The sequence below is a fragment of the Sphingomonas sp. SP2 genome (assembly GCF_058313385.1).
Window position 1 is genome coordinate 1616396 of record NZ_JBZFLD010000001.1, and the last position, 111652, is coordinate 1728047.

The 111652-nt window shown below is 67.9% G+C and carries 106 protein-coding genes and 1 tRNA gene (2 of these 107 cut by a window edge); 69 read left to right on the plus strand and 38 right to left on the minus strand.

What is annotated here, in order from left to right; all coding sequences use genetic code 11:
- A protein-coding gene (locus AC4GYU_RS08250; RefSeq protein WP_491086404.1) for a proton-conducting transporter transmembrane domain-containing protein crosses the window boundary here: on the minus strand, nucleotides 1-1020 show its 5' portion. 552 nt of this gene lie to the left of the window's left edge; the window shows 1020 of its 1572 coding nt (coding positions 1-1020); the start codon lies at nucleotides 1018-1020; its stop codon lies beyond the left edge, outside the window.
- 94 nt (nucleotides 1021-1114) lie between these two features.
- Here AC4GYU_RS08250 and AC4GYU_RS08255 point away from each other — a divergent pair, with 94 nt between their 5' ends.
- The 3 genes from AC4GYU_RS08255 to AC4GYU_RS08265 all read left to right on the plus strand — a co-directional run bounded on the left by AC4GYU_RS08255 (nucleotide 1115) and on the right by AC4GYU_RS08265 (nucleotide 4196).
- Complete coding sequence (locus tag AC4GYU_RS08255; protein WP_491086405.1) at nucleotides 1115-1996, plus strand: LysR family transcriptional regulator; 882 nt, start codon at nucleotides 1115-1117, stop codon at nucleotides 1994-1996.
- A 169-nt stretch (nucleotides 1997-2165) separates the two neighbouring features.
- Nucleotides 2166-3236, plus strand: coding sequence for a recombinase RecA (gene recA / locus AC4GYU_RS08260; RefSeq protein ID WP_491086406.1), 1071 nt, complete (start codon nucleotides 2166-2168; stop codon nucleotides 3234-3236).
- A 195-nt stretch (nucleotides 3237-3431) separates the two neighbouring features.
- Nucleotides 3432-4196, plus strand: a complete 765-nt coding sequence (locus AC4GYU_RS08265; RefSeq protein ID WP_491086407.1) for an SIMPL domain-containing protein — start codon at nucleotides 3432-3434, stop codon at nucleotides 4194-4196.
- 206 nt (nucleotides 4197-4402) lie between these two features.
- Here the strand turns inward: AC4GYU_RS08265 and AC4GYU_RS08270 are convergent, their stop codons facing one another.
- The 7 genes from AC4GYU_RS08270 to AC4GYU_RS08300 form a co-directional block, all read right to left on the minus strand.
- Complete coding sequence (locus AC4GYU_RS08270) at nucleotides 4403-5896, minus strand: TadA family conjugal transfer-associated ATPase (RefSeq protein ID WP_491086408.1); 1494 nt, start codon at nucleotides 5894-5896, stop codon at nucleotides 4403-4405.
- A 131-nt stretch (nucleotides 5897-6027) separates the two neighbouring features.
- A complete protein-coding gene (locus tag AC4GYU_RS08275; protein ID WP_491086409.1) occupies nucleotides 6028-6288 on the minus strand; it encodes an ATP synthase F1 subunit epsilon in 261 nt (86 codons plus the stop codon).
- Nucleotides 6289-7767: a F0F1 ATP synthase subunit beta gene (gene atpD, locus AC4GYU_RS08280; RefSeq protein WP_491086410.1), complete on the minus strand. Its 1479-nt coding sequence runs from the start codon at nucleotides 7765-7767 to the stop codon at nucleotides 6289-6291.
- A 28-nt stretch (nucleotides 7768-7795) separates the two neighbouring features.
- A complete protein-coding gene (locus AC4GYU_RS08285) occupies nucleotides 7796-8683 on the minus strand; it encodes a F0F1 ATP synthase subunit gamma (RefSeq protein WP_491086411.1) in 888 nt (295 codons plus the stop codon).
- 84 nt (nucleotides 8684-8767) lie between these two features.
- On the minus strand, nucleotides 8768-10297 hold the full coding sequence (gene atpA, locus AC4GYU_RS08290) for a F0F1 ATP synthase subunit alpha (protein WP_491086412.1): 1530 nt from the start codon (nucleotides 10295-10297) through the stop codon (nucleotides 8768-8770).
- A 3-nt stretch (nucleotides 10298-10300) separates the two neighbouring features.
- A complete protein-coding gene (locus tag AC4GYU_RS08295; protein ID WP_491086413.1) occupies nucleotides 10301-10855 on the minus strand; it encodes a F0F1 ATP synthase subunit delta in 555 nt (184 codons plus the stop codon).
- A gap of 115 nt (nucleotides 10856-10970) precedes the next feature.
- On the minus strand, nucleotides 10971-11432 hold the full coding sequence (locus AC4GYU_RS08300; protein ID WP_491086414.1) for a GNAT family N-acetyltransferase: 462 nt from the start codon (nucleotides 11430-11432) through the stop codon (nucleotides 10971-10973).
- Nucleotides 11433-11529: 97 nt separating this feature from the next.
- Here AC4GYU_RS08300 and AC4GYU_RS08305 point away from each other — a divergent pair, with 97 nt between their 5' ends.
- The 3 genes from AC4GYU_RS08305 to AC4GYU_RS08315 are packed head-to-tail and all read left to right on the plus strand — an operon-like array spanning nucleotide 11530 to nucleotide 14251.
- Nucleotides 11530-11991: a DUF1203 domain-containing protein gene (locus AC4GYU_RS08305; protein WP_491086415.1), complete on the plus strand. Its 462-nt coding sequence runs from the start codon at nucleotides 11530-11532 to the stop codon at nucleotides 11989-11991.
- Entirely contained in the window at nucleotides 11991-13031 is a 1041-nt protein-coding gene (locus AC4GYU_RS08310) for a bifunctional transcriptional activator/DNA repair enzyme AdaA (protein ID WP_491086416.1), read from the plus strand. The genes AC4GYU_RS08305 and AC4GYU_RS08310 overlap by 1 nt, the downstream gene beginning before the upstream one ends.
- A complete protein-coding gene (locus AC4GYU_RS08315; RefSeq protein WP_491086417.1) occupies nucleotides 13028-14251 on the plus strand; it encodes a sulfotransferase family protein in 1224 nt (407 codons plus the stop codon). The genes AC4GYU_RS08310 and AC4GYU_RS08315 overlap by 4 nt, the downstream gene beginning before the upstream one ends.
- On the opposite strand, the gene AC4GYU_RS08320 is transcribed toward AC4GYU_RS08315, so the two are convergent.
- A complete protein-coding gene (locus tag AC4GYU_RS08320; RefSeq protein ID WP_491086418.1) occupies nucleotides 14252-15802 on the minus strand; it encodes a cryptochrome/photolyase family protein in 1551 nt (516 codons plus the stop codon).
- 129 nt (nucleotides 15803-15931) lie between these two features.
- Here AC4GYU_RS08320 and AC4GYU_RS08325 point away from each other — a divergent pair, with 129 nt between their 5' ends.
- Together AC4GYU_RS08325 and AC4GYU_RS08330 are read left to right on the plus strand one after the other, a co-directional pair.
- Nucleotides 15932-16414, plus strand: coding sequence for a CAP domain-containing protein (locus tag AC4GYU_RS08325; protein WP_491086419.1), 483 nt, complete (start codon nucleotides 15932-15934; stop codon nucleotides 16412-16414).
- Nucleotides 16415-16496: 82 nt separating this feature from the next.
- Entirely contained in the window at nucleotides 16497-17411 is a 915-nt protein-coding gene (locus AC4GYU_RS08330; protein WP_491086420.1) for a CPBP family intramembrane glutamic endopeptidase, read from the plus strand.
- On the opposite strand, the gene AC4GYU_RS08335 is transcribed toward AC4GYU_RS08330, so the two are convergent.
- The gene (locus AC4GYU_RS08335; RefSeq protein WP_491086905.1) at nucleotides 17408-19570 is read right to left on the minus strand and encodes a primosomal protein N'; all 2163 of its coding nucleotides are present in this window, start codon (nucleotides 19568-19570) and stop codon (nucleotides 17408-17410) included. The genes AC4GYU_RS08330 and AC4GYU_RS08335 overlap by 4 nt on opposite strands.
- A gap of 68 nt (nucleotides 19571-19638) precedes the next feature.
- On the opposite strand from AC4GYU_RS08335, the gene paaA reads away from it, so the two are divergent.
- The 12 genes from paaA (at nucleotide 19639) to AC4GYU_RS08395 (ending at nucleotide 33492) form a co-directional block, all read left to right on the plus strand.
- On the plus strand, nucleotides 19639-20634 hold the full coding sequence (gene paaA, locus AC4GYU_RS08340) for a 1,2-phenylacetyl-CoA epoxidase subunit PaaA (RefSeq protein WP_491086421.1): 996 nt from the start codon (nucleotides 19639-19641) through the stop codon (nucleotides 20632-20634).
- Nucleotides 20635-20677: 43 nt separating this feature from the next.
- Nucleotides 20678-20959, plus strand: a complete 282-nt coding sequence (gene paaB / locus AC4GYU_RS08345; RefSeq protein WP_491086422.1) for a 1,2-phenylacetyl-CoA epoxidase subunit PaaB — start codon at nucleotides 20678-20680, stop codon at nucleotides 20957-20959.
- Nucleotides 20959-21780, plus strand: a complete 822-nt coding sequence (gene paaC, locus AC4GYU_RS08350; protein ID WP_491086423.1) for a 1,2-phenylacetyl-CoA epoxidase subunit PaaC — start codon at nucleotides 20959-20961, stop codon at nucleotides 21778-21780. The genes paaB and paaC overlap by 1 nt, the downstream gene beginning before the upstream one ends.
- Nucleotides 21777-22853, plus strand: coding sequence for a 2Fe-2S iron-sulfur cluster-binding protein (locus tag AC4GYU_RS08355; RefSeq protein ID WP_491086424.1), 1077 nt, complete (start codon nucleotides 21777-21779; stop codon nucleotides 22851-22853). The genes paaC and AC4GYU_RS08355 overlap by 4 nt, the downstream gene beginning before the upstream one ends.
- A gap of 53 nt (nucleotides 22854-22906) precedes the next feature.
- Nucleotides 22907-24100, plus strand: coding sequence for an amino acid aminotransferase (locus AC4GYU_RS08360; RefSeq protein WP_491086425.1), 1194 nt, complete (start codon nucleotides 22907-22909; stop codon nucleotides 24098-24100).
- Nucleotides 24093-26177 (plus strand): transketolase C-terminal domain-containing protein, encoded by a 2085-nt coding sequence (locus tag AC4GYU_RS08365; protein WP_491086426.1) that lies wholly within the window; start codon nucleotides 24093-24095, stop codon nucleotides 26175-26177. Before AC4GYU_RS08360 ends, AC4GYU_RS08365 begins: the two co-directional genes overlap by 8 nt.
- A 3-nt stretch (nucleotides 26178-26180) precedes the next feature.
- Nucleotides 26181-27407, plus strand: coding sequence for a dihydrolipoamide acetyltransferase family protein (locus AC4GYU_RS08370; RefSeq protein ID WP_491086427.1), 1227 nt, complete (start codon nucleotides 26181-26183; stop codon nucleotides 27405-27407).
- Nucleotides 27408-27459: 52 nt separating this feature from the next.
- Entirely contained in the window at nucleotides 27460-28215 is a 756-nt protein-coding gene (locus AC4GYU_RS08375) for an SRPBCC family protein (RefSeq protein ID WP_491086428.1), read from the plus strand.
- A gap of 11 nt (nucleotides 28216-28226) precedes the next feature.
- A complete protein-coding gene (locus AC4GYU_RS08380) occupies nucleotides 28227-29450 on the plus strand; it encodes a zinc-dependent alcohol dehydrogenase (protein ID WP_491086429.1) in 1224 nt (407 codons plus the stop codon).
- 14 nt (nucleotides 29451-29464) lie between these two features.
- On the plus strand, nucleotides 29465-30238 hold the full coding sequence (locus AC4GYU_RS08385; protein ID WP_491086430.1) for an SDR family NAD(P)-dependent oxidoreductase: 774 nt from the start codon (nucleotides 29465-29467) through the stop codon (nucleotides 30236-30238).
- A gap of 68 nt (nucleotides 30239-30306) precedes the next feature.
- Nucleotides 30307-31359, plus strand: a complete 1053-nt coding sequence (locus tag AC4GYU_RS08390) for an AI-2E family transporter (RefSeq protein ID WP_491086431.1) — start codon at nucleotides 30307-30309, stop codon at nucleotides 31357-31359.
- 75 nt (nucleotides 31360-31434) lie between these two features.
- On the plus strand, nucleotides 31435-33492 hold the full coding sequence (locus tag AC4GYU_RS08395) for a S46 family peptidase (RefSeq protein WP_491086432.1): 2058 nt from the start codon (nucleotides 31435-31437) through the stop codon (nucleotides 33490-33492).
- Between the two features lie 34 nt (nucleotides 33493-33526).
- Here the strand turns inward: AC4GYU_RS08395 and AC4GYU_RS08400 are convergent.
- Both AC4GYU_RS08400 and AC4GYU_RS08405 read right to left on the minus strand, forming a co-directional pair.
- Nucleotides 33527-33603, minus strand: a tRNA-Arg gene (locus AC4GYU_RS08400).
- A gap of 12 nt (nucleotides 33604-33615) precedes the next feature.
- The gene (locus AC4GYU_RS08405; RefSeq protein ID WP_491086433.1) at nucleotides 33616-34590 is read right to left on the minus strand and encodes an alpha/beta fold hydrolase; all 975 of its coding nucleotides are present in this window, start codon (nucleotides 34588-34590) and stop codon (nucleotides 33616-33618) included.
- Between the two features lie 78 nt (nucleotides 34591-34668).
- Between AC4GYU_RS08405 and phaR the strand changes: the two genes are divergently transcribed.
- The 5 genes from phaR to glmS all read left to right on the plus strand — a co-directional run bounded on the left by phaR (nucleotide 34669) and on the right by glmS (nucleotide 39935).
- Nucleotides 34669-35205 (plus strand): polyhydroxyalkanoate synthesis repressor PhaR, encoded by a 537-nt coding sequence (gene phaR, locus AC4GYU_RS08410; RefSeq protein WP_491086434.1) that lies wholly within the window; start codon nucleotides 34669-34671, stop codon nucleotides 35203-35205.
- A 4-nt stretch (nucleotides 35206-35209) separates the two neighbouring features.
- Nucleotides 35210-35626: a hypothetical protein gene (locus tag AC4GYU_RS08415; protein ID WP_491086435.1), complete on the plus strand. Its 417-nt coding sequence runs from the start codon at nucleotides 35210-35212 to the stop codon at nucleotides 35624-35626.
- A 308-nt stretch (nucleotides 35627-35934) separates the two neighbouring features.
- The gene (locus AC4GYU_RS08420) at nucleotides 35935-36663 is read left to right on the plus strand and encodes a hypothetical protein (RefSeq protein WP_491086436.1); all 729 of its coding nucleotides are present in this window, start codon (nucleotides 35935-35937) and stop codon (nucleotides 36661-36663) included.
- Nucleotides 36664-36758: 95 nt separating this feature from the next.
- Nucleotides 36759-38108, plus strand: coding sequence for a bifunctional UDP-N-acetylglucosamine diphosphorylase/glucosamine-1-phosphate N-acetyltransferase GlmU (gene glmU / locus AC4GYU_RS08425; RefSeq protein WP_491086437.1), 1350 nt, complete (start codon nucleotides 36759-36761; stop codon nucleotides 38106-38108).
- A gap of 3 nt (nucleotides 38109-38111) precedes the next feature.
- On the plus strand, nucleotides 38112-39935 hold the full coding sequence (gene glmS / locus AC4GYU_RS08430) for a glutamine--fructose-6-phosphate transaminase (isomerizing) (RefSeq protein ID WP_491086438.1): 1824 nt from the start codon (nucleotides 38112-38114) through the stop codon (nucleotides 39933-39935).
- 38 nt (nucleotides 39936-39973) lie between these two features.
- Here the strand turns inward: glmS and AC4GYU_RS08435 are convergent, their stop codons facing one another.
- Entirely contained in the window at nucleotides 39974-40921 is a 948-nt protein-coding gene (locus AC4GYU_RS08435; protein ID WP_491086439.1) for a LysR family transcriptional regulator, read from the minus strand.
- A gap of 81 nt (nucleotides 40922-41002) precedes the next feature.
- On the opposite strand from AC4GYU_RS08435, the gene AC4GYU_RS08440 reads away from it, so the two are divergent.
- The 8 genes from AC4GYU_RS08440 to AC4GYU_RS08475 are packed head-to-tail and all read left to right on the plus strand — an operon-like array spanning nucleotide 41003 to nucleotide 48387.
- The gene (locus tag AC4GYU_RS08440) at nucleotides 41003-42115 is read left to right on the plus strand and encodes an EpsG family protein (protein ID WP_491086440.1); all 1113 of its coding nucleotides are present in this window, start codon (nucleotides 41003-41005) and stop codon (nucleotides 42113-42115) included.
- Nucleotides 42116-42164: 49 nt separating this feature from the next.
- Complete coding sequence (gene rfbA, locus AC4GYU_RS08445) at nucleotides 42165-43043, plus strand: glucose-1-phosphate thymidylyltransferase RfbA (RefSeq protein WP_491086441.1); 879 nt, start codon at nucleotides 42165-42167, stop codon at nucleotides 43041-43043.
- The gene (gene rfbC / locus AC4GYU_RS08450; RefSeq protein ID WP_491086442.1) at nucleotides 43036-43587 is read left to right on the plus strand and encodes a dTDP-4-dehydrorhamnose 3,5-epimerase; all 552 of its coding nucleotides are present in this window, start codon (nucleotides 43036-43038) and stop codon (nucleotides 43585-43587) included. The genes rfbA and rfbC overlap by 8 nt, the downstream gene beginning before the upstream one ends.
- Entirely contained in the window at nucleotides 43584-44639 is a 1056-nt protein-coding gene (gene rfbB, locus AC4GYU_RS08455) for a dTDP-glucose 4,6-dehydratase (protein WP_491086443.1), read from the plus strand. Before rfbC ends, rfbB begins: the two co-directional genes overlap by 4 nt.
- Entirely contained in the window at nucleotides 44636-45514 is an 879-nt protein-coding gene (rfbD, locus tag AC4GYU_RS08460) for a dTDP-4-dehydrorhamnose reductase (RefSeq protein WP_491086444.1), read from the plus strand. Before rfbB ends, rfbD begins: the two co-directional genes overlap by 4 nt.
- On the plus strand, nucleotides 45511-46350 hold the full coding sequence (locus tag AC4GYU_RS08465; RefSeq protein ID WP_491086445.1) for a class I SAM-dependent methyltransferase: 840 nt from the start codon (nucleotides 45511-45513) through the stop codon (nucleotides 46348-46350). The genes rfbD and AC4GYU_RS08465 overlap by 4 nt, the downstream gene beginning before the upstream one ends.
- A gap of 4 nt (nucleotides 46351-46354) precedes the next feature.
- Entirely contained in the window at nucleotides 46355-47470 is a 1116-nt protein-coding gene (locus AC4GYU_RS08470) for a glycosyltransferase family 4 protein (RefSeq protein WP_491086446.1), read from the plus strand.
- A 2-nt stretch (nucleotides 47471-47472) separates the two neighbouring features.
- Nucleotides 47473-48387: an SDR family oxidoreductase gene (locus AC4GYU_RS08475; RefSeq protein ID WP_491086447.1), complete on the plus strand. Its 915-nt coding sequence runs from the start codon at nucleotides 47473-47475 to the stop codon at nucleotides 48385-48387.
- Here AC4GYU_RS08475 and AC4GYU_RS08480 read toward each other — a convergent pair.
- On the minus strand, nucleotides 48366-49583 hold the full coding sequence (locus AC4GYU_RS08480) for a glycosyltransferase (RefSeq protein ID WP_491086448.1): 1218 nt from the start codon (nucleotides 49581-49583) through the stop codon (nucleotides 48366-48368). The genes AC4GYU_RS08475 and AC4GYU_RS08480 overlap by 22 nt on opposite strands.
- Before the next feature lie 316 nt (nucleotides 49584-49899).
- Between AC4GYU_RS08480 and AC4GYU_RS08485 the strand changes: the two genes are divergently transcribed.
- Both AC4GYU_RS08485 and AC4GYU_RS08490 read left to right on the plus strand, forming a co-directional pair.
- A complete protein-coding gene (locus tag AC4GYU_RS08485) occupies nucleotides 49900-51255 on the plus strand; it encodes an oligosaccharide flippase family protein (RefSeq protein WP_491086449.1) in 1356 nt (451 codons plus the stop codon).
- 69 nt (nucleotides 51256-51324) lie between these two features.
- Nucleotides 51325-52326 (plus strand): glycosyltransferase, encoded by a 1002-nt coding sequence (locus AC4GYU_RS08490; RefSeq protein WP_491086450.1) that lies wholly within the window; start codon nucleotides 51325-51327, stop codon nucleotides 52324-52326.
- Nucleotides 52327-52335: 9 nt separating this feature from the next.
- On the opposite strand, the gene AC4GYU_RS08495 is transcribed toward AC4GYU_RS08490, so the two are convergent.
- The gene (locus tag AC4GYU_RS08495; RefSeq protein WP_491086451.1) at nucleotides 52336-53667 is read right to left on the minus strand and encodes an oligosaccharide flippase family protein; all 1332 of its coding nucleotides are present in this window, start codon (nucleotides 53665-53667) and stop codon (nucleotides 52336-52338) included.
- Nucleotides 53668-53704: 37 nt separating this feature from the next.
- Here AC4GYU_RS08495 and AC4GYU_RS08500 point away from each other — a divergent pair, with 37 nt between their 5' ends.
- On the plus strand, nucleotides 53705-54163 hold the full coding sequence (locus tag AC4GYU_RS08500) for an acyltransferase (RefSeq protein ID WP_491086452.1): 459 nt from the start codon (nucleotides 53705-53707) through the stop codon (nucleotides 54161-54163).
- On the opposite strand, the gene AC4GYU_RS08505 is transcribed toward AC4GYU_RS08500, so the two are convergent.
- Genes AC4GYU_RS08505 through AC4GYU_RS08515 form a run of 3 tightly spaced genes read right to left on the minus strand, consistent with a single transcriptional unit; the run spans nucleotide 54160 to nucleotide 57272 of the window.
- Nucleotides 54160-54942: an FkbM family methyltransferase gene (locus AC4GYU_RS08505; RefSeq protein ID WP_491086453.1), complete on the minus strand. Its 783-nt coding sequence runs from the start codon at nucleotides 54940-54942 to the stop codon at nucleotides 54160-54162. The two genes, AC4GYU_RS08500 and AC4GYU_RS08505, sit on opposite strands and share 4 nt — an antisense overlap.
- Complete coding sequence (locus AC4GYU_RS08510; RefSeq protein ID WP_491086454.1) at nucleotides 54932-55945, minus strand: NAD-dependent epimerase/dehydratase family protein; 1014 nt, start codon at nucleotides 55943-55945, stop codon at nucleotides 54932-54934. Before AC4GYU_RS08510 ends, AC4GYU_RS08505 begins: the two co-directional genes overlap by 11 nt.
- Nucleotides 55946-55955: 10 nt before the next feature.
- On the minus strand, nucleotides 55956-57272 hold the full coding sequence (locus AC4GYU_RS08515; RefSeq protein WP_491086455.1) for a UDP-glucose dehydrogenase family protein: 1317 nt from the start codon (nucleotides 57270-57272) through the stop codon (nucleotides 55956-55958).
- A 107-nt stretch (nucleotides 57273-57379) separates the two neighbouring features.
- On the opposite strand from AC4GYU_RS08515, the gene asnB reads away from it, so the two are divergent.
- A complete protein-coding gene (gene asnB / locus AC4GYU_RS08520) occupies nucleotides 57380-59350 on the plus strand; it encodes an asparagine synthase (glutamine-hydrolyzing) (protein ID WP_491086456.1) in 1971 nt (656 codons plus the stop codon).
- Here asnB and AC4GYU_RS08525 read toward each other — a convergent pair.
- Genes AC4GYU_RS08525 through surE form a run of 3 tightly spaced genes read right to left on the minus strand, consistent with a single transcriptional unit; the run spans nucleotide 59347 to nucleotide 62110 of the window.
- Nucleotides 59347-61011 (minus strand): ABC transporter ATP-binding protein, encoded by a 1665-nt coding sequence (locus tag AC4GYU_RS08525; protein ID WP_491086457.1) that lies wholly within the window; start codon nucleotides 61009-61011, stop codon nucleotides 59347-59349. The genes asnB and AC4GYU_RS08525 overlap by 4 nt on opposite strands.
- Complete coding sequence (locus tag AC4GYU_RS08530; RefSeq protein WP_491086458.1) at nucleotides 61008-61343, minus strand: hypothetical protein; 336 nt, start codon at nucleotides 61341-61343, stop codon at nucleotides 61008-61010. The genes AC4GYU_RS08525 and AC4GYU_RS08530 overlap by 4 nt, the downstream gene beginning before the upstream one ends.
- On the minus strand, nucleotides 61340-62110 hold the full coding sequence (gene surE / locus AC4GYU_RS08535) for a 5'/3'-nucleotidase SurE (protein ID WP_491086459.1): 771 nt from the start codon (nucleotides 62108-62110) through the stop codon (nucleotides 61340-61342). Before surE ends, AC4GYU_RS08530 begins: the two co-directional genes overlap by 4 nt.
- Before the next feature lie 282 nt (nucleotides 62111-62392).
- Between surE and dksA the strand changes: the two genes are divergently transcribed.
- Nucleotides 62393-62854, plus strand: coding sequence for an RNA polymerase-binding protein DksA (gene dksA / locus AC4GYU_RS08540; RefSeq protein ID WP_491086460.1), 462 nt, complete (start codon nucleotides 62393-62395; stop codon nucleotides 62852-62854).
- A 38-nt stretch (nucleotides 62855-62892) separates the two neighbouring features.
- Here the strand turns inward: dksA and AC4GYU_RS08545 are convergent, their stop codons facing one another.
- Nucleotides 62893-63057 (minus strand): YdcH family protein, encoded by a 165-nt coding sequence (locus tag AC4GYU_RS08545; protein ID WP_491086461.1) that lies wholly within the window; start codon nucleotides 63055-63057, stop codon nucleotides 62893-62895.
- A 167-nt stretch (nucleotides 63058-63224) separates the two neighbouring features.
- On the opposite strand from AC4GYU_RS08545, the gene AC4GYU_RS08550 reads away from it, so the two are divergent.
- The 4 genes from AC4GYU_RS08550 to AC4GYU_RS08565 all read left to right on the plus strand — a co-directional run bounded on the left by AC4GYU_RS08550 (nucleotide 63225) and on the right by AC4GYU_RS08565 (nucleotide 65606).
- Nucleotides 63225-63422 (plus strand): DUF465 domain-containing protein, encoded by a 198-nt coding sequence (locus AC4GYU_RS08550; protein WP_491086462.1) that lies wholly within the window; start codon nucleotides 63225-63227, stop codon nucleotides 63420-63422.
- A gap of 97 nt (nucleotides 63423-63519) precedes the next feature.
- Nucleotides 63520-64011, plus strand: a complete 492-nt coding sequence (locus AC4GYU_RS08555) for a DUF1465 family protein (protein WP_491086463.1) — start codon at nucleotides 63520-63522, stop codon at nucleotides 64009-64011.
- An 18-nt stretch (nucleotides 64012-64029) separates the two neighbouring features.
- Nucleotides 64030-65175 (plus strand): iron-containing alcohol dehydrogenase, encoded by a 1146-nt coding sequence (locus AC4GYU_RS08560; protein ID WP_491086464.1) that lies wholly within the window; start codon nucleotides 64030-64032, stop codon nucleotides 65173-65175.
- Nucleotides 65172-65606 carry an acyl-CoA thioesterase gene (locus AC4GYU_RS08565; RefSeq protein WP_491086465.1) on the plus strand — a complete coding sequence of 145 codons (435 nt, stop codon included), beginning with the start codon at nucleotides 65172-65174 and terminating at the stop codon, nucleotides 65604-65606. Before AC4GYU_RS08560 ends, AC4GYU_RS08565 begins: the two co-directional genes overlap by 4 nt.
- On the opposite strand, the gene AC4GYU_RS08570 is transcribed toward AC4GYU_RS08565, so the two are convergent.
- Complete coding sequence (locus tag AC4GYU_RS08570) at nucleotides 65603-66556, minus strand: NAD(P)H-dependent flavin oxidoreductase (protein ID WP_491086466.1); 954 nt, start codon at nucleotides 66554-66556, stop codon at nucleotides 65603-65605. The two genes, AC4GYU_RS08565 and AC4GYU_RS08570, sit on opposite strands and share 4 nt — an antisense overlap.
- Before the next feature lie 147 nt (nucleotides 66557-66703).
- Here AC4GYU_RS08570 and AC4GYU_RS08575 point away from each other — a divergent pair, with 147 nt between their 5' ends.
- A complete protein-coding gene (locus AC4GYU_RS08575) occupies nucleotides 66704-71314 on the plus strand; it encodes a PAS domain S-box protein (RefSeq protein ID WP_491086467.1) in 4611 nt (1536 codons plus the stop codon).
- On the opposite strand, the gene AC4GYU_RS08580 is transcribed toward AC4GYU_RS08575, so the two are convergent.
- Entirely contained in the window at nucleotides 71296-72057 is a 762-nt protein-coding gene (locus AC4GYU_RS08580) for a MauE/DoxX family redox-associated membrane protein (RefSeq protein ID WP_491086468.1), read from the minus strand. The two genes, AC4GYU_RS08575 and AC4GYU_RS08580, sit on opposite strands and share 19 nt — an antisense overlap.
- Nucleotides 72058-72094: 37 nt before the next feature.
- Here AC4GYU_RS08580 and argH point away from each other — a divergent pair, with 37 nt between their 5' ends.
- The gene (gene argH, locus AC4GYU_RS08585) at nucleotides 72095-73474 is read left to right on the plus strand and encodes an argininosuccinate lyase (protein WP_491086906.1); all 1380 of its coding nucleotides are present in this window, start codon (nucleotides 72095-72097) and stop codon (nucleotides 73472-73474) included.
- A gap of 126 nt (nucleotides 73475-73600) precedes the next feature.
- On the opposite strand, the gene AC4GYU_RS08590 is transcribed toward argH, so the two are convergent.
- From AC4GYU_RS08590 to argC, 5 genes are read right to left on the minus strand one after another with little or no spacing between them, the layout of a single operon-like run.
- Nucleotides 73601-74821 carry an argininosuccinate synthase gene (locus AC4GYU_RS08590; RefSeq protein ID WP_491086469.1) on the minus strand — a complete coding sequence of 407 codons (1221 nt, stop codon included), beginning with the start codon at nucleotides 74819-74821 and terminating at the stop codon, nucleotides 73601-73603.
- Between the two features lie 7 nt (nucleotides 74822-74828).
- Nucleotides 74829-75689 carry an ornithine carbamoyltransferase gene (locus AC4GYU_RS08595; protein ID WP_491086470.1) on the minus strand — a complete coding sequence of 287 codons (861 nt, stop codon included), beginning with the start codon at nucleotides 75687-75689 and terminating at the stop codon, nucleotides 74829-74831.
- On the minus strand, nucleotides 75686-76624 hold the full coding sequence (argB, locus tag AC4GYU_RS08600) for an acetylglutamate kinase (RefSeq protein ID WP_491086471.1): 939 nt from the start codon (nucleotides 76622-76624) through the stop codon (nucleotides 75686-75688). Before argB ends, AC4GYU_RS08595 begins: the two co-directional genes overlap by 4 nt.
- The gene (argJ, locus tag AC4GYU_RS08605) at nucleotides 76621-77784 is read right to left on the minus strand and encodes a bifunctional glutamate N-acetyltransferase/amino-acid acetyltransferase ArgJ (RefSeq protein WP_491086472.1); all 1164 of its coding nucleotides are present in this window, start codon (nucleotides 77782-77784) and stop codon (nucleotides 76621-76623) included. The genes argB and argJ overlap by 4 nt, the downstream gene beginning before the upstream one ends.
- Complete coding sequence (argC, locus tag AC4GYU_RS08610) at nucleotides 77781-78797, minus strand: N-acetyl-gamma-glutamyl-phosphate reductase (RefSeq protein WP_491086473.1); 1017 nt, start codon at nucleotides 78795-78797, stop codon at nucleotides 77781-77783. Before argC ends, argJ begins: the two co-directional genes overlap by 4 nt.
- A 57-nt stretch (nucleotides 78798-78854) precedes the next feature.
- On the opposite strand from argC, the gene AC4GYU_RS08615 reads away from it, so the two are divergent.
- The gene (locus AC4GYU_RS08615; RefSeq protein WP_491086474.1) at nucleotides 78855-79319 is read left to right on the plus strand and encodes an arginine repressor; all 465 of its coding nucleotides are present in this window, start codon (nucleotides 78855-78857) and stop codon (nucleotides 79317-79319) included.
- On the opposite strand, the gene AC4GYU_RS08620 is transcribed toward AC4GYU_RS08615, so the two are convergent.
- Nucleotides 79316-79759 (minus strand): cytidine deaminase, encoded by a 444-nt coding sequence (locus tag AC4GYU_RS08620; protein WP_491086475.1) that lies wholly within the window; start codon nucleotides 79757-79759, stop codon nucleotides 79316-79318. The two genes, AC4GYU_RS08615 and AC4GYU_RS08620, sit on opposite strands and share 4 nt — an antisense overlap.
- A 120-nt stretch (nucleotides 79760-79879) precedes the next feature.
- Here AC4GYU_RS08620 and AC4GYU_RS08625 point away from each other — a divergent pair, with 120 nt between their 5' ends.
- Together AC4GYU_RS08625 and AC4GYU_RS08630 are read left to right on the plus strand one after the other, a co-directional pair.
- Nucleotides 79880-80614 (plus strand): queuosine precursor transporter, encoded by a 735-nt coding sequence (locus AC4GYU_RS08625; protein WP_491086476.1) that lies wholly within the window; start codon nucleotides 79880-79882, stop codon nucleotides 80612-80614.
- The gene (locus tag AC4GYU_RS08630) at nucleotides 80574-82259 is read left to right on the plus strand and encodes a bifunctional metallophosphatase/5'-nucleotidase (protein WP_491086477.1); all 1686 of its coding nucleotides are present in this window, start codon (nucleotides 80574-80576) and stop codon (nucleotides 82257-82259) included. Before AC4GYU_RS08625 ends, AC4GYU_RS08630 begins: the two co-directional genes overlap by 41 nt.
- On the opposite strand, the gene AC4GYU_RS08635 is transcribed toward AC4GYU_RS08630, so the two are convergent.
- Nucleotides 82246-83064, minus strand: coding sequence for a class I SAM-dependent methyltransferase (locus AC4GYU_RS08635; RefSeq protein ID WP_491086478.1), 819 nt, complete (start codon nucleotides 83062-83064; stop codon nucleotides 82246-82248). The two genes, AC4GYU_RS08630 and AC4GYU_RS08635, sit on opposite strands and share 14 nt — an antisense overlap.
- A gap of 126 nt (nucleotides 83065-83190) precedes the next feature.
- Here AC4GYU_RS08635 and AC4GYU_RS08640 point away from each other — a divergent pair, with 126 nt between their 5' ends.
- The gene (locus AC4GYU_RS08640; RefSeq protein WP_491086479.1) at nucleotides 83191-84951 is read left to right on the plus strand and encodes a putative bifunctional diguanylate cyclase/phosphodiesterase; all 1761 of its coding nucleotides are present in this window, start codon (nucleotides 83191-83193) and stop codon (nucleotides 84949-84951) included.
- Here the strand turns inward: AC4GYU_RS08640 and AC4GYU_RS08645 are convergent, their stop codons facing one another.
- Nucleotides 84952-85875 carry an L-threonylcarbamoyladenylate synthase gene (locus AC4GYU_RS08645; protein ID WP_491086480.1) on the minus strand — a complete coding sequence of 308 codons (924 nt, stop codon included), beginning with the start codon at nucleotides 85873-85875 and terminating at the stop codon, nucleotides 84952-84954.
- Between the two features lie 50 nt (nucleotides 85876-85925).
- On the opposite strand from AC4GYU_RS08645, the gene AC4GYU_RS08650 reads away from it, so the two are divergent.
- Nucleotides 85926-87602, plus strand: a complete 1677-nt coding sequence (locus AC4GYU_RS08650) for an acyl-CoA dehydrogenase family protein (RefSeq protein WP_491086481.1) — start codon at nucleotides 85926-85928, stop codon at nucleotides 87600-87602.
- Nucleotides 87603-87625: 23 nt separating this feature from the next.
- On the opposite strand, the gene AC4GYU_RS08655 is transcribed toward AC4GYU_RS08650, so the two are convergent.
- Entirely contained in the window at nucleotides 87626-87979 is a 354-nt protein-coding gene (locus AC4GYU_RS08655) for a GntR family transcriptional regulator (RefSeq protein ID WP_491086482.1), read from the minus strand.
- A gap of 38 nt (nucleotides 87980-88017) precedes the next feature.
- Nucleotides 88018-88605 (minus strand): nitroreductase family protein, encoded by a 588-nt coding sequence (locus AC4GYU_RS08660; RefSeq protein WP_491086907.1) that lies wholly within the window; start codon nucleotides 88603-88605, stop codon nucleotides 88018-88020.
- A 124-nt stretch (nucleotides 88606-88729) separates the two neighbouring features.
- Between AC4GYU_RS08660 and AC4GYU_RS08665 the strand changes: the two genes are divergently transcribed.
- The 11 genes from AC4GYU_RS08665 (at nucleotide 88730) to AC4GYU_RS08715 (ending at nucleotide 102100) form a co-directional block, all read left to right on the plus strand.
- Entirely contained in the window at nucleotides 88730-90370 is a 1641-nt protein-coding gene (locus tag AC4GYU_RS08665) for a peptide MFS transporter (RefSeq protein WP_491086483.1), read from the plus strand.
- A gap of 4 nt (nucleotides 90371-90374) precedes the next feature.
- Nucleotides 90375-91766: an amidohydrolase gene (locus AC4GYU_RS08670; protein WP_491086484.1), complete on the plus strand. Its 1392-nt coding sequence runs from the start codon at nucleotides 90375-90377 to the stop codon at nucleotides 91764-91766.
- The gene (locus AC4GYU_RS08675; protein ID WP_491086485.1) at nucleotides 91763-93142 is read left to right on the plus strand and encodes an amidohydrolase family protein; all 1380 of its coding nucleotides are present in this window, start codon (nucleotides 91763-91765) and stop codon (nucleotides 93140-93142) included. The genes AC4GYU_RS08670 and AC4GYU_RS08675 overlap by 4 nt, the downstream gene beginning before the upstream one ends.
- Complete coding sequence (locus AC4GYU_RS08680) at nucleotides 93139-93804, plus strand: NnrU family protein (protein ID WP_491086486.1); 666 nt, start codon at nucleotides 93139-93141, stop codon at nucleotides 93802-93804. The genes AC4GYU_RS08675 and AC4GYU_RS08680 overlap by 4 nt, the downstream gene beginning before the upstream one ends.
- A gap of 17 nt (nucleotides 93805-93821) precedes the next feature.
- Complete coding sequence (glmM, locus tag AC4GYU_RS08685) at nucleotides 93822-95162, plus strand: phosphoglucosamine mutase (protein ID WP_491086487.1); 1341 nt, start codon at nucleotides 93822-93824, stop codon at nucleotides 95160-95162.
- A complete protein-coding gene (locus AC4GYU_RS08690; RefSeq protein WP_491086488.1) occupies nucleotides 95162-95365 on the plus strand; it encodes a DUF1272 domain-containing protein in 204 nt (67 codons plus the stop codon). Before glmM ends, AC4GYU_RS08690 begins: the two co-directional genes overlap by 1 nt.
- Before the next feature lie 28 nt (nucleotides 95366-95393).
- Nucleotides 95394-96575, plus strand: coding sequence for a bifunctional hydroxymethylpyrimidine kinase/phosphomethylpyrimidine kinase (gene thiD, locus AC4GYU_RS08695; protein WP_491086489.1), 1182 nt, complete (start codon nucleotides 95394-95396; stop codon nucleotides 96573-96575).
- A 420-nt stretch (nucleotides 96576-96995) separates the two neighbouring features.
- Complete coding sequence (locus AC4GYU_RS08700) at nucleotides 96996-98618, plus strand: asparagine synthase-related protein (RefSeq protein WP_491086490.1); 1623 nt, start codon at nucleotides 96996-96998, stop codon at nucleotides 98616-98618.
- A 100-nt stretch (nucleotides 98619-98718) separates the two neighbouring features.
- Nucleotides 98719-98994: a hypothetical protein gene (locus tag AC4GYU_RS08705; protein WP_491086491.1), complete on the plus strand. Its 276-nt coding sequence runs from the start codon at nucleotides 98719-98721 to the stop codon at nucleotides 98992-98994.
- 77 nt (nucleotides 98995-99071) lie between these two features.
- Nucleotides 99072-101306: a DNA topoisomerase IV subunit A gene (gene parC / locus AC4GYU_RS08710; RefSeq protein WP_491086492.1), complete on the plus strand. Its 2235-nt coding sequence runs from the start codon at nucleotides 99072-99074 to the stop codon at nucleotides 101304-101306.
- Nucleotides 101303-102100, plus strand: a complete 798-nt coding sequence (locus tag AC4GYU_RS08715) for an acyl-CoA thioesterase (protein ID WP_491086493.1) — start codon at nucleotides 101303-101305, stop codon at nucleotides 102098-102100. Before parC ends, AC4GYU_RS08715 begins: the two co-directional genes overlap by 4 nt.
- Here the strand turns inward: AC4GYU_RS08715 and AC4GYU_RS08720 are convergent, their stop codons facing one another.
- Nucleotides 102101-102994, minus strand: coding sequence for a LysR substrate-binding domain-containing protein (locus AC4GYU_RS08720; RefSeq protein ID WP_491086494.1), 894 nt, complete (start codon nucleotides 102992-102994; stop codon nucleotides 102101-102103).
- A gap of 322 nt (nucleotides 102995-103316) precedes the next feature.
- Here AC4GYU_RS08720 and AC4GYU_RS08725 point away from each other — a divergent pair, with 322 nt between their 5' ends.
- The 5 genes from AC4GYU_RS08725 to AC4GYU_RS08745 all read left to right on the plus strand — a co-directional run bounded on the left by AC4GYU_RS08725 (nucleotide 103317) and on the right by AC4GYU_RS08745 (nucleotide 106441).
- Nucleotides 103317-103499, plus strand: coding sequence for a hypothetical protein (locus AC4GYU_RS08725; RefSeq protein WP_491086495.1), 183 nt, complete (start codon nucleotides 103317-103319; stop codon nucleotides 103497-103499).
- 56 nt (nucleotides 103500-103555) lie between these two features.
- Nucleotides 103556-104512 carry a hypothetical protein gene (locus AC4GYU_RS08730; RefSeq protein ID WP_491086496.1) on the plus strand — a complete coding sequence of 319 codons (957 nt, stop codon included), beginning with the start codon at nucleotides 103556-103558 and terminating at the stop codon, nucleotides 104510-104512.
- Between the two features lie 73 nt (nucleotides 104513-104585).
- Nucleotides 104586-105368 (plus strand): phosphoribosylaminoimidazolesuccinocarboxamide synthase, encoded by a 783-nt coding sequence (gene purC / locus AC4GYU_RS08735; protein WP_491086497.1) that lies wholly within the window; start codon nucleotides 104586-104588, stop codon nucleotides 105366-105368.
- A gap of 227 nt (nucleotides 105369-105595) precedes the next feature.
- The gene (locus tag AC4GYU_RS08740; RefSeq protein ID WP_491086498.1) at nucleotides 105596-106159 is read left to right on the plus strand and encodes a porin family protein; all 564 of its coding nucleotides are present in this window, start codon (nucleotides 105596-105598) and stop codon (nucleotides 106157-106159) included.
- Nucleotides 106160-106270: 111 nt separating this feature from the next.
- On the plus strand, nucleotides 106271-106441 hold the full coding sequence (locus tag AC4GYU_RS08745) for a hypothetical protein (RefSeq protein ID WP_491086499.1): 171 nt from the start codon (nucleotides 106271-106273) through the stop codon (nucleotides 106439-106441).
- Here the strand turns inward: AC4GYU_RS08745 and ilvC are convergent.
- Together ilvC and miaA are read right to left on the minus strand one after the other, a co-directional pair.
- Nucleotides 106438-107406, minus strand: coding sequence for a ketol-acid reductoisomerase (ilvC, locus tag AC4GYU_RS08750; protein WP_491086500.1), 969 nt, complete (start codon nucleotides 107404-107406; stop codon nucleotides 106438-106440). The two genes, AC4GYU_RS08745 and ilvC, sit on opposite strands and share 4 nt — an antisense overlap.
- The gene (gene miaA / locus AC4GYU_RS08755; RefSeq protein ID WP_491086501.1) at nucleotides 107406-108320 is read right to left on the minus strand and encodes a tRNA (adenosine(37)-N6)-dimethylallyltransferase MiaA; all 915 of its coding nucleotides are present in this window, start codon (nucleotides 108318-108320) and stop codon (nucleotides 107406-107408) included. Before miaA ends, ilvC begins: the two co-directional genes overlap by 1 nt.
- Here miaA and serB point away from each other — a divergent pair.
- Nucleotides 108313-109230 (plus strand): phosphoserine phosphatase SerB, encoded by a 918-nt coding sequence (gene serB / locus AC4GYU_RS08760; protein ID WP_491086502.1) that lies wholly within the window; start codon nucleotides 108313-108315, stop codon nucleotides 109228-109230. The two genes, miaA and serB, sit on opposite strands and share 8 nt — an antisense overlap.
- Here serB and AC4GYU_RS08765 read toward each other — a convergent pair.
- Entirely contained in the window at nucleotides 109193-110089 is an 897-nt protein-coding gene (locus AC4GYU_RS08765) for an SPOR domain-containing protein (RefSeq protein ID WP_491086503.1), read from the minus strand. The two genes, serB and AC4GYU_RS08765, sit on opposite strands and share 38 nt — an antisense overlap.
- 121 nt (nucleotides 110090-110210) lie before the next feature.
- Here AC4GYU_RS08765 and AC4GYU_RS08770 point away from each other — a divergent pair, with 121 nt between their 5' ends.
- The 3 genes in view from AC4GYU_RS08770 to AC4GYU_RS08780 are tightly spaced (at most 15 nt apart) and all read left to right on the plus strand, a layout consistent with a single transcriptional unit that may run on beyond the window.
- Nucleotides 110211-110930 carry an AAA family ATPase gene (locus AC4GYU_RS08770; RefSeq protein WP_491086504.1) on the plus strand — a complete coding sequence of 240 codons (720 nt, stop codon included), beginning with the start codon at nucleotides 110211-110213 and terminating at the stop codon, nucleotides 110928-110930.
- 15 nt (nucleotides 110931-110945) lie between these two features.
- Nucleotides 110946-111614: a hypothetical protein gene (locus AC4GYU_RS08775; protein WP_491086505.1), complete on the plus strand. Its 669-nt coding sequence runs from the start codon at nucleotides 110946-110948 to the stop codon at nucleotides 111612-111614.
- Nucleotides 111615-111619: 5 nt separating this feature from the next.
- On the plus strand, nucleotides 111620-111652 hold the start of the coding sequence (locus AC4GYU_RS08780; protein WP_491086506.1) for an SPOR domain-containing protein. Its footprint extends 1281 nt past the window's final position; 33 of the gene's 1314 nt are visible here — the first part of the coding sequence; it begins with the start codon at nucleotides 111620-111622; the stop codon falls past the right edge of the window.

Consider the following 111652-nt stretch of genomic DNA (forward strand, 5'->3'; position numbering starts at 1 on the left):
GGCGAGAAAGGCGTGCGCCTTGTAGAGCGAGTGGGCGACGATGTGCAGCAGCGCGAGCGGGAAGAGCGCCAGCCCGCACTGAAGGATCATGAAGCCCATCTGCGCGACCGTCGACCAGGCGAGCGAGGTCTTCGCCGCCGGCTGGGTCAGCATCACCAGCGCCCCGAACAAAGCGGTGAACCCGCCGACCATCACCAGCAGGGCAAGCACGCCCGGCGCCCCCAGCATGACGTCGGCGAAGCGGATCAGCAGGAAACCCCCGGCATTGATGACCCCGGCATGGAGCAGGGCCGAGACCGGCGTCGGCGCCTCCATCACTTCGGTCAGCCAGCCGTGGGTCGGGAATTGTGCCGACTTGAGGAGCGCCGCCATCGCCAGCAGTCCCGCCGCGCCGACGCCCGCACCGCCGAGCCCGTCCGCCCGCGCCGCCGCGTTGATCGCGCCGATGTCGCCGCTTCCCGTCGCCGCCCATAGCAGCGCTGCCGCGCCGACCAGCGCGACCCCGCCCAGGAGCGAGAAGAGCCTTTTCTTGCGCGCCGCCCGCTGCGCCTCGACCCGGCCGGGATAGAAGAGCAGCAGCCGGTGAATGCAGTAGCTGGTCGCGATCCAGGCGCCGGCAAGCTGGACGAGGTTCCCCGCCGTCACCAGCAGCATCACAGCGGCGATCGCGCTGCACAGCCAGCCCGTGAACCAGCCCTGCCGCACCTCGCCGTCGAGATAGGTCCGGCTGTACCGCACCACGACCCAGCCGATGAACGAGACCAGCAGCAGCATGGTCACGCTCACCGGATCGATCCGCACAGCGAGGCCGAGCCCCGCGCCTCCGACCAGCGCGCTCGTCGCGGGTCCGCCGCTCACCAGCAGCGCCAGCGTTCCGAGCGCGACCGCCAGCGCGCCCAGCGCCGCCGCCTCGGCAATCGCCGGAACCGCACCGGGGCGGATCCCGGGCCGGGCAAAGCCGAGGAAGGCGGCGAGTAGCAGCAGGGCCGGCGCGGCGAAGGGGAGGAGGGAAGAGGTCAAGGCAGGCTCCATCGCGGGACGAACCTTGCCTACCCCGCCAACGTCATCAGCAAAAATGCATTGTTCTAACCGTCTCGTTCTCTAAAACAGAACGATGGCTGCGCTCAACTTCAACCATCTGCGCTACTTCTGGGCGGTCGCGCATGACGGCAACCTCACCCGCACCGCCGAGCGGCTGAACGTCACCCAATCCGCCTTGTCGGTCCAGATCCGCAAGCTCGAGGAGCGCCTCGGCCAGCCCCTGTTCGAACGCCGCGGCCGCCAGCTGCACCTGACCGAGGCCGGGCGGATCGCGCTCGATCATGCCGACGCCATCTTCGCCGCTGGCGACGAACTGGTCGGTACCCTCCGCCAGACCGGCGCCACCCGCCAGGCCCTGCGCGTCGGGGCGCTCGCGACCCTCTCGCGCAACTTCCAGATGGAATTCCTCCGCCCCTTGTTCGGCCGCAACGACATCGAGATCGTGCTTCGTTCGGGCAGCGCGGCCGAGCTCTTCCGCGCGCTCGAGACGCTCAACCTCGACGTGGTCCTCGTCAATCGCCCCCCCGCAAGCGACGCGCTCACCCGCTTCGTCACCCACCGTCTGGCCGAGCAGCCGGTCAGCCTGTTCGGGACCCCGGCCCGCCTTGCCGGGCGGGCGCGCGACGTCGCCGGCCTGCTGGCGGATTGCCCGGTCGTCCTTCCCACCCTCGACAGCGAGATCCGCACCGGCTTCGACGCGCTGATGGACCGGCTCGGCCTTCGCCCGCAGATCGCCGCCGAGGTCGAGGACATGGCGATGCTCCGCCTGCTGGCCCGCGAGGACGTCGGCATTGCCGTCCTTCCGCCGATCGTCGTCCGCGACGAAATCGCCGCCGGCACGCTCTGCGAGGTCGGGCGGATGCCCGGCATCGCCGCCAGCTTCCACGCCGTCACGATGGATCGTCGTTTCCCCAACAAGTGGCTGCGGGAATTGCTGCACGGCGAGCCCGCTTAATCATTGCACTTGAAGGGCAGGGCGCTAGATTGTCGGCGCTCGGCTCATTGTTGCTGCGCCTCTCCTTGAGACAGCTTCTGTTCCCCTCTTGTTCTGGGAGAACGGAATATGTACATAGCGTCCGGAACGGAGGCATCCGCCGCCGCCGGCACGAGAAGGAGCAAGGGGCATGGCAACGCAGCTGAAAGTCGTCGGTATGGGCGGGGATGGTATGACTACGGACAGGCAGAAGGCTCTCGACGCCGCATTGGCGCAGATCGATCGCGCCTTCGGCAAGGGCTCGGCGATGAAGCTGGGCGAAAAGCCCAAGATGGAGGTCGAGGTCATCTCGACCGGCAGCCTCGGGCTCGACATCGCGCTTGGAGTGGGCGGCTTACCCCGCGGCCGCGTGATCGAGATTTACGGCCCGGAAAGCTCGGGCAAGACCACGCTCGCGCTCCACACCATTGCCGAAGCCCAGAAGAATGGTGGCACCGCGGCCTTCGTCGATGCCGAACATGCGCTCGACCCGGCCTATGCCAAGAAGCTCGGCGTCAACATCGACGAGCTGATCGTCTCGCAGCCCGACACGGGTGAGCAGGCACTCGAGATCGTCGATACGCTCGTCCGCTCCAACGCGATCGACGTGCTGGTGGTGGACTCGGTCGCCGCGCTCGTGCCCCGCGCCGAGATCGAGGGCGAGATGGGCGACAGCCACGTCGGCCTCCAGGCCCGCCTGATGAGCCAGTCCTTGCGCAAGCTGACCGGCTCGATCAGCCGCTCGCGCTGCATGGTGATCTTCATCAACCAGCTGCGCATGAAGATCGGCGTCATGTACGGCAATCCCGAGACGACCACCGGCGGCAACGCGCTCAAATTCTACGCGAGCGTCCGCCTCGACATCCGCCGCACCGGGCAGATCAAGGATCGCGACGATATCGTCGGCAACAGCACCCGCGTGAAGGTCGTCAAGAACAAGGTCGCGCCGCCGTTCAAGCAGGTCGAATTCGACATCATGTATGGCGAAGGCGTCAGCAAGATCGGCGAAATCCTCGACCTCGGCGTCAAGGCCGGGGTGGTCGAGAAGTCGGGCGCCTGGTTCAGCTACGACAGCATCCGGATCGGCCAGGGCCGGGAGAATTCCAAGACCTACCTCAAGGAAAATCCCGAGATCACCGCAAAGATCGAAGCCGCCATCCGCCGCGGCAAGGACGAGATTGGCGACGCCCTGATGGTCGGCCCCGGCGAAGACGACGCCTGAGCGTCCAAAGCGTTAGCTCACGTGGCTCCCCCTCGAGGGTGAGTTGCCGTGAAATGATTGAGGGGCCCTGGTTCACCACGAACCGGAGCCCTTTTCACGCCCGCGTCACCTTTCTTGTTCCGCCATTTCGTTAAGCAAGGAGAACGGTTCGGCGCCCTAGACGTTGACCCATCCGGACCCGTGAAAGGATCGCCGATGCGTCTCTTCGTTGCCCTGACCCTCCTCAGCCTTCCCGCGGTGGCTTCCGCGCAGGTGCTGCCCCAGTCGACCATCGCCGAGATGGCCACGACCCCGCTCGTCAAGCTCCAGATCGCCGAGAGCCTGCGCACCCCGCCCGACGAAGCCAGCATCACTGTGGGCACGCAGGCGCGCGCCATGACCGCGACCGCGGCCGCCGCGGCGAACAAGGAAAAGACTGAAAAGCTCCTCGCGACCATGCGCCGCGCTGGCCTTCGCGAGCGCGACATCCAGACGCAGGGCATCCAGCTCAGTCCCGAATATAATTACGTCAACGACCCCGCCACGGGTCGCGGGCGGCAGGTCTTCAACGGCTATCTCGCGTCGAACAGCATCCAGCTGAAGACCCGCGACATTCCGCGGCTCACGGCCCTGCTCGACACGCTGACGACGGCCGGCGCGGACAGTGTCTATGGCCCCAATTTCTCGATCAGCGATCCGCTTCCGCTGCGTGCCGAAGCCCGCAAGCGTGCGCTCGACCGCGGCCAGGCCGAGGCGCTTGAATATGCCCGTGCGCAGGGCTTCTCGCGCGTGACCCTCCTGTCCGTAGAGGAGGGGACGAGCTACCGCGGCACCGAAGTCGTCGTCACCGCCAGCCGCGTCAACTACGCCGCCGCTCCGCCGCCCCCGCCGCCGCCCGCCCCCGAACGCGACAGCATCGTCGCCCCTGGCCAGCTCGAAACCGGCGTCAGCCTCAACCTCGTCTACCGGATGGAGCGCTGACCGACCGACAGGGAAGGGCGCGACTTGCCATGTAGGAACCGATATGGTTCACTCTACCGGCAAGATGTCGTGCCTTTCCCGTCTCTCCCGGGCAAAAGGTCACGGCATGTCGCCTTCGCGGTCTTCGCGAAGCCATTGTTTCAGGGGGATAAACGGCCAGGACGAAGGGGCGGCTGGCACCACCGACTATGTCGCCTTCGTGATCCTTAGAGGCACGCCTCGAGATAGGGCTGGTCGAAGCCGAATTGCTTGGCCTTGTCGAGCGTGTAGGGGCGCAGGCCCATCGAGCGATATTCGCCGATGATCTTCCCGTCGGCGGTCTCGTCCAGATATTCGAACTTGAACAGTTCCTGCGTGACGATGACCTCGCCCTCCATCCCGATCACCTCGGTGATGTTGGTCGTCCGGCGCGAGCCGTCGCGGAGGCGCTTCACCTGCACGATGATGTCGACCGAATCCGCGATCTGGCGGCTGATCGCCTCCTTCGGGATCTTGATGTCGCCCATCATCACCATGTTCTCCATACGCGCGAGGCATTCGCGCGGGGAGTTGGAGTGGAGGGTCGCCATCGAGCCGTCGTGACCCGTGTTCATGGCGGCCAGAAGGTCGAAACACTCCTGGCCACGGATTTCGCCGAGGATGATCCGGTCGGGACGCATACGCAGCGCGTTGATGACGAGATCGCGGATGGTGATCGCGCCTTGGCCTTCGAGGTTGGGCGGACGCGTTTCGAGCGGCAGCCAGTGCGGCTGCTGCAGGCGAAGTTCGGCCGCGTCCTCGATGGTGATGACGCGCTCGCCCGGGTCGATCATCTTCGACAAAGCATTGAGCATCGTCGTCTTGCCCGAGCCGGTACCGCCCGAGATGATGATGTTCATCCGCGCCGCGCCCGCGATCTTGAGCACGGTCGCCATCTTCTCGCTCATCGAGCCGAAGCCACGCATCATGTCGAGCGTGATCGGCTTCTCCGAGAACTTACGGATGGAGATGGCGGTGCCCTTGAGCGACAGGGGCGGGATGATGACGTTGACGCGGCTGCCGTCCTGGAGGCGTGCGTCGGCGAGCGGGGTGGTCTGGTCGACGCGGCGGCCGACCTTGTTCACGATCCGCTGGGCGATCTGGAACAGATGCTCCTCGTCGCGGAACTGGATCTGGGCGAGCTGGAGCTTGCCCTTCTTTTCGATAAAGGTCTGGTCGGGGCCGTTGACCATGATGTCGCTGACCGCCGGGTCGGCGAGCAGCTCCTCGAGCGGCCCGAGGCCGAGCAATTCGTCGACCAGCACCTTCTCGAGCGCGAACTGCTCGCGCCGGTTGAGGTTGATCTTGAGCTCGGTCAGAACCTCCGAGATGATCGGACGGAATTCCTCGGCGAGTTCGTCCTTGCCGAGCGTCGCCGCGGCCTCGGGATCGACCCGCTCGAGCAGGCGCGGGAGCACCTGTTCCTTGATCCGGTGAACGCTGGCCTCGAACCCTTCCGCCTTGGACGAGCCAGCGTCGGCGCTGCCGTTCATGCGGTTGTTGAGGCGGTCCATCGCGCCGAGCGGCGCGCCCGAGGGCTCCATCGCCTCGGCCTCGGCCGGGACGGGCGCTTCCTCGATCGCCGGGAACTGGTCGCCGCCGCTTCCGGCAGGGCCACCCTTCATCGGGCGGGCGACGCCGAAGCTGGGTCGTCCCCCGCCGCGCTTCCCGAATGCGTTCATGCCCTCACCAACCCCGTATAGTCGCGAAACTTACGGTTGGTTGATGACATGCAAACTTTGCCAAAATGCTAACTGGCGTCAGCCGATCTTAACAATCGACCGACGCCAGCAAGTCTTTCGCAATGGTTGGTTTAGGCTTCCGCGCTCTCGGCGAGGATGGTGAGGCCGGCATCGCCGACCTCGGCGAAACCGCCAGAGACCTTGATCGTCTCGGGGGTCGCATTGGCCGAGCGGTAGATGCTCAGCGCCCCGTCGCGGAGCGTGGTCATGAAGGGCGCATGCCCGGCCATCACGCCGAACTCGCCCTCGACGCCCGGGACGACGACCATGTGGACGTCGTTCGACATGACCTGCTTCTCGGGCGTGACCAAGGTGAAGTGGAGCGCGGCCATTTAGGCGTCCGCAGCCATCTTCTCGGCCTTGGCAACGGCCTCTTCGATCCCGCCGACCATGTAGAAGGCGGCTTCCGGCAGGTGGTCATATTCGCCGTTCACGACAGCCTTGAAGCTGCGGACGGTGTCTTCAACCTGGACGAACTTGCCCGGAATGCCGGTGAACACTTCGGCGACGTGGAACGGCTGCGACAGGAAGCGCTGGATCTTGCGGGCGCGGCTGACGGTGAGCTTATCCTCTTCCGACAGCTCGTCCATGCCGAGAATGGCGATGATGTCCTGCAGGCTCTTGTACTTCTGCAGCACTTCCTGGACCGCGCGGGCAGTCTCGTAATGCTCCTGGCCGACAACCGCCGGGGTCAGCACGCGGCTGACCGAGTCGAGCGGGTCGACCGCCGGGTAGATGCCCAGCTCCGAAATGGCGCGCGACAGGGTGGTGGTGGCGTCGAGGTGGGCGAACGACGTGGCCGGGGCCGGATCGGTAAGATCGTCCGCGGGAACGTAGATCGCCTGCACCGAGGTGATCGAGCCCTTGTTGGTCGAGGTGATGCGCTCCTGCAGCGCGCCCATGTCGGTCGACAGGGTCGGCTGGTAGCCCACGGCCGACGGAATACGGCCGAGCAGCGCCGACACTTCCGAACCCGCCTGGGTGAAGCGGAAGATGTTGTCGACGAAGAACAGCACGTCTTGGCCTTCAACGTCGCGGAAATATTCGGCCTGGGTCAGACCCGAGAGAGCGACGCGGGCGCGGGCTCCCGGCGGCTCGTTCATCTGGCCGAACACGAGCGCGACCTTCGACCCTTCGCTGGTCGGGTTGCCGTCCGCGTCGCTGGCGATGACGCCCGCCTCGAGGAACTCGTGGTAAAGGTCGTTACCCTCGCGAGTGCGCTCGCCGACGCCGGCGAACACCGACACGCCGCCGTGGCCCTTGGCGATGTTGTTGATCAGCTCCTGGATGAGCACGGTCTTGCCGACGCCGGCGCCGCCGAACAGGCCGATCTTGCCGCCCTTGGCGTAGGGGGCGAGGAGGTCGATGACCTTGATGCCGGTGACGAGGATGCTGGCTTCGGTCGACTGGTCGACGAACTGCGGGGCCTCGGCGTGGATCGGGGCCGACAGGTCGCTGCCGATCGGGCCACGCTCGTCAATCGGCTCGCCGATGACGTTCATGATGCGGCCGAGGGTCTTGGGACCGACGGGGACGCGGATCTGCGAGCCGGTGGCGCTGACGGTCTGGCCGCGGGTCAGGCCCTCGGTGGCGTCCATCGCGATGGTGCGGACCATGTTCTCGCCGAGGTGCTGGGCGACCTCGAGGACGAGGCGGTTGCCGTTATTGTCGGTCTCGAGCGCCGAGAGGATCGGCGGCAGCTCGCCGTCGAACGCGACGTCGACGACGGCGCCGATCACCTGCGCGACGCGACCGGTGAGGTTGGACGTGGTGCCCTGCGGGGCGCTGATGGTGTCGGCGGCGGTGGCCATGGCTGTCTTCCTTGCCTTGTCGTGTTCGTTAGAGCGCTTCGGCGCCGGAGATGATCTCGACCAGCTCGGTCGTGATCGCCGCCTGGCGCTGGCGGTTGTACTGGATCGAGAGGCGATTGATCATGTCGCCGGCATTGCGCGTCGCATTGTCCATCGCGGTCATCTGGCTGCCGTAGAAGCCGGCTTGGTTCTCGAGCAGCGCGCGATAGATCTGGATCGCGACGTTGCGCGGCAGCAGCGCGGCGAGGATGTCCTCCTCGTCGGGCTCATATTCGACCGCGGCCGAGGCCGCCGGGACGCCGGCATCGTTGGCGGCGCGCGGCTTGACCGGAATGATCTGGTCGACCGTCGGCTCCTGCGCCAGCACCGACTTGAAGTTCGAATAAGCGAGGTGGGCGACGTCGAATTCGCCGGCCTCGAAGCGGCGGGTCACCTCGGCGGCGATCGCCTGCGCGTCGGCGTAGGTCGGGTTCTTCATCTCCGACGTGTCATACTGGCCGACAATCCGGTCGGCGCCGAAGAAGCGCGTCAGCACCGGACGGCTCTTGCGGCCGACGATGTAGAAGCGGACGTCCTTGCCCTGCGCGATCAGCTCCTCCGCGGTGCGGCGGACCGAGCGGACGATGTTGGTGTTGAACGCACCCGCAAGGCCGCGATCCGAGGCGGCGACCACGATCAGGTGACGCTGGTCGCTGCCGGTGCCGGCGATCAGCTTCGGCGACTGCGGACCGACGGTGATCCGGCTGGCGAGGCTTGCGACCACGTCCGACAGGCGCTGCGAATAGGGGCGGCCCTGCTCGGCATTGGTCTGCGCACGGCGAAGCTTCGCCGCGGCGACCATCTTCATCGCCTTGGTGATCTTCTGCGTCGACTTCACCGAGCCGATGCGGATCTTGAGGGCTTTAAGCGATGCCATTCCGTTTCCTTGTTCCCCGGCGAAGGCCGGGGCCCAGTAACCTCACAAAGAACAACTGGACCCCGGCCGGAGCCGGGGCACAGGTCAAGCGAACTGCTTGCCGAATTCGCCGAGCGCGGCCTTGAGCGCCGAGGCGGTCTCGTCGTCGAGCGCCTTGGTGTCGCGGATCTTGGCGAGGATCTCGGGCTTGTCCGACCGCATGTAGCTCAGCAGCGCCGCTTCGTAGCGGGTCACGTCCGAGGTCGGCACGCTGTCGATGAAGCCCTGGGTGCCGGCGAAGATCGCGACCACCTGCTCCTCGACCGGCATCGGCTGATACTGCGGCTGCTTCAGAAGCTCGGTCAGGCGCGCACCGCGGGCCAGCAGCTTCTGGGTCGAGGCGTCGAGGTCCGAACCGAACTGCGCGAAGGCGGCCATTTCGCGATACTGGGCGAGCTCGAGCTTGATCGAGCCGGCGACCTTCTTCATCGCCTTGGTCTGCGCGGCCGAGCCGACGCGGCTGACCGAGAGACCGACGTTGATGGCCGGACGGACGCCCTGGTAGAACAGGTCGGTCTCGAGGAAGATCTGGCCGTCGGTGATCGAGATGACGTTAGTCGGAATGTAGGCCGACACGTCGCCCGCCTGGGTCTCGATGACCGGAAGCGCGGTCAGCGAGCCATTGCCGTTGGCGTCGTTCATCTTGGCGGCGCGCTCGAGCAGCCGGCTGTGAAGATAGAAGACGTCGCCCGGATAGGCTTCGCGGCCCGGCGGACGGCGGAGCAGCAGCGACATCTGGCGATAGGCGACGGCCTGCTTGGAAAGGTCGTCATAGACGATCACGGCGTGCATGCCGTTGTCGCGGAAATATTCGCCCATCGCGCAGCCGGTGTAGGGCGCGAGGAACTGCAGCGGAGCCGGCTCCGAAGCGGTCGCGGCGACGACGATGGAATATTCCATCGCGCCATTCTCTTCGAGCGCGCGGACGATCTGGGCGACGGTCGAGCGCTTCTGGCCCACCGCGACATAGATGCAGTAGAGCTTCTGGCTCTCGTCGTCGCCGGCGTTGGCGGCCTTCTGGTTGATGAAGGTGTCGAGCGCGACGGCGGTCTTGCCGGTCTGGCGGTCGCCGATGATCAGCTCGCGCTGGCCGCGGCCGACCGGGACGAGGGCGTCGAGCGCCTTGAGGCCAGTCTGCATCGGCTCGTGGACCGACTTGCGCGGGATGATGCCCGGAGCCTTCACTTCGACGCGGCTGCGCTGCTCGGCGACGATCGGGCCCTTGCCGTCGATCGGGTTGCCGAGCGCGTCGACGACGCGGCCGAGGAGGCCCTTGCCGACCGGAACGTCGACGATGGTGCCGGTGCGCTTGGCGGTCGAACCTTCCTTGATGGCGCTGTCCGACCCGAAGATCACGACGCCGACATTGTCGGCCTCGAGGTTGAGGGCCATGCCCTTCACGCCGTTGTCGAACTCGACCATTTCGCCGGCCTGGACGTTGTCGAGGCCGTGGATGCGGGCGATGCCGTCACCGACCGACAGGACCTGACCAACTTCGGAGACCTGCGCGTCGGCATCGAAATTCGCGATTTGGTCGCGGATGACGCGGGAGATTTCAGCGGCGCGGATGTCCATCGTTTAGCCTTTCATCGCCGTGGCGAGGGTGTTGAGTTTGGTGCGGATCGAGGCGTCGATCATCTGGCTTCCGAGCCGGACGACGAGGCCTCCGAGAATGGCGGGATCGACCTTGGCGTCGATGCGGATGTCGCGGCCGACGCGGGTCCCGAGCTGCGCCTTGATCGCAGCGATCTGGTCATCGTCGAGCGGGCGGGCGCTGACGACCTCGGCGGTGGTCTCGCCGCGATGCTCGGCAGCGAGGCCCTCGAAGATGCGGATGACCTGCTCGAGCTGGCGGAGGCGGCCGTTGCGGGCCACGACGCCGATGAACTTGGTGGTGGTGGGGTCGAGCTGGAGCGAGGCCGCGGTGGCGGCGAGTGCCTGCGCGGCGGCTTGGCGGCCGACCATCGGCGAGGTCACGACGGCGCGAAGATCGGCCGATTCGCTCAGCGCCTGCTTGAGCGTCGCGAGGCTGGTCGAGACCGCCTCGATTTGCCGCTCGTCACGCGCGAGGTCGAACAGCGCAGACGCATAGCGTCCCGCTAAGCTGGCCCGAATGCCGCCGGAAGTCTCCACGCGCCCAAAGCTCCGTCAAAGATATGCAAAGCGGGGCGATAAGCGACCTTGCGAACGCCCGCCCCTGCCGAGTTGGCGCGCCCCTAGCAGGGGGGCAAAAGCGATGCAAGGCGAGTCACAGGTCGAGCGCGAGGAAGCGGGTGAAGTTGCTCGGCGGATAGCCTCCGAACGGCCCGCAGTCCTGGAAGCCGGCGCGGTCGTAGAGGGCGTTGGCGGCGGTGAAATCGGCGCCCGTGCCCGTCTCGAGAAGGAGCCGACGATAGCCGCGGGCCCGGGCCTCGGCCACCAGCGCCTCGAGCATCGCCCGGCCGGCGCCCTGGCCGAGGCGGGCGGGCTGGACCCGCATCGACTTCACCTCGCCCTCGTCGTTCCCAAGCGCCTTCAGCGCCCCCATCGCCACCAGCGCGCCGCCATCCCGCAAGGTGAAGAAGCTGATCATCGGCTGGTCGAGCGCACTGGCGGGCATGACGTGGCAGGAGTCCTCGGGCGACTGCGCCCGCATCGCCGCGACATGGAGGTCGAGCAGTGCTTTTGTGTCGGGGGCGTGCAATTCGCCCTGGTGGACCGAATAACCCATGCCCTTCGGTTAGCCCCGGAAAGCGCATGCGACGAGGTGAAGGTTTGACCGCAAGCTTCGGGACGCATCGCCGTCGACTTGCGCGCAGGAAGGTCCCATGACCTATCGCATCAGGGGCCTCGACCCCGCACCCTTTCACCCGCTCTTCGCGCTCGACGACCAGGCGCTCGCCGCCCGGGCAATCGTCCGGATGACGGTGAGCGAGAGCCCGGGCTTTCCCTGCCGCATCGCGCTCGACGACCTCGAGCCCGGGACGGAGGTGCTGCTCCTCAACCACGCCAGCATCACCCGCGGGCCCTATGCCGCCAGCCATGCGATCTTCGTCGGCAAGGAGGACGAGGCGGCGCTCCATGAGGATGCCGTTCCGCCCGCGCTTGACCGACGCATCCTTTCGCTCCGCGCGTTCGACAGCGACGACATGATGAAGGCCGCCGAACTGGCGCACCCGGGCGAGGCCGATGCCGCCATCCGCCGCCTGTTCGCCGATCCCGCCATCGCCTACATCCATGCCCATAATGCGATCCGCGGCTGCTTCGCCGCGGCGGTGGAGCGGGCGTGATGCTGAACGAAGAGGAAGCCTGGGCCGCGTTCGAGCGGCGCGACCGTGCCTTCGACGGCCGCTTCCTGGTGGGCGTCACCACCACCGGTATTTACTGCCGGCCCTCCTGCGCCGCCCGCCGGCCCAAGCGCGAGAATGTCCGCTTCTTCGCGGAGGCCGGGGCGGCGCGTGGCGCAGGTCTGCGCGCGTGCAAGCGCTGCCTTCCCGACCATGTCGCACCCGACGAGGCGGCCGTCGCCGCGGCCCGGCGGATGATCGAGGAAGCGCAAGGCCCGATCCCGCTCGAGACGCTCGGCCAGCGCACTGGCTATTCGCCGACCCATCTTCAGCGCATCTTTACCCGCGCCGTCGGCCTGTCGCCCGCCGCCTTCGGACGCGCGCTCCGGCTCGACACGGCGCGGCGCAGCCTGACGCGGGGCGAGCGGGTCGCCGACGCCATCTACGAGGCCGGTTACTCGGGGCCGAGCCGCTTCTATGCTGACGCCGCGGCCCTCGGTGCCGCGCCAGCCGCCATCCGCAAGGGAGGAGAGGGGATGATCATTCGCTATGCCGCGGTGGAAACGCGCTTCGGCCCGATGCTGATCGCGGCGACCGACAAGGGCCTCTGCCACGTCAATTTCGATTCGACGCCCGAGCGGCTGCGAGGCGACTATCCCCATGCGGAGCTGATCGAGGATCCCGAGGCCCCGCTGATCCGCGCGACACTTGCCGCACTCGACGATCCCGCGCTCGCCGCTGACCTCCCGGTCGATGTCCCCGGCACCGCCTTCCAGCAGCGCGTCTGGGCCGAGCTGCGCAAGATCCCGCCGGGCGAGACCCGCTCCTATCTCGACATCGCCCGCGCGCTGGGCGACCCCAATGCGACCCGCGCGGTGGGGAGCGCCAACGGCCGCAATCCGGTGGCGATCATCGTCCCCTGTCACCGCGTAGTCCGCAACGACGGAAGCCTCGGCGGCTATGCCGGGGGACTCGACCGCAAGCGGGCGCTGCTCGACGCAGAAACAAAGGCCGGACAAGGATCGTTGCCCCTCTTGCCTTGACCGACGATCACCCCCTTCTCCGGCTGTCCAATCGCGGCCTTCGCAACCTCCCGCCCGTGTCGCTCGATCCTGCGGAGATTGAGCGGTTCGTCACCCGCCGCCTCGGCATCGCAAGGGTCGCGGGCGATCACTGGCGGCCCGCCTTCGAGGCGCTCTGCGAAGACCTTGCCGGACCGGCCAGGCTGAGCCCGCTCGGCCGGATCCTCGCCAACGGCCAGATGGTCGGGATCCTCAAGGCACGCTGCCGGGCCGATCGGTTGCTCGCCCGCCACCCCGCCATCCACGGCGAGCCCTTTGCCCGGCCGATCATCATTATGGGGCCGATGCGCTCGGGCTCGACCCGGCTGCAGCGACTCCTCGCCTGCGACCCGCGGCTGATCTGGACCCGCATGGCCGAGAGCCTGTTTCCGGTCCCCGGCGCGACCGGCAATGCCGGGCGGATCGCCGCCGCCGCCGCCGTTCACGGCCTGCTCCGCAGCCTCAACCCCGCGGTGCAGCGCATCCATCCCTCCGGACCGCTTCGGCCTGACGAGGAATTCGGCCACCTCTCTCTGTCGCTGTCGAGCGCCCAATATAGCGTCCAGTGGAATACGCCCGGCCTGCTCGCGGTCGAGCGCGGGCGTGACTTGTCGCCCGTCGCCCACGAACTGCGCAGCCTTCTCCGGATCAACAGCTGGGCCCGCGGCGGGGCGGGGGAGCGGCGCTGGCTGCTCAAATGCCCGGCCTATGGCGACATGGCGGAGGCGCTGATGGCGACCTTCCCCGACGCTTCGGTCATCCATCTCAGCCGCGATCCCGCCAAGGTCGTGGCTTCGAGCGCGAGCCTCGTCACCGAGCAGCGCCGGATCCACAGCGAGGCGATCGACCGCCATGCCATCGGACAGGAATGGCTCGACCGCACGGTCGGCCGCCAGCGCCTCGTCGCCGCGGCCCGCTCGGCCCACCCGCAGGTTGCCGCCTTCGACCTCCATTATGACGAGATGACCGCCGACTGGGAGGGGGCGATGCACCGCTGCTATCGCTTCCTCGGCCTCCCGCTCACTGCTCCCGTGCTCGCCGCGATGCGCCGCTACATGGCGCGGGCCAAGGCGCATCGCGGCCATTCCTATGCGCTCGAGGATTATGGCCTCACCGATGCCGCGGTGCGCCAGGCCTTTGCGGGCGAGGACCGTCCCCTGTTCGGTGTGGAGCGGGCCCGGCCGCAGGTCGCCGCCGCCTGATCAGCGCGCCCAGCCGGGGCTGGCCGGCGCGAGCGAATCGAGGAAGGAGCGCGCCTGCTCCCGGATTTCCGCCTTGGTCTCGTCGCCAAACCGGTCCCAGGTCGCATAGGGCTGCCACATCCGCCGGTTCTGCCGCAGCTTGCGCTCGTTGCGGGCGATGAAGTCCCAGTAGAGCGCGTTGAACGGGCAGGCGTCGGGGCCGACCCTCTTCTTCACGTCGTAGCGGCAGCCCCGGCAGTAGTTGCTCATCCGGTTGATGTAGGCGCCCGAGCCCGCATAGGGCTTGGTCCCGAGCCTGCCGCCATCGGCATATTGGCTCATCCCGAGCACGTTGGGGTGCTCGACCCATTCGTAAGCGTCGGCATAAACGACGAGATACCAGTCGGCGACCTGGGCCGGGTCGATCCCGGCCAGCATCGCGAAATTGCCGAGCACCATCAGCCGCTGGATATGGTGCGCGTAGGCATTGTCGCGGGTGTTGCGGACGCTGTCGGCGCAGCAGGCCATGGCGGTCTCGCCGGTCCAGTAGAAGTCTGGCAGGTCGCGCGTATTGCCGAAGAAATTGGCCTCCGACAGCGTCGGCATCTCGAGCCAGTACATGCCGCGCACATATTCGCGCCAGCCGATCATCTGGCGGATGAAGCCCTCCGCGGCGTTGAGCGGGACAATGCCGCGGCGATAGGCGGCCTCGGCCGCGCGGCACACCTCGATCGCGGTCAGCAGTCCGCAGTTGAGGCTGGTCGACAGCCGCGAATGATAGAGGAAGTCCGCCCCTTCCAGCATCGCATCCTGATAGGTACCGAATCGCGGCAGCCGTTCCTCGACGAAATCGGCGAGCAGGTCGCGCGCCTCAGCCGCGGTGACGGGCAGGGCGAAATGGTCGAGCGTCCCGAAATGGCCGGCGAAATGCTGCTCGACCAGCGCAATCACCTCGAGCGTGGTCGAGTCGGGCGCAAAGCGCTTCGGCTCGCGCAGCGGGCGCTCCTTTGGCGGGGGCGCGCGATTGTCCTTGTCGTAATTCCACTGCCCGCCGACGGGCGTCCCGTCCTCCTCCATCAGGAGGCCGGTGCGCTTGCGCTGCTGGCGATAGAAACTCTCCATCACCAGCTCGCGCCGCGATCCGGACCAGGCGAAGAAGTCGGGAAGGGGGCAGATGAAGCGGTCGTCGCCGAGGACCTCGACGGGCAAGCCGAAACGCTCCTGCCAGCGGCCGATCTCCTGCTGCACCCGATATTCGCCGGCCTCGACGATCCGGATCGACTTGCAGCCGTGTCGCTGGTGTGCCCTTCCGACCTCGCCGGTAAACGAGCCGCTGTTGTCGGGATCGTCGAGCCGGACATAATCGACCATCCAGCCATCGGCGCGAAGCTCGTCGGCGAAATGCCGCATCGCCGACAGGATGAGGACGATCTTGGCCTTGTGATGGCGGACGTAGGTCGTCTCTTCCTGCACCTCCATCATGAGCAGGACCGTCGCGGCCTTGTCGCAGCCGCGCAGCGACGCGAGGTCATGGCTCAGCTGGTCGCCGAGGATGGGAACGAGGATGCTCATCCGTGCGAGTTAACGGCGTGCCCGCGCGCCACCAGACCGGACAAAGGCCGTCGTCTCACCGATAACGCCGGTAAACGGCAGTAGCGCACGCGAACCTATCCACCACAGATAAGCGCGATCATGCGTCTCATGGTTCCGCTTCTTCTGTCCGCCGCGGCCGCGCCCGCCGCCGCCCAGTCGTGGGAAGCCGAGATCCTTACCCTCCACAATCGCGAGCGGGCCGCCTGGCGGGTCGCGCCGCTGGAATGGGACATGGGTCTTGCCGCCGGCGCCGACCGCTGGGCCGCCGAAATGGCGCGGACCGGTCGCTGGGGGCACAGCCCCAAGTCCTGGCGCCCGGGCCAGGGCGAGAATCTCTGGATGGGCTCGGCCGGCGCTTATCCCGTACGGGCGATGGTCGGCGCCTGGGTCAACGAGCGGCGCTGGTTCCGGCCGGGCATCTTTCCGCAGGTCAGTACCACCGGGCGCTGGGCCGACGTCGGCCACTACACGCAGATGATCTCCTCGCGGACGACGCGGGTCGGCTGCGCGATCCGCAGCGGGCGCGGCTGGACCTATCTCGCCTGCCGCTACGGTCCCACGGGCAACGTCGACGGGCGCCCGATCCCCTGACCTGAGAGCCGGAACTTCCCCGCCCTTGCACGGCGTGCGCCCTCCTGCTTTCCTTCGGCGACAGCAAAGGGGGAGAGCGGGGATGAACATCGAGGCGCCGGTACCGGTCGAGGCGAAGCCGCCGCTGTGGCGAAGGATCGTCGACTTTCCGCTCGTCTCCCTGGTCATCGCCGTCGCGCTGCTCATGGGGGCAGGGGCGCTCGGCGGCTGGTTCAATGCCGTCATCCCGCTTCGTGGCACGCTCTTCTCGACCCTCCTCAAGGCGGGCTTCTCGGTCCTCCTCACGGTCGCCGTCTACAAGCTCGTCATCCGCCACCTCGGCATGCGCAAGCGAGACGACCTCCGCTGGACCGGGAGCGGCGTTCGCGACCTCGGCATCGGGCTCGTCGGCGGGGCTGGCCTGTTCGCGGCTGTGGTGCTCGTCGCGGGCCTCATTGGCATCTACCGCTACACCGGGCCCGACAGCGCGACCGAATTCCTGTTCGCCCTGCTGATCACCGGCCTCGTCCCCGGGGTCGTCGAGGAGATATTGCTGCGCGGTGTGCTGTTCCGCTTCCTCGAGGAACTTGGCGGGACCTGGGTCGCGCTGGCCCTCAGTTCACTCGTGTTCGGCCTTGCCCATGGCGCAAACCCGAATGCGACATTGGTCAGCTCGCTCGCCATCGCGCTCGAGGCCGGGGTGCTCCTCGGCGGGGCCTATATGGCGACCCGCAACCTGTGGCTGGCGATCGGCCTTCATGCCGGCTGGAATGTCACGCAGGGCGGGATCTTCGGCCTGCCCGTGTCGGGCTTCACCACCCGCGGCCTGTTCAAGGGCGAGCTTGGCGGCGACCCCCTTTTGTCGGGCGGCGCCTTCGGGCTCGAGGCCTCGCTCATCGCGGTGACGATCGTCACGCTTGCCGGGGTCGCCTACGTCGTCTGGGCAATCCGGCGCGGGCACATCGTCGGGCCCTACTGGCGCGATCGGCGCGGCGTTGCCGCCGGGACGCCCGCCTAGAGGAAGCTGTAGGGGTCGACGTCGACCGCGACCCTGGCCTTCGCGCTCCATTCGACCTGTCCGAGCCAGTCCCGGATGACGTCCTGCACGTCGAGCGAGCGCCGGGCATGGACCAGAAGGCGGAAGCGATGGCGGCCGCGCAGCATCGCCAGCGGCGCCGGGGCAGGGCCATAGACCGACATGCCCTCGACCTCGGGCGCCTTGCGGCCGATCCGCCGCGCGACTTGGTCGGCCTCCTCGCGATCCTCGGCACTGACGATGATCGCCGCGAGCCTGCCGAAGGGCGGCATTCCGGCGTCCTGCCGGGCCTCGGTCTCGGCCGCGAAGAAGCGATCCGAATCGCCGCTGGTCAGCGCCGCGATCACCTCGGCTTCGGGCTGATGGGTCTGGACGAAGACCCGGCCCGGCTTGTCGCCGCGCCCGGCGCGGCCGGCGACCTGCTGGATCTGCTGGAAGGTCCGTTCGGCAGCCCGGAGGTCGCCACCGGCGAGCCCGAGGTCGGCATCGATCACCCCGACCAGGGTCAGGTTGGGGAAATGATAGCCCTTGGTGATGAGCTGGGTCCCGACCACGATGTCGATCTCGCCCGCTTCCATGCTCGCCACGAACTCCGCCGCGCGGGCCGGCGACCAGATGGTGTCGGAGGTGACCACCGCCGTCCGCGCCTCGGGCAGCAGCGCCGCCACCTCGTCGGCGATCCGTTCGACCCCGGGCCCGCAGGCGACCAGGCTGTCGGCATCGCCGCACTCGGGGCAGGCGGCGGGCGGCGGCATGACATGGCCGCAATGATGGCAGGCGAGCCGGTGCAGCAGCCGGTGCTCGACCATCCAGGCGGTGCAATTGGGGCACTGGAAGCGATGCCCGCAGGTCCGGCAAAGGGTCAGCGGGGCGAAGCCGCGCCGATTGAGGAACAGCAGGCTCTGCTCGCCCGCCGCGAGATTGGCCTCGAGTTCGGCCACCAGCCGCGGCGCGATCCAGCGCCCGCGCGGCGGCGGGTCGGCGGTAAGGTCGAGCGCGGTCAGCGAGGGCAGTTCAGCCCCGGCATGGCGCTCGCGCAGCCGAAGCTCGCGATATCGGCCGGTCTCGACCATGTGGCGGGTCTCGATCGCCGGGGTCGCCGACGACAGGACGACGGGAATGTCCTCGAACTTGGCTCGCATCACCGCCACGTCCCGCGCGTGATACTGGACGCCTTCTTCCTGTTTGAAGCTCGGCTCGTGCGCCTCGTCGACGACGATGAGGCCGAGGTCGGCATAAGGCAGGAACAATGCCGAGCGCGCGCCGACCACGACCTTCGCCTCGCCGCTCGCGATCCCGCGCCAGGCGCGGCGCCGCTGCGAGGAGCGGAGGTCCGAATGCCAGGCGGTCGGAAGGCAGCCGAACCTGGCCGCGAAGCGCTTGAGGAAGGGCTCCGTCAGCGCGATCTCGGGCAGCAGGACGAGCACTTGCCGGCCCCGACGGACGGCCTCCGCCACCGCCTCGAAATAGACTTCGGTCTTCCCCGAACCAGTGATCCCGTCGAGCAGCACGGGATCGAACCCGCCGCCGATCGCCGCGATCAGGCTGTCCGCCGCTTCCTGCTGCTCATCGCCGAGGATCGGTGGGGCATGGTCGGGATCGGGGCAGGCGAGGGGCTGGTCGGCTTCCACCTGCACCCGCTCCAGCGCCCCCGCATTGGCGAGCCCGCGCAGCACGGCGTCGCTGACCTCGGCATGGGCCGCGAGCTCGCGGATCGTGCCCTGCCGCCCCTCGATCCGTTCGAGCGCCTGGAGGCGCTGCGGGGTGAGCCGGTCGGGGCGCAGACCGGTCGGCCGATATTCGGTCAGCTGGCGCGCGCCTTCGAGCGCGGACGAGGAAGGCAGCACCATCCGCAGCACCGAGGCCAGCGGCGAGAGGTAGTAATCGGCGGTCCACTCGCACAGCCGCCGAAGCGGCTCGCGGATCGGGGCCACGTCGATCACGCCGGCCAGCGGGCGCAGGCGATTGTCGCCGACCTCCTCGGTCGGCAGCCGCTCGGCTTCCCAGGCGACCCCGATCAGCTGGCGGGGCCCGAGCGGCGCGACCACCACGCTCCCCGGCTCGACCGCCATCGTCTCGGGCACGCGATAGTCGAGCGGGCCGAGGGCGGCGTTCAGGGTGACGACACGGGCGCGGGGCAGGGGCACCGGGGCGCTCTAGGCGAAAGGACGTGCTGGAACCAAGGCCCTGCAATCGCTATCTAAGGCCCATGTACACGACCGATCTCAGCAAGCCCGGTGCCAAGGTCCAGCCGATCGCCACCGCCGAGGATCCCGCCCTGCTCGAGGCATTCGAGGCGCGGGTCGCCGCGGATGAGTTCATCGAGCCCAAGGATTGGATGCCGGAAGCTTATCGCAAGACGCTGACCCGGCAGATCAGCCAGCACGCCCACAGCGAGATCGTCGGCATGCTGCCCGAGGGCAACTGGATCACCCGCGCGCCTTCGCTTCGGCGCAAGGCGATCCTGCTCGCCAAGGTGCAGGACGAGGCGGGCCACGGTCTCTATCTCTATTGCGCCGCCGAGACGCTCGGCACGAGCCGCGAGGAGATGATCGAGGCGCTCCATTCGGGGAAAGCCAAGTACAGCACCATCTTCAACTATCCGACCCTGACCTGGGCCGATATCGGTGCCATCGGCTGGCTCGTGGACGGCGCGGCGATCATGAATCAGGTGCCGCTGCAGCGCACCAGCTACGGGCCCTATGCCCGCGCCATGGTCCGCGTCTGCAAGGAGGAAAGCTTCCACCAGCGCCAGGGCTACGAGATCATGATGCATCTCGCGAACGGCACCCCGGCGCAAAAGAGGATGGCGCAGGACGCCTTCAACCGCTGGTGGTGGCCGAGCCTGATGATGTTCGGCCCGCCCGACGAGAATTCGCCCAACACCGCCCAGTCGCTGCGCTGGCGGATCAAGCGCGAGACCAATGACGAGCTTCGCCAGAAGTTTGTCGACATCACCGTCCCGCAGGCGGAATATCTCGGCCTCACCGTGCCCGACCCGGCGCTGGCCTGGAACGAGGCCAAGGGCGGCTATGATTTCGGCGAGATCGACTGGGACGAATTCTACGCCGTGGTGAAGGGCGAGGGCCCGGTCGCCAGGGAGCGGATGACCGCCCGCCGCGAGGCCTGGGAGAAGAACGCCTGGGTCCGCGAGGCGGCCGCCGCCCACGAGGCCAAGAAGCGCGCCGCCAAGGCCGCGGCTTGACCTAATTCGTCGGCCCCGCGAAGGCGGGGCGACGGAGGATGTGATGTCGGACTGGCCGCTTTGGGAAGTTTTCGTTCGCACCAAGGGCGGGCTTGCGCACCGTCACTTCGGGAGCGTCCACGCGCCTGACGCGGAGATGGCGCTGCGCCATGCGCGCGACACCTACACCCGCCGCCAGGAAGGCGTCAGCCTGTGGGTGGTGAAGTCGAGCGACATCATCGCGTCCGATCCCGCCCAGGCCGGCGAGCTGTTCGAGCCGGCGGCCGACAAAGTCTATCGCCACCCAACCTTCTACGACATTCCCGACGTGGTGAAGCACATCTGATGCCGAGCCTTCCCCCGATCCGCCCCGAGGACGAGGCGGTCGCCGATCAGATCAAGCCCGCCGGCGCCTTCGACGCGCCGTCCGACGCGCACGACCCGGTCCGCGCCGGCTATTGCCTCCGCCTCGGCGACGACGCGCTGATCCTCGGCCAGCGCCTGTCCGAATGGACCGGCCACGCGCCGTCGGTCGAGGTCGACCTCAGCATCGCCAACATGGCGCTCGACCTCGTCGGCCAGGCGACGCTGCTCCTTGGCGAAGCCGGCGATGCCGACGAACTCGCCTTCAAGCGAGACGTGCTCGACTTTCGCAACTGCCTGCTGGTCGAGCAACCGAACGGCGACTTCGCCCGGACGATGGTCCGCCATCTCCTCTTCGCGACTTTCCAGCACATGCTCTTCGAGCGCCTCGTCGCCAGCAGCGATCCTGCCATCGCCGGGATCGCCGCCAAGGGCGTGAAGGAACTTGCCTATCACCGCGAGCTCGCCGCCGAATGGGTGATCCGCCTCGGCGACGGGACCGAGGAGAGCCATGTCCGCACGCAGGACGGGCTCGACTGGTGCTGGCGCTTCGTCCCCGAACTGTTCGAAGTCGACGAGGAACTGGAAGCAGCGATCGCCTCCTCCATCGCGATCGATCCGCGCGGATTCGAAGCCGACTATCGCGCTTCCCTCGCCGCAGTGCTGAACGAGGCCACCCTCCCGGTCCCGGCCGACCAGCGCGCCATCCTTGGCGGCCGCCGCGGCCACCACAGCGAGCATCTCGGACACCTGCTCGCGATTATGCAATATCTCCCGCGCACCTATCCGGACGCCGCCTGGTGAGCGAAAAGCATTTCCATGCCCTCGAGGTCGCCGAGATCGTCGAAGAGACCGCCGACGCGCGTTCGATCCGCTTTGCGGTCCCGCCCGAGCTTGCCGACCTCTTCCGCTACCGCGCCGGCCAGCACCTCACCCTCCGCGCCGACATCGGCGGCGAGGAGGTGCGGCGCAACTATTCGCTCTGCACCGCGCCGCACGAGGGGGCGCTCAAGGTCACGGTGAAGCAGATTGCCGGCGGCGCCTTCTCCAACTGGGTGGCACGCGAGCTGAAGGCCGGCGACACGCTCGACGTGATGCCGCCGCATGGCAGCTTCACGGTCGACTTCGATGCGTCGGCCACGCGCCGCTACGTCGCATTCGCCGGCGGTTCGGGCATCACCCCCGTCATGAGCCTCGCGCGCACCGCACTCGCGGAGGAGCCGGGCAGCCGCTTCACCCTGTTCTACGGCAACCGCGATGCGTCGAGCATCATCTTCCTCGACGCGCTGGCCGAATTGAAGGACCGCTATCTCGGCCGGTTCGAACTGTTCCACCTCCTCAGCGACGAGGAAGGCGACGTCGAGCTTCTGAACGGGATGCTCGATCGCGACACCTGCGACGCGGTCATCGACGCCTTCCTCCCGGACGTGGCCGAGATCGACCATTTCTTCATCTGCGGGCCCGGTCCGATGATGGACGCCGCTGAAGCCGCGCTGCTCGGCGCCGGGGCCGAGGAAGCCCGGATCCACATCGAGCGCTTCACCGCGGGCCGCCCCTCGGCTGCCCTCGCCGCCGAGATGGCGGAGTTGCAGCAGGCCGCCTCGGGCCTCACCATGAGCGTCACCATCGATGGCCGGACCCGCAAGGTCGAGTTCGACGGCAGCAACATCCTCGATTCGGCGCGCGCCTCCGGCCTTCCTGCGCCCTTCGCCTGCAAGGCCGGCGTCTGCGCCACCTGCCGGGCGCGGGTGACGGCGGGCGAGGTGAGCATGGCGGCGCGCTACGGTCTCAGCGACGAGGAAATCGCGGCCGGCTACGTCCTCACCTGCCAGTCGGTCCCCAAGGGGGACGGGGTCGCGCTCGACTACGACGCCTGATCGCCCGCGAGGCGGTGCTTTCCCCGCTGCCTGAGACGCGCTAATCGCCGCCCATGCTGACCAGCCCAGAACGCCGCGGCCTTGCCGACCTGCCACCCCTCGTCAGCGACTCGCTGCTGGCGCTGATCGCGATGGTCAATGCCGATACGCGGGCCGACAAGATCGACGTCGGGGTCGGCGTCTATCGCGACGGCAGGGGGCGGACCCCGGTGATGCGCGCGGTCAAGGCGGCCGAAAAGCGCCTGCTCGAGGAACAGCATAGCAAGTCCTATCTCGGCGGTGCGGGTGACCGGCGCTTCGCCGAGCTGCTCCGGCCGATGGTGCTCGGGCGCCATGCCGGCGACGACCGGATCGTCGGACTCCAGACCCCGGGCGGCTGCGGCGCCATCTTCCTTGCGGTCAAGTTGCTCGCCACCGCCAATCCCGATGCGAAAGTGCTGGTCGGGACCCCGACCTGGCCCAACCATCCGCCGATGATCGCCGGCGCCCGGCTCGAGATGGTCGAATATCGCCATTATGATCCGACTGCGAAGGCGATCGACTTCGCCGCCATGACCGAGGCGCTCCGCGAGGCGCGGCCGGGCGACATCGTCCTGCTCCACGGCTGCTGCCACAATCCGACGGGCGCCGATCTGTCCGAGGACCAGTGGCGCACCGTTGCTGACATCGTGAAGGAGCGGCGGCTCATCCCGCTGATCGACTTCGCCTACCAGGGCTTCGGGCGCGGCCTCGAACAGGACCGCTTCGGCGTCGAGCTGATGCTCGACACCTGCGACGAGGTGATCGTCTCTCAGAGCTGCGACAAGAATTTCGGCGTCTATCGCGACCGCGTCGGCTGCCTCTTCGTCAAGGCGCCGACCGCCGAGATCGCCAAGTTCGCCTTCACCCATCTCCTCCAGATCAGCCGCGAAGCCTGGTCAATGCCGCCCGACCATGGCGGCGCGACCGTCCGGACGGTGCTCGACGATCCCGCGCTCGCCGCCGACTGGCGCGCCGAGCTCGACGAGATCCACGCCCGCATCCGCATGGTCCGCGAGCGCGTCGCCGGGGCCGATCCGCGGCTCGCCTATATCGCCGACCAGCAGGGCATGTTCTCGATGCTCCCGCTCTCGATCGAGCAGGTCCGCGCGCTGCGCGAGACCCACGCCATCTACATGGCCGACAGCGGCCGGGCCAATCTCGTCGGGATCGCCGATCATCAGCTCGACCTTTTCTGCGCGGCGATCGTCGAGGCGCTGAATGGCTGACGCCGCCATGCTCGACAGCGCAGCCGCCGAGAGCGCCGAGGAACCTGCCTTTCGCACCGCCGTCGACTGGGAAGAGGTCGCCCGGCTGGTCCTCACCAGCCGCGAGCTTGACCGGCTGGAGGAAGAGGAACTCGTCCCGGCCAAGCAGGTGCTCTACCAGTTCAGCGCACGCGGGCATGACCTGGCGCAGGTGCTGCTGGGCCTGAGCCTGAAGGACGGCGATGCCGCCTGCGGCTATTATCGCTCGCGTCCGCTGCTGCTCGCGCTGGGCGTTCCGCTGGCCGACGCATTGGGCTCCGGCATGGGCCGCTCGGGCGGTTATTCGGGCGGCCGCGATATCGGCGTCGTCTTCAACTATCCCAATCCGGGCGGCGCCCACGCGCTGCCGATGTGCGGCGGGGTCGGCGCGCAATATACGCCCGCGGCCGGCTGGGCGCAGGCGGTCAAATACAAGGCCGAGGTGCTCAAGGAAGAGGCCCGCGGCAACATTGCGCTGGTCCTCGGCGGCGACGCGAGCTGCGCGACCGGGGGCTTCTGGTCGGCGCTGACCATTGCGACCACGCAAGCATTGCCCTTGCTCTTCTACGTCGAGGACAATGGCTACGGCATTTCCGTGCCCTCGACCTATCAGACGCCGGGCCAGGACATTGCCGCCAACCTTGGCTCCTTCAAGGGCCTGACGATCTTCAACGGCGACGGGACCGAGCCCGAGGAAGCCGCCCGGCTGGTCGCTGCGGCGGTCTCCCATGTCAGGGGCGGGCAGGGGCCGGCGCTCCTTCGCCTGACCGTGCCGCGGCTCGAGGGGCACAGCTACCAGGACACGCAGACCTACAAGAGCGAGGACGAGATCGCCGCCGAATGGGCACGCGATCCCTTGCCCAAGCTCAAGGCCCATTGCGCCGGCCGGCAGATCGGCGAGCAGCGCTGGGGCGAGCTCGAGCAGTCGGTCGCCTGGGACGTCGGCCAGGCCCGCGCCGAGGCCGAGGCGCGGCCGGTGCTGCCGGTCGACGAGGTCGCCAACGACGTCTTCTTCTCGGGCACCCATGCCGAGGTCGGCGGCCGCGCGGGGCTGAGCCTCGAGGGCACGCATGACGAGCCGCGGCCCGAGGGCCAGCGGATCAACATGGTGACCGCGATCCGCCGGGTGCTCGACCAGGAATTGGACGCCAATCCCAGGATGTGCGTGTTCGGCGAGGATGTCGGCCCCAAGGGCGGCGTCCATGCGGTGACATTGGGCCTCCAGGACAAATATGGCGTGGCCCGGGTGTTCGACACTTCGCTGAACGAGGAAGGCATCGTCGGCCGCGCGGTGGGGATGGCGCTCAGCGGGCTTCTGCCGGTGCCCGAAATCCAGTTTCGCAAATATGCCGAGCCGGCGACCGAGCAGATCAACGACACCGGCACGATGCGCTGGCGCACCGCCAACCGCTTTTCCGCGCCGATGGTGCTGCGCGTGCCCGGCGGCTTCTTCAAGTGCGGCGACCCCTGGCACAGCCAGACCAACGAGGTGCAGTTCGTCCACAATCCGGGCTGGCTGGTCGCGGTGCCGAGCAATGCCGAGGATGCCGTCGGCCTCCTCCGCATGAGCCTTCGCGGCAACGATCCCGTCCTCTTCTTCGAGCATCGCGCCATGCTCGACGACAGCTGGGCGCGGCGGCCGTGGCCGGGCGACGGCTATGTCCTGCCGTTCGGGCGGGCGAAGAAAACAAAGCAAGGCGACAGAATCACCATCGTCACCTGGGGCGCGATGGTCCCGCGCTGCGAAGCGGCGGCCGAGGGGATCAGCGCGGACGTGATCGATTTGCGCACACTCCAGCCGTGGGACCGGGAGATGGTGCTCGCCAGCGTCGCCCGCACCCGCCGCTGCCTCATCGTCCACGAGGATCTGCGCACCGCGGGCTTCGGCGCCGAAATCGCCGCGGTGGTCGCCGACGAGGCCTTCCTCGACCTCGACGCGCCAATTGCCCGCGTGACCATGCCCGACATCCCGAGCCCGCATCATCCGGCTCTGCTCGAGGCCGCGGTCCCGAGCGTCGAACGGATCCGGGCCGAGATCGACCGACTGGTGGGCTTCTAAGCGATGATCGATGTCCGCGTTCCCGACGAACAGGAAGGCACCAAGGCAGTCGTCCGCGCCTGGCTCAAGCAACCCGGCGACACGGTCGCGCTGAACGATCCCCTGGTCGAGCTCGAGACCGACAAGGTCACCCAGGAAGTGCCCGCGCCGGCGGCCGGGGTGCTGGCGGAGATCCTGCTTGGCACCGACGCCGAAGCGATGCCGGGGGCGTTGCTCGGCCGGATCGATGCGGAGACCCACTCCAACGACATCGTTGGTCCTGAGCGGAGCGCGGAGCGCGTAGTCGAAGGGCCGCCGCGCGAACGTGCTTCGACTTCGCTCAGCGCGAACGAGCTTCAAGGCAACGCCGAAACCCGTCTCTCCCCCTCGGTCCGCCGCGCGCTTCTTCAGCACGACCTCGACCCCGCCCGCATCACGGGCACCGGTCGCAACGGGCGCATCACCCGCGAAGACGTCGATCGCGCGGTCGAAACCGCGACCGTCAGCCATGTCGATGGGGAGCCCAAGGCCATCGCGCAGCCGCGCGTCGCCGAAGCCAACTGGCAGGACATTCCGCACGACCGGATGCGCCGCGCCATTGCCGACAATATGGTCAAGGCCGTTGCAGATGCGCCGCATGTCACGGCCCTGTTCGAAGCCGACTTCACCGCGATCACCGCACACAAGAAGGCGCTCGCCGCGCGCGGTATCAAGCTCAGCTATACCGCCTACTTCCTCAAGGCCGCGGCCGAGGCGATGGCGGTGGCGCCGGCGGTCAACGGACGCTGGGCCGACGACCGGATTATCGTCTCGCCGACGGTCGACATCGGCGTCGGCACCGCGCTCGGCGACAAGGGACTGGTCGTGCCCGTGGTCCGCGATTGCGGCAGCCTTGGTCTCGAGGAGATTGGCGCGCGGCTCGACGACCTCACCGCCCGCGCCCGCGCTGGCAAGCTCGAGCGCGCGGACGTCGCGGGCGGCAGCTTCACCATTTCGAACCACGGCGTCTCGGGCTCGCTCCTCGCGTCCCCGATCATCCTCCACGCCGGCCAGGCCGCGATCCTCGGGATCGGCAAGCTCCAGAAGCGCGTGGTGGTGCTCGACGTCGACGGAAACGACGTCATCGCGATCCGCCCGATGGCCTATGTCACGCTCACCATCGACCATCGCGTGATCGACGGCCATCAGACCAACGCCTGGCTCAGCCGCTTCGTCGCCATCCTCGAGAGTTGGCCCGCGCCGCAGGCGTAACGACAGGAACGCCCCCCTGTCCGGCTCGTTGGGTGGCCGGACAGGAGGACAGATGGTCCAGCACAAGCAAGACAAATCCGCCGCCAGCCGCGAGGCCGCGCGGCGCGACAGGAATCCCGATCGGGACGGCACCAGCAATCGGACGTTGATCGGCCTCGGCCTTGGCCTCGCCACCGCGGGCGCCGCCGCCTTCTTCTTCGCCAAGGCACGCAATGACGACGAGGACTGGACGGGTCCGAAGATCAGCGACGCGCCCGATCACGTGCTTCGCGGCAAGGCGCTGAAGCAGGCGCAGAACCAGGAACCCGGCCGTGCCCTAGTCGGGCGGACGGTGACGATCGGCAAGCCCGCGAGCGAACTCTATGCCTTCTGGCGGGCCTTCGAGCGATTCCCCGAATTCATGGACAATGTCCGTGAGATTCGGAAGCTCGACGACAAGCGATCGGAATGGACGATCGAGGCCCCGGGCGGCGCGACGGTCAAGCTCGTCACCCGCATCGCCGAGGATGTCCCGAACAAGACGATCGCCTGGGTCAGCGAGCCCGACAGTCAGGTTGAGACCGAAGGCCGGGTCGAATTCGCCGCCGCCCCGCCGGGCCGCGGCACCTACGTCCGGCTGCTGATCCGCTACACGCCGCCCGCGGGCAGCCTCGGCCGCCTCGTCGCCAAGGTCATGCAGCGCGAGCCCAACGTCCAGGCGCGCCGCGACCTGAGGCGTTTCAAGCAGCTGATGGAAACCGGCGAAGTCCCGGTCAACGCGTCCCCGTCGGGCCGCAAGAGCGAAAGCCCGACCGAGCCCCGCATCTAGGAGAATTCCGCATGAAGGCCCTTACCTGGCAAGGCCGCCACGACGTCCGCGTGGAATCGGTCCCCGATCCCGAGATCGTCAATCCGCGCGACGCCATCATCAAGGTGACCTCGACCGCCATCTGCGGCTCGGATCTCCACCTCTACGATGCCTATATCCCGACCCTCCGGGCGGGCGACGTCCTCGGCCATGAATTCATGGGCGAAGTCGTCGAGACCGGCGCCAAGTCGACGCTCAAGAAGGGGCAGCGCGTCGTCGTTCCCTTCACCATCAGCTGCGGCGATTGCTTCTTCTGCAAGAAGCAGCAGTTCAGCGCCTGCGACAACAGCAACCCGGCCGAGACCAGCGACGCGTCCGAGACGCTGATGGGTCACGCCATGGGCGCGGCCTTCGGCTATGCGCACCTCACCGGCGGCTATGCCGGGGGCCAGGCCGAATATGTCCGCGTGCCGTTCAGCGACGTCGGCCCGATCGTCATCCCCGACCATATCGACGACGACAAGGTGCTGTTCCTGTCGGACATCCTCCCGACCGGCTGGCAGGCGGCGGAGAATGCCGACATCGAGGAAGGCGACACCGTCGCCGTCTGGGGCTGCGGCCCGGTCGGCCTGTTCGCCATCCAGAGCGCCTTCAAGCTCGGCGCGCACCGGGTCATCGCGATCGACCATTATCCGCGCCGGCTCCAGCTCGCCAAGCAGATGGGCGCCGACATCCTCGACTATAGCGAAGTCGAGGTGCTCGAGGCGCTGAAGGAGATGACCGGCGGAATCGGTCCCGACGCGGTGATCGACTGCGTCGGCATGGAAAGCCATGGCCTCGCGATCGACAATATCGCCGACACGGTGAAGGCGCACATGCTGCTCGGGACCGAGCGGCCCCATGCGCTCCGCCAGGCGATCATCGCCTGCCGCAAGGGCGGCCGGGTCTCGGTCCCCGGCGTTTATGGCGGCTTCGCCGACAAGTTCCCGCTCGGCCAGCTGATGGAAAAGGGCCTGACGGTGAAGACCGGCCAGACCCACATGCAGAAATATACCGGCAGGCTGCTCAAGCTGATCGAGCAGGGCGAGCTCGACACGACCTTCCTGATCTCGCACCGCGAGCCACTCAGCAAGGCCGCGGAAATGTACCGCCACTGGCATGACGAGCAGGATCAATACACCAAGATCGTGCTGAAGCCGGGCATGGATCGCTATGCCGAAGGCCACGCCCCCGCGCGCGTCGCCGAACCGGTCTGAGGAGCAACAGGAACATGGTAGACAAACTCGCCGTCATCACCGGCGCCTCGTCGGGGATCGGTCTCGAAATCGCCAGGCTGGCGCTGGCCGAGGGCTACGAACTGATCGTCGCCAGCGACACCCCGCAGGTCGACGCGGGCGCCAGCCTTCGCGACCAGGGCGGGGTGATCGCTTCGATCGAGACCGACCTGTCGTCCGAAAGCGGCGTTCGCCAGCTGCTCGATGCGATTGGCGGTCGAACGGTCGACGTGCTGGTCGCCAACGCCGGCCATGGCCTCGGCCACGGCTTCCTCGAGCAGAGCCCCGACGAATGGCGTCACGTCATCGATACCAACATCACTGGGACCCTGCTGCTGATCCAGCCGATCGCCAAGGCGATGGCCGCGCGCGGCGAGGGCAGGATTCTCATCACCGGGTCGATCGCGGGCCACGTGCCGGCAGCTTTCCAGGCTGTCTACCATGCCTCCAAGGCGTTCGTGGACAGCTTCGCGGCCGCGCTCGGCAACGAGCTGAAGGACACGGGCGTGACCGTCACTTGTCTCAAGCCCGGCGCGACCGAGACCGAATTCTTCGCCCGTGCCGACATGGAGGATACCAAGGTCGGTGCCTCGAAGAAGGCCGATCCCGCCGATGTCGCGAAGACCGGCTGGGAGGCGATGAAGAAGGGCGAGCATGCGGTCGTCCACGGCCTTCTGAACAAGGCGCAGGTGCTGGCTGCCGGGGTTCTCCCCGAAAGCGTCTCGGCGCAGCAAGGACGCAAGATGAACGAGCCGGGCAGCGCTGACTGACCACGCGTCAGGCGAAATGATTTCATCATCGTAACGGAACGGCGGCCACCGGTCGCCGTTCTCGCGTCATGGACAGCACCTCCCCGACGTCGCGCGACGACTCCCAGTTCGTTCGGCGGACGCTCATCGTCATCGCGCTTGTCGGGCTCGCCTACCTGACCTGGCAGCTTCGTGAAGTGGTGCTGATGGTGTTCGGCGCCATCGTCATCGCGACCCTCTTCCAGAGCCTCGCCAAGCAGTTCGAGAAGCTCCGCCTGCCGAATGGCGTGGCGCTGTTGCTGTCGGTCCTCACCGTCGTCGCGATCCTCGGCGTCGGCTTTGCCCTGTTCGGCGCGCAGCTGGTCGACCAGGCCGAGGAAATCCGCGCGGCCTTGCCTAAGGCCTGGGCCGCGCTCCAGCAGCGCCTCGCGGGCTTCGGGCTCGACGGCCAGCTCGAACAGTTCACCAAAGGGGGATCGGGCAGCGGCCTCGCCGCCAGCGCCGGGCAATTCGCCATGTCGCTTGGCGGGGGCCTCGCCGACGCATTGCTGATCGTCGTCGGCGGAATCTTCCTCGCCGCCAGCCCGCGCTTCTACCGCACCGGCGCGCTGAAGCTCGTTCCCCCGGCGCGCCGTGACCTCGTCGGCGACGCCGTGGAGGATACCGGCAAGGCGCTCCGCTTGTGGCTCAAGGCGCAGCTCATCACCATGGCCGTGGTCGGCATCGCGACCGGCATCGGCCTGTGGATCGTCGGCATGCCGAGCGCGCTCGCCTTCGGCCTGCTCGCCGCGCTGCTCGAATTCATCCCCTTCATCGGCCCGATCCTTGCCGCGGTGCCGGCCGTGCTGATCGCCGCCGCCAGCGACCCCACGCTCGCGCTCAAGGTCCTCGCCGTCTATTTCGTGGTCCAGCAGCTCGAAGGTTACGTCTTCTCGCCGCTGCTCCAGCAGTGGGCGGTCGATTTGCCCGGGGCGATCCTGCTCTTCTCGCTGCTGGCGATGGGCACGTTGTTCGGGCCGCTCGGGATCATCTTCGCCGCCCCGCTCACCGTCGTCATCTACGTGCTGGTGAAGCGCCTCTACGTCCGCGAGGCGCTCGACACCGACACGCCCATTCCCGGCGAGGAAGTGACCGACAGCTGAGCGCGAACGGCGCCGCGCGCCTTGTGAAGGCCCTTGCCTGTGCTACCACGCGCACTCCCCATCCGGAGTGAAGCCTTGCGTCTGTCCCGCCTCCTGCTCGCCTCGACCCTCTGCTTGCCGACGATCGCTCATGCCGAGGAAGGCATGTGGACGTTCGACAATTTCCCGGTCGCCGCCGCCAATCGCGACCTCGGCACGAAGATCGACCAGAAGTGGCTCGACAAGGTCCGGCTCGCCTCGGTCCGCATCGGCGGCGCCTCGGGCGGACTGGTCTCGCCCGATGGCCTCATCCTCACCAACGAGCATGTCGCCTCGCGCTGCGTCGAGGACCTCTCGACGCCGGAGCGCAACTACGTCCAGACCGGCTTCACGCCCGCCAGCCGCGCCGAGGAGAAGCGCTGCCCCGGCATGACCGCCGAAGTGCTGACCGACATCACCGACGTCTCCGCCCGGATGCAGGCGGCGGGGCAGGGGCTGTCGGGCGAAGCCTTCACCAAGGCCCGGGATGCCGAGGCCGGACGGATCGAGGCCGAGGCCTGCGGCAAGGACGTGACGCGCCGCTGCCAGGTCGTCACCCTCTACCGGGGCGGCCAGTTCAAGCTCTACACCTATCGCCGCTACGCCGACGTCCGCCTCGCCTTCGCGCCCGAGCATCGCGCTTCGGCCTTCGGCGGCGATCTCGACAATTTCAGCTTCCCGCGCTTCGCCGTCGATGCGTCCTTCCTGCGCATCTACGACAAGGATGCGCCGGTGAAGACGCCGGGCTACCTCAAGTGGAATGCCGCTCCGCCGGTCGAGAACCAGCCTGTGTTCCTGTCGGGCAGCCCCGGCGCCACCCAGCGCCTCCTGACCCAGGCCCAGCTCCGCACCGTCGCCGACGTCATCCTGCCGCTCGAGCAGCTGGTGAACAGCGAGCTTCGCGGCCGCCTGCTCCGCTTCAGCCACGAGAATGCGCAGAATGCGTTCATCGCCGGCCAGGCCATTTCCTCGATCGAGAATGTCTACAAGCGCGGCTTCGGCCGCCAGCAGGCGCTGATCGACGCTCGCTTCATGGCCGAGCGCGCGCGCCAGGAAGCCGACTTCCGCGCCCGCGCGCAAGGCGACGCTGCACTCACCCAGGCGATCGGCGATCCGTGGCGCGACCTCGCCGCGCTCCAGGACGAGGTCATCCGCCTCTATCCCGGCTATTACATGCTTGAGGCTCGCGCCGGCGGCGGTTCGCAGCTCTACAACTGGGCCGAGGATCTCGTCCGCGGCGCGCAGGAGAAGACCAAGCCCAATGCCGACCGGCTCGCCGAATATGGCGACGCGCGTCTGTCGGGGGTCGAGAACAGCCTGTTCGCCGAACGCCCGACCTACCCGGCGCTCGACGAGGTCCAGCTTGCCTGGTGGCTGTCGAAGGTGCGCGAGATCCTGACCGTCGACGATCCCCGCATCGCGCCGTTGCTCGGCAAGGAATCGCCCGAGCAGCTCGCGGCCCGGCTTGCCCGCGGCACGAAGCTCGGCGATCCGGCGGTGCGCAAGGCGCTCTGGGCTGGCGGTCTTCCCGCGATCCAGGCCTCGGACGATCCGCTGATCCGCTTCCTCCTGCAGATCCAGGACGTCACCCGCGCCACCCGCAGCGACTATGAAGCCAAGGTCCAGGCCCCGACCGACCGCGCCAGCGAAGCGCTCGCGAAGGCCCGCTTCGCCGTCTACGGCACCAGCGTCTATCCCGATGCCACCGGCACCCTGCGCCTGACCTATGGCCGCCTCAAGGGCTGGACCCACCAGGGGAGGACCGTGCCGTTCGCGACCACCTTCGGCGGCCTGTGGAATCGCGCGACCGGGGCCGAGCCGTTCGACGTCGCGCCGCGCCTGCTGGCGGCGAAGGATCGGATCGCCCCGGGCACGATCCTCGACGTGGCCGCCTCGACCGATACGATCGGCGGCTCGTCGGGCTCGCCCGCGATCAATGCCAAGGGCGAAATCATCGGCGCGAATTTCGATTCGACCGTGCTCACCCAGCGCAACGCCTACGGCTACGATCCCAATCTCAACCGCAGCGTGCTGGTGACGACGACCGCCATCACCGCGGCCCTGCGCCATGCCTATGGCCAGGAGCATCTGCTGCGCGAACTGGGCGTCCGCTGAGCGAGGGGCCGTAGGCTCGAGTATGTTGGGGAAGTGGCGCACCCGACAGGATTCGAACCTGTGGCCTCTGCCTTCGGAGGGCAGCGCTCTATCCAGCTGAGCTACGGGTGCGTGGCGCTCGCCCTAGCCGCGCTCGCGCAGCCCTTCAAGCCATGACAGCAGCGGCGCCTGCAGAAGTCGCGGCGCGTCGCGCCCAATGACCATGCCGACATGCCCCGTGGGGCAGTGACGCTGTTCGCCCGGGGCGCCGGTTGCGGCCGGCGCGATCCGGTCGTTGGCCGCCGTGAAATGGAGGAGATGGCAGCCGGGCAGCGGTCCGAAGCCTTGGGCGCCGTCCCCGAACAGCCGCTCGACCAGCTGGGCCGCGGCGGGGAGGGGCAGGGGCTCGCCCATGTTGGCCCAGTCCTCGAGCATCACGAACCGGCGCTGCTCGGGGCTTCCTTCGGCAAGCGTCGCGAAGGCCGCATATTTGGCGACCACGCGGCCGGGATCGATCTGCCAGAAGGCGGTCTGCAGCACTTCCATCGGGCAAAAACCGAGGCTTGCCGACGCCGACCGGCTCGCCGCCCAGGCGGACAGCAGGCCCGCGCGCGCCTCAGCCGGATAGGCATCGAAGCGCCATGGCGAGGCGATGGTCGCGACCCCGCGCACCGCGGGTGCGAGCGCCGCCGCCCGCAGCGCGAGCGTCCCGCCGAGGCAATAGCCGACCAGCAGCCGTGCCCCCGCCTCGGCGAGCAGGGGCAAGAGCAGTTGCTCGACATGGCCGTCGAGGTCGAGCCCGCGGCGATGGCGCGCCTCGCCCCAGTCGAGCAGCAGGACGCGGTTTCCTCGCGCCGCCAGCGCATCGGCCAGCGAACTGCCCGCGTCGAGATCGAGGATGTGCGGCGGATTGATGAGCGACGGCACAAGCACGACCGGCTCGCCCGTGCCGCCGCAGTCGCGCAGCGCAGCGCCCTCTCGCCGGTGGAGGATCGGCCGCGTCCGCGGCGCCGGCACGTCGCGCACCGACTGGTAGCGGCTAAGCCCCTCGAGCGCCGCCCGGCCCAGTTCAGGATCGCGCAAGGCCGCCGCGCGAAGATGCGCGAGGAACAGCGGCAAGGGTCGGGGACCGCGCGTTTGTTGCGGTGCGGCGAACGGCGGTGCTAGGTCCTGACCCACGCTTTCGAGGACTGCCCGATGAATGCCGCTCCCCACAAGGTCACGATCAAGAAATATGCCAACCGCCGGCTCTACGACACGGAGAGCTCGACCTATGTCACGCTCGACCGGCTGGCCCAGATGATCCGCGAGGGTCGCGACTTCGTGGTGGTCGATGCCAAGACCGGCGAGGACATCACCCATCAGGCGCTGACCCAGATCATCGTCGAGGAAGAGGCACGGGGCGGCGCAACCATGCTGCCCGCGAGCTTCCTTCGCCAGCTGATCGCGCTCTACGGCAATTCGATGCAGACCATGGTCCCGCAATATCTCGATGCCGCGATGGCAAACTTTTCCAAGAACCAGGCGGCGTTCAAGGACGCGTTTGGAAGCAATCTCTTCGCCGACCTCGCCAAGCGCCAGATGGCCCTGTTCGAGCAGGGCGCGAAGGCCTTCGCCGGGACTGTCAGCCCGGCCGCCCCCACGGCGAAACCGGCCGGCGGCGACGACGAAGTGTCGGCGCTGAAGGCCGAGCTCGACGCGCTTCGCGCCAAGGTCGACAAGCTCGCTGGCTGAGATGATGATCCTGTTGCTGAGCGCGGCGCTTCAGGCCGCGACCCTTGCCCCTGCCGCACCCGCCGACTGGCGGACCCGCCCGCTAACCGCCGGCGCCTGGACTTGGCGGACCATGGCCGATTCGAGCGAGGCGATCTTCTCCGATTCGCGGGGAGCCCAGCTCACCATTCGCTGCACCCGCTCGACACGGCGGGTCAGCATCGTCCGCACCGGTGCGCTGTCGACCATCCCGATTCGCGTCGCGACGACGACCGGCGACCGGCTTCTTCCGGTCGGCAACAGCCTGCTTGCGAATGACCCCTTGCTCGATGCGGTCGCGTTCAGCCGGGGGCGTTTATGGTTCGATGCGCAGGGGACGATGCCGCTGGTGCTGCGCTCGGCGCCGGAGCCGGCGCGAGCCATCGAGGATTGCCGAAGCTAGACCGCATTTCAAGACTTGAACGTTCCTCCGCTTCGCGCATTCTCGGCCTTGCCAACAACGCAGCGAAAGGAGGTGATCCGATGTCTCATGGTTCAGCAGAGAGGTCGGTGAAGTTCGTTCGGGAGCCGCGGGTCTAGCCACCCGCCGATGGTCTCCCGGGCTGGAGCTCTCCGGCCGCTGACCATGTCGAAGGGGCCGTCGCTGCTGAGGCGACGGTCCCTTTTACGTCTCTGGCATCCTTGACAAGCGGAACCGTTGCGCGGCTGCATCGTCTTGTCGAAAACGCCTTTCAACGGGGAGACGATATCGTGGCACGAGCCAAGACCTCGAAGTCGAACAACAACGGGGGCAACAGCTCCTTCACCAGCCAGGACAGCGCAGGCTCCAGCAGCACCGGATCGCAATCGACCGGCGCCAATGCATCCGACGACGACAGCCCGCTGAACGACACGCTCGACAAGCTGGCCAAGGCCGCGATGAGCAAGGAAATGCTCGCCGCCGGTCTTGCCGCCGCGGCCGCCGCGATCAGCGCCAGCCCGTCGGTCCGCCGCAAGATCCGCGACGCGGGCGCCGATGCCGCCGACACCGCCAGCAATGCCGCAAGCTCGATGGCCGCCAGCGTCAGCCGCCTCGGCTCGCTGATCGCCGACGCCGTCGCCGATGCGGCGCAGAAGGTCCTCGGCGGGTCGTCGACCGCGTCGGGTTCGTCCTCATCGTCGAGCAAGAGCAGCGGCTCGTCGGCCCGTTCGTCGGCCAGCACCGCCAAGCGCAGCGCCAGCCAGCGCGCCTCGGCCGCCAAGGAGAAGGCGACCGGTACCGGCCGCTCGGCCTCGAGCCGCTCGTCGGGCACCGCCAAGGCGACCGGCGCCGCCGGTGCCGCCAAGTCGGCGGCCAGCTCGGCCAAGCGCAGCGCCGCCAGCCGCGCCGGCGCGGCGACGCGTTCGCGCTCGACCAGCCGTTCGGGCAGCTCCGCGTCCCGCGGTGGCCGCAAGCCGACCGGCGGCGGAAACTCGGGCGGCGACAGCAGCAAGAGCTGATCGCGTCTGCCTTTGACCAACAGAAAAGGGCTTCCGATCCCGGCAGGGGCGGAAGCCCTTTCGCTTTTCCCGAGCCCGTGCCAGAGCCCGCGACCATGAATTCGCTTGCCGTCGTCATCCTCGCTGCCGGGCAGGGCACCCGCATGGCCTCCGACCTGCACAAGGTGCTGCACCCGCTCGCCGGTCGCCCGATGCTGCTCCACCTGCTCGACACGGTCGCCGGCATCGGCGCCGAGCGGACGGTGCTGGTCGTCGGCAAGGGCCGCGAGCAGATCGAGGCGGCGGTCGCGGACCGCAATCTCGCCATCGCCGTCCAGGCCGAGCAGAAGGGGACCGGCCATGCGGTCGCCCAGGCCGCCGCGGCGCTCGAAGGGTTCGAGGGCGACGTCCTCGTCCTCTATGGCGACACGCCCCTGGTCGAGGCAGCGACGCTCACCGGCATGGCGCAGCGTCTCGCTGCCGCCGACCAGCCCGGGGTCGTCGTGCTTGCGTCCACGCCCGCCGATCCCGGCGCCTATGGTCGGGTCATCCTTGGCGAAGGCGACGTCATCGACCGGATGGTCGAGTATAAGGACGCGAGCGACGCCGAACGCGCCGTCCGCCTGTGCAACAGCGGCATGCTCGCCGCCCGCTCGTCCGACCTGTTCCGCTGGCTCGCCGCGGTCGGCAACGACAATGCCGCGGGCGAATATTACCTCCCCGACATCGTCATGGTCGCCGAGCGCGAAGGCCGCCGCTCGGTGATGGTCGAGTGCGACGCCTGGCAGACCGCCGGGATCAACAGCCGCGCCGAATTGTCCGCGGTCGAGGCCCAATGGCAGGGCCGCCGCCGCGCCCGCGCCATGGCCGAAGGCGCGACCCTGCTCGATCCCGCCACCACCTGGTTCAGCCATGACACGAAGCTCGGCCGCGATGTGCTCGTCGAGCCGAGCGTCTTCTTCGGGCCCGGCGTCTCGATCGCCGACGGCGCCACCATCCGCGCCTTCTCGCACCTCGAGGGCGCGGCAGTCGGCAAGGGCGCCGAAGTCGGCCCCTATGCCCGCCTGCGCCCGGGCGCGGAGCTTGGCGAGAAGAGCAAGGTCGGCAATTTCGTCGAGGTGAAGAAGGCGCGCCTCGGGGCCGGGGCCAAGGCCAATCACCTCAGCTACATCGGCGATGCGGAGGTCGGCGCGAAGGCCAATATCGGCGCCGGCACCATCACCTGCAATTACGACGGCTTCTTCAAATATCCGACCCGGATCGGCGAGGGCGCCTTCATCGGCTCGAACAGTTCACTGGTCGCGCCGGTTACCGTGGGGGCCGGGGCCATCGTCGGCGCCGGCTCGGTCGTCACCCGCGACGTCGAGGCCGAGGCGCTGGGCGTTACCCGCGCCGACCAGAAGCAATTATCCGGCTGGGCCACCCGGTTCCGCGAGCGCCAGAGCGCCAAGAAAGGTCAGAAGTAAGTCATGTGCGGAATCGTCGCGATCGTCGGCAAGGACCTCGTTTCCACGCGCCTCTTCGAAGGGCTGAAGCGGCTCGAATATCGGGGCTATGACAGCGCGGGCATCTGCACCGTGGTCGATGGCGACTTCGACCGCCGCCGCGCCGAGGGCAAGCTCGACAATCTCGCCCAGCGCCTCGCGGAGGATCCGCTCGGCGGCGACGTCGGCATCGCCCACACCCGCTGGGCGACCCACGGCGCCCCGACCGAGGGCAATGCCCATCCGCACATCGCCGGGCCGGTCGCGCTCGTCCACAACGGTATCATCGAGAATTTCAAGCCGCTCCGCGAGGAACTGCTCGCCGAGGGCCGTACCATCCTCTCGGAGACGGACAGCGAGGTCGTCGCGCACCTCGTCGCCCGCGAGATCGAGCGCGGCGCGAGCCCCGAGGAGGCCGTCGCCACGGTTCTTCCGCGTCTACACGGCGCCTTCGCCATGGCTTTCCTGTTCCGCGATTTCCCCGATCTCGTGATCGGCGCGCGCATGGGCGCGCCGCTCACCGTCGGCTTCGGCGAGGGCGAGAATTACCTCGGCTCGGACGCCATCGCGCTTGCCCCCTGGACGCAGCGCATCGCCTATCTCGAGGAAGGCGACTGGGTCGTGGTGAAGCGCGACGAGGTCCGCATCTTCGACCGCGCCAATCAGCCGGTGACACGCGCCAAGGTCGACAGCGACGCCTCGGCCGAGACCATCTCCAAGGGCAATCACGCGCACTTCATGCGCAAGGAAATCTTCGAGCAGCCGGTGGTCGTCGCGCAGACCTTGCAGAGCTATGTCCGCGCCTTCGACGGCGAGGTCGCCATTCCCGCCACCGACTTCGACTTCGCCTCGGTCGAGCGCGTGACCATGGTCGCCTGTGGAACCAGCTTCTACGCCGGCATGGTCGGCAAATATTGGATCGAGCGCTTCGCCCGCGTGCCGGTCGACATCGATGTCGCATCCGAATTCCGCTATCGCGACCCGATCCTCGAGGACGGCGGCCTCGCCCTCTTCATCAGCCAGTCGGGCGAGACCGCCGACACGCTCGCCGCGCTGCGCCACGCCCGCGAATGCGGCCAGAAGATCGCGGTCGTGGTGAACGTGCCGACCAGCTCGATGGCGCGCGAGGCCGACCTTCTCCTGCCGACCCGCGCCGGTCCCGAGATCGGGGTGGCTTCGACCAAGGCCTTCACCTGCCAGCTCGCCGTCCTTGCGGCGCTCGCGGTCAATCTCGCCCGCGCCAAGGGCCGGATCACGGCCGAGGAAGAGCGCGAGATCGTCGCCCATCTCGCCGAGGCGCCCGAGGCCATGACCCGCGCCATCGACCATGACGAGGACATCAAGGCGATGGCCCCGCTGATCGTGCCGGCGCGCGACGTCCTCTATCTCGGCCGTGGTCCCGATTATCCGATGGCGCTGGAAGGCGCGCTGAAGCTCAAGGAAATCAGCTACATCCACGCCGAAGGCTATGCCGCGGGCGAGATGAAGCACGGGCCGATCGCGCTGATCGACGACCAGGTCCCGGTGATCGTTCTCGCGCCTTCGGGGCCTTTGTTCGAGAAGACCGTCAGCAACATGCAGGAGGTCCGCGCCCGCGGCGGCAAGATCGTCCTCATCAGCGACGCGCAAGGCATTGCCGAGGCAGGCGAGGGCGCCATGGCGACGATCGAGATGCCGGCGGTCCACCCGCTCATCGCCCCGCTCGTCTACGCCATCCCGGTCCAGTTGCTTGCCTATCACGTGGCAGTGCTCAAGGGCACCGATGTCGACCAGCCGAGAAACCTCGCCAAGAGCGTCACGGTCGAGTGAACGGAAAGGACCGCGCGTCCACCTGAAGCCGCGAAAAGCTAGGCCGCTCGCGCCTGGTCGAGGCTTCGGATGTGCGCGGTCAGGCGGTCGTAAAGGAAGTCGATGACGGCGCGGACCGCAGGCTGGTGGCGCACCCGTTCGTGGGTCAGCAGCCACATGATCCGCTTCTCCTCCATCGGTGGCACGCAACGGATAAGGTCCGGCATGCCGTCGGCGACGATGCTGGGCAGGACCGATACCCCGAGGCCGGCGCGGACCGCGCTCAGCAGCCCCGACGCGCTGCCCTGTTCGATCAGCACCCGGTCCTGAAGGTCAGCCTGCTCGATCCATTCGCCCCATTCACGGGCAAGCTGGCCACCGCCACCACCGATGATCACATGGTTGCGAAGCGCTGCCACGTTGGCCGGCCTCCCGTGACGCTCGGCATAGGAGCGGCTGCAATAGAGCGTCCAGTCGTCGCGGGCGATGATCCGGCCGACAAGGCCCGCGCCATGCGGATTGATGCTGCTGCGCACCGCAATGTCGGCTTCGCCCGCGCCCAGGTCGCGAAGGCCGATCGTATTGTCGATCTCGATGCGGATGTCGGGATAATGCTCGCGCAGATCGAGCAGCATGGGCGCAAGGAGCGTGCTGCTGAAGATTTCCTCAGCGGTAATCCGCACCGTGCCGGCAAGATCGCGTCCCGCCGCCCGGGCCTGCGCCTGGACCGCGAGCGCAGCCCGCTCGACCTCCTCGGCCTGGGGCACGAGTTCGGCGCCGGCTGCCGTCAGCGCATAGCCGCCGGGACGCCGTTCGAAGAGGAGGATGCCGAGCGCCTCCTCGAGCGCCGCGATGCGCCGGGCGACGGTCGTCTGGCTGACCCGCATCGCGCGCCCGGCCGCGAGCGTGCTTCCGCTCCGTGCGACCGCGAGGAAGGAGCGCCAGTCGTTCCAGTCCGCTTCCCGCTGCATGCCGCCAATATAGTCGCGCCATCGGCCCATGGCCATGAGCGGCCCGCTGCACCGTTCGCCGCCTTGTTCGAGAAGCCGCCTTGCCACCCGGGGTCAGCGGTGTAGAGCGGCACCCGCATGCTGCCTTACTGGTTTCTTTTCCTGTATTTCGCCCTTGGCGGGCTTCTTCGGATCCGAGCCCAGGCGGCCGCGGCGCTGCCGGTCGACGTCAACGGCCAGCCGGTGGCGGGGGTGGGCACGGGCACGCCGCTCAACAGCTTCATGTTCATCGTCGGGATGATCATCGTCGCGCTGATGGTGGGGCTTCGCTACGAGGTCGGCGCGGACTGGTTCAACTACGAGAACATCTTCCGCTACTCGAGCCTCGCCAAGTTCGACACCAACATCGCGCAGGGCGACTGGGGCTATCAGTTCCTCAACGGCCTGATCGCCGAGATCGGCGGCACCCTTTGGCAGGTGAACCTCGTCTGCGCGGCCATCTTCACCTGGGGCCTTTACCGCTTCGCCCGCAGCCAGCCCGATCCGTGGTTGGTGATCGTGGTCGCCATTCCCTACCTCATCATCGTCGTCGCCATGGGCTACACCCGCCAGGCGGCGGCGCTCGGCTTCCTCATGGCCGGGCTTTCCGGCGTGATCAGGGGCGGGGGCCTCGTCCGCTTCGCCGGCTATGTCGCGGCCGCGGCGCTGTTCCACCGCACCGCGATCGTCGTCCTTCCGCTGATGGGCTTCATCTTCCCGCGCTCGCGCGCCACGGGCCTCCTGCTCGTCGTCGGCCTGTCGATCTCGCTCTACGTCCTGTTCCTCCAGGACAGCGTCACCCTGTTCCGCACCAACTATATCGACGCGCGCTATTCCTCGCAGGGCGCGTGGATCCGCGTCGCCCAGCTCGCCTTCGCCGCGTCGATCTTCGTCATCGCCCGCAAGTCGATGCGGTTCAGCGAGGTCGAGGGCAAGATCTGGCGCAACTTCACCATTGTCTCCTTCCTGACCGTGGTCGCCCTGGTCCTGACGCCGAGTTCGACCGCGGTCGACCGCGTCTCGCTCTACCTGATGCCGCTTCAGCTGGCGGTGATCGCACGTCTGCCTTTGTGGTTGACCAATGCCGTGATCGGCCGCCTCGCCGTCGTCGGCTATGCCGCAGCGGTGCTGTTCGTGTGGCTGAACTACGCCGTCCACGCCGACTACTGGCTTCCTTACCAGACCATTCTCTTCTCCGATTCAGGACGCTGACCGTCATGACCAATACTGCCAAGCGTCCCGCGCCGCGGGGGATGCGCCGATGAAGGGCATCATACTCGCCGGCGGCAGCGGTACGCGCCTCTACCCGGCCACCATGGGCATCTCGAAGCAGCTTCTCCCGGTCTACGACAAGCCGATGATCTTCTATCCCCTCGGCATGCTGATGCTGGCGGGGATCCGCGACATCCTCGTCATCTCCACTCCCGACGATCTGCCGCAGTTCCGCCGGCTCCTCGGCGACGGCGCCGAATTCGGGCTCAACCTCTCCTTTGCCGAGCAGGCGCAGCCCAACGGCCTTGCCGAGGCCTTCATCATCGGCCGCGATTTCGTCGGCGACGACCGGGTGGCGCTCGTCCTTGGCGACAACATCTTCTACGGCGCGGGCCTCAGCGAGCTGGCCAAGAACGCCGCCGCGCGGGAGGAAGGGGCGACCGTCTTCGTCTATCCGGTCGAGGATCCCGAACGCTATGGCGTCGCCAGCTTCGCCGCCGACGGCAAGGTCACTTCGATCGAGGAAAAGCCCGCCAATCCGCAGTCGCACTGGGCGGTCACCGGCCTCTATTTCTACGACAACCGCGTGCTCGACATCGCTGCCTCGCTGACCCCGTCGGTCCGCGGCGAGCTCGAGATCACCGACGTCAACAGCGCCTATCTGGAGCTCGACGAGCTCTACGTAACCCGGCTCGGCCGCGGCCATGCCTGGCTCGACACCGGCACACACGACAGCCTCCACGACGCGGGCTCGTTCGTCCGCACCATCGAGCAGCGCCAGGGCCTCAAGGTCATGTGCCCTGAGGAGATCGCGATGGAGCAGGGCTGGCTCTCGACCGACGCGGTGCTGGCCCGTGCCGACCGTCTCGGGAAGACCGCCTACGCCGCCTATCTCCGCCGCCGCGCGCGGGAGCTGGCCGATGGTTGAGGTCGTCCAGACGAGCCTTCCCGGCGTCCTTGAGATCCGGCCCGCGCGCTTCGGCGACGACCGGGGCTTCTTCTCGGAAACCTGGAATGCCGCGAGCTTTAGCGAGGCCGGGATCGACCTCGCCTTCGTGCAGGACAATCACAGTCGCTCGGCACGGGGCGTCCTTCGCGGGCTCCACTACCAGCTCCCGCCGTTCGAGCAGGCCAAGCTCGTCCGGGTCAGCCGCGGCGCGGTGTTCGACGTCGCGGTCGACATTCGCCGCTCGAGCCCGACCTTCGGTCAGTGGACCGGGGTGATCCTCTCGGCCGACAGCTGGAACCAGCTGCTCGTCCCCGCCGGCTTCGCCCACGGCTTCGTCGCGCTCGAGGACGGCTCGGAAGTCCAGTACAAGGTCAGCGCGCCCTACAGCCCCGGCCACGATCGGGCGATCCGCCCCGACGATCCCGCGATCGGCATCGACTGGCCGCTGCCCGCCGGCGAGTGGCTCCTGTCAGCCAAGGACCAGGCTGCGCCGCTCCTCGCCGACGCGGAGATCTTCGCATGAGCCGGATCCTCGTCACCGGCGGCGCCGGCTTCATCGGCAGTGCGGTCGTCCGCCGTCTCGTCCGCCAGGGGCATCATGTCGTCACCCTCGACAAGCTGACCTATTCGGGCTCGCTCACCAGCCTGCGCGACGTCGAGGGCGCGGCCAATCATCGCTTCGTCGAAGGCGACATCGCCGATTCCGACCTGCTCGGCCGGGTCCTCCGCGAGGAAGCGATCGAGGGAATCATGCACCTCGCCGCCGAAAGCCATGTCGACCGCTCGATCGACGGCCCGGGCGTCTTCATCGAGACCAACATCGTCGGCACCTATCGCCTGCTCCAGACCGCGCTCGACTATTGGCGCAGCCTCGAGGGCGAAGCGCGCGACGCCTTCCGCTTCCACCATGTCTCGACCGACGAAGTGTTCGGCGACCTTCCGTTCGACAGCGGCATCTTCACCGAGGAGACCGCCTACTCGCCGTCCTCGCCCTACAGCGCGAGCAAGGCCGCCTCGGACCATCTGGTCCGCGCCTGGCACCACACCTTCGGCCTGCCGGTCGTCCTGTCGAACTGCTCGAACAATTACGGACCCTATCACTTCCCCGAGAAGCTGATCCCGCTGGTCATCCTCAACGCCCTCGAGGGCCGCCCGCTGCCGGTCTACGGCAAGGGCGAGAATGTCCGGGACTGGCTGTTCGTCGAGGATCATGCCGAGGCGCTCGAACAGGTGCTGCTGAACGGCCGCGTCGGCGAAAGCTACAACGTCGGCGGTCGCGCCGAGCGGACCAACCTTCAGGTCGTCGAGGCGATCTGCGACCTTCTCGACGAGCGCCAGCCGCTCGCCAGCGGCGACGCGCGGCGGAGCCTCATCTCCTTCGTCACCGATCGCCCCGGACACGACCGGCGCTACGCCATCGACTGCGCCAAGATCGAGCGCGAGCTCGGCTGGACCCCGTCGCGCAGCTTCGAGCAGGGCCTCGGCGACACGATCGACTGGTATCTCGCCAACCGCTGGTGGTGGGAGCCGCTGCGGGGCCGCTATGCCGGCGAGCGCCTCGGGACAGCCGGATGAGGATCCTCGTCACCGGCCGCGAAGGCCAGGTCGCGCGCAGCCTCGCCGAGGCCGCCGCCGCCGATCCCGGCATCACCCTGGTCTTCGCCGCCCGCCCGGATTGCGACCTCGCCGAGCCGGGTTCGGTCGCGCGGGCGATCGAGCAGGTGCGGCCCGACCTCGTCGTCAACGCCGCGGCCTATACCGCCGTCGACCGGGCCGAGACCGAGCCCGAGCTCGCCCGGCGGATCAATGCCGATGCGGCGGGCGAAGTGGCCGCGGCGGCCGCGGCCATCGGTGCTCCCCTCATCCATCTCTCGACCGATTACGTCTACGGCGGCGACGGCGATGCCCCGCTTGGCGAGGACCAGCCGATCGCCCCCCTGGGCGTCTACGGCCAGACCAAGGCCGCGGGCGAGGAGCAGGTCCGCGCGGGCCAGCCCGACCATCTCATCCTTCGCACCGCCTGGGTCTATTCGCCCTTCGGCCAGAATTTCGTGAAGACCATGCTTCGCCTCGCCGGCGACCGTGACGAGATCCGCGTGGTCGGCGACCAGCGCGGCTCGCCGACCAGCGCGCCCGACCTCGCGGCCCTGATCCTCGCCCTCGCCAAGCGGCGCCTTTCGGGCGAATCCGCCGGCTGGGGCGAAACCTATCATGCCGCGGGCGGGGGCCAGGCCAGCTGGGCCGAATTCGCCGCCGAGATCATGCGCGCCGCCGGCCTTCCCACGCGGATCGTCCCGATCACCACCGCCGATTATCCGACCCCGGCTGCCCGACCCTCTTGGTCGGTCCTCTCGGGCGACAAGCTCCAACGCCGTTTCGGCCTCGCGCTGCCGCACTGGCGCGAAAGCCTCCCCGCGACCGTGCGCGAACTGACGAGACCAGATCAATGAGTGGCAGCAGCAACCTCGACGCCAAGACCGTCGCCGGCTTCGGGGAGGAATGGGACGCCTTCGACCAGACCGCGATGAGCGATCTTGATCACCAGCGGATGATCGATGCTTACTTCGGCATCTTCCCCTGGGCCGACCTGCCCCCGTCCGCCGAAGGCTTCGACCTTGGCTGCGGTTCGGGCCGCTGGGCGGCGCATGTAGCGCCCAAGGTCGGGACCCTCCACTGCATCGACCCCGCCGACAAGGCGCTGGCGGTCGCCCGCCGCCGCCTCGCCGGGCAGCCGAACGTCGTCTTCCACCATGCCGCCGCGGACCAGATCCCGCTCGCGGATGGCAGCCAGGACTTCGGCTATTCGCTCGGCGTCCTGCACCATATTCCGAACACCGCCCGCGCGCTCAAGGACTGTACCGCCAAGCTCAAGCCCGGCGCGCCGTTCCTCGTCTATCTCTATTATGCGCTCGACAATCGCCCGGCATGGTTCCGCGGGATCTGGCAGGCGACCGACGTCGTCCGCCGCGGCATCTGCTGGCTTCCCTTTCCGCTGCGCAAGGCGGTGACGACCGGCATCGCCGCGACCGTCTACCTCCCGCTCGCGAAGGGCGCGAAGCTGGCCGAACGAGCCGGGCGCGACGTCCAGAACTGGCCGCTTACCACCTATCGCAACCTTGGCTTCTACACGATGCGGACCGACGCCCTCGACCGTTTCGGGACCCGTCTCGAGCAGCGCTTCTCCCGCAAGCAGATTGCCGAGATGATGACGGCGGCCGGACTGGAGAACATCCGCTTCAGCGATTCTGAGCCCTTCTGGGTGGCCTGCGGAACCAAGGCCGCCTGAAGCCATGCCGCGTCAGGGCGAACCGCGCCGGATCCTCGTCCTGTGCCCCTATCCGGTGGACACGGGCGCGGGACAGCGTCTCAAGTTCGAGCAATATTACAGCGACTGGAAGGCCGCCGGCTACGAAGTCGTGGTCAGCCCGTTCATGGACCGCAGTTTCTGGTCGGTTGTGTTCGAGCCCGGCCATGCCGGCGCCAAGATCATCGGCACGCTGCGCGGCTATGCGCGACGCGTCCGCGATCTCTTCCGCCTGCGCAATTACGACCTCGTCTACAGCTTCATGTGGGTCACCCCGCTCGGGCCGCCGCTCTTCGAGCGTCTGACCCGGGCGCTCAGTCGGCGCCTGGTGTTCGACCTCGAGGACAGCGTGCTCGAGGCGAAGGGTGGGGGAGACAATCCCAATCCCTTGCTCCGCCTGCTGCGCGGGTCGGGCAAGGCGCGCTACCTCGTGCGTGCCGCTGACCATGTCATCACCTCCTCACCCGAGCTTGCTGAACGCTGCACGGCTGAAAACCAGCGGCATGCGGCGACCTACATCACCTCGTCGGTCGACACCGACCGCTTCCAGCCCATCAATGGCTATGACAATGACGACCGGGTGGTCATCGGCTGGACAGGTACGTTCAGCTCGCGGATCTACCTCGATCTCCTCCGCCCCGTCTTCCAGCGCCTCGCCGAGACGCGCGACTTCCGCCTACGGGTGATCGGCAACTTCGACTATGAGCTTCCGGGCGTCGACCTCGAGGTCCTGCGCTGGTCGGCCGCCGAGGAGGTGGCGCAGCTGCAGGGGATCGACATCGGCGTCTATCCGCTGCCGCTCGACGACGAGGCTTGGGTCTCCGGGAAGAGCGGGCTCAAGGCGATCCAGTACATGGCCTTCGCGCTGCCCTGCGTCGCCAGCGACATCGGCAACACCCCGCGGGTGGTGCAGGACGGCGTCAACGGCCTCCTCGTCCGCTCCGACGAGGAGTGGCTCGCCGCGCTCACCCGCCTCATCGACGAGCCCGCGCTGCGCCGTCGCCTCGGTGAACAGGCCCGCCGCGACGTCCTCGAACGATATTCGAAGCATGCGGTCGCCATTCAGTATCGCCAGGTATTGGAGCAGGCGCTAAGGGCCTGACCATGCAAGACAAGAAAATCTACATGGCCGGCTGCGGCGGCATGCTCGGCGACGCCTTCTATCGTGTCTTCTCGGACCGCAACGAGGTCCGCTGCACCGACAAGGACGTCAACGCCGACTGGCTGTCGTTCCTCGATTTCCGCGATTCCGAGGCCTATCGCCGCGACGTTCTCGACTTCGCGCCCGACGCCTTGTTCCACCTCGGCGCGCACACCAGCCTCGAATATTGCGAGGAAGATCCCGACGACGCTTATGCGACCAACACGCTTCCGGTCGAAACCGCCGTCCACCTCGCCAACGAGCTCGACATTCCGCTGCTCTACATCAGCACCGCCGGAATCTTCGACGGCGCGCAGGACACGTACGACGACTGGGACCAGCCCAATCCGCTCGGCCACTATGCCCGCAGCAAATATATGGGCGAGCGTTACGTCGTCGAGAATTGCAACAAGTATCTGGTCTGCCGCGCGGGCTGGATGATGGGCGGCGGCCCGGCCAAGGACAAGAAGTTCGTCCAGAAGCTGATGGCCCAGCTCAAGGCCGGCAAGACCGAACTCCACGTCGTCGACGACAAGCTCGGCACCCCGACCTACACGTTCGACTTCGCCCGCAACGTCGAGCTGCTGCTCGCTTCGGGCTATTGGGGCGTCTACAACCTCATCTGCGCTGGCGTGACCAGCCGCCTCGAGGTCGCCGAATATCTGGTCAAGGCGTGTGGGCTGGCCGACAAGGTCGCCGTCACCCCGGTCCACTCGGACTATTTCAAGGCCGAATATTTCGCTGCCCGCCCGGCCTCGGAGCGCCTCATCCCCAAGAAGCTCGAGCTCCGCGGGATGTACCGGATGCGCGACTGGCGCGAATGCCTCGATGAATATCTCGCCGAGGCCTACGTCGGTTATCTCGACAAGGCCGAATAGACGTTGGCGTAGCGCCGGACACCCTGATCGAGATCGAACCAGCGGCGGAAGGCGCCGCGCGAACGGTCTCGATCGGCGGTGTGCCCAGCCATGGCGCTGATTGCCGCGCGATATCCCTCGGCATCGAAGCGATCGACCAGCACGCCGGCGCCGCTCTCCTCCATGATGACCCCGACATCGCCGATCACCCGGTCGGTGATGACCGGCAGCTCCATCGCCAGATATTCGCCGAGCTTGACCGGCGAGCGGGCGAGGGGAGAGGTGCCGGCCTTGCCGAACAGTACCGCATAGTCGGCCGCCGCCGCGAACAGCGGGACTTCGTCGCGCGTCGCCGAGCGGATCAGCAGCGCCTCGGTCGGGACGCCGGCCCGTGCCGCCTCGCTGAGAATGAGATCGCGGTGGTCGCGCGTGACGAACAGGAAGATGGCGCTCGGATCCTTCCGGCGCTGCTCGGCGAACAGCGCCATCATCCGGTCGAGCCGATACCAGCCGACCAGTGAGCCCACGGTCAGCGCGACCGTCGCCGTCTCCGAAATGCCGAGCAATTTGCGGCCCTCGGCGCGCCGCTCGGGGGTGATCGGCGGATAGGCGGCTTCGTCGATGCAGCAGGGGATGACCGTCACCGGCGGGCCCGCATCCGACCCGCGCCAGCGCTTGATCGTCGCTTCGCCCGCTTCCGTCAGGCTGATGATCGCGTCGGCCTCTGCGAGCAGGCTCGTCTCCTGCCCGCGAAACCACCGGGCGACCACGGCATAGACCGGGTTCGACAGGCGCCACAGGCCACCCTCGATCCGTTCGTCCACCCAGAAGCCGCGCATGTCGAACAGGAAGCGCGTGCCGTGCCGCCGCTTCATCCGCGCGCCGACGAGGGCGGGAAGATAGCTTCGGGAATGGACGATATCGAACCGCTCGCGCGCGTTGAGCGCCTCGGCGACCCGGGTCATCACCCGCAGGTCCTTCACCGTCGACAGCACCGGCGGGTGCTGCGTGTAACGCTGCGGCTCCCACGCGATCCCCGCGGCGTCGCACCGCGTGGCGATCGCCGCGCGCTCGGCCGCGCTTCGCTCGGGCTTTTCGAAGCTGACGAGCGTGATGCGATGACCAAGGCGGGCAAGGCCCTCGAGATAGGGCAGGACCTGGCTGGGGCCGAGCGGATCGGTCATTCCGTCATAGGAAAGGTACAGGATACGGGACATGGCGGCCGCTTAGCCGCGCGCCTCGTTCGGCGGCAAATCGGGCCGGGCGAGGGCGGGCGTGTCTCAAGTCGCAGAGATGGGCCGCTTTTCCGGGCCGTGCGACGATCAACTATGCGGAGATTCGAACAGCATAATCCAAAGCTAATAAAGATCGTCGGAATCCAGCCAATCTTCCCAATATGGAAGTATCACAACCAAGGCGGCGCCCTTCATTGTTTTGGTAAGACTTGGCGCCGATCACCGCCCGCATGGGCGGGATCGATTACATCTTCAGGGATACGTCTCTTTACCAAACTGTTGTGCCGGGTGACCGCGCATGAGCCTGGGGCAGGTTATTTTCCGCCAGGCCGCGCTGTCGCTGCTAGTGCGCGTCTCCGGCCTTGCCTTTGCCTTCGTCGCGAGCCTCGTGCTGTCGCGCCTCGTCGGTATCGAGCAATTTGGTCAATATATGATTGCGCTCGGCTGCGGCACGATCGCCAGCATCGCGATCCGCTGCGGCTTCGACAATGCCGCGCTTCGCTTCGCCTCCGTCTACCGCGAGCAGCAGCGCCACGGCGCGCTGCGCGGCTTCTTCGCCAATGCCCTCGGCGCCATCTTCCTCGCCTGGTCCGCATTGATCGGGATGCTGGTCCTCGCCTGGGTCCTCGACGCGCCCTTCCTGCGGGGCTTCGATCCGGCCCTGCTGCTCGGCGCCGCGGTGCTCGCCATCTTCCTCTCGATCCTCGGCGTCGTCTCGGCGTTGTTCCGGACCTGCGATCACATCTTCGAATCGCAATTCTATGAGCAGATGCTGCGTCCCGCGGTGCTGATCTTCCTGCTGCTCGCGACCGCCTTCGTCGGCACCGCCATCGATGCGACGCGGGCGATGGCACTGACCGCCGCGAGCGTCGCCATCGCGACCATCATCTGCCTCGCCCGCCTCGGGCGCGACATCAAGGCGCTCCCCGCCGAGACCGCCGATTATTCGGACCGCGTCCAGTGGTTCAAGGTCGGCTCGGTGATCGGCCTGCTCGGGCTGCTCAAGGAATTCTTCAACCAGCAGGAAATCCTGCTCCTCGGCCTCCTGTCGGGAAGCAGCGAGGCCGGCCTCTATGCCGCGGCGAGCCGCCTGTCCGGGCTTGCCATCTTCGGCGTGGTCGCGGTCACCTATGTGACCGGGCCGCGCATCGCCAAGGCCTATCACCGCGGCGACCTCGACGAAGTGGCTTCGGTCGCCCGCCTGACCGCGCGGCTCTCGGTCGCCTCGGCGCTGCTGGTTTCGGCGGGCCTCGCCATCGCCGCGCCCTACATCCTGCCGCTCTGGGGTCCGGCCTTCTCCGCCGCCGTGCCGATGGTCCTGATCAGCCTCGTCGGCGGGATCGTCATGGCCGCGACCGGCTCGGCGGCGTCGCTGACCCTCCTCACCGGGCACGAGCGCGCGTCCTTCCTCGTCCTCGGCGCCACCGTCACCTTCAGCCTGCTCATCGAGAGCCTGCTCATCCCCATCTTTGGCGGGATCGGCGCGGCGCTCGGCTCGGCCGCCGGAGTCGCCTTCATGAACCTTGCCCTGGCCCTCCATGTCCGCCGCGTCATGGGCGTCGACTGCACCATCCTCGGCCGCCCGCGGGTGGGGGAGATCGGCGCCGCCACCGCCACTTTCGGCCCGGTACGGCCCGCCCTTACCCACGGCTGAGGGGCGGCGCGCCAGGGCGTAACGTGAAGGCGAGTGGACGGCGCCCGCCTGGGCTGCCACATCGCGCCCGTGTCCAAGCCTAGCGTCTCCGTCATCATCACCTGCTTCAATCTCGCGCGCTATCTCGGCGCGTCGATCGAATCGGTGCTCGAGCAGGAGGGCGGACCGCCCCGCCAGGTCATCGTGGTGGACGATTGCTCGACCGACGACAGCCGCGCCGTCGCTGCCCGCTATCCGGTCGAACTCCTCGCCCTTCCCGAGAACGGCGGCGTCCTTAACGCCATGCTCGCCGGCATCGCCCGGGCGAACGGCGACATCATCTGCCTGCTCGACGGCGACGACCTCTGGGAGAAGCGCAAGCTCAATGCGGTCACAGCCGCCTTCGCCGCCGACCCCGACCTCGTCTTCCTCACCCACGACCTCCGCTTCATCGACAGCGACGATGCGATCATCGAGCGCCGCAGCCGCGTTGAGGAGGAAATGGCCAAGGTCGCCGAGGCCGATTGGCCGAACTTCGTCAGGGACGGCATCCTCGAGCATAGCGACTATGTCTGGCTCGGGAGCGCCATGTGCTTCCGCCGTTCCCGCGCCGACCCCGACGGCTTCGCCCGCTTCGCCACGGCGCTGCCCGACCCCCGCAATACCTATCAGGACTGGCCGCTCGCGACCTGGCTCGCAGCGCTTCCGGGCAGCAAAAGCGGCTATCTACCCGAGAAACTCTTCCGCTACCGGCTGCACGGGTCGAACCACAGCGGCGATGCGCGAACCCCGGCCAAGGCTGCGCGCAACTATCGCCGGACCGCCAACACGCTCGAGGCCATGACGCGGATCCAGCAGCGCTTCGGGCAGCCGCCGGAACGGGTCGCGATGGTCGCCCGGCGCCAGGCGATCGCGTCGGCCTTGTCTGACCTCTACGCCGGCCATCGGCGCTGGGCCGCGCTTGGTCTCCTGCTCCGCAATGCCGCCGAGCTGCGGCAGATGGGGAGCCTCGCCAAGGACCTCGCGCGGGCGACCGCGCTGGTGGCGCTTGGTCCGGAGCGCGCCGTGCGGTTGCTGCACGGTCGCGGCTGAACCCGAGCGCTAGAGGCGGGAGAGAGGCGCTCGCCGCAGGAGGATCGCCGTCGGCAGGAGGCTGAGGCCCCATTTGCGCCGGCAGTGAAGCTCGGACAGCAGCCCGGTCAGGAACAATGACACCAGCTGGCCGAGCGCGGCCCCGGTCGCCCCGAAGGCCTCGATCGCGGCAAAGCTCACGATCGCGCCGCAGACGATCGCGATCAGGTAGATGCGGATGAGCACGTTCTCGCTGCTGCCCATGGCAAGGGCGATCGGCCCCATGCCGAACAGGCCGGACACGCACCAGGCGACCGACAGCAGCAGGAGCGGCCCGTAGGCCGAAGCATATTGTGCCCCGAATGCGAGGATCAGCAGCGGCTGTCCGATCAGCCACACCGCCAGCGTTCCGATCCCGAGCACACCGAACAGCACCAGGCTCACGGTCGCGAACAGGGACGTCAGCGCCCTTTCGTCGCGGTTGGCGAGGAGCGGCGCGATCCGGGGGGCAAGGGTGATGTGGAAAATGGTCGCGGGCATCGACAGGATGACCGCGCACGACAAGGCGACGCGGTAGAAGCCGACCTCGGAATCGCTCGCGAGCAGCCCGAGCAGGATCAGGCCATAGGCACCGTCGAGCTGGCGGAGGAAATCGACCGCGCAGAGCGGAAGCGCGGCCTTCAGCCAGCCCCCGGGCAGTGCCGACGCACTGAGATGGAGCGGCGCGGTCATGGCGCGCCGGAGCCAGCTCACCAGCAGCAGCACGCCAAGCCCCGCCGCGACGACCTGCACCCCGACCGCGAGCGCGAGCGTGATCCGCGACGAGGCAAGCAGCAGCCCGGCGTAAAGCAGCACGGTCAGCAGCGGCCGCGCCGCGACTTCGACGATCTGGCCGCGGTTGAGCGATCCGAAGGCGCGAAGGATGCCGCTCATAAGCCCGATCAGCGCGGCGAACATCGCCAGCAGTGCACCCGCGGCGATCAGGAACAGGTCGTGGCGATCGCTGCCCAACGCCACGCCAATCACGACCGAGATCGCGATCAGGGTGACTGACAATATCCCGACGAGGAACAGATAGCCGCCCGCCAGCGCCGCCGCCTGCGCGCGGTCGTTCCGCTCCAGCGCGATGCTGATCTCGCGCACCGCCAGCTGCGGCGTCCCGATCATCGGCAGCGTCGCGGCGAGGGCGGACAGGCTAATGACGAGGCCGAAGCGGCCGTAGTCGGCGGGCCCGAGCAGGCGGGCGACCAGCACCCCGGTAAGAAAAGTCGCTCCAAGGGCGGCGAGGCGGATGAGAAAGCTTGAGCTTCCAACGAGGATCATGCTGTGTCGGCCCAGCAAGCCGCGCAGCGCCTTAACCATGGGTCATGCCGCGCCGCGAGGATGAAGGTTGATTGCAATGGTATCGGTGACGCAGCTGTTCTGGCGCCTGCTGGGCAAGTGGAAACTTGGCGGCAACGCGCAGGCGTTCGGGCCGTTCACGGTCATCGATAAAGGCTCGATCCGCGTCGGCACCAATCTTGCCATCAATCACGGCGCCTTCCTGATCGGTCGCTCGGGCATCGACATCGGCAATGATGTCGTGATCTCGGCCGGCGCGATGCTGGTCGCGGCCGGCCTCGATCCGCGCACCTTCGGGCGCGAGCAACTGCCCGAATATGCCGATACCCCGATCCGCATTGCCGACCGCGTTTGGATCGGCGCCGGCGCCATCGTCCTTGGCGGCGTGTCGATCGGAAAGGGCGCGATCGTCGGCGCGGGCAGCGTCGTCACCCGCGACGTGCCCGACCATGTCATCGTGGCCGGCAACCCCGCCCGGGTCGTCCGCGAGATCGAGCAGCGTCACCCGGCCGCTTAGTCGCGATCCGCGCGACGGATCGCCAGATAGTTGCACGGCAGAAAGACTTCATGGTCGTTTGAATAAGCGCCGAGGTTCTGGAGGCCCGCCGGCGTAATCCGGTAGAAGTCATAACCCTGAAGCAGGTCGTAGAAGTCGCGCAGGAAGGTCCGCGCGTCGACATTGCCGACCCCGAATTCAAATTGCACCGCGCCGATCGCATTGCCGGCGATGAGGGACCTCGCGCCCTTCAGCACGTCCAGCTCGAGACCCTCGACGTCGATCTTGAGGAAGTCGATGCGCTCGATGCCCTGCTCGGCGCAGAAGCGGTCGAGCGTGGTGATCCGGACCGTCTCGGTCAGCGCCGGATCGAACGGCCGCACCGGATCGCGGATGTCGAGGAGGGAGCCGATCGTGTCGCCGGGCTCGTGATGATGGAGCTCGGCGGTGCCTTCCTCGGCGCCGAGCGCAACGTGGTGGAGCTTGACCGCGGGATTGCTGCCGACGCGCGACTGCAGCTTGCCATAGGCCGTCTGCGAGGGCTCGAAGGAGTGGATGGTGGCTTCCGGGCAGGCTGCCGCCGCCGCTTCGGCATAGTCGCCCTCATTGGCGCCGACGTCGAACACGACCTTCGCCGATGCGAAGCGCTTGAGCACCGCCAGTTCGCCGCTCGCGCTGATCGTCGTCGCGTAGAAGCCCTGGCCGATCCGGCCGAGGTGAACGGCGCGCGACCAGAGGCCCTGGAACATGCCGCCGCGAACGGTTTCGACGATACGATTCTTGATCCACTCAGCGGCCACGCCCGTCTCCACTCATGTTACGCCATTCCTCGAACCAGCCGACGAATTGCGGCACGCCCTGCTCGAGCGCGGTGCTCGGCCTGAACCCCGTGTCCCGCGCGATGGCGTCGACGTTGGCGTAGGTGTCGACCATGTCGCCGGGCTGCATCGGGGCCATCTCGACCGCGGCCTTTCGGCCCGTCGCCTGCTCGATCACCTCGACCAGGCGGATCAGCTCTTCGGACCGGTTGTTGCCGATATTGTAGATGGCATGCGGCGCGAAGCTTCCGCCCGGCTTCTCCTGGCCGTCGGCGGCCGGTGGCCGGTCGAGCGTCAGCAGGATGCCGTTCACCACGTCGTCGACGAAGGTGAAGTCGCGTTTCATCCGGCCTTCGTTGAACAGTCGGATCGGGCGCCCGGCGAGGATCGCGTCGGTGAATAGCCAGACCGCCATGTCGGGCCGGCCCCACGGCCCGTAGACGGTGAAGAAGCGAAGCCCAGTCTGCGGCAGCGCGAACAGGTGGGCATAGCTTTCGCTCATCAGCTCGTCCGCGCGCTTGGTCGCGGCGTAGAGCGAGAGCGGCCGGTCGGCCCGCTGCTCGACCGACATCGGCAGCGTTGTCCCGCCGCCATAGACGGACGAGGAGGAGGCATAGACGACGTGCGCGACCTTCCGCTGCCGCGCGAGCTCGAGGATGTTGGCATGCCCGACAAGGTTCGAGCGGATGTAGCTTGCCGGCGATTCCAGGCTGAAGCGGACCCCCGCCTGCGCGCCGAGATGGACGATCCGGTCGATTTCCACGCTGTCGAGCGCCGACACCAGCCCCTCGTTGTCGGCAAGGTCGAGCTCGAGGAAGCGGAAGGCGTCGAACGTGCGCAGCACGTCCAGCCGCGCATCCTTCAGCCGCGGGTCGTAATAAGCGTTGCGATTGTCGAGCCCGACCACCGTCTCGCCCCGCTCGAGCAGGGCCTTGGCGACATGCATGCCGATGAAGCCGGCGCAGCCGGTGACGAGGATGGTCATGGCGTCGCGATCAAGCGCGCTGCTCGCCGCGCCCGATGCCGCGATAGCTGAGCCCGGCGCGGGCGACATCGGCGGGTTCGTAGACGTTGCGAAGGTCGATCAGATGCTTGCCACGCATTGCTTCGGCGAGGCGGCGAAGGTCGAGCGCGCGAAATTCGTCCCACTCGGTCACCAGCACGAGCGCATCGGCGCCATCGGCCACCGCATAGGCGTCCTCGGCGAAGATGATGCCCGGCAGCATCGGCTCGGCCTGCTCGCGGCCGACCGGATCGAACGCCGCGACGCTCGCGCCGCCTTCCTGGAGACGCTTGATCAGCGCCAGGCTCGGCGCGTCGCGCATGTCGTCGGTATTGGGCTTGAAGGTGAGGCCGAGCACGCCGATCCGCTTGCCCTGAAGGTCCCCGCCAAGCTCGTCCGAGACGCGGTCGGCCATCGCCGACTTGCGCGCGTCGTTGACCGCGACCACCGCCGAGACGATCTGCATTGGCACGCCCGCGCCCTCGGCCGTCTGGAGCAGGGCCAGCGTGTCCTTCGGGAAGCAGCTTCCGCCATAGCCGGGGCCCGCGTGGAGGAACTTCGGCCCGATCCGGTTGTCGAGGCCGATGCCGCGGCTCACTTCCTGGACGTCTGCGCCGACTGCTTCGCACAGGTCCGCGACTTCGTTGATGAAGCTGATCTTGGTCGCGAGGAAGGCGTTGGCGGCATATTTGATCAGCTCGGCGGTGCGCCGGCCGGTGAAGAGGATCGGGGCCTTGTTGAGGAACAGCGGCCGATAGACCTCGCGCAGGATCTCGCGCGCCATCTCGTCCTCGGCGCCGACCACGATCCGGTCGGGGATCTTGAAATCGCGGATCGCCGCGCCTTCGCGCAGGAATTCGGGGTTCGAGGCGACGCCGGTCCCCTCGGGCGCGCCATTTTCCTTGAGGATGCGGGCGATCTCGTCGCCGGTGCCGACGGGCACGGTCGACTTGGTCACCACCACCGCGGGCTTGGTGAGCGCGCCGGCGATCTCCTTGGCGGCGGCATAGACGAAGCTGAGGTCGGCATGGCCGTCGCCGCGCCGCGCCGGGGTCCCGACCGCGATGAACACCGCATCGGCGTCGCGGATGCCCTCGGCGAGGTCGGTGGTGAACTTCAGCCGCCCGCGCGCCGCATTGTGCGAGACCAAAGCCTCGAGGCCCGGCTCCCAGATCGGCATCCGCCCGGCCAGCAGCCCGTCGATCTTGCCATGATCCTTGTCGACGCAGGTCACGTCATGGCCGAAGTCGGCGAAACAGGCGCCCGACACCAGGCCCACATAGCCCGTGCCGATCATGCAGATGCGCATTGCTTAAGATCCATAAGTCCGTGGAGAACGCGGGGGCTTTAGCCAGCGATGGCAGGGCTGACTAGCCGTGCTTCCCACAAGAGTAGCGCGCCGCTACTGACGGCCGAATGTGTGGCATCGCTGGAATCATGGGCGTGCGCGCCGGAGACGAGAATCTTCTGCGCCGGCTGGGCGACTGCCAGGCCCATCGCGGGCCCGACGCTGGCGGCGTGTGGAACGACGCCGACGCCGGGATCGGCTTCTCGCATCGCCGCCTCGCGATCGTCGACCTCAGCCCGCACGGCGCGCAGCCGATGACCTCGGCGAGCGGCCGGTACGTCATCTGCTACAATGGCGAAGTCTATAATCACCGCGCAATCCGGGCCGAGCTCGAGTCCGCCGGCGCGGCCCCGCCGGCCGGCTGGCGCGGTCACAGCGACACCGAGACCCTGCTCGAGGCGGTCGCCCACTGGGGCCTCGAAGTGACGCTGTCGCGCGCAGTCGGCATGTTCGCCATCGCGCTTTGGGACCGGGCCGAGCGCCGACTCCACCTCGTCCGCGACCGTTTCGGCGAAAAGCCGCTTTACTATGGATGGGTCGGGAGGGACCTCGTCTTCTCGTCCGAGATCAAGGCCTTCCGGATGGTTCCTGGCTTCGCGGCGGAGATCGACCGCAACGCCGTCGCCGCGCTGACCTCGCGGGTCAACGTGCCGGCGCCGCTGTCCATCTATCGCGGCGTCTTCAAGCTTCCCCCCGCCACCATCCTCACTTTGTCGCCGGGCGCCGATCCCTTGCGCGAGCCGCCGCGGGTCGGGACCGTCACGGGCGGGGTCCGCCTCGAGACCTACTGGTCCTATCGAGATCAGGTCGAAGCCGGCCTCCGCTCCCCCTTCACCGACGAGACCGAGGCGCTCGACGCGGTCGAGGCCGGCCTTCGGCAGGCGATCGCCGACCAGGCCGTCGCCGACGTGCCGGTCGGGGCCTTCCTCTCGGGCGGGTTCGACAGCTCGACCGTGGTCGCCCTCTACCAGCAGGTCTCGGGCGCCAGGGTCCGCACCTATTCGATCGGCTTCACCGAGCAGGGCTATGACGAGGCGCCCCATGCCCGCGCGGTCGCGGCGCACCTCGGGACCGAGCATCACGAACTCTACGTCACTCCCGACGACGCGCTCTCGGTCATCCCCAAGCTCGCCAGCATCTATTGCGAGCCCTTCGCCGACAGCTCGCAGATTCCGACCTATCTGGTCAGCCGCTTCGCCAAGCAGGATGTGACCGTCGCGCTGACCGGCGACGGCGGCGACGAGCTCTTCGGCGGCTACAACCGGCACATCATCGGGCCCGAACTGTGGCGCAAGCTCGCCCCGGTCCCGGCTGGCCTGCGCGCCCTCGGCCGCCCGCTCGGCGACCTGCCGCAAAAGTGGTTCGAGCTCCTCGTCCGGAGCGGGCCCAAGGGGAGCGGCGCAGCCCGCATCGCCAAGGGCCTCAAGGTCGCGACCCGCGCCAGGGAGCCCGCCGACGTCTATCGCTCCTTCGTCGACGAATGGGCGTTTGAAGCCAATCCGGTGCTCGGCGCGACCCGCCCGCCATTTCCCGACGTCGCGGTCGCTGGCGCCAGCCCGGCCGAACTGATGATGCTCGAGGATGCCCTTGGCTATCTCCCCGACGATATCCTCGCCAAGGTCGATCGCGCCTCGATGGCGGTCAGCCTCGAGACCCGCGTGCCCTTCCTCGACCATCGCCTCGCCGCGACCGCCGCGCGGGTGCCGATCGGGATGAAGATCGCCGGCGGCAAGGGCAAGCTCCCGATCCGCAAGATCCTTGACCGCCATGTCCCGCCGGCGCTGACCGACCGGCCCAAGGCGGGCTTCGGCATCCCCGTCGGCGAGTGGCTGCGCGGCCCGCTCAAGCCCTGGGCCGACGACCTCCTGTCCGAGGACCGGCTGCGCCGCGGCGGCTATTTCGACGTCGAGGCGGTCCGCCGCCGCTACCGCGACCACCAGTCGGGCAGCCGCGACAGCACGGTCGCGCTCTGGGCGATCCTGATGTTCGAAAGCTGGCGGGATTCGCAGGGCGCCGCCAGCCTCTCCGACGCCGCCTAAGTCCGCTCGATCCGGCCGTCGCTCAGGCGATAGACTCGGTCGCAGCCGCGCAGCATCGTCTCGCGGTGGGCGATGAGGAGGATGGTCGTGCCCGTGGCCTGAAGCTCGTCGAGCGCGCTGAGCACATTCTGCTCGCTCGCCGGATCGAGCGCGCTGGTCGCCTCGTCGAGCACCAGCAGCGGCGCCTGACGGTAGAAGGCGCGGGCGAGCGCGAGCCGCTGGCGCTGCCCGCCCGACAGCATTTGCCCCCGCTCGCCGACCCTCGTCTCGTAGCCGCGCGGAAGCGCCATGATGAAGTCGTGAAGCCCGACCTTGGTCGCCGCCTGCACGACGGAAGCATGGTCGGGCGCCTCGTCCGAGAAGGCGATGTTGCGGGCGATGCTCGCGTCCATCAGGAACGGCGCCTGCGCGACATGGGCGATGTTGCGCTGCCAGCCGCGGACCACCGACGGCGCAAGCGATTGCTCGTCGACCTGGATCGACCCCGATGAGGGCTCCAGCAGCCCCATGACGAGGTCGGCGAGCGTGCTCTTGCCGCTGCCGTTGCGGCCGATCAGCGCGATCCGCTCGCCGCGCCGGATCACGAGGTCGATCCCCTGCAGCACCGGCTCGTCGCGCCCGGGATAGGCATAGGCGACGTCCTGCAGCGCGATCTGGCCGATGAAGGAAAGGGGAGCGGCGGGCGCCTTCTCGTCGAGGTCGGGCCCATCGAGCAGCGCGACCATCCGCTGCTGGACGCCGTTCATCCCGGCCATGTTGGTCGCCGCCTGGCTGACGCTTTGCGCGAGCGGAAGCAGGCGCTGTGCCCCGAGCGCCAGCGCCGCCAGTGTCGGAAGCATCGGCGCGAGCCCGCCCGGGCGCTGCGCCAGCCACGCCGCGACCAGCGCCAGCGCGATGATGCCGAGTGTCTCGACGAGGATCCGCGGCACCCCGCCCACGATCATCATTCGCGTCCGCGCGTCGGCCAGCGTCCGGTCGATCTGGCGGAAGCGCTCGGCCGCCGCCTCCCGCGACCCGGCGAGGATCAGTTCGCGAAGGCCGCCGACATTGTCCTGGATGGCGGCGAAGCGAAGCTCGTACATTTCGCCCAGCGCATCCGACGCCCTGCGAAGCGACCGGCGGGAGATGGTCGTCACCACGAGGAACAGGACGCCGAGGAGAAGCGCGGCGACGATCGCCACCTCGGCATTCACCCACAGGAGCGCTGCGAGAAGCCCTAGGCCGATCACGATCGCCGACCCGGCCTGAAGCACCGGAAGCAGCACGCCGAACAGCCATTGCTCGACGAGGTCGACGGCGGCGAGTGGGCCGCTTCCCCGCGCCGTCACATGCACCGTCCACGGCCGCGCCAGCACCCGGCGCTGGACCGCGACCAGCAGCTGGTGCCCGGTGGCAAGGCCAAGCCTTTGGGTCGCGGCGAACAGCAGCAGACGGATGCTTCCCGCCGCGAGGATCGCGAGCGCGAAGAGAAGGAAGACCCGGCTGCCCGCCGCAGCGGCGCCGTCGCCGAGCCAGGAGCGCAGCAATTGCAGCATGGCGGTGATGGTCGCGAACTCGGCCAGCGCGCTCAGCACCGTCAGCCCGGCGAGCAGGATCAGCCGCCGCCGTCCCGCCGGACCGAGCGCCTTGGCGACGGTGCGAAGGGTGGGGGAGAAGATCACGGCCTCGGCGCGAGCAGGGCCGGGCGGTGCCGCGCGAGGAGCAGCAGGATCGTCGGCAGCAGCATCGTCCCGATCACGTCGCGCAAGCCTTCGCCAAGCTGCATCGGCAGCGACGGCCAGCGCTCGAACCAAAGGTCATAGGTTTCGTTGGCGAGCTCGAGGAGAAAGACGAGTAGCCACGGCCGGATGTCGGCGAGCGAGGTGCGAAGCAGTCTCGCGAAGAGCAGTTGCAGCAGCACGCCGACCATGACGTGGAGCGTGTCCATCGGCCACCCCGTGGCATGCTCGATCAACAGCTTGAACGCATACCAATCCTCGCCGTGGAAGCTCATCGCGGCGCGAAGCGGCTCGCGAGGGTCGCCAGCGACGGCTCGTGGGTAAGGTCGAGATGGAGCGGGGTCACCGAGACATAGCCGTCGCCGATCGCCTCGAGATCGGTCGAATGGCCCGGGGTCTCGACCGAGGGTCCGAGCCCGAACCAGTAATAATTGTAGCCGCGCGGGTCGGTCCGCTGGACGATCCGGGTCCGGCCATAGTCGCGGATGCCTTGGCGGACGACCTTGATCCCCTTGACCTCCTCGGGCGGCAGCGCCGGGAAGTTGACGTTGGTCAGCGTGCCCGCCGGCATCTCGGTCGCGAGCAATTGCTCGAGCACCCGCGGCGCCCAATGCTCGGCCGCGGCGAAGGGGACGGTGTCGCCCATGCCCTCACGGGCATAGACCTGGCTCAGCGCGATCGAGCGGACCCCGGCCAGCGCGCCTTCCATCGCCGCGCTGACCGTACCGCTGTAAGTCACGTCCTCGGCGAGGTTGGCGCCGCGGTTGATGCCCGAGATGATCACGTCGGGCCGCTCGTCGGGCATCAGGTGGAACAGCGCCATCAGCACCGCGTCGGTCGGCGTCCCCGCCACCGCGAACCTTTTCTCGCCGAGTCGCCGCAGCCGCACCGGGCGGGTGAGGGTGAGCGAATGGCCGGTGCCCGACTGCTCCTCGGCCGGGCCGACGATCCACAGGTCGTCGGTAAAGCCGCGCGCCACCTCCTCGAGGAGGGCGAGGCCAGGCGCATTCACGCCGTCGTCGTTGGTCAGGAGGATGCGCATGGGAAGGGGCTATGGGCACCGCATGAGGCGCGCGCAACCGCCGTTGCGCCATTTTGGCAACAACGCGCATCAAAGCCGATTTTCACCGCTTGTTCAGGGCCCCTGACATAAGTACAGGCGCCGCAGGGGTTTGTTGGCTTTTGCCAGGCGTAAGCTCTGGAAAAGCTTTGGTATCGCCTCCGGTTACCGGTTGGCCCGGTTCGGCGGCGGGTGTGCTTTGGGTTGGTACCGGCGCGCCTTTGGGACTGGCCGCCGCCGCTGACCCGCCTTGGGGAGGGGATGATGGCGACCGCACTTAGCGACGTTTACGACACACCGGAGCCGTTCGATCGGATCACCCTGCCGGAAGGCTATCGTCCGAGCGACGACGAGGAATTCATGGGCCCGCTCCAGCGCGCCTATTTCCTCGACAAACTGAAGGCCTGGAAAGAGGCGATCATCGAGGAAAGCCGGGCGACCATGGCCCAGCTTCAGGTCGACACCCTGCGCGAGCCCGACCTCGCCGACCGCGCCTCGAGCGAGACCGACTGGGGAATCGAGCTTCGCACCCGCGACCGCCAGCGCAAGCTTATCGCCAAGATCGACGCCGCCATCCGTCGCCTTTACGCGGGCGAATATGGCTATTGCGAAGTGACCGGTGAGCCGATCGGCCTCGGCCGCCTCGAAGCGCGCCCGATCGCGACCATGACCCTCGAAGCGCAGGAGCGTCACGAGCGGATCGAGAAGATCAGCCGCGACGATTGAGGGACCGTCCCCGCCAGCGACGGGGACGGCACCTGAACTTAATGCACGGTCAGGCCGAGCATCTCATCCTTCAGCCTCAGCTTTTCCTTCTTGAGGCGGTGGAGAAGGATATCGTCGGGGTTGGGCCGCTGTTCTTCCGCATCGATCTGCGACTGAAGTGCGGCATGCTTTGATGCGAGTGCCTCGACGTGTGCCTTTTCCATCGTGCGTCATTCCCTTTCGTTGGTGTGACAGCTTCATGAAGAAACCACGAAAGCGCGCTTTTGTCCCGCCCATTTTGCGCCATTTGCCGCATCATCCCCGCATCTGGGCGTGACCGGCCCCGGCCGATCCGGTAGCAATCCTCCCGCTTAACGACGAACCGCGATCCATGAACGACGACCAGCCCACCGCCCGCCTCGAAGCGCTCCGCGCCGAGCATCGCCTGCTCGACGCCGAGATCAGCGCGCGCTTCGCGATGGGCGATGCCGATCTGCTCGCGCTCGCAAGGCTCAAGAAGCGCAAGCTCCGCCTCAAGGACGAGATCCAGCAGCTAATGGACGCCAGCGTCCCGGACATCATCGCGTGACCGCGGCGGGCAATCGTGTCACATCGGGACAACAGGGAGCCGGCCTGAGAGGGGGTGCGTTTTCGCAGACCCGAGCAGGGGCTATGAAGGAGGGACGATGAGCGACGTCACGCCCCTTGGCGGCATCGGCAGCCGGATCACCCCCCGGCTGGTCGAAAGCCTCTACACCGAAGCCATGCTGCTGGCGGACGAGGCGCGCACCTATTTCGACGCGCAGGGGCGGGCTGAGCGCGACACGCTCGATCCCTTCGTCCGGGTCGGCTTCGCCTGCGAAAGCCTCAAGGTCACCACCCGGCTGATGCACATCATCGCCTGGCTGCTTACCCAGCGCGCGGTCGAGACGGGCGAGCTTACCGCCGCGTCCGGCCGCCGTCCGGAACGCCGCCTCGGCCATGCGGGGTCGAGCGACGCCGCGGTGGTCGAGCAGCTTCCTCCGGCGGCGCGGGCGCTGATCGCCTCCTCGACCGATCTCTACGAGCGCGTGAAGCGCCTCGACGAGGAGCAGCTTAACGACGAGCCGGCGCCGAGCCCGGCCCGCGCGCTGATGGGCCGGCTCGAGCGCGACCTCATCTGGAACACCCCGCGCTGACCCGCTACGCCCTATAGGGTGACCAGCTCCCAATCGCTTCACCCCGGGCCAAGGCTGCTGATCGGCAGCGGCCGCGCGCCCGAGCTCGCCGACTGGCTTCCGCCCGGACCCGTCCTCCTCGTCACCGATCCTGGCGTCAGCGGTGCCGGCCTGCTCGAACCCTTGCTCGACCGCCTCCGCGCCGGCCGCGAGGTTGTCCTGTTCGATCGCGTCGAGGCCGATCCCAGCCGCGATACCCTGCTCGCCGCGGTCGACGAAGGGCGTAGCGCCGGAGTCGCCGCCGTCATCGGCTTCGGCGGCGGCAGCCCGATGGATGTCGCCAAGCTTGCCGCCTATCTCCTCGGTTCGTGCGACGACCTCGACTCCATCTGGGGTGTCGGCCTCGCCCGCGGTCGCCGGCTCCCGCTTGGCCTCGTTCCGACCACCGCCGGAACGGGCTCCGAAGCGACGCCGGTCGCGGTCATCACCGTCGAGGGCAACGAGAAGCGCGGGGTCAACAGCGCGCCGCTCATCCCTGACATCGCCGTGCTTGATGCCAGCCTCACGCTCGGCAAGCCCCGCGCGCTGACCGCCGCCACCGGCATCGACGCGATGGTCCATGCGATCGAGGCCTATACGTCGGCCCATGCCAAGAATCCCGTCAGCGACATGCAGGCGCGGGAAGCGCTGCGCTTGCTCGGTGCCAACATCGTCGCCGCCTGCGACGAACCCGGCAACATCCCCGCCCGCGAGGCGATGCTGCTCGGCGCGCACCTTGCCGGGCTGGCCTTCGCCAATGCCCCCGTCGCCGGGGTCCATGCGCTCGCCTATCCGCTCGGCGGCATCCATCATCTCCCGCACGGCCTCAGCAATGCGCTGATGCTGCGCCCGGTGCTGACCTTCAACGCCGAGGCCGCCCGCACGCCTTATGCCGAGCTTGCCGCCATCCTCGATCCCGCCGCTGCCGCGCTCGGTACGCAGGGCGCCGCAAGCCGGCTCATCGAGCGGATGGAGGAACTGGTCCTCGCCACCGGGCTCAAGCCCCGGCTGCGTGACCACGGGATCGGCGAGGACGAGGCGCCGATGCTGGCGCGCGAGGCGATGAAGCAGCAGCGCCTGCTGGTGAACAACCCTGTCCCCATCGGCGAGGAGGATGCCCGCCGCCTCTACGAGAGCGCCTGGTGAGCCGCCCGGTCCCGCCGCGCCGCGCCGCGTTCGGCACCTGGCACCGCCTCAGCCTCCGCTGGTCGGACAATGACGTCTACGGACACGTCAACAACGCCATCTACTATCAGTGGTTCGACAGCGCGGTGAACAGCTTCCTCGTGCGCGAGGGGCTGCTCGACGTCCTCTCCGGCGATCCCATCGCCCTCGTGGTCAGCACCGGCTGCGACTATTTCGCCCCGCTCGTATATCCGGGCGAGGTGGAGATCGGCCTTGCCGTCACCGACCTCGGCCGCTCGAGCGTCCGCTACCGCATCGCCGCCTTCGCGCCGGACACCGACGAAGCCGCCGCGGCGGGCCATTTCGTCCATGTCGCCGTGGGCCGTGCCGACCGCCGCCCGGTGCCCTGGCCCGAGGCGTGGCGACAGGCGCTGTCGGCGCTGAAGTCCTAGCCGCAGATCCGCGCCCGGGCGGCCCGATATTCGGCCTCCCAGCAAGCGATGAGGGCGCCGGCCGGCTGGACCGAGTCGATCGCGCCAATGCCCTGGCCCGACCCCCAGATGTCCTTCCACGCCTTGGCGCCCGCGGCGCCGCCGAAGCTCATCGCCTCGGGACCGCTTTCCGGAAGATTGTCGGGGTCGAGCCCGGCATTCTCGATCGAGGCGCGCAGATAATTGCCGTGCACCCCCGTGAAGAGGTTCGAATAGACGATGTCCTTGGCCGAGCCTTCGACGATCCCCTGCTTGTAGTCGTCGCCGGCGCGCGCCTCGTCGGTCGCGATGAAGGGCGAGCCGACATAGGCGAAGTCCGCGCCCATCGCTCGCGCGGCGAGGATCGAATCGCCCGTCGCGATCGAGCCCGACAGCGCCAGCGGTCCGTCGAACCAGCGGCGAATTTCCTGGATGAGCGCGAAGGGCGACCAGCGCCCGGCATGGCCCCCGGCGCCGGCGGCAACCGCGATCAGCCCGTCCGCGCCCTTTTCGATCGCCTTGCGGGCGAAGCGGTCGTCAATCACGTCGTGAAGCGTGATCCCGCCCCAGCCGTGGACCGCATGATTGAGTTCCTCGCGTGCGCCGAGCGAGGTGATGACGATCGGCACCTTCCACTTGGCGCAGGTCGCGACGTCTTCCTCGAAGCGGGTGTTCGAGCGATGGACGATCTGGTTGACCGCATAAGGTGCCGCCGGACAGTCGGGATTGGCCCGGTCGTGCTCGGCCAGCGCCTCGGTGATCTCGTGCAGCCATTCGTCGAGCTGGCTCTGCGGGCGCGCGTTGAGCGCGGGGAAGCTGCCGACCACGCCGGCCTTGCATTGCGCAATCACCAGCGCCGGGGTCGAGACGATGAACAAGGGCGCGCCGATGACCGGCAGGCGCAGCGTGTCGAAAACGGACGGAAGCGGCATCGGACCCCCTCTATTGGTCCTTTCTCGCTACGGAGGCGGCGGGCGCCGCGCAAGCCTGACCCGATGGCCCATTTTCGACGATGCGGCGTTGGTAATCATTACGGGCATGGGCTATGATCGGGGCAGGGCGGGCGAAATGAGCGTGGCATGGATGCTTTGACGTCGGCGCTGCCCGACATTCCCGACCCCTGGCTCTGGCAGAATCTCGCCGAGCAAATGTCCCAGCTGGTCTGGATGGCGGACGGGACCGGCCACCCTTTCTGGTTCAACCGCCGCTGCAGTGAACTCATTGGCCTCTCGAACGAGGAATTGCAGGGCGAGGGCTGGCTCGGGGCCATCCATCCCGACGATGCGCCCCGCGTGGGGGAGGAGTGGGCTGCCGCGGTCGCCGCCAGGACACCTTATCAAAGCTCCTACCGGCTCCGCGCGATCGACGGCAGCTACCGCCATTTCCTTGCCCGCGCCGTTCCCCATCACGACGAGGAGGGGGCGGTCCGCTACTGGTTCGGCACCAGCACCGACGTCACCGAGCAGCATGAGGCCGAGGTCGAGGCGCGGCGCTCGGCCGAGCGGCTCCAGCGTGCGGTCCGGATGGCGCGGATGTTCGACTGGGAGACCGACCGCGACGGCCGGATCCACTGGGGCGCCAATGCCGCCGAGCTGCTCGGGCTCGATCCCGCCGATCTTCCCGACCGCACCGGGGACAGCCTCTTCTTCGTCGCCGACGAGGAAAAGGCGCTGGTTCGCGGCGAATTCGAACAGGCGATCGCGGCGAGGCGCCCTGCCTGCTCGCTGGCGGTGAAGGGGCGGGACGGCCGCCACTGGCGCGCCGAATGCCGCATCACCTATGCCGCCGACGGCTCGGTCGAGAAGATCGACGGGGTCACCCGCGAGGTCACCGAGGAAGTCACCCAGCGCGAGCAGCTTCAGCTCAGCGAAGCCCAGTTCCGGAGCACCGCCGACACGCTGCCGGGGATGCTGTTCGTGTCGGACAGCCGCGGCAACAACCTCTACGTCAACGATTATTACCGCAGCTACGCCGGCGTCGAGAAGACCGACGTCCTCGGCAAGGGCTGGGCCTCGATCATCCATCCCGACGACCTGCCCTCGGTTCAAGAGGCGCTCGGGGTCGCGGTCAGCGAAGGATCAACCGTCAGCCTCGAATATCGGATCCGCCGCAAGGACGGCGCCTGGCGCTGGCATTCGAGCCGCGCCACCCCGATCATCGACGAGAACCGGGACATCGTCCGCTGGGTCGGCATCAGCCTCGACATCGACGATCGCCGCGCTGCCGAGGAGCAGGCCCGCCTTGCCGCCGACGAGATCGCCGCCACCTACGCCACCGCCCCGATCGGCCTCGTCGTGGTCGACCGCGACCTTCGCTACGTCCGCGTCAACGAGCGCCTCGCCGAAATGAGCGGCCTTCCCGCCGCCGACCATGTCGGCAAGACCCTCGCCGAGGTCCTCCCCGACATCAGCGACCGGATCGAGCAGGCGGTCCGCCGCTGCCTCGCGGGCGAGGAAGTGTGGGGCTTCGAGACCAGCGGCGAGACCCCCGCGGCACCGGGCGTCGTCCGCACCTGGCGCGAGAACTGGCTTCCGCTGCGCGACGCGCAGGGCACGATCGTCGGCGCCGCCGGCTCGGTCGAGGAGATCACCCTCGAGAAGGAGGTCGAGGAGCGCTTCCGCACGATCTTCAATTCCGCCGCGGTCGGCATCGGCCGGGTCGCGCCCGAGGGTCCCTTCCTCGAGATCAACGACCGCTTCTGCGATATCCTCGGCCGTTCGCGCGAGGAGATCCTCGCCGGCGGCTGGCGCGAGATCACCCATCCCGACGACCTCTCCCCCGATGCCGAGTTGGTCGGCAAGGCGCTCGCCGGTGAGATCGACGATTACACGATCGAAAAGCGTTACATCGGCAAGGACGGCGGCGACATCTGGGTCAACCTCACCGTCTCGGCCGAGCGTAACCCCGACGGGAGCGTCAAATTCTTCATCTCGGTCGTCGAGGACATCAGCGAGCGCAAGCGCACCGAGGAAGCCCTCCGCCGTAGCGAGCAGCGCTATCGCGGCCTGTTCGACACGATCGACGAGGGCTTCTGCATCATCCGCTTCGTCGACGGTCCCCACGGCCCCTTGAGCGACTATGTCCACGTCGAGGCCAATCCCGCCTACACCCGCAACGCCGGCATCCCCGACGTGGTCGGCCAATATGTCCGGGCCATGGTCCCCGACGAGGCCGACAGCTGGGTCGAGCGCTACCGCGAGGTGCTGCTTACCGGCCAGCCGATCCGCTTCGAACAGGAACTGAAGGCGACCCAGCGCTTCCTCGACCTTGCCGCCTTCCGCGTCGGCAGCGTCGAGGACCGCCTCGTCGCCGTCCTCTTCCGCGACCGGAGCGAGGAATATCGCGCCCGTAACGCCCTCGCGATCAGCGAGGAACGCTACCGCGCCTTGTTCGAATCGATGGACCAGGGCTTCTGCATCATCCGCGTCTCCTTCGACGAGGACGGCAAGCCCGCCGACTATCGCTTCAGCGAGATCAACCCCGCCTTCACTCGCCAGACCGGGCTTCCCGAGGCCATCCTCGGCCAGTCGATGCGCGAAGCCGTCCCCGACCTCGAGCAGATCTGGTTCGACCGCTACGGCCGGGTCGCCCGGACCGGCCAGCACGAGCGCTTCGTCGATTTTGCCGAGCCGCTCGGCCGCTGGTTCGAAGTCTATGCCTTCCCGATCGGCGCGCCGGCCGATTCCAATGTCGCGATCCTCTTCACCGACGTCACCGAACGCGTCCAGCAGGAGGAGGAACTGCGCCGCAGCGAGCGCGAGCTTCGCCTCCGCCTCGATGCCATCCCGCAGATGGTCTGGTCGACGCTCCCCAACGGCCATCACGATTTCTACAACGATCGCTGGTACCAGTTCACTGGCGTTTCCGAAGGCACCACCGACGGGACCGAGTGGAACGGCATGTTCCACCCCGAGGACCAGCCCCGCTCATGGGAGAGGTGGCAGCAGTCGCTCGCTAGCGGCGAACCCTATGAGATCGAATATCGCCTCCGCCACCACAGCGGCGCCTATCGCTGGGTGCTCGGCCGGGCGCTTCCGATCCGCGACGAAAGTGGCACCATCGTCCGCTGGATGGGCACCTGCACCGACATCGACGACCGGATCGAGGCCGAGCGCGCGCTCCGCGACAGCGAGGCGCGACTTCGCGCCATCCTCGAGGCCGTCCCGGTCGGGCTGATGTTCGCCGACCGCGAGGGCCGCCTCACCGGAAGCAACGAGCAAATCCTCCGCTTCCTCGGCAGCGACACGCTCAAGAGTAGCAGCATCGACAGCTACAAGGAGGATTTCGTCGCTTTCCATGCCGACGGCCGCCAGGTCGAGAGCGGAGAATATCCGATGACCCGCGCTCTTCGCGGCGAGGACCGGCCCGAGCTCGAATGCCAGGTCGAGCGCGCCGATGGTTCGCGCCGCTGGCTGCGCTACGTCGCGGCCCCGATCCGCGACGAGAAAGGCACGGTCACCGGCGGGGTGGTCGCCTCGATCGACATCGATCGCGAACGCAAGCTCACCCTCGGCCTCGAGCGCGAGGTCGAGAAGGTCGTCGCCGAGCGCGAGGCCGCGCAGGAGGCCCTCCGCCAGAGCCAGAAGCTCGAGGCGATGGGTCAGCTGACCGGCGGCGTCGCCCACGACTTCAACAATCTCCTCACTCCGATCATCGGCAGCCTTGACCTCCTCCAGCGCAAGCTGGTGCTCGACGATCGCACCGGCCGCCTGGTCGAAGGCGCGCTGACCTCGGCCGAGCGCGCCCGGGTCCTCGTCCAACGCCTGCTCGCCTTCGCCCGCCGCCAGCCGCTCCAGGCGACCGCGGTCGATATCGGCAAGATCGTCGCCGAGATGAGCGAACTCATCGATTCCACCTCAGGGCCCCGGGTCCGGGTCGTGACCGACGCCCCCGACAAGCTCCCGCCCGCGCTCGCCGACGGCAACCAGCTCGAGATGGCGCTCCTCAACCTCAGCGTGAACGCCCGCGACGCCATGCCTGACGGCGGCACCCTGACCATCGCGACCCGCCTCGAACGGCCCGGTAGCGGTGCCCGCCTCGGTCTTCCCGACAAGCAGCATGTCGTCCTCAGCGTCAGCGATACGGGCACCGGGATGGATGAGGAAACCCGCCGCCGCGCAATCGAGCCCTTCTTCTCGACCAAGGGGATCGGGAAGGGCACCGGGCTTGGCCTGTCGATGGTCCACGGGCTTGCCGCGCAATTGGGTGGCGGGCTCGATATCCGCAGCCGGCCCGGCATGGGCACGACCATCGAACTGTGGCTCCCCGTCGCCCGCGGCAAGGTGGCCAGCGGGAAAGGGGACAGCGCCGAGGCCGAGGCGAGCGGGGCCGGCACGGCGCTCCTCGTCGACGACGAGGAACTGGTCCGCGAATCCACCGCCGGGATGCTCGCCGATCTCGGCTATCGCGTGGTCGAAGCCGACAGCGGCGAAGCGGCGCTGGCGCTGCTCGACGGCGGGCTTGTTCCCGATCTCCTCGTCACCGACCAGCTCATGCCGGGGCTAAGCGGCACCGACCTCGCCGTCCGCCTCCGCAACGGTCGCCCCGACCTCCCGGTGCTGATCGTGTCGGGCTACGCCGACCTTGAAAGCCTGTCGCCGTCCTTCCCGCACCTCAGCAAGCCGTTCCGCCAGGCGGAGCTCGCGGCCGCGCTCGACAAGGCGCTCAACGCTCAGCCCATCAAGGCGTGACGGCCTAGCATCCAAAGGGCCATGGCGATCATCCCGAGATTCTCGGTCAGGGAGACGAAGCCCAGCGGCACGTTGCTGCTTCCCCCGACGCAGGCGCATTTGAGCTCGCGCTTGTCGACATAGACCGCCTTGAACACCGACACCGCACCGATCGTCCCGATGAACAGCGCGATCGGGATCGACAGCCAGTTGAGCACCCCGGCAACCATCAGCACGCCCGCCAGTCCCTCGAGATAGGGATAGGCGTAGGAATAAGGCACCCAGCGCCGCGCCAAGAGGTCGTAGTTAAGGAACATGGTCGCGAAGCGCTCGACGTCCTGAAGCTTGAGCAGCGCAAGGACGCACATCGAGAAGGCGACGAACCATTCGGCGGCTTGAACCGTGAAGGGCCGCCCGAAGGCCGCGACACTCGCCGCCAGCGCCATCGCCGCGGTCATGGCGAACAGCCAGGCGACCGGCTCGTACGACGTCGCCTTGGGGTCGGCGACCTTGAGGCCGAGGAAGCGGCGGAGGTCGTCGTGTCCGCCGATCCGCTCGCCATCGATGAAGATCTGCGGGGTGGTCGCGACCTGATGCTCGGCCTTGAAGGCATCGGTCTGCGCCCGGTCGGTCAGATGCCGGTCGTCGACCCGGTAGCCGGCCTTGCGCAGCAGGTGCAGCGCCTTCACCCCATAAGGACAGACATGGTCCGGCATGACCATCCGGTAGAGGGTCGCGGTGCGAGGGCGGGTGACGGCGTCCATTTGCCAAAATATAGGCACGGCCATGAGCAGCAACCAGATGTGGGGCGGGCGCTTCGCCGCCGGGCCGTCAGAGATCATGCAGGCGATCAACAATTCGCTTCCCGTCGACCGCCGCCTGTGGCGCGAGGATCTGCGCGGCTCGAAGGCCCATGCCGCCATGCTCCGGGATCAGGGCATCATCGACGCTGATGACGCCGCCGCCATCCTTGTCGGGCTCGATCGCATCGAGGCCGAATTCGAGGCCGAGGGCGTGCCCGACCGGCCCGACCTCGAGGACATCCACATGCTGGTCGAGGCGCGGCTCGCCGAGCTGATCGGCCCCGCCGCTGGCCGTCTCCACACTGCCCGCTCGCGCAACGACCAGGTCGCGACCGATTTCAAACTGTGGGTCCGGGGCGCTTGCCGCGAGGCCGCAACCGGGATCGTCGCGCTGCAGAAGGTGCTGATCGACCGGGCCACCGAACATGCCGAGACGATCATGCCGGGCTTCACCCATCTCCAGGTGGCGCAGCCGGTCACCCTCGGCCACCATCTCCTCAGCTATGTCGAGATGCTCCAGCGCGACGTCTCGCGCTTCTTCGACGCCGACGAGCGCGCCAGCGACTGCCCGCTCGGCGCCGCTGCGCTCGCCGGGACGGGCTTCCCGACAGACCGCGTGAGCACCGCCGAAGCGCTCGGCTTCGACCAGCCCACCGCCAACAGTCTCGACAGCGTCTCCGACCGCGACTTCGCGCTCGACTATCTCGCCGCCGCGACCCAGTGCGCGCTCCACCTCTCGCGGCTGGCGGAGGAGATCATCCTCTGGGCGAGCCCGCCGTTCGGCTTCGTGAAGCTGTCGGACCAGTGGTCGACCGGAAGCTCGATCATGCCGCAGAAGCGCAATCCCGACGCAGCCGAACTGGTGCGCGGCCATTCAGGGCGGATCCTTGGCCTCTTCGCCGGCCTGATGGTAACGATGAAAGGCCTGCCGCTCGCTTATTCAAAGGACATGCAGGACGACAAGGCGCCGACCTTCGAGGCGCACGACCTCCTTGCGCTCAGCCTCGCCGCGCTCGCCGGCACGGTCGAAAGCGCTTCCTTCGTGCCCGAGAAGATGCGCGCCGCCGCCGCATCGGGCTTCTCGACCGCGACCGACCTTGCCGACTGGCTGGTCCGCGAGGCGGGCATTCCCTTCCGCGAGGCGCATCACATCACTGGCCGCGCGGTGAAGGCGGCCGAGGAGGCGGGCTGCGACCTTGCCGACCTATCGCTCGAGACGCTCCAGGCCATCGACCGCCGCATCGACAGAAGGGTCTACGACGTCCTCAGCGTCGAGGCCTCGGTCGCCAGCCGGGTCAGCCACGGCGGCACCGCCCCCGTCCGCGTCCGCGAGCAGGTGGCCCGCTGGAAGGAATTGCTCGGACCGCTTGAAAAGTAGGATTTCGCCTGCTTTCGTGACTCCTTGCGCCGGTTGGGCGGGATCGCGTGCAAGATGCTGTTTTGACGGGAAAAGAAATAGGGCGGGAGTGACCCCGCCCTATGTCAACTTCGTCAACTTAGGCCGTCAGCCGACCTTCTTGGCCCGCTGTGCTGCGATGCGGAGGCGGAGGGCATTCAATTTGATGAACCCCGCCGCGTCGCGTTGGTCGTAGGAGCCGCTGCCCTCCTCGAAGGTGACGAGGTCCTCGTCATAGAGCGAATAGTCGCTCTCCCGGCCGATGACCGTGGCATTGCCCTTGTAGAGCTTCACCGTCACCCGGCCGGTGACCATCTCCTGGCTCTTGTCGATCAGCGCCTGGAGCATCTCGCGCTCCGGCGCGAACCAGAAGCCGTTGTAGATCAGGCTCGCATAGCGCGGCATGATCGAGTCCTTGAGGTGCATCGCCCCGCCGTCGAGCGTGATGCTCTCGATCCCCCGGTGCGCGGCGAGAAGGATGGTCCCGCCCGGCGTCTCATAGACCCCGCGGCTCTTCATGCCGACGAAGCGGTTCTCGACGAGGTCGAGGCGCCCGATGCCATTGTCGCGACCAAGCTCGTTGAGCTTGGTCAGCAGGGTCGCCGGGCTCATCGCCACCCCGTCGATTGCAACCGGATCGCCGCGCTCAAAGTCGATGGTGATGACCGTCGGCTTGTCGGGCGCGTCCTCCGGACTGATCGTCCGCTGGTGGACATATTCGGGCGCTTCCTGGGCCGGGTCCTCCAGCACCTTCCCCTCGGACGAGGAGTGAAGGAGGTTGGCGTCGATCGAGAAGGGGCTTTCGCCGCGCTTGTCCTTGGCGATGGGGATCTGGTTCTTCTCGGCGAAGTCGATCAGCTGCTCACGGCTCGCGAACTCCCATTCGCGCCACGGGGCGATCACCCTTATGTCGGGCTCGAGCGCATAATAGCCGAGCTCGAAGCGGACCTGGTCGTTGCCCTTGCCCGTCGCGCCGTGGCAGACCGCGTCGGCGCCCACCGCCCTCGCGATCTCGATCTGGCGCTTGGCGATCAGCGGCCGCGCGATCGAGGTGCCGAGCAGATACTGCCCCTCGTAGAGGGTGTTGGCACGGAACATCGGGAAGACGAAGTCGCGGACGAACTCCTCGCGCAGATCGTCGATGAAGATGTTCTCGGGCTTGATGCCGAGCATCTGCGCCTTGGCCCGCGCCGGCTCGACTTCCTCGCCCTGGCCGAGGTCGGCGGTGAAGGTCACCACCTCCGCGTCATATTCGGTCTGAAGCCACTTGAGGATGATCGAGGTGTCGAGCCCGCCCGAATAAGCGAGCACGACCTTGAGCTTGGCCATGGGTCTTTCAGTCCTTCTGGAGGAGCCACATCAGCGCGCCGCGCGCGCTGTGCATCCGGTTTTCCGCCTGACGCCAGACCGCCGAGCGCGGTCCGTCGATGACGCTGGCGGTGACCTCCTCGCCGCGCCGCGCGGGCAGGCAGTGGAGGAAATGGGCGTGCGGCGCCCGCGCCATCAGCGCGTCGTTGACCTGGTAGGCGGCGAGGTCGGCGTTGCGCCGCTCGGCCTCGCTATCCTGGCCCATCGACACCCAGACGTCGGTGTAGACGATGTCGGCGCCCTCGACCGCCGCGAGGTCAGCGGTCTGCGCGACCCCGGCCGGGGCGTCGCTCAGCTGATAGCCGTCCGGCGCGACGATGGTCAGCGCGGCGCCGAGCATCGCGCAGCCCTGCGCGAGGCTTCGCGCGACATTGTTGTCGCCGTCGCCGACGTAAGCGACCTTCACGCCCTCGATGCGGCCGCACAGCTGCTTGATCGTCAGCAGGTCGGCGAGCGCCTGCAGCGGATGGTCGCTGCCGGACAGCATGTTGACCACCGGCACCGGGCTCGCGGCGGCAAGCGCCTCGAGCAGGCCATGGTCGAACACCCGCGCGCAGGTGACGCCGTGGAAGCAGGCAAGCGTGCGGGCAATGTCCTCGACGCTCTCGCGAGTCCCGATCCCGAGCTCGCCGGGCGTCAGATAGACGGGGTGACCGCCAAGCTGGTGGACCGCGAGCTCCATCGAGTTGCGGGTGCGGGCGCTTGGCTTCTCGAAGTAGAGCGCGGCGCCGCGCCCTGCGAGGAGCGGGGCGGGGGCCGCTTCGGCCAGCGCAAGGATCGCTTCGAGGTTGGCTGCGGCGAGACCGTCGAGGGAGAGAAGGTGCTTCACCAATTGGCCTCCGCCTTGATCATCGTCCCGATGCCGTGGCGGGTCAGCAGTTCGATCAGCAGCGCATGGGGCACGCGGCCGTCGATGATGTGGGCAAAGGCGACGCCCTGCTCGACGGCGTCGGCGCAGGCGGTGAGCTTGGGGATCATGCCTCCGCCGACGCTGGCATGGCTGATCCGCTCGCGAAGTTCGGGCGCGGTCAGCCGGGGAATGAGCGTTGTTTCGTCACTGGCGTCCTCAAGGAGGCCGGGCGCGGCGGTCAGGTAGACGATCTTTTCGGCCTTCATCGCGATGGCGATGGCCTTGGCCGCTTCGTCGGCATTGACGTTGTGGGGCTGGCCGTTTGCGTCGGCGCCGATGGTCGAGACGACCGGGATGATCCCGTCGTCGAGCAGGCGCAGGAGATGCTCGGCCCGAACCTCGGAGACGTCGCCGACGAAGCCGAGCTTGGAATCGCGCGCGGTGACCCGGAGCAGCCCGGCATCCTCGCCCGACACGCCGACCGCGACCGGCTCGTCGGCGGCGGCATTGTTGATCGTCGCGACGAGGTCGCGGTTGATCTTGCCGACCAGCACCATGCGGACGATCTCGAGCGTCTCGGCATCGGTGACTCGAAGGCCATTGTCGAACCGCGGCTCCTTGCCGACGCGGCGGAGCATGACGTCGACCTGCGGGCCGCCGCCGTGGACCACTACGCAGCGCACCCCTACCGAGCGGAGCAGAAGCACGTCCTGGGCCAGCGCACGGTCGCTCTCAGGGTCGATTGCGGCGCCGCCCAGCTTCACCACCACGACCTTGCCGGCGAACTGCTGGATGTAGGGAAGGGCGTCGACGAGGATCTCGGCCGTGCTCGAGGGCGTGAGCAGGCTCCGCGCCAGCGCATCGCCGTGGCTCGAGGCCGAGGCAGGAACGTCGAGGGACAGGATCTCGGTCATGACGTGACGCTGTTTTCCTTGATGTAGCCGGGGCCAAGGTCGACCCCGATCATCCGCGCTTCACCGCTTCCGGTGCCGAGGCGGACCTCGATCGCGAATTCGGTGCCGAGCATATGGTCGGTCAAAGCCTGCGCGTCATGATCGATCCCGACCCCGCCCCTGGCGACCATGATCCCCCCGTAGAGGACGGCGCTGCGCTCGACATCGAGCTCGACGCCCGCCGACCCGGCCGCGGCAAGGAGGCGGCCCCAATAGGGGTCGGCGCCATACCAGCTGCATTTGACGAGATTGTTCTCGGCGATCGACTTGGCCGCGCGGCGCGCCTCCCCGTCGTTGGCAGCGCCGGTGACGTGAAGATGGGCAAGGCGGGTCATGCCCTCTGCATCATGCGCCATCTTCATGGTGAGGTCGCGGCAGGCCTGCTGGATCGCGCGGGCAAAGCCGTCGAGATCGCCCGGCTTGCCACGACGGCCGCTGGCGAAGACCATCGCCGTGTCGTTGGTCGAGGTCGCGCCGTCGACGTTGAGCGTGTTGAAGGTCTGGTCGCTTGCGTCGCGGAGCATCGCCTGGAGCGCCGCATGGGGCACGTCGGCATCGGTGGTGAGGAAAGCGAGCATGGTCGCCATGTTGGGCGCGATCATGCCGCAGCCCTTGGCCATGCCGCCGATCGTCCAGCCGTCACCGCGCACGACCACTTCCTTGGCGACATGGTCGGTGGTGAGGATTCCCGCCGCGGCATCCGCGCCGCCCTCGACCGACAGATCGGCGGCAAGCTTCGGGATGGCGGGCAGGATCACGTCCATCGGCAGGGGCGTGCCGATGATCCCGGTCGAGCAGACCAGCACGTGGCCGCTGCCCGCGCCAAGGGCCTGCGAGGCCGCCATCTGCATCGCCTGGGCGTCGCGATACCCGGCCGCGCCCGTTCCGGCATTGGCGTTGCCGCTGTTGACCACGACCCCGACGGCCTTGCCGCCATTGGCCGCAAGGAGGGCGCGGTCGAGTTGCACGGGGGGCGCGCAGAACTTGTTCTGGGTGAAGACGGCGGCGCAGGTGACCGGCGCCCGGTCCTCGGTCGCAAGCAGCGCCATGTCGAGCTTCTTGCGCTTGATTCCGGCATGGAGACCCGAGGCGACGAAGCCCTCGGCGGCGGTTACGCTCATGGAAATACTCCTTCGGCGGCAAGGCCAGCGGCCTCGTCCAGCCCGAACATCAGATTGGCGCACTGGATCATCTGTCCGGCGGCGCCCTTGCCAAGATTGTCGATCGCGCCGAGCGCGACGACGCGCCGGGTGCGAGGGTCGAAGCGGGCCGAGACCACGGCGCCGTTGCTTCCCGCGACCCATTTGGTCGAGGGGGGATCGTCGCTGACCCGAACGAACGGCTCATCCGCATAGGCCGCGCGAAGGACGCCGAGCGGCTCGCCCGGATCCATGTCGCGCGCCGCGCTCGCATAGCAGGTGGCGAGAATGCCACGGGTCATGGGCGCGAGGTGCGGCGTGAAGAGGACGGTCGCACCCAGTTCCTGCTCCATCTCGGCGGTGTGCCGGTGGGTGAGGAGGCCGTAGGCCGCGAAGCTGCCGTCGACCGTGTTGAAGGCAGTGCCTTCCTTGAGCCCGCGACCGGCGCCGCTGATCCCGCTCGCCGCATCGACGATGATGCTGGCGGAGTCGACGAGGCCGGCGTCGACCAGCGGTTTCAGCGCGAGGATGGTCGCGGTCGGATAACAGCCGGCCGCCGCCACCGCCTGCGCCTTGCGGATCGAGTCGCGGTGAAGCTCGGGAATGCCGAAGACGAACCGGTCGAGGAGATCGGCGGAGCCATGCGCCTCGCCATACCATTTTGCATAATCCTGCGCATCATGCAGCCGGAAGTCGGCGCCGAGGTCGACCAGCTTCTTGCCCAAGCCGAGGATGTCGCCAGCGATCTTCTGGCTTTCGCCATGGGGGAGGGCGGCGAAGACGAGATCGACGTCGGCAAGGGCGTCGATCGAGAAGCGCTCGACCGTAAGCGCCGCGGCCGGACCGGCCAGATGCGGGTGAACGGTCGCGAGCGACTGGCCGGCCTTGCTGTCCCCGAACACGCGCGTGGCCGCGAGCGCCGGGTGGCGCGCGAGAAGCCGGAGCAGTTCGCCGCCGACATAGCCGGAGGCTCCGAGGATGGCAGTTCGAATCATGGGAGGCGGCCTATGGTCCTGTTTGCATCTCTATGCAACCTCATGCATAAACGTGACATGACTGATGCGCGAAACCGGCGACTGGCGGCGCTTGCCGACCTTCTTCGACGACGAAGCCTGACCCGCCAGGACGCGCTCGTCGCCGAGCTCCGCGCGCTCGGCCACGACGTCACCCAGGCGACCGTCAGCCGTGACCTTGACCAGCTTGGCGCGATCAAGCTGCGCCGCGGGGGCGAGACCCGTTATGCGCTTCCTGAAGCCATCGGTTCCCTGCCGCCCAGCGAAGTGCGGCTGAGAAGCCTCTTTTCCGAGTGGGTCCGTTCGATCGCGCCCGCGGCGAGCCTCGTGATCCTCAAGACACCGCCCGGCTCGGCGCACCTTGTCGGGGTGGCGCTCGACGCCGCCGCGCTACCTGCGGTCGCGGGCACGATCAGCGGCGACGATACCCTGTTCGTCGCGACCGGCTCCGATGCCGAGGCCCGCGCGCTGGCGGCCGAATGGCGGGGGTGGCTCGGGGCCTAGACGGCGTCGGAGAGGTTCGCCGGACCGAAGCCGTGCGGAATGAGGTCGGAGATAAGGTGCCGCTCGACCACCGAGCCGTCGCCGCTGGCACAGAGGATCTCGATGTCGCGGCCGCCGAGCTGCGCGGCTTCGAGGATCGCCTGGCGGCAACCCCCGCAGGGGCTGACAGCCTGGGCACCCGCCAGCGCCTCGCCAGAGCCGTCGCCGCCGGCAACGGCGATTCGCGCGACATTGGTCAGTCCGAACTGGTGCTGCGCCGTGGTCAGCGCGCTCTGCTCGGCGCAGATGCCGAGCCGGTAGCAGGCATTCTCCATATTCGCGCCGGTGACCAGCTGGCCGTCGCTGGCGAGAATCGCGCAGCCGACCGAGAAGCCGGAATAGGGGGCATAGGCCTTGAGCGCGGCGGCGCGGGCGGCGGCAATCAGTTCCTCGTCGGTCATTCGCGCCTGTTAGTCAGGCCCCGTGCTTTCGTCACCCCGGGCTTGACCCGGCGCGTGCGCTTCTTTTCCTTGCCAGCGCGGGAACCCGATCGCGGACCGGGCAAGGGGGAAATGGAGCGAATGGACGAGGTGAAACGGGTCGAGGCCGCCAGCCTTCACGGGCGGCCGCTACGCTATTTCGACCTCGTCATGGCGGCCTTCGTCGCCATCCTCCTGCTGTCGAACGTGCTCGGCGCGGGCAAGGTGGCGCAGATCGACCTTCCGCTGATCGGGCTGTGGCCGTTCGGCGCGGGGATCCTCTTCTTTCCGCTGTCCTATGTCATCGGCGACCTCTTGACCGAGGTCTATGGCTATGCCCGGGCGCGACGCTGCATCTGGGTCGGGACGGCGGCGCTGCTGTTCATGGCCTTCATGAGCTATGTCGTGGTCAAGCTCCCCCCGGCACCGACGTGGGGCGGACAGGCGGCCTATGAACAGGTGTTCGGGCAGGTTCCGCGAATCGTGCTCGCTTCGATCGTCGCCTTCTGGGCGGGCGAATTCGTCAATTCGCTGGTCCTCGCGCGGATGAAATTGTGGACCGGCGGGCGGCACCTGTGGACCCGCACCATCGGAAGCACGGTCGCCGGTCAAGGTGTGGACAGCCTGATCTTCTATCCGCTCGCCTTCTGGGGCGCCCAGGGCTGGACCAACGAGCTTGTGCTCAAGGTCCTGCTGACCCAATGGGCGCTGAAAGTTGCCTGGGAAGCGCTGCTGACCCCGGTCACCTATGCGGTGGTCGGGTTCCTCAAGCGGCGCGAAGGAGTGGATGTCTTCGATGAGCGTACCGATTTCACGCCTTTCGCTGCTCGCGTGTAGCGCTGTTCTTTCGGCCTGCGCGGTCCAGCCTGCCCGGATCGCCGAGGCGCCGCTGCCGACCGCTCCGGTCGAAGTGCAGATCCTCGGCATCAACGATTTCCACGGCAATCTCGAGACGCCCAAGGACGCGGTGCCGCTGCGCAACGCGGACGGGTCGACGACCAGATATCGGGCCGGTGGCGCGGCGCAGCTGGCGGCGACCCTGCGTCGTCTGCGCGAGGGGCGGCAGAGCGTCACCGTCGCGGCCGGCGACCTTATCGGCGCGAGTCCGCTGGTCTCCGCTTATTTTCTCGACGAGCCGACGATCAAGGCGCTCGGCCTTGCCGGGCTCGAGCTTGCCGCGGTCGGCAATCACGAGTTCGACAAGGGTGGGGCGGAGCTGCTTCGGATCCAGAATGGCGGCTGCGAGAAGCTGACCAGCCGGGTCCCCTGCCGGGTCGAGCCGCATGCCCCGGCCCGCTTCCGCTACCTCGCCGCGAACGTCCTCACCGAGAAGGGCACGACCCTCTTCCCGGCGACCGCGGTGAAGCAGGTCGGCCCGGTGAAGCTCGGCTTCATCGGCATGACGCTCAAGGAGACGGCGACGCTGGTCACGCCGGCCGGGGTGAAGGGCTTGACCTTCGCCGACGAGGCGGCCACCGCCAATGCACTGGTGCCCAAGCTCAAGGCCGAGGGGGCCAATGCGATCGTCCTCCTCATCCATCAGGGCGGGCGGGTGCCACCGACCTATGACGCGTTCGGCTGCGACGGGCTTTCGGGCGAGATCGTGCCGCTGCTTGGGCGGCTCGATCCGGCGATCAGCGTCGTGGTCAGCGGTCATACCCATCACGCCTATGCCTGCACGGTCGATGCCGGCGGGGCGCCGCGACTGCTCACCAGCGCGGGCAAGAACGGCTATCTCGTCAGTGACATCCGCCTCCGCTTCGATCCCGCGAGCGGGCGCATGGTCGCGGCCTCGGCGTCGAACGTTCCCGTCCTGGCCGAGCGTGATCCCGAGGTGCAGGCGCTGGTCGATCGCTATGCCGAGGCGGCGCGGCCGGCTTCCGAGCGGGTGGTCGGCCGGCTGATCGGCTCGGCGATGAAGGATCCCGACGATCATGAGAGCTCGGCCGCCGAGCTCATCTCCGACGCGCAGCTGGCCGCGACCCGCGACCCGACCCAGGGCGGCGCGCAGATCGCCTTCATCAACGCGAGCGGGGTCCGCACCGATCTCATCCCGCGTGCCGACGGGACCATCACCTATGGCCAGATCTTCGCGATCCAGCCGTTCGGCAACAATCTGGTGGTGAAGAGCCTGACCGGAACGCAGCTGAAGCGCCTGCTCGAGCAGCAGTTCAAGGTCGAAAACGGCAAGGCCCGGATCGGGTCGATGCTCGTGCCGTCCGCGGGCTTCACCTTCCGCTACGACCTGTCGAAGCCCGAGGGCGAGCGGATCGTCGACATGCGGCTGAATGGCCGGCCGATCGACCCGGCCGCAACCTACCGGGTCAACACCAATAACTTCCTTGCCAGCGGGGGCGACGGCTTCTCGGTGCTCTCCGAGGGCAAGGATGCCTATGACGCGGGGCTCGACCTCGACGCGCTGGAGGCATGGCTCGCGACCAACCCCACCGCGCCGAAGGTCGGCCGGGTCAGCGGGGTTTGACGAACCGCAAGGTCATCCGGTCGCTTTCGCCGATCGCCGCATATTTCGCTCGGTCCTGGTCGCCGAGGCGGTAGGTCGGCGGGAGCGTCCACACGCCCTGCGGCCAGTCGGTGGTATCCTTGCGGTTGGCATTGATCTCGCTCGCACCGGCGAAGCGGAAGCCGGCCTGCTCGGCGAGGCGGCGGACGGTCGAGACCTTGAGGTAGCCGCTGCTCTTCTCGCGCGCGCCGTCGGCGCTCTCGGGCAGCCGATGCTCCTCGATCCCAAGGACCCCGCCGGGCTTCAGCATCGCGTACATCTGCTGGAAGGCTTCCGCCGCATAGGGCTGATCGCCCATCGCCCAGTTGTGGACGTTGCGGAAGGTGAGCACCACGTCGGCCGAGCCGTCGGGGACCTTGGCCTGGCCGGCCTCGCGGTTCGGGAAGATGGCGAGCCGGGCCTTGCCGTAGAGCGCCGGATTCTTGGCCGCCAGCGCCCGGAGGCCGTTGAGCCCGCGATCGGGCGCGGCGGCATAATAGGTCCCGCCGCCGTTCAGCACGTAAGGCGCGACGATCTCGCTGTACCATCCGCCGCCGGGGAAGATCTCGACCACCGTGTGGTTCGGCCGGACGCCGAAGAAGGCAAGGGTGGCCTGCGGATTGCGATAACGGTCGCGGGCGCGATTCGAATCGCTCCGGGCCGGGTTCGCGACGGCGGTCGACAGCGCCGCCCGGTCCTTGCCGGCGAGCGGTTTCACGCTCTGTCCCACCGCCGACACGCTGATGCCGAGCGCCAAAATTGCGGGAATCGTCACAAGTCGGCGCATCGAGCTCATATCCTTTTCGCGGTTTTCGGCCATCGGCGATCGATCGCCGTTGCCCCGACCATGGCCGGTCTGGAAGCGGGGGGCAAGGAAACAGAAGTTTAACGAGTGACCGTCCATAGGCGGGACATGCCGGCCTCGCCCCAGCGCACCTCACCCCGAGGTGCCCCGCTCGCTGCGCCGCCCTTGTGGGCGGACGGGCCGGTGTTGCTCGACGCCCTGCCGATCTCGGCTGCGATCCTCGAATATGACGGGAGCGAAGTGCGGATCACCGCGCACAACAGCCGCTTCGAGGAAGCGGTGGCGCTGTCGACCGCGAACACGCTCGCCGGCCTGCGCAAGCTGTGCCTCAGCGGCGAGGGCCTGATCGCGACCCACCTGTGTGACTGGTTCAGTGGCGAGCAGCTCCGCCCGGACCTCGACTTCCGTGACGGGGCCGGGGTCGCGGCGCGCTTCTACCGACTGAAGCTTGCGCCGCTGCCGAGCCATGGCGATTGGAAGCGGGCGCTGCTGTCGGTGGTCGACCGCACCGCCGAGGTCCAGGCCGAACGTACCCTGCGCGCGGAAATGCTGCGCGACAGCCTTACCGGTCTGCCCAACCGGCTCGCCTTCACCGAGATGGTCGAGGCTAAGGGACGCGATACCGATCCCGATGGCCAGGGCCATGCGGTGCTGGTGGTCGACATGCTCCGCTTCAGCCGCATCAACGAGAGCATGGGCAGCCTCGCCGGCGATGAACTGCTCATCACCTTCGCTCGCCGCCTGATTTCCGCCTTGCGTGCCGGCGACAGCCTCGCCCGGACCGGCGGCAACGAATTCGGGATCGTGGTCGCGCTTCGCCGCGGCATGGCCGATGCGCTGAAGGCCGCGAGCCGGATCCAGGACGCGATGAACGCGCCGTTCAAGCTGAGCGAGCTCGAGATCAAGGTCGAGTGCGCCATCGGCCTTGCGATCATGCAGCCCGGGCAGGACGCGGAGGAGCTGTTCCGCAACGCCCAGTTCGCTGTGAAGCAGGCAAAGGCCAGCGGGCGCCCCGAAATCTACGAGCCCAAGGAAGCGAGCCTCGCCCGGCGGCGCTTCTCGATCGAGACCGAGCTTCGCCGCGCGCTCGACCGCGACCTGCTCGATCTCCACTACCAGCCACTGGTCGACCTCAAGACCGGCGAGGTGACCGGCTTCGAGGCGCTTGCCCGCTGGAACCATGAAGAGCGGGGCGAGATCAGCCCGACCGAATTCATTCCCGTCGCCGAGGAAAGCGGACTGATCCTCAGCCTCGGGCGCTGGGCGATGCACCGCGCCGCCGAGACGCTCGCCCGGTGGGACGAGGAGTCCGGCCAGCAGTTGCCGCTCTATGTCGGGGTCAATCTGTCGGCGATCCAGGTCGCCCGCGACGACATCGCCGAGATGGTCGCCGGCGCGCTGCGCTCGACCGGGCTTGGCGGGCACCGGCTGACGCTCGAACTGACCGAAAGCTCGATCGTCCAGGACCCGCGCCGCGCGACCCGCGTGTTCGATGCGCTGAAGGCGCTCGACGCGACGGTGGCGATGGACGATTTCGGGACCGGCTATTCGAGTCTCGCCTATCTTCAACGACTTCCGATCGATGTCCTCAAGATCGATCGCAGCTTCGTCACCGGCATGATGATCGATCCCGACAGCGTGGCGATCGTGCGCGCGGTGCTGAGCCTTGCCGACGCGCTCGGCATGTCGACGACGGCGGAAGGGATCGAGAGCCGCGAATTGGCGACGACGCTGGCCGCGCTGGGCTGCGCCTCGGGCCAGGGCTATTTCTTCGCGAAGCCGCTCGTCGCCGACGAAGCGCTCGATTACTGGCGCAGCCGGATGCGGGCCTCGTCGCTCAAGCCCTCGGTGCTGGCCTCGCGGCTCTGATCAGTCGCGCGGCGCCGCAGCGCGCTGCAGCCGGTCGTTGATGGCGAGGCCAAGTCCCTCTCGGGGAATGGGCGCGACGGCAAGTCGCGGCGCGGGCGAGGCGTCGGCCTCGTGCAGCAGGTCGAACAGGCGCGCGGCGGCTTCGACGAGGTCGCCGGAGGCGCTGAGATTGGCGCGGCCTTCGACCGGACCAAAGCCGATCAGCCATTCGTCGCCCTGCGCTTGCGTCGCGTTCAGCCGAAGCGGTTTCGACGGAGCATAATGACTTGCCATCATGCCGGGGGCTTCGATGCCCATCGTTCCTTCGGTTGCCCCGGGCACGAGGACCGGGCCGTGACGGAGGAGCCGGAGCGGACCGCCGGTCGCGGCGATGATCGTGCTTTCCACCCCGTGGGCCGTCGCTCCGCCGTCGATTACCAGCGGGATGCGCCCGTCGAGCGAGAGCAGGACATGCGCGGCGCGGGTCGGGCTGATCCGGCCGCTGGCGTTGGCGCTTGGAGCGGCGAGGGGACGTCCTGCTACCTCGAGGAGGGCGCGCATCACCGGATGGGCTGGAACGCGGATTGCGATCGAGGGGAGGCCTGCGGTCACGATGCTCGCGATCGGGCTTCCGGCGCGGAGCGGAACGACAAGGGTCAGCGGTCCCGGCCAGTGCGCCTCGGCCAGCGCCCGGGCCTCGGGTGAGAAGTCGCCCAGTTGCTCGGCCGCGGCGAGGTCGGGGACATGCACGATCAGCGGATTGAAGCTCGGCCGCCCCTTCGCCGCATAAATTCCGGCGACGGCCTCGGCATTGGTGGCATCGGCGGCGAGGCCGTAGACGGTTTCGGTAGGCACGGCGACGGGCCGGCCAGCGCGGATCAGCGCGGCAGCCTCGGCGATCGCCTCGGGCCCGAAGGGCCGTATGTCGGTGCTCTTGCCCGTCATCGCTCCGCCGCTATGGCAAAGGCGAAGCAGTCACAAGGGAATGGACGGTTATGGCACTCCGCTGCCCGGTTGAGGAACAGAGGTTCGTACTCGAGCAGGTCGTTCGAATTCACGAGCTGACCAACGACGGCGACATCGTCGCGGCCGTGCTCGAGGGCGCCGCCCAATATGCCGAGGGCGAGGTCGAACCGCTGAACCGTGTCGGCGACACGATCGGTGCGAAATGGTCGCCGGACGGCGTCGCCATGCCGGAGGGATTCCACGACGCCTATCGCCAGTTCGTCGAGGGCGGCTGGGGCACGATCAGCGCGCCCGAGGAAGCGGGCGGGCAGGGGCTTCCGCTCGCGCTCGGCGCGGCGGTGATGGAGGATCTGAACGCCGCCAACCTCGCCTTCGCGCTCTGCCCGATGCTGACCATGGGCGCGATCGAGGCGATTTCGGCGCACGGGTCGGACGAGCAGAAGCGCGACTATCTGCCGCGAATCGTCAGCGGCGAATGGCCGGCGACGATGAACCTCACCGAGCCGCAGGCGGGCTCGGACGTCGGTGCGCTGCGGACCAAGGCGGTGCCGAACGGCGACGGAAGCTGGGCGATCACGGGCTCGAAGATCTACATCACCTATGGCGAGCATGACCTTGCCGAGAACATCATCCACCTCGTGCTCGCCCGGACTCCCGACGCGCCTGCGGGGACGCGCGGCATCTCGCTCTTCCTGGTGCCGAAGATCCTGCCCGACGGGCGCCGCAACGACCTTCGCTGCGCCTCGATCGAGCATAAGCTCGGGATCCACGCGAGCCCGACCTGCACCATGGCCTTCGGTGACGAGGGCGGGGCGACCGGCTGGCTGATCGGGCCCGAGCATGGCGGGATGCGCGCCATGTTCACGATGATGAACAACGCCCGCCTCAACGTCGGTTTACAGGGCGTCGGGATTGCCGAGGCGGCGACCCAGCGCGCGGTCGCTTATGCGCTCGGCCGGGTGCAGTCGGCCCGCGCCGGGGGCGAGAGCCGCGAGCCGGTGGCGATCGAGCAGCATCCCGATGTCCGAAGGATGCTGCTGCGGATGCGCAGCCTCACCATGGGCGCGCGGGCGCTGGCTTATTATGCCTTCGGGCAGATCGACCGCGCCCATCGCGGCGATGCGCAGGCGGCGATGCGCGGCGACGTGCTGACGCCTCTGGTCAAGGCCTGGGGCACCGATGTCGGCTGCGAGGTCGCGAGCCTCGGCATCCAGGTCCACGGCGGCATGGGCTTCGTCGAGGAGACGGGCGCGGCCCAGCATCTGCGCGACGCTCGGATCGCGCCCATCTACGAGGGCACCAACGGCATCCAGGCCGCCGACCTTGTCGGGCGCAAGCTCGGGCTCGACCGCGGGCTGGCCTTCGACGGGCTGATCGCCGACATCCGCGCCGAGATCGAGGCGCCGGCGCTGGTCGCGCTGGCCGACGCGGTCGAGATCGCCGCGACGACGCTGCGCAATGCCGGGCAGGACGACCGGCTGGCGGGGAGCTATCCCTTCCTCACCATGTGCGCGGTCCTGACCGCGGGCTGGCTGATGGAGCGTCAGTCGCGCGCGGCGCTCGAGGATACGCCCTTCGGCGCAACCAAGCGCACGGCGGCGGCCTATTTCGCGACCGTGATCGCGACCGAGGCGCTGGGGCTCGCCGCCGCGGCCGAGGCCGGCGCGGACCTGCTCTACAAGATTCCGGCGGAAGCTCTTCTGTAGGTCAGCTCGAACGACCTCGGCCGTTATTGCCGCTCGAGCAGTTCGGCTGGGTCGATCCCGAGGCGGTCCATCTTGGCTCGGACGGCGGGCCATTCCTCGCGGATGAAGATGTCGCGCTCGCTGGTCGAGAGGCGCTCGCGGGCGCCCTGGGCGACGAACATGCCGACCCCGCGCTTGACCACGACGAGACCCTCGTCCTGGAAGCCCTGATAGGCCTTGGCGACGGTCAGCGGGTTGGCGCCCTGCTCGGCGGCGAAGGCGCGAACGCTCGGAAGCGGGTCACCGTCGCGGTACCGCCCCGCGAGGATGGCTTCGGAAATGATGTCGCGAAGCCGGACATAGACCGGCTTGGCTTCGGTGCGGCCTCGGAGCGTCATGCTGTCGTAATACGGTGCGGCGCGCCCTTTGGCAAGGGTCAGGCGGGCGGAGTCCAGTTGCGGACCACCGCGCCAAGATCGGGGCGCGGGCGCTCCTCGAGCGGACGGCCCGGCGAGCCGATGAAGAAGAAGCCGATGATCCGCTCGGACGGGTTGGCGGCAAAGGCTGCGGTGACCAGCGGATCGCTGCTCGCCCAGCCGGTCAGCCAGCCCGCGACATAGCCGTGCGCATGGGCGGCATGGAGGAGGTTCATCGCCGCTGCCCCGACGGACAATTCCTGTTCCCAGACAGGGATCTTGTGCCCGGGCACCGGCGCGGACAGCATCACCACCAGGGACTGGCCTTGCCGGGCGAAGTCCTGCGCCTTCTGGCGATGGGCGGGCCCGGCGTCCGGATCGTTACGGTCGAGCGCCTTCTGAAGAAGGTCGGCGAACGCCTCGCGCTGGTCGGAGCGGACGATCACGAACCGCCAGGGGTGGAGCTTGCCATGGTCCGGGGTCCGCGCTGCAAGGGCGATGATCTCGCGCAATTCGGCTTCGTCGGGGCCGGGGGCGACCATCTCGCGCGGGCGGCCGGAACGCCGGGTGCGAAGGTAGTCGCGGACGGAAGTGAGGTCGTTGAACATGGGCAGGCGCGACATAGGAAGGCGGGGGGCCTGCCACAATGCGCTTGGCAGATGAGACTTATCCCTTAAGGTGCCGCCACTTTTGCCGGCCACGGCCCGGCGTAACTACGGGAATTGTCACGCAATGAAGTCCATGGATCTCTGGCAGGAAGGCGACTGGATCGCCGCCATTGCCGTCTTCCTCCTCGTCGTCTTTCTCGCGATCGGCGGCAAGATTGCCGTTCAGAAGGATCCGGAGTTCGCGGGGCATCCCAAGGGCCTCTACATGCTCTTCTTCGCCGAGATGTGGGAGCGCTTCTCCTACTACGGCATGCGGGCGCTGCTGATCTTCTACCTGACCAAGCACTGGCTTTTCACCGACAGCAAGGCGTCGCTGATCTACGGTGCCTACACCAGCCTGGTGTACATCACCCCGGTGCTGGGCGGCTATCTGGCCGACCGCTACCTCGGCCAGCGCAAGGCGGTGCTGTTCGGCGGCCTGCTGCTCGCCATCGGCCACAGCCTGATGGCGGTCGAGGGCAATGGCGGCCAGACCGATCCGGCGATCAACGTCTTCTGGGCCGCGCTCGCCTTCATCATCGTGGGCTCGGGCTTCCTCAAGGCCAACATCTCGGTGATGGTGGGCCAGCTCTACAAGCTGACCGACATCCGCCGCGACGGCGCCTACACCGTCTTCTACATGGGCATTAACGTCGGCGCCGCGCTGGGCACGATCCTCGTCGGCTACCTCGGCGAGACCATCGGCTGGGGTTATGGCTTCGGTCTTGCCGGCATCGGCATGCTCGCCGGCCTGATCGTCTTCGTGATCGGCAAGGGTGTCCTCAACGGCGCGGGCGAAGCCCCGGCACCGCTCAGCAAGAACAAGGAGTTCACCCTTTACGGCGTCGGCGTCGCCTCGGTCGCGGTGATCTGGGCGCTGGTCCAGTATCAGGACGTCATCCAGGGCCTGCTGGTCGTCTCGGGCGTCGCCCTCCTCGGCTATGTCCTCTACGAGAGCTTCAAGCTGCCCAAGGAACCGCGCGAGCGCATGTTCGCGATCCTCTTCCTGATCAGCCTCAACCCGCTCTTCTGGGGTCTGTTCGAGCAGGCGGGCGGCTCGATGAGCCTGTTCACCGACAAGTTCGTCGATCGCGGCGGGGTCCCGGCCTCGCTGTTCCAGTCGATCAATCCGATCTTCATCATGATCATGGCGCCGGTCTTCGCGGCGCTCTGGGTGATGCTCGGCAAGCGCAACGCCGAGCCGTCGGCCCCGGCCAAGTTCGGCCTGGCGCTGGCGCAGATGGGCCTTGCCAACCTCGTCCTCGTCTATGGCGCGGAAGCCTTCGGCGTCGCCGCGATGACCCCGGTCATCCTGGTGTTTGCTTATTACTTCTTCGCCACCACCGCCGAGCTCTGCCTCTCGCCGGTCGGCCTCAGCGCGATGAACCGGCTTGCGCCCAAGTTCCTCGCGTCGCTGATCATGGGTGCCTGGTTCTACATGACCGCGGTCGGCAATTTCGTCGCCGGCAAGATCGGTGAAGCCACCGGCGGCCATGACGGCGAGCTCAGCAAGCAAGGTCTGCTCGACATCTACGGGATGTTCGGGTGGATCGCGGTTGGTGCCGGTGTCGTCGTGCTGTTGCTGAGCCCGATCGTGAAGCGCTGGATGCACCTCGATACGCTGGGCAAGGACGACCTCGCCGGTCGGGCCGAGCTGGCCGAGAACGAGGGCCCCGGCATGTTCCCCCAGGGCGAAACCGCGCCCACCGGCCCGCGTCAGGGCTGAGCCGATGCGGCGGGGGCTGATCGGCGCGATCTCGGGGGCGATGGTGGTGGCGGGCTGCGCCACCACCGGGACGGCAACGAAGGACGAGGGGGAGCGGGTCGCGATCGCCGCCGATCCCTTCCCCTCGACCTACCAGCGCTATCCGGGCGCCCCGGTGGTGATCACCGGGGTCACCATCCTCGACGGGGAAGGGGGCCGGATCGACAACGGCCAGATCTACTTCGCCGACGGCAAGATCCAGGCGGTCGGCCAGACGGTCGGCGCTCCCGCCGGGACGCAGGTCATCGACGGCACCGGCAAATATGTGACGCCGGGCGTGATCGACATCCACAGCCACCTCGGCGACTATCCCTCGCCCGGCGTCGCCGCCCATGACGACGGCAACGAGGCCACGGCGCCGGCACGGCCCGAGGTCTGGGCCGAGCATAGCGTGTGGCCACAGGATCCGGGCTTCAGCCGCGCGCTGGCCAATGGCGGGATCACCACCCTCCAGATCCTGCCCGGCTCGGCCAACCTCTTCGGTGGCCGCTCGGTCATCCTGAAGAACGTTCCTGCACGGACCGTGCAGGGAATGAAGTTCCCGGGCGCGCCCTACGGCCTCAAGATGGCCTGCGGCGAGAACCCCAAGCGCGTCTATGGCGACAAGGGCGGGCCGGCGACGCGGATGGGCAATATCGCCGTCACGCGCCAGACGTGGATCAACGCCAAGGCCTACAAGCGCAAGTGGGACGCCTATGAACGCGACGGCGGCGATCCGCCCGAGCAGGATCTGGCGATGGACACGCTGAAGGGCGTGCTCGAGGGCAAGATCCTCGTCCAGAACCATTGCTATCGCGCCGACGAAATGGCGCAGATGATCGACCTGTCGAAAGAGGCAGGCTACAAGATCAGCGCCTTCCACCATGCGGTCGAGAGCTACAAGATCGCCGATCTCCTCCGCGAGAACGGCATCTGCTCGGCGATGTGGGCCGACTGGTATGGCTTCAAGATGGAAGCCTATGACGCGATCCGCGAGAATATCGCGTTCGTCGATCGGGCCGGGGCCTGCGCCGTGGTCCATTCGGACGATCCCAACGGCATCCAGCGCCTCAACCAGGAAGCCGCCAAGGCGATGGCCGCGGGCCGCCGCGCCGGTATCCCCATCACCGAAGAACATGCCTGGACCTGGCTCGGCATGAACCCGGCCAAGGCGATCGGCATGTTCGACCGCATCGGCAGCCTGAAGTCGGGCAAGAATGCCGACGTCGTCCTGTGGAACGGCAATCCGTTCAGCACCTATACGCGGCCCGAGCGGGTCTGGATCGACGGCACGCTCATGTACGACGCCGCCAATCCGCGGCTTCGTCCGGTCAGCGACTTCGAGCTCGGCCAGACCGGCGAAGGAGACGTGAAGTGATCCGCACCGTGATCGCATCGGCGCTCGCGCTCGTCCTTGCCCCGCCGGCTGCGGCGCAGACCATCGCCATCACCGGCGGCACCGTCGCGCTCGGCGACGGGTCGGCGCCGATCCCCAACGGGACGGTGGTGATCAGCAACGGCCGGATTGTCGCGGCCGGGGCCGGGGTTGGCGTTCCCGCTGGCGCCCGGACCATCGACGCGACCGGCAAGTGGGTGACCCCCGGCATCGTCGCGGGCTTCTCGCGCCTCGGCCTCGTCGACGTCGATGCGGTCGACGGGACCAACGACACGAGCTCGGAAGGCCCGTTCAGCGCGGCGCTGGATGTCTCCACCGCGATCAATCCCGGCGCCGCGCCGGTCGCGATCAACCGCGCCGAGGGGATCACCCGCGCGGTGGTCGCGCCGTCGGCGGGCAAGAGCATCTTCGCGGGGCAGGGGGCGCTGATCGACACCGCCGCCGATCCCGAGCCGGTGACCCGCGCGCGCCTGTTCCAATATATCGAGCTTGGCGAGCAGGGCGCGGCGCAGGCCGGGGGAAGCCGTCCCGCTGCCCATGTCCTTCTTCGCAATGCGCTGCGCGAGGCGCAGCAGCTGGCGAGCGGCGCCGCGTCGCCGCGGAGCGAGGCCGGGCGGACCCCGACCGATCCGCGCAACGATCCGGTCGTTTCCAATCCCAACGAGAGCCGCTCCTATGACGCGCGGCGCAACCAGGACGTGCTGCTTACCCGCTTCGACGCGCTTGCGCTGGGGCCGGTGGTGCGCGGGCGGCAGATCCTCCTCGTCCATGCCGAGCGAGCGGCCGATCTTCGCCAGGTCATCGCCCTCAAGCGCGAATTCCCGGCGCTCCGGCTGGTGATCGCCGGCGCCGACGAAGGCTGGACCGTGGCGCGCGAACTTGCCGCCGCCAACATTCCGGTCATCGCCTCGGCGCTGAGCGATCTTCCCGCCCAGTTCGAGAATCTCGCCGCGACGCAGAGCAATGTCGGCCGCATGCGCGCGGCCGGGGTCAAGGTGGCGATCGGCACGCTCAACGACGACGACAGCCGCATGGCCTTCCGCTCGCGCTGGTACGCCGGCAACCTCGTTGGCCTGACCCGGGTGCCGGGCGCCGCGGGCCTGAGCTGGGGCGAGGCGCTGCAGGCGATCACCTCGGCCCCGGCCGACGTGCTAGGCCTGTCCGATGTCGGCAGTCTCGCCGCGGGCAAGCGGGGTGACGTGGTCGTATGGAATGGCGACCCGCTCGACAATCTGAGCGCCGCCGAGATGGTCATGATCGACGGGGTCGAGCAGCCGCTGGTCACGCGCCAGACCCGGCTTCGCGACCGCTACCGGAGCCTCGAGCGCGGCGCCTTGCCGGAGGCCTACCGCCGGTGAGCGCTGCCGCGCTGACGGCCCTCTTCGCGGGGCTGTTCGTCGCGACCCATCTCCTGCTCTCGCATCCGCTCCGCGCGCCGATCGTCGCGCGTCTGGGTGCTAAGGGATTCGTCGGCCTGTACTCGGTGGTCGCCTTTGCGACCTTCGTGCCGATGATCCTTGCCCGGCGCTCGGCCGGCAGCGAAGACTATCTCTGGCCGGTCCCGGCCTGGGGGTGGGACGCCGCCGCCCTCGTGATGTGGCTTGCGGGCATCCTTCTCATCGGCTCCTTCCTGCGCAATCCGGCGATGGAGACGCTGCAGAACCATGATGCGGTGATCGGGAGGCCGACGGGCCTGTTCCGCTGGACTCGGCATCCGATGATGTGGAGCTTCGCCCTGTGGGCGGTGACGCACCTCCTGGTGCATCCCGTGCCGAGCGGCGTTGCGATCGCGGTGGCGGTTCTGTTCCTCGCTCTTGTCGGCGCGGCCGCGCAGGACGCCAAGAAGCGCAGCCAGCTCGGCCCACGCTGGACCGAGTGGGAAGGGCGGACCAGCTTCATCCCCTTTGCCCGGGGCCTGGCCTTCCCCGGCTGGACAGCGCTCCTGGGAGGCACCTTGCTCTGGCTCGGAGCAACCTGGGTGCATCCGCTTCCCGTCGGCCTGTGGCGGTGGCTCGCCTGACGCGCTAGGGCGCGATCATGGCACGCAAATTCTTCGGCACCGACGGCATCCGTGGGCTCACCAACAAGGCTCCCATGACGGCCGATGTCGCCCTCAAGGTCGGGCAGGCGGCGGGGGCGCATTTCCTCCGCGGCGATCATCGCCACCGGGTCGTGATCGGCAAGGATACGCGCCTGTCGGGCTACATGATGGAAAGCGCGCTGGTGGCCGGCTTCACCAGCGTCGGCATGGACGTGGTGCTGCTCGGGCCGATGCCGACTCCGGCGGTCGCGATGCTGACCCGCTCGATGCGCGCCGACCTCGGGGTGATGATCTCGGCCAGCCACAATCCCTTCTACGACAATGGCATCAAGCTGTTCGGTCCCGACGGCTACAAATTGTCCGACGAGGATGAGCTCGCGATCGAGGCGCGGCTCGAGGGCAAGGTCGACCTCGTCGCCGCCGGCAAGATCGGCCGGGCCAAGCGCATCGACGATGCGCGCGGCCGCTACGTCCACTTCGCCAAGTCGACCTTCCCCGAGAAGCTTCGGCTCGACGACCTCAAGATCGTCGTCGATTGCGCCAATGGCGCCGCCTACCATGTCGCGCCCGACGCCTTGTGGGAGCTTGGCGCGGAAGTGATCCCGCTGGGCGTCAAGCCCAACGGCATCAACATCAACGACGCCTGCGGTTCGACCCATCCTCAGCTCCTCCAGGAGACCGTGGTCGCAAGCGGCGCGCATATCGGCCTTGCCCTCGATGGCGACGCCGACCGGCTGATCGTCGTCGACGAGACCGGCAAGGTGATCGACGGCGATCAATTGATGGCGCTGATCGCGCTCGACCAGAAGCGCCAGGGGCTGCTCAAGGGCGATGGCGTGGTCGCCACGGTGATGAGCAACCTGGGGCTCGAACGCTGCCTCGGCGATGCCGGCCTGACGCTCCACCGGACCAAGGTCGGCGATCGCTATGTGCTCGAGGGGATGCGCAGCCTCGGCTGCAACGTCGGCGGCGAGCAGTCGGGTCACATCATCCTGTCCGATCATGCGACCACGGGCGACGGTCTGGTCGCGGGCCTTCAGATCCTCGCGGCGATGGTCTCGCAGCAGAAGGTCGCGAGCGAACTCCTCAACCAGTTCGAGCCCGTCCCCCAGTTGCTCCGCAACGTCCGCTTCAAGGACGGCGAGCCGCTCGCGAACGACCGGGTCAAGGCGATCATCGCCGATGCGGAGCGCCAGCTCGAGGGCCGCGGGCGGCTCGTCATCCGCAAGTCGGGGACCGAGCCGCTGATCCGCGTCATGGCCGAGGGCGACGATGCGGGCGAGGTGGAGACGGTGGTCGCGGGCATCTGTGCCGCGGTCGAGGAGGTGGCCGGCTGATGCTTGCGATGAAACCCGCCTGCGAGCGCTGCCAGGAGCCGCTCCCCGCCCAGCTTCCGGGCGCCTTCATCTGCTCCTTCGAATGCACCTTCTGTTCGCCCTGCGCGGAAGCGCTCGACGAGCGCTGCCCCAATTGCGGCGGCGAATTGCTCGACCGGCCGACGCGGACCAAGGCCTCCGAAGCCCGCGTGGCGAAATCTTAAGCAAGCGCCGTCAGGACAGGGGGACCCCATGACCCAGCAGCGCACCCCCAAGATCCTCATCATCGCCGGCTCCGACAGCGGAGGCGGGGCGGGCATCCAGGCCGACATCAAGACGGTCACCATGCTTGGCGGCCATGCGATGACCGCGATCACCGCCGTCACCGCCCAGAACAGCCTGGGAGTGGACGCCGTCCATCCGGTCCCGGCCGAGATGGTGCTGGCGCAAATCGATTCGGTGCTCGCCGACTTCGGCGCCGACGCGATCAAGATCGGGATGATCGGCTCGGCCTTCACCGCGCGCATGGTCGCCGAGCGGCTCGGCCAGGTGGAAGAGCGGATCCCGCTCGTGTTCGATCCCGTCATGGTCGCCACCAGCGGCGCGACGCTCGCCGACGACGCCACCATCGACGCCTTCGGGACGCTGATGGACCTTGCCACCATCACCACGCCCAACCTGCCCGAACTCGTCCGGCTGACCGGCCGCGAGGATCCGGTCGAGGCGGCGCTCGGGCTGGTCTCGGCCCATCGCTGCGCGGTCCTCGTCAAGGGGGGGCACGATGAAGGCGAGGCGGTCGCCGACGCGCTGATCGAGGAAGATAATCTCACTAGCTGGCAGGGGCAGCGGATCGAGACCCCGCACAGCCATGGCACCGGCTGCACGCTGGCGAGTGCGATCGCGGTCGGTCTCGCGGAGGGCAAGCGGTTGCCCGATGCCGTCGCCATGGCCCGCAATTTCGTGCGCATGGCGCTGCTCGAGGCACCCGGCCTTGGCGGCGGGGCAGGGCCGATGGGGCATGGCAAGGTCCGGCTCGATGTCGGCGGCGCGCCGCGGATCAATCAGGTGACCGTGACCGGCAAGGATTATGCGGCGCAGGTCGCCTTCTATCGCAAGCTCGGGCTCCGGCAGATCGTGGACAGCCCCGAAAACGGCTATGCGCGCTTCGAGGCGTGGGGCGGGACCACCTTCTCGATCCAGATCGACCCGGAAGAAGAAATCTCGCCGACCACCGCCATCTATTTCGAGTGCGACGACCTCGACAGCCGGGTCGAAGCGCTTGCCCGCGCCGGAATCCACTTCGAACATGGCCCGCGCGACCAGCCCTGGCTATGGCGCGAGGCACGCCTTCGGGATCCCGCCGGCAACATCATCTTCCTGTACCGCGCCGGCGAATCCCGACGCTTCCCACCGTGGCGTCTGGGTGACGCCTGACCCATATCGTTTCCGTTTCAAAATAGGGCCTTATTCACCTTGCTTTAAATGCAACCAAAATGGTAGCGACTGCATTCATTCTGGCGGATTGCCGGGTGCTCGGTACCGGAAAGGTGTGCGTGATGAAGAAGTCGTGGGTGAAGCCAGAACTGAAGCGTATGGTTGCTGGCGGTGCGGAAGCGAGCACTGGCGCGCGCAACGAGCCCGCAACCGGCGGTGGGACGAGCCGCCGCTCCTAAATGGCCCTACCCGGCAATGACTATAATTGCCGGCATCTTAAACAAGGACGATGCGGGTTCGGATCAAGGTCCGAGCTTGCCCTCGTACTTGGGTCTAAAATTCCAGTGTTACGACAGTGCGTCTGGAAGATTTTTCCAGGCTGATCTCGCGTGTAAAAATCGCGTCCTCAGCACTGATCGGATGTCCGCACTTTCTGCAGGGTGGCTGGCGGATGCGGACGGTCTTGCCGCGACGCTTAGACTCCCCTCGTCGGCCGATACGACTGCAATTCTGGTAGCGGCGTGGGCACGATGGAACGTGGCAATCGCTCGTAAGGTCGCAGGAGACTGGTGCCTCGCGCTTTGGGATGAAAAACGCCACGAATTAGTGCTGTTGCGTTCGCCAATGGGTAGCCACGCTCTCTACTTCGCGGACTCGAAGAGATCACCGGCATTCGCCTCTTTGGCGCGGCTAGTGCCCGAGCTCCTGGGGGTGCGCCCAACGCCAAATTGGGACGCCATCGCTCATTTTGCCCGTCACATGACCTTGCCTTCGACCCAGACAGGATTTGAAGGCGTCACGCGCTTACCTGCCGGGTGCTTCGCAATCTGGTCCGAAGGTCGCTGGGAAGTCCGCTCACTTTGGACACCCGAAGTCACATCAGGAAAAAGCCAGAATGCGCGTGAGTTTCGCACTGTCTTCGAGCGTTGTGTGGCGGCCACGCTTCCGAAATCAGGACCGATCGCCAGTCAATTGAGCGCTGGCCGCGACAGCAGCGCGGTCACCGCTGTAGCGGCCAGGCTTGCGCCCGGGCGGGTGGTCGGCATTTCGTTCGCACCTCGCCCCGGCTCGGTGCCTGCAGACACGGACAAGCTCATCTTTGATGAGGCCGCCGTCGCTTCGTACACTGCGACGTCACTTGGCATCCCTCATAGCGTCGTCCATGGGGGGAGCCCGGACGAGCAGCTCGCATGGCTCCGCCAATTGCAGCGCTGCGCCCCGTTGCCATTGCTGAGCGCTTCTGGCGCCGGCCTACGAATGGCGATGCTGCAAGCGGCCGCGTCGTTAGGCGCTAGGGTCATGCTGACGGGGGCTTACGGTAATTTGAGTCTGTCAGCTGGGGGATTGTCCTTTCTTGACGCGTTACGTCGCGAAGAAGGAATTTTGACTTGGATCAGAACGTGCAGATCGCTGCGGGGGCGATTAGCACTGCGCACGATCATCTTTCGCAGTCTTCCTCATTTTGTGCGCCGACCAATCGCTTGGCTGCGAAGGAGAAGCACATATCGCGTGCCGCCGATCTGGAAGGGCCCACTTGCGAGGGCAGCACGGGCTCTACCTCGCCAAAGCAATCATGCGGTCGATCCGCGTTCGGAGATACTGCAGGTCATTGGTGAAATGGAGATGGCCGACCCGGCTGCTTATATCCACGGAATTGAACTGCGCGATCCGACAGCCAGTACTGAGTTGGTGGAATTTGTGCTTTCCTGCCCTGCCTCGTCGCTCACGGACGGCAGCCTCGGACGTCCGTTATACGAAGAAGCTTTTGCAGATGTCTTGCCGGCAAGCGTCACCAAGGAACGCCGAAGAGGTCGTCAGGCGGCGGATTGGTGGAAAGCGTTCACAGCTGAACAGCTCAGGACGGAACTCGAGAACCTTGTTCGAAACCCCCTCGTCGGGCGCTGCATCGATCTTGGCGAAGTCGAAGCCTATATCGCCGCTTGGCCGACATCGGCTGACGAGGCCCTGGCGAAGGAAGACATCTTCCAAGAGCTCCTGGTAAGTCTGTCGATTGCGCTATTCCTCGACGAGAACTTTTCATGATCGTCTCTGACATCAGTTGGGTCCAGAACGGATCAAAGTGATAGTATCTGAGTAATTTCGCAAGCGCAGGAATGTTTCTTCCCCAGAGGAGGAGATACGAATGCGCTCCTTTATTGCTCTTATTGTTATCAGTCTTTCTTCTACCGCTTTGGCTAGTGCGCCAAGAGAGCCAGCAGCTGCTGATAAGGGGCCTAATATAAGCTGTATCGTCTTCGACGTCGATGGCACTTGTCTGGTGAACTCCAAACAAGCCAAGGGTAATGACTATAACGATTACATCGACTGGTACACGATGGACGATTATTGCCGTACGCGCGCTACCACGCGAAACGAGAAGCGATGGTGCGAACAACTGGGTTTTGCGACGTCACCCTGACGGTGGGCTCTGCCCCGCAGATCCGGCGCCGCAGCCACCTTCTTTTGCAGGCCGCGCCGCCCTGCTAGCACGACCCCATGCAGCCTTCCGAAACCGAGATTGAAGTCCCGTTCGATGCCGCTCTGTCCGAGCGCTATCTCGTCTATGCGCTGTCGACCATCACCGCCCGCTCGCTGCCCGACGTCCGCGACGGGTTGAAGCCGGTCCATCGCCGGCTGCTGTGGGCGATGCGGCTGCTTCGGCTCGATCCGGCGGGGGCCTACAAGAAGTCGGCCCGCGTCGTCGGTGACGTTATCGGCAAATATCACCCGCACGGCGACGCTTCGGTCTACGACGCGATGGTCCGCCTCGCCCAGGATTTCGCGCTCCGCTATCCGCTCGTCGACGGGCAGGGCAATTTCGGCAACATCGACGGCGATAACGCCGCTGCCTACCGCTATACCGAAGCCAAGCTGACCGCGATCGCGGCGCAGCTCATGCAGGGGCTCGACGACGGCACCGTCGCCTTCCGCGCGACCTACAATGGCGAGGAAGAGGAGCCCGAAGTCTTCCCGGGCCTGTTCCCCAATCTCCTCGCCAATGGCGCAAGCGGGATCGCGGTCGGCATGGCGACCAGCATTCCGCCGCACAATGTCACCGAGCTGATCGATGCCGCCGCGCACCTCATCGACAATCCCGCGGCCGAGACCCGCGACCTGATGGACTTCGTGTCGGGGCCGGACTTCCCGACCGGCGGGCTCGTCGTCGATGCGCGCGAGACGATCCTCGCCGCCTATGAGAGCGGGCGGGGCAGCTTCCGCCTCCGTGCCCGCGCCACGCAGGAGAAGGAGAAGGGCGGGGGCTGGGACCTCGTCGTCACCGAAATCCCCTATGGTGTGCCAAAGGCCAAGCTGATCGAGCAGATCGCGGAGCTGATCGCGAACAAGAAGCTGCCGATCCTCGCCGACGTACGCGACGAGAGCGCCGAGGATCTGCGCATCGTGCTCGAGCCGCGCAGCCGGACGGTGGATCCCAATCTGCTGCTCGAGAGCCTCTACCGGCTGACCGATCTCGAGGTCCGGTTCCCGCTCAACCTCAATGTCCTCGATCAGCATCGCACGCCGGGGGTGATGGGGCTGAAAGGCTGCCTCACCGCCTGGCTGTCTTTCCAGATCGAGGTGCTGCTCAACCGATCGCGCACCCGGGTCGGCAAGATCGAGGACCGGCTCGAGCTGCTCGACGGCTTCCTCATCGCCTACTTGAACCTCGACCGGGTGATCGAGATCATTCGCACCGAGGACGAGCCCAAGGTCGTGATGATGGCCGAGTTCGGGCTCAGCGACCGGCAGGCCGAGGCGATCCTCAACATGCGGCTGCGGTCGTTGCGCAAGCTCGAGGAAATGGAGATTGCCAAGGAGCGGACCGCGCTCGCCAAGGAACGCGACGAGCTGCTCGCCCTGATCGAAAGCCCGCGCAAGCAGCGCAACCGCCTCAAGAAGGACCTCGAAAGCGTCAAGGCGAAGTTCGGCGACGCGCGCCGCACGACGATCGAGGAGAAGCCGCTTGCCGCCCGGGCCGAGATCGACTGGTCGGCGATGATCGAGAAGGAGCCGATCACCGTCATCCTCTCGGCGCGCGGCTGGATCCGGGCGATGAAGGGGCATCTCGCCCCGACCGAGTTCGAGACGCTGAAATTCCGCGAGGGCGACGAATTGTGGGGCAAGCCGCTCCATGCGCAGACCACCGACAAGATCCTGATCGCGGGCGAGAATGGCCGGGTCTATACGCTCGGCGGCGACAAGCTTCCGGGCGGGCGCGGGTTCGGCGAACCGATCCGCCTGGCGATCGACCTTCCCGCCGAGGTCGAGATTGCGGCGATGCTGGTGGTGAAGCCGAGTGCCCGGCTGCTCACCGCGAGCAGCGACGGGCGCGGCTTCGTCACCAGTGGCGAGGCGGTGCTGGCCGAGACCCGCAAGGGCAAGCAGCTGATGAACCTCCGTCCGGGCGCCAAGCTGCAGGTGCTTCGGCCGGTGCCCGAGGGCGCCGACGCGGTCGCGGTGATCGGTGACAATCGCAAGCTCCTGCTGTTCAACCTCGCCGAGCTGCCCGAAATGGGCCGCGGGTCGGGCGTCCAGCTGCAGCGTTATCGCGACGGCGGCCTTGCCGACGTCACGGTGCTCAAGTTTGCCGATGGGCTCAGCTGGAGCATGGGCGGCGACAGCGGCCGGACGCGCAGCGAGACCGACCTCAGCCCGTGGCGCGCGATCCGCGGCGCGAGCGGCCGGATGGCGCCGCTCGGCTTCCCACGCGACAATCGCTTCCAGGGCGAATGATGGACCAGCAGTCGACCAGCCCGACGCTCGGCGAAGTCGTCGACATGATGGAGGGTAGCCCGCTCGCCCTCGACGCCCCGCCGGCCTGGAGCCAAGGACGCACGCTCTACGGCGGGATGACCGCCGCGCTCGGCTGGGCTGCCGCAACCAGGGCCTTGCCCGATCTGCCACCGCTGCGGTCGGTCCATGCCGCGTTCGTCGGACCCGCCGCCGGCCATCTGACGCTTGCGCCCGAGATCCTTCGCCAAGGCCGCTCGGCGACGACCGTCGGGGTCGACGTCCGCGGCGATGCGGGGCTTGCGGCGCGGCTGACCTTCTTCTGCGGCGCACCGCGCGCGAGCAAGGTCGAGCATCAGCGCGTGTCGACCCCGCAGGCACCGGCACCCGACGAGCTGCCGCGCGTGCTCGGAAGCGGGCAGGGGCCGACCTTCGCCGCCAATTATGACATCCGGCACGTGAGCGGGGGGCTTCCGCTGAGCGGCGGGCCGGCCGAGTTCACCATGTGGGCGCGGCTCAAGGAGGATGCCGGGGTCGATCCCCTGGTGTCGCTCATCGCCCTCGCCGACGTGCTTCCGCCCGCGGCGATGCCCGTCTTTCCCGAATTCGGCGTGATCAGCTCGCTGTCATGGAGCTTCGACCTCGATCGCCTGCCCGAGGAAGCGGGGGCCTGGTATCTCGCCACCGCCACTTCGGAGAGCACCGCCGACGGCTATTCGCGTCAGGCGATGGACCTCTGGGACCAGCAGGGCCGCCGCGTGCTCGCAGGGCGGCAGACGGTCGCCATCTTCGTCTGATCAGTCGGCCAGCGCGCTCGTCAGCCATTCGGCGAAGCGCTTGATCTTGGCCACGCGCGCCCGGGCCGGCGGCACGCAGAGCCAGTAAGCGAAGCCGGCGGTCGAGCGCTGCTCGAAGGGCTGGACCAGCCGACCCGACTGGAGGTCGCCGCGCCACAGGAAGGGGGTGAGCAGGGCGAAGCCCTGGCCGCCCATCGCCGCATGTCCTTCATTGGCCTGGCTGTCGAGGCGGATGCCACCCTTCCTGCTGCGGCGGTCATAGGCGATCCCTGCGTCGCCGAACCAGATTTCCCACCATTCGTCCTGCGCCCCGATCAGCGGGAAATCGGGAAGGTCGGCCGGGGTAACCCGGCGCCCGAGCGTGCGCTCGACCTCGTCGAGGAAGGTGGGGCTCGCCATGACGGTGAATTCGCCGCGGATCAGCAGCCGCGAATCGAGGCCGGGCCAGTCGCCTTTGCCTGAGCGAATGGCGACGTCGGCCTCGCCCGCGTGAAGGTCGTGGAGCCGGTTGTCGGTCACGAGCCGAACGGCGAGATCCGGATGCGCGATCTGGAAGCGCCCGAGCGTCCACGCCAGCCAGGTGTTGGCGAACGTATGGGTGGTCGCAACCGTCAGCAACGCCTCGTCCTCGGCCCGGCTGGCGGCAAAAGCCTTCTCGATGAGATCGAATGCCTGGCCGAGCGGCGCAAGCAACTGGCGGCCGAGCGGGGTCAGCCGCGCCCGCCCGCGCTCGCGCAGGAACAGGGCCGCGCCGACCCGGTCTTCGAGGCTTTTGACCTGGTAGGAGACCGCCGCCTGGGTCAGCCCGAGCTCGCTCGCGGCGGCGGTGAAATTCTCGTGCCGGGCGGCGGCCTCGAAGACCCGAACGGCGGCGAGGGGAGGAAGGCTCCGCATCACCAATCCATAAACCAGCCTTATGGCCTCCGCCAGTCATTCGATTGGCGGAACGAGCCGGGCCTTCCTATTCAGACTAGTGTCGCCGGTCGGGGCATCGCCCTTTTCCATCCCGCTGCTTCGTCGGCGACAAGCAACAGGGAAGACAGGGAAGTCATCGCCATGGCTTATGGAGCCGGGCGCGCCGACGAGGCGCGTGCCTTCGCCACCGATAAAGCGCGGGCATCTTGGCGCTTGCTGCCGGCCGACGCTCGGTGGGAAGCCATCGAACGCACCCTTGGTCGTCCCGTCCTGCGTCAGTCGCAAGTCATGGAGGCCAGCAATGAGGGACGAAATGTACGACCGTGAATTCCAGGAAGGGCGCGAGGCGCTGAACGGCGGGATCGACCGCCTGCTCGCGCGGGTCGTTCGCTTCTGGCTGGCGATCGGCAAGGCGCACGCCCGTTCGGCCTGGAACGCCCCATGGCGCCGGATCGAACGGCGCCGCCGGGACGGCATCGCCTAGGCTTGCTCAATCAATGATATAATGTCACCTTGCCTGTCCTAATGGAGGGCTAGGTGATGCGTTCATATCTGCTGGCGAGTGCGGCGGCGCTGTTGCTGTACGGATGCTCCGAAGAACAGCCGAAGCGGGCTGCGGAGGAATTGCGGACCTTCGACGTCAGTGAAGCGCCGCCCGTGTCGCCCGCGCCGCCGCCGATGGCCCCGCCGCCGACCGTGTCCGCCGCCATTCCCTCCCGGGAGAGTGCGGACGGGGCAGGGCCGGACATCAGCGTGACCTCGGCGCCCGGCGTCGCCTTCAACTATCGCTATGCCTATCGCCTCGCCAACGCCCGGATCCAGGCGGCGCAGGAAGCGCATGCGCAGATGTGCGAGAAGCTTACCGTCGCCCGCTGTCGGATCACCGGCATGCGCTACAGCCTGGTCAACGAGCGGGACATCGCCGCGAGCCTCGAGCTCAAGCTCGACCCCTCGGTCGCCCGGCAGTTCGGCAAGGATGCGACCAAGATCGTCACCGATGCCGAGGGCATGCTCGTCGACCAGCAGATCAGCGGGGTCGACATGGCGCCGACGATCGAGGGCGCGGATCGGGGTCGCGCGGCGCTCCAGGACGATCTCGACCGGGTCAACCGCGAGCTTGCCCGCTCCGGCCTCAGCAATGTCGTTCGCGACCGTCTGCTGACCGAGCCGGCGCAGCTGCGCGATCGGATTCGCGCGCTCGGCGCCCAGAAGAAGGATGCCGAGGACAGCCTCGCGACGACCCCGATGATGTTCGTCTACGGATCGGGCGCGACGGTACCGGGGTTCGATGAGGAGCGGCCCATCGCGACCGCCTTCGTCCGCGCCGGCCTCGCCTTCGAGCGTGCGGCGGCCTTCCTCATCGTCGCGGGCGCGACCCTCCTTCCGTGGGCGGTGATGATTGGCTTGCTCGTCTGGCTGTGGCTGCGCTTCCGCGTTGGCGCCTGGCTGAGCCGGAAGAGCGACGAGGCCTTCGCCCGCGAGCTCGCCCAACCCTGAGCCTTAATTGCATGGGAAGCGGCGGCTCTCTATGGCGGTCCAAACCTCACCATAGAGAATTGGAACGTCACGCATGGCTCGCCGCCGCCAGATCTACGAAGGCAAGGCCAAGATCCTTTACGAGGGTCCGGAGCCCGGAACGCTGATCCAGTATTTCAAGGACGATGCGACCGCCTTCAATGCGCAGAAGCGCGGCACGATCAACGGCAAAGGCGTGATCAACAACCGCATCTCCGAGCATATCTTCACCTCGCTCAGCACGATCGGCGTCCCGACCCACTTCATCCGCCGCCTCAACATGCGCGAGCAGCTGGTCCGCCAGTGCGAGATCGTGCCGATCGAGGTGGTGGTCCGGAACGTCGCGGCGGGGTCGCTGTCGAAGCGCCTGGGGATCGAGGAGGGGACGCAGCTCCCTCGCACGATCATCGAATATTATCTCAAGGACGATGCGCTGGGCGATCCCCTCGTCGCCGACGAGCATATCGCCTGCTTCGGCTGGGCCACCCAGGATGAGATGAACGACATCGCCGACATGGCGATCCGCGTGAACGACTTCATGGCTGGCCTGTTCGCCGCGATCGGAATTCGGCTGGTCGACTTCAAGCTCGAGTTCGGGCGGGTGTGGGAGAATGATTTCTCGCGCATCATTCTTGCCGACGAGATCAGCCCCGACGGCTGCCGCCTGTGGGACATGCGTTCGGGCGAGAAGCTCGACAAGGATCGCTTCCGGCAGAATCTCGGCGGCGAAGCCGAGGCCTATCAGGAGGTCGCGCGGCGCCTTGGCCTGCTCGAGGGACAGGAAGGCGAAAATGCCGTCCTCGATTTCGACAGTCATCGGAAGAAGCGCGGCAAGTAATCATCTGCCGTAAAGCCGACACATTGATGAACATCTGTTCAGTCTTGCCAGGTCCAGGCTGAACAGATCGTCAGAAATGATGGTTTTCCAGCAACGGTGCGTCGGTTCGTCGAAAAATTCGCAACCTTTGCTCGGATTGTCTCTTGGAAGTCGTGCGCTGCACAACCAGATGCGGCGCTGAGCGGGAACGTAACAGTCCCGTTCCAATGATAATCAGGAGAATATTCGTGAACAAGTTTGTTGCGCTTGCCGCTGTCGCGTCCGCCGCCCTTGCGGCCACCCCGGCCCTTGCGGCTGCCCCGACCGGCCCGCGCGTTGAAGGCATCGTCGGCTACGATGCCGTTCGCGTTGACCTGAGCGACGCCGGTATCGACGGCAAGTTCAAGGACGAGGGCGTCCTGTACGGCGTCGGCGTCGGTTACGACTTCGGTCTCAGCAACGGCGTTTCGCTCGGTGCCGACCTCGAGGCGACCGACTCGAACACCAAGGAGAGCAACATCGCCGGGACCCTGAAGACCGGCCGTGACCTCTACGCCGGTGGCCGCGTCAGCTTCCCGCTCGGTGCCGATGGCAGCAACGTCTACCTGAAGGGCGGCTACACCAATGCCCGCTTCAAGGCTTCGGACGGCACCATCAGCGCTTCGGAGAACCTTGACGGCTACCGCCTCGGCGCCGGTGCGCAGTTCGCGCTGAGCGGCAAGGCCTATGTCGGTGGCGAGTATCGCTACAGCAACTACGAGCAGGACGTTGAGCGTCACCAGCTCGCGCTGACCGTCGGGACCCGCTTCTAAGCGCGTCGACCCAAGCGAAAGATCGGGGCGTCCGGAGCAATCCGGGCGCCCCTTTTTTCATGCGCGCGCAGATGTGGTAGGATCCCTGCTCAACTCTATGGGAGGGCGACCATGGAAGAGGAAAGCCGGATCTATTTCGCCCGCCGCGCGGCCGAGGAACAGGCCCGGTCCGAAGCGGCGAGCGACCCGGTCGCAGCCGAGGTGCACAAGAAGCTTCAGCGCGTCTATGTCGAGCGGGCCAGCGTCGGGGACCGCGCGCTCGAACGCGACATCGTCGGCTAGGCGCCGCCGAGCGTCTTTCGCGCCTGCTCGAGCCGCGACGCCCGGGCGCGGGCCCGCTCGGCCTTGAGAAGGGGATAGCCGGCACCGGCCTCGGCGCGGAGGCTGGCGGCGAAGTCGTCCGATCGGAGTTCCTCCAGCAGTGCCCGCATCCGGACCTTGCTGGCGTCATCCACGATCCGAGGCCCGCCGAGGGTCGCGCCAAATTCGGCGGTGTTGCTGATCGCCTCGCGCATTCCCGCGATGCCGCGCACCGAGACGAGGTCCGCCAGGAGCTTCAGCTCGGAGATGCATTCGAGATAGGCGAGCTGGGGATCGATCCCGGCTTCCACCAATGTCTCGAAGCCTGCCTCGAGGATTGCCGGGACCGCGCCCCAGACCACCGCGCCTTCGTTGAAGAGGTCCGACAGCGTCTCCTGCTCGAAGGTCGAGCGGAGGACGCCCGCGCCCGCGCGGCCGGCACCGAGCGCCACGGCATAAGCGAGGGTCAGCGGCCAGGCATTGCCCGTCGCGTCGCGCGCGACCGCGGCCAGCGTCACCATGCCCTTGCCCTGCGTATAGAGCGTCCGCAGCGCGGCGCCCGGGCCCTTGGGGGCGACCATGATGACGTCGAGGTCAGGCCGCGCATCGATCAGGCGATAATGGATGCAAAGGCCGTGCGCGAAGCCGAGCGCGGCGCCCGGGCGGATTGAGTCGGCAATCTCCGCATAGATGTCGGGCAGATGCTCGTCGGGCGCGAGGAGCATGACGAGGTCGGCCCCGCTTGCGGCTTCTGCCGGCGGCATGACGGCGAGCTTTTCGCCCCGAGCCTCGGCAGCGCGCGCGCTTCCGGCCCGCAGACCGACCCGCACGGCAATCCCGCTGTCGCGGAGATTGAGCGCCTGCGCCCGACCCTGATTGCCATAGCCGATGATGGCCACGACCTTGTCGGCAAGCGGGGCAGGGTCGAGCTCGGCATCGTACAGCATCACTTGCCCTTAGCCGCCTCCAGCAGCCGTCCCAAGCCATCCTCCGCCGTTAGCGGCGCGACGCCGAGTTGCTGGTGACGGAACCAGGTGCGCTGGCGCTTGGCATATTGCCGGGTGGCGAGCTGGCCCGCGCGGATCGCGTCCGGGAGCGCGGCGCGGCCTTCGACATGAGCCGCAAGCTCGGGCACGCCGATCGCGCGCATGACAGGCAAGGTGGGGGAGAGGCCGCGGGCGAGCAGCGCCTCGACCTCGGCCAGCGCGCCCTCCGCCACCATCGCCGCGAAGCGCCGGTCGATCCTTTCCTTCAGGACGTCGTCATCGACCTCGACGATCCCGCCGAACAGGCGGACGGCGTTTCGGATGCCGCCGCTCGTTTCCTGCTGCCAGGCGCGGAGCGGGCGGCCGGTCGAGAGGATGACCTCCAGCGCGCGGGCGACGCGGGTGCTGTCGTTGGGATGAAGGCGCGTCGCCGCTTCCGCGTCGATAAGGGCAAGCTCGCCGTGATTGCTGGCGACATCCTGAGCCCGCACGCGCTCGCGGATCGCGGGATCCACTGGCGGCACAGCGGCGATGCCGTCGAGCAGGGTCCGAAGGTAAAGGCCCGTGCCGCCGACGAGGATGGGGAGGCGGCCACGCCCATTCACATCGGCGATGACCGCTCTGGCTTCCTCGGCCCAGTCGGCGGCGCTGCAGGGAAGGGCGCCATCGCGATGACCGAACAGGCGATGCTCGATCCCCTCCATCTCGGCCTCGCTCGGCCGGGCGCTGAGGATCCGCAGGTCGGCATAGACCTGCGCGCTGTCGGCATTGACGATCACGCCGTTCAAGCGTTGGGCGAGCGAGACGGCCAGGGCCGACTTGCCGCTCGCGGTCGGCCCTGCGATGACACAGACAGGAGGGACAGCCTTGTTCATTGCGACCCTGATAGCAGCAGGAAGACTGGGTGACGACGATCTCGCCCGCGCGATCGAGGTCGCCGGCGGCGGCGAGGTGCGCTGGATCGACCCCGGCGATGCCGCCGACCTGCTGCTCGGACCGCTTGACGACTGGCGCGATCTTCGCGACCGGCTCGAGGCCGCGCTCCCCCATGCCGACGTCTTCGTCCAGCCGGTCGAGGACCGCGAGAAAAGGCTATTCGTCGCCGACATGGATTCGACCATGGTTGGCCAGGAATGCATCGACGAGCTGGCCGACTTTGCGGGAAAGAAGGCGGAAATCGCCGCGGTCACCGAGCGCGCGATGCAGGGCGAGCTCGATTTCGCCGAGGCGCTGCACCAGCGCGTCGCCGAGCTCAACGGCCTCGGCGTCGGCTGCATCGAGCGTTGCCGTACCGAGCGGGTGACCCACAATGACGGCGCCAGGACCCTCGTCCGGACGATGCGGGCGCGGGGGGCAGCGACCCTGCTCGTCACGGGTGGCTTTCATGATTTCGCCGATCCGCTCGCGGCCGAGCTCGGTTTCGAGGAAGTGCGCGCCAATTATCTCGAGAGCATGCACGGGCACCTGACCGGACGGGTCAAGGGCGCGATCGTCGATGCCTCGGCCAAGAAGGCGGCGCTGATCGCGCTCCGCGACGAGCGCCGCTTGTCACGCGCGGCCGTGCTGGCTGTGGGCGACGGCGCCAACGACGGGCCGATGATCGAGGAAGCGGGGCTCGGCGTTGCCTATCGCGGCAAGCCGCGGCTCGCCGCCATCGCCGACGCGCGGGTTCGCAATGGCGACCTCACGGCCCTTCTCTGGGCGCAGGGCATCCCGAAAGCAGAATGGGTCGTCGAGGAAGACGTCGTCAGCGAGCCGGGACCGGAAAGCAGGGCTGAGGCCTGAGCGCCGCGCAGGCCGCGCTGGCGGCCGCGCGGGTCGGATAGGGCCCGGCCTGGAGGCGGGTCATGGTGCCCGACGGAACGAGGATCATGCCCGCGCCCCGAAGCTTGGGCGCGAGGGTCGAATAGAGTTTTTGCGCGCCCGACCCGTCGCGGAAGGCGCCGAGCTGGATTCGGAAGCCGCCGCCCAAGGATGCGGGGGCGGGGGCCAGTGGCGTCGTCACCGGACGGGCGGCGAGCTTTGGCGCTGCGACGCGCGGCGCAGGCGCGGGTTTCGCGGTCGCCGCCGCGGTCTTCGCCGGCCCCGCGACCAGCTGCTGGGCGAGCGCCACGCCGCGCTGCCGTTCGTCGATCGGGATCAGCTGATCCATCTCGCTGAGCGTGGTCTTGGCAGGAGCCAGTCCCTGCGCCGCGGCGCGGCTGACCAACGCGTAGGCGCGAACCCGGTCGACCGGCATTCCGTCGCCGTTGAACAATGCCGTTCCATAGACCAGCATCGCACGCGGTTCGCCGCCGTCCGCCGCCGTCTTCAGCCAGCGCAGCCCGCCCGAACGATTGCCGTTCTGGAACAGGAGCAGCCCGAGGCTCGTCTGCGCTTCCGCATGACCGGCCCGCGCGGCCTGCTCGTAATAGCGCTGCGCCTGCGCGAGGTCGGCGGGGACACCGCGCCCGAGCTTGTAGGCCTGGCCGAGATTGAAGGCGGCGTCGGCGCTGCCCTTGGCGGCGAGCGGCTTCCAGATCGCGACCGCCTGCTCTGTCTTGCCCGCCGTCCAGGCGTCGATCCCCGCCTTGACCGACTGGGCGTTGAGCGGCGCCGCGCCCATCAACAGCATCAGCGGCAACCCCACGATCAACCGACGCATCACAGCCCTCCCGTTGCCGCACTTCCTAGAACAGCGTCGCGGCCGCGTTAACCTGATTTTAGGCCGCCAGCCTCATTCCCCTCAGGAGTAATCGAATTGCACCATACCCAAGGGGATCGGAATGCGCGTTCTGGCTTTGGCATCGCAGAAGGGGGGGTCGGGCAAGACCACGCTCTCCGGTCATCTTGCGGTGCAGGCGCAACTGGCGGGCGCCGGGCCCGTCTGCCTGATCGATATCGACCCGCAGGGGAGCCTCGCCGACTGGTGGAACGAGCGCGAGACCGAAATGCCGGCCTTCGCCCAGACCACGGTTGCCCGTCTCGCCAGCGATCTTGAAGTCCTTCGCCAGCAGGGCTTCCGCCTTGCCGTGATCGACACGCCGCCGGCCATCACCATGGCGATCCAGAGCGTGATTGCGGTGGCCGAACTGATCGTCATCCCGACCCGTCCGAGCCCGCACGACCTGCGCGCCGTCGGCGCCACGGTCGACCTGTGCGAACGCGCCGGCAAGCCGCTGATCTTCGTGGTCAACGCCGCGACGCCCAAGGCCAAGATCACCTACGAAGCCGCGGTCGCGCTGTCGCAGCATGGCACCGTCGCTCCGGTCACCCTCCACCACCGCACCGACTTCGCCGCCTCGATGATCGACGGCCGCACGGTCATGGAAGTGGATCCGAAGGGCAAGTCGGCCGGCGAAGTGACCGAGCTGTGGGAATATATCTCGGATCGCCTCGAAAAGAATTTCCGCCGTACCGTCTTTGCTGCGCCGGGTGTGCAGCCGGGCATCGGTGCCGCCAGTCCGCGTCCCGTCGGTGGCTTCGGCCGCCGCGTGGTCGGCTAAGAGGAGGCCGATCCCATGATGAAGAGCGAACCGAGGCCTTTCGCCTCACTTTCGAGCGGTCTGCTCGCCCGCAAGGGCGCGGCCCGTCCGGCGATGCGTCCGCAGGGCTTTGGCCAGGGCGGCAGCGGTCTCGAGGACCTGGGCTGGAACGACATGGGCTTCGAACCGCCCAAGCCGGTCCTGACGCCGGTGCTGGGCGACGAGGAAGTTCTGGCGACGCGGCCCAATCCGGTCACCGGCCTCAGCCCGATCAGCCCGGTCCATGCGGTCCAGGAAGAGATCGTCCAGCGGCTCGTGCAGGATGTCGCCGACGAGGAGAATGACGAGACCGCCGAGCCGATCCCGGCCGACGCGCCGCCGCTCCGCGCCGTGCTCGAAAATCCGGTCGTCGCCGAAGCACGGGCCGAGGTTCCGGTTGCCAAGCCGGTCGCCGCTCCGGTCGTCCGCCAGGCGCCCGTGGTCCGCACGCCGCGGGCCGCGCGTACCGTCGCCGGCAAGGGCAAGGCTGCCTTCACGCTCCGCCTCGACGCCGATCGTCACCTCAAGCTTCGCCTCGCCTGCGCCGTCACCGGTACGTCGGCTCAGCAACTGGTGACCAGGGCGCTCGACGAGCTGCTCGCCACCATGCCCGAGCTCGATGCCATGGCCGAGCGGGCGCCGGAGCGAAACGCCAGCAAGGGATAAGACATATGCGCAAGCCCAAGTCCGCACTTCTGGCCGCT

Coding starts and splice junctions, on each gene's coding strand:
- glmS (WP_491086438.1), top strand. CDS start 38,112: ATGTGCGGAATCGTCGCGATCGTCGGCAAGGACCTCGTTTCCACGCGC.
- AC4GYU_RS08745 (WP_491086499.1), top strand. CDS start 106,271: ATGGAAGAGGAAAGCCGGATCTATTTCGCCCGCCGCGCGGCCGAGGAA.
- argH (WP_491086906.1), top strand. CDS start 72,095: ATGTGGGGCGGGCGCTTCGCCGCCGGGCCGTCAGAGATCATGCAGGCG.
- AC4GYU_RS08715 (WP_491086493.1), top strand. CDS start 101,303: ATGATGGACCAGCAGTCGACCAGCCCGACGCTCGGCGAAGTCGTCGAC.
- AC4GYU_RS08630 (WP_491086477.1), top strand. CDS start 80,574: ATGAGCGTACCGATTTCACGCCTTTCGCTGCTCGCGTGTAGCGCTGTT.
- miaA (WP_491086501.1), bottom strand. CDS start 108,320: ATGAACAAGGCTGTCCCTCCTGTCTGTGTCATCGCAGGGCCGACCGCG.
- AC4GYU_RS08285 (WP_491086411.1), bottom strand. CDS start 8,683: ATGGCATCGCTTAAAGCCCTCAAGATCCGCATCGGCTCGGTGAAGTCG.
- AC4GYU_RS08385 (WP_491086430.1), top strand. CDS start 29,465: ATGGTAGACAAACTCGCCGTCATCACCGGCGCCTCGTCGGGGATCGGT.
- AC4GYU_RS08555 (WP_491086463.1), top strand. CDS start 63,520: ATGAGCGACGTCACGCCCCTTGGCGGCATCGGCAGCCGGATCACCCCC.
- AC4GYU_RS08360 (WP_491086425.1), top strand. CDS start 22,907: ATGCTGACCAGCCCAGAACGCCGCGGCCTTGCCGACCTGCCACCCCTC.
- rfbA (WP_491086441.1), top strand. CDS start 42,165: ATGAAGGGCATCATACTCGCCGGCGGCAGCGGTACGCGCCTCTACCCG.
- AC4GYU_RS08700 (WP_491086490.1), top strand. CDS start 96,996: ATGTCCGCACTTTCTGCAGGGTGGCTGGCGGATGCGGACGGTCTTGCC.
- AC4GYU_RS08500 (WP_491086452.1), top strand. CDS start 53,705: ATGGTATCGGTGACGCAGCTGTTCTGGCGCCTGCTGGGCAAGTGGAAA.
- AC4GYU_RS08725 (WP_491086495.1), top strand. CDS start 103,317: ATGAGGGACGAAATGTACGACCGTGAATTCCAGGAAGGGCGCGAGGCG.
- AC4GYU_RS08530 (WP_491086458.1), bottom strand. CDS start 61,343: ATGAGCTTCCACGGCGAGGATTGGTATGCGTTCAAGCTGTTGATCGAG.
- atpD (WP_491086410.1), bottom strand. CDS start 7,767: ATGGCCACCGCCGCCGACACCATCAGCGCCCCGCAGGGCACCACGTCC.
- AC4GYU_RS08365 (WP_491086426.1), top strand. CDS start 24,093: ATGGCTGACGCCGCCATGCTCGACAGCGCAGCCGCCGAGAGCGCCGAG.
- AC4GYU_RS08325 (WP_491086419.1), top strand. CDS start 15,932: ATGGTTCCGCTTCTTCTGTCCGCCGCGGCCGCGCCCGCCGCCGCCCAG.
- glmU (WP_491086437.1), top strand. CDS start 36,759: ATGAATTCGCTTGCCGTCGTCATCCTCGCTGCCGGGCAGGGCACCCGC.
- parC (WP_491086492.1), top strand. CDS start 99,072: ATGCAGCCTTCCGAAACCGAGATTGAAGTCCCGTTCGATGCCGCTCTG.
- AC4GYU_RS08275 (WP_491086409.1), bottom strand. CDS start 6,288: ATGGCCGCGCTCCACTTCACCTTGGTCACGCCCGAGAAGCAGGTCATG.
- AC4GYU_RS08265 (WP_491086407.1), top strand. CDS start 3,432: ATGCGTCTCTTCGTTGCCCTGACCCTCCTCAGCCTTCCCGCGGTGGCT.
- argC (WP_491086473.1), bottom strand. CDS start 78,797: ATGATTCGAACTGCCATCCTCGGAGCCTCCGGCTATGTCGGCGGCGAA.
- AC4GYU_RS08415 (WP_491086435.1), top strand. CDS start 35,210: ATGATCCTGTTGCTGAGCGCGGCGCTTCAGGCCGCGACCCTTGCCCCT.
- argB (WP_491086471.1), bottom strand. CDS start 76,624: ATGACCGAGATCCTGTCCCTCGACGTTCCTGCCTCGGCCTCGAGCCAC.
- AC4GYU_RS08705 (WP_491086491.1), top strand. CDS start 98,719: ATGCGCTCCTTTATTGCTCTTATTGTTATCAGTCTTTCTTCTACCGCT.
- AC4GYU_RS08730 (WP_491086496.1), top strand. CDS start 103,556: ATGCGTTCATATCTGCTGGCGAGTGCGGCGGCGCTGTTGCTGTACGGA.
- AC4GYU_RS08300 (WP_491086414.1), bottom strand. CDS start 11,432: ATGGGTTATTCGGTCCACCAGGGCGAATTGCACGCCCCCGACACAAAA.
- AC4GYU_RS08380 (WP_491086429.1), top strand. CDS start 28,227: ATGAAGGCCCTTACCTGGCAAGGCCGCCACGACGTCCGCGTGGAATCG.
- AC4GYU_RS08435 (WP_491086439.1), bottom strand. CDS start 40,921: ATGGCCATGGGCCGATGGCGCGACTATATTGGCGGCATGCAGCGGGAA.
- AC4GYU_RS08320 (WP_491086418.1), bottom strand. CDS start 15,802: ATGAGCATCCTCGTTCCCATCCTCGGCGACCAGCTGAGCCATGACCTC.
- AC4GYU_RS08640 (WP_491086479.1), top strand. CDS start 83,191: ATGCCGGCCTCGCCCCAGCGCACCTCACCCCGAGGTGCCCCGCTCGCT.
- AC4GYU_RS08625 (WP_491086476.1), top strand. CDS start 79,880: ATGGACGAGGTGAAACGGGTCGAGGCCGCCAGCCTTCACGGGCGGCCG.
- AC4GYU_RS08620 (WP_491086475.1), bottom strand. CDS start 79,759: ATGACCGACGAGGAACTGATTGCCGCCGCCCGCGCCGCCGCGCTCAAG.
- rfbD (WP_491086444.1), top strand. CDS start 44,636: ATGAGGATCCTCGTCACCGGCCGCGAAGGCCAGGTCGCGCGCAGCCTC.
- AC4GYU_RS08635 (WP_491086478.1), bottom strand. CDS start 83,064: ATGCGCCGACTTGTGACGATTCCCGCAATTTTGGCGCTCGGCATCAGC.
- AC4GYU_RS08580 (WP_491086468.1), bottom strand. CDS start 72,057: ATGGACGCCGTCACCCGCCCTCGCACCGCGACCCTCTACCGGATGGTC.
- AC4GYU_RS08670 (WP_491086484.1), top strand. CDS start 90,375: ATGCGGCGGGGGCTGATCGGCGCGATCTCGGGGGCGATGGTGGTGGCG.
- AC4GYU_RS08310 (WP_491086416.1), top strand. CDS start 11,991: ATGCTGAACGAAGAGGAAGCCTGGGCCGCGTTCGAGCGGCGCGACCGT.
- AC4GYU_RS08615 (WP_491086474.1), top strand. CDS start 78,855: ATGACTGATGCGCGAAACCGGCGACTGGCGGCGCTTGCCGACCTTCTT.
- AC4GYU_RS08690 (WP_491086488.1), top strand. CDS start 95,162: ATGCTTGCGATGAAACCCGCCTGCGAGCGCTGCCAGGAGCCGCTCCCC.
- AC4GYU_RS08550 (WP_491086462.1), top strand. CDS start 63,225: ATGAACGACGACCAGCCCACCGCCCGCCTCGAAGCGCTCCGCGCCGAG.
- AC4GYU_RS08575 (WP_491086467.1), top strand. CDS start 66,704: ATGGATGCTTTGACGTCGGCGCTGCCCGACATTCCCGACCCCTGGCTC.
- paaC (WP_491086423.1), top strand. CDS start 20,959: ATGCCGAGCCTTCCCCCGATCCGCCCCGAGGACGAGGCGGTCGCCGAT.
- rfbC (WP_491086442.1), top strand. CDS start 43,036: ATGGTTGAGGTCGTCCAGACGAGCCTTCCCGGCGTCCTTGAGATCCGG.
- glmM (WP_491086487.1), top strand. CDS start 93,822: ATGGCACGCAAATTCTTCGGCACCGACGGCATCCGTGGGCTCACCAAC.
- AC4GYU_RS08645 (WP_491086480.1), bottom strand. CDS start 85,875: ATGACGGGCAAGAGCACCGACATACGGCCCTTCGGGCCCGAGGCGATC.
- argJ (WP_491086472.1), bottom strand. CDS start 77,784: ATGAGCGTAACCGCCGCCGAGGGCTTCGTCGCCTCGGGTCTCCATGCC.
- rfbB (WP_491086443.1), top strand. CDS start 43,584: ATGAGCCGGATCCTCGTCACCGGCGGCGCCGGCTTCATCGGCAGTGCG.
- phaR (WP_491086434.1), top strand. CDS start 34,669: ATGAATGCCGCTCCCCACAAGGTCACGATCAAGAAATATGCCAACCGC.
- AC4GYU_RS08660 (WP_491086907.1), bottom strand. CDS start 88,605: ATGTTCAACGACCTCACTTCCGTCCGCGACTACCTTCGCACCCGGCGT.
- AC4GYU_RS08480 (WP_491086448.1), bottom strand. CDS start 49,583: ATGTCCCGTATCCTGTACCTTTCCTATGACGGAATGACCGATCCGCTC.
- AC4GYU_RS08510 (WP_491086454.1), bottom strand. CDS start 55,945: ATGACCATCCTCGTCACCGGCTGCGCCGGCTTCATCGGCATGCATGTC.
- AC4GYU_RS08485 (WP_491086449.1), top strand. CDS start 49,900: ATGAGCCTGGGGCAGGTTATTTTCCGCCAGGCCGCGCTGTCGCTGCTA.
- AC4GYU_RS08665 (WP_491086483.1), top strand. CDS start 88,730: ATGAAGTCCATGGATCTCTGGCAGGAAGGCGACTGGATCGCCGCCATT.
- AC4GYU_RS08495 (WP_491086451.1), bottom strand. CDS start 53,667: ATGGTTAAGGCGCTGCGCGGCTTGCTGGGCCGACACAGCATGATCCTC.
- AC4GYU_RS08545 (WP_491086461.1), bottom strand. CDS start 63,057: ATGGAAAAGGCACACGTCGAGGCACTCGCATCAAAGCATGCCGCACTT.
- AC4GYU_RS08765 (WP_491086503.1), bottom strand. CDS start 110,089: ATGCGTCGGTTGATCGTGGGGTTGCCGCTGATGCTGTTGATGGGCGCG.
- AC4GYU_RS08470 (WP_491086446.1), top strand. CDS start 46,355: ATGCCGCGTCAGGGCGAACCGCGCCGGATCCTCGTCCTGTGCCCCTAT.
- surE (WP_491086459.1), bottom strand. CDS start 62,110: ATGCGCATCCTCCTGACCAACGACGACGGCGTGAATGCGCCTGGCCTC.
- AC4GYU_RS08390 (WP_491086431.1), top strand. CDS start 30,307: ATGGACAGCACCTCCCCGACGTCGCGCGACGACTCCCAGTTCGTTCGG.
- paaB (WP_491086422.1), top strand. CDS start 20,678: ATGTCGGACTGGCCGCTTTGGGAAGTTTTCGTTCGCACCAAGGGCGGG.
- dksA (WP_491086460.1), top strand. CDS start 62,393: ATGGCGACCGCACTTAGCGACGTTTACGACACACCGGAGCCGTTCGAT.
- asnB (WP_491086456.1), top strand. CDS start 57,380: ATGTGTGGCATCGCTGGAATCATGGGCGTGCGCGCCGGAGACGAGAAT.
- AC4GYU_RS08770 (WP_491086504.1), top strand. CDS start 110,211: ATGCGCGTTCTGGCTTTGGCATCGCAGAAGGGGGGGTCGGGCAAGACC.
- AC4GYU_RS08590 (WP_491086469.1), bottom strand. CDS start 74,821: ATGGCCAAGCTCAAGGTCGTGCTCGCTTATTCGGGCGGGCTCGACACC.
- atpA (WP_491086412.1), bottom strand. CDS start 10,297: ATGGACATCCGCGCCGCTGAAATCTCCCGCGTCATCCGCGACCAAATC.
- AC4GYU_RS08515 (WP_491086455.1), bottom strand. CDS start 57,272: ATGCGCATCTGCATGATCGGCACGGGCTATGTGGGCCTGGTGTCGGGC.
- AC4GYU_RS08305 (WP_491086415.1), top strand. CDS start 11,530: ATGACCTATCGCATCAGGGGCCTCGACCCCGCACCCTTTCACCCGCTC.
- AC4GYU_RS08270 (WP_491086408.1), bottom strand. CDS start 5,896: ATGAACGCATTCGGGAAGCGCGGCGGGGGACGACCCAGCTTCGGCGTC.
- paaA (WP_491086421.1), top strand. CDS start 19,639: ATGTACACGACCGATCTCAGCAAGCCCGGTGCCAAGGTCCAGCCGATC.
- AC4GYU_RS08720 (WP_491086494.1), bottom strand. CDS start 102,994: ATGCGGAGCCTTCCTCCCCTCGCCGCCGTTCGGGTCTTCGAGGCCGCC.
- ilvC (WP_491086500.1), bottom strand. CDS start 107,406: ATGCTGTACGATGCCGAGCTCGACCCTGCCCCGCTTGCCGACAAGGTC.
- AC4GYU_RS08375 (WP_491086428.1), top strand. CDS start 27,460: ATGGTCCAGCACAAGCAAGACAAATCCGCCGCCAGCCGCGAGGCCGCG.
- AC4GYU_RS08570 (WP_491086466.1), bottom strand. CDS start 66,556: ATGCCGCTTCCGTCCGTTTTCGACACGCTGCGCCTGCCGGTCATCGGC.
- AC4GYU_RS08465 (WP_491086445.1), top strand. CDS start 45,511: ATGAGTGGCAGCAGCAACCTCGACGCCAAGACCGTCGCCGGCTTCGGG.
- thiD (WP_491086489.1), top strand. CDS start 95,394: ATGACCCAGCAGCGCACCCCCAAGATCCTCATCATCGCCGGCTCCGAC.
- AC4GYU_RS08440 (WP_491086440.1), top strand. CDS start 41,003: ATGCTGCCTTACTGGTTTCTTTTCCTGTATTTCGCCCTTGGCGGGCTT.
- AC4GYU_RS08255 (WP_491086405.1), top strand. CDS start 1,115: ATGGCTGCGCTCAACTTCAACCATCTGCGCTACTTCTGGGCGGTCGCG.
- purC (WP_491086497.1), top strand. CDS start 104,586: ATGGCTCGCCGCCGCCAGATCTACGAAGGCAAGGCCAAGATCCTTTAC.
- AC4GYU_RS08475 (WP_491086447.1), top strand. CDS start 47,473: ATGCAAGACAAGAAAATCTACATGGCCGGCTGCGGCGGCATGCTCGGC.
- AC4GYU_RS08775 (WP_491086505.1), top strand. CDS start 110,946: ATGATGAAGAGCGAACCGAGGCCTTTCGCCTCACTTTCGAGCGGTCTG.
- AC4GYU_RS08330 (WP_491086420.1), top strand. CDS start 16,497: ATGAACATCGAGGCGCCGGTACCGGTCGAGGCGAAGCCGCCGCTGTGG.
- AC4GYU_RS08650 (WP_491086481.1), top strand. CDS start 85,926: ATGGCACTCCGCTGCCCGGTTGAGGAACAGAGGTTCGTACTCGAGCAG.
- AC4GYU_RS08655 (WP_491086482.1), bottom strand. CDS start 87,979: ATGACGCTCCGAGGCCGCACCGAAGCCAAGCCGGTCTATGTCCGGCTT.
- AC4GYU_RS08370 (WP_491086427.1), top strand. CDS start 26,181: ATGATCGATGTCCGCGTTCCCGACGAACAGGAAGGCACCAAGGCAGTC.
- recA (WP_491086406.1), top strand. CDS start 2,166: ATGGCAACGCAGCTGAAAGTCGTCGGTATGGGCGGGGATGGTATGACT.